Source organism: Xanthomonas sp. NCPPB 3005 (genome assembly GCF_041228095.2).
Lineage (GTDB): Bacteria > Pseudomonadota > Gammaproteobacteria > Xanthomonadales > Xanthomonadaceae > Xanthomonas_A > Xanthomonas_A bonasiae.
Genome location: NZ_CP166096.2, coordinates 2,949,923 through 3,063,323 on the forward strand (window position 1 = coordinate 2,949,923; position 113,401 = coordinate 3,063,323).

The 113,401-nt window shown below is 68.2% G+C and carries 108 protein-coding genes and 1 tRNA gene (2 of these 109 cut by a window edge); 21 read left to right on the plus strand and 88 right to left on the minus strand.

Annotated features, from left to right (window positions below):
- Window positions 1-316, plus strand: partial view of a diguanylate cyclase gene (locus AB8810_RS12730; protein ID WP_369913823.1) — the final stretch only. Its footprint begins 2,606 nt before the window's first position; only the last 316 of its 2,922 coding nucleotides appear in the window; its start codon lies off the left edge, out of view; its stop codon occupies window positions 314-316.
- A gap of 406 nt (window positions 317-722) precedes the next feature.
- On the opposite strand, the gene acnB is transcribed toward AB8810_RS12730, so the two are convergent.
- The 8 genes from acnB to AB8810_RS12770 form a co-directional block, all read right to left on the minus strand.
- Complete coding sequence (acnB, locus tag AB8810_RS12735; protein ID WP_179564434.1) at window positions 723-3,314, minus strand: bifunctional aconitate hydratase 2/2-methylisocitrate dehydratase; 2,592 nt, start codon at window positions 3,312-3,314, stop codon at window positions 723-725.
- A 54-nt stretch (window positions 3,315-3,368) separates the two neighbouring features.
- Window positions 3,369-3,767: a type II toxin-antitoxin system VapC family toxin gene (locus AB8810_RS12740; RefSeq protein WP_369916667.1), complete on the minus strand. Its 399-nt coding sequence runs from the start codon at window positions 3,765-3,767 to the stop codon at window positions 3,369-3,371.
- Between the two features lie 7 nt (window positions 3,768-3,774).
- A complete protein-coding gene (locus AB8810_RS12745) occupies window positions 3,775-3,999 on the minus strand; it encodes an AbrB/MazE/SpoVT family DNA-binding domain-containing protein (protein WP_179564432.1) in 225 nt (74 codons plus the stop codon).
- 110 nt (window positions 4,000-4,109) lie between these two features.
- Complete coding sequence (locus AB8810_RS12750; RefSeq protein WP_369913824.1) at window positions 4,110-5,549, minus strand: OprO/OprP family phosphate-selective porin; 1,440 nt, start codon at window positions 5,547-5,549, stop codon at window positions 4,110-4,112.
- 112 nt (window positions 5,550-5,661) lie between these two features.
- Window positions 5,662-6,438 (minus strand): ABC transporter permease, encoded by a 777-nt coding sequence (locus tag AB8810_RS12755; RefSeq protein ID WP_179564428.1) that lies wholly within the window; start codon window positions 6,436-6,438, stop codon window positions 5,662-5,664.
- Complete coding sequence (locus AB8810_RS12760) at window positions 6,422-7,255, minus strand: ABC transporter ATP-binding protein (RefSeq protein WP_179564426.1); 834 nt, start codon at window positions 7,253-7,255, stop codon at window positions 6,422-6,424. Before AB8810_RS12760 ends, AB8810_RS12755 begins: the two co-directional genes overlap by 17 nt.
- Window positions 7,256-7,274: 19 nt before the next feature.
- The gene (locus AB8810_RS12765; protein WP_369913825.1) at window positions 7,275-8,321 is read right to left on the minus strand and encodes an ABC transporter substrate-binding protein; all 1,047 of its coding nucleotides are present in this window, start codon (window positions 8,319-8,321) and stop codon (window positions 7,275-7,277) included.
- Between the two features lie 87 nt (window positions 8,322-8,408).
- Window positions 8,409-9,515, minus strand: a complete 1,107-nt coding sequence (locus AB8810_RS12770; protein WP_369916668.1) for a 4-oxalomesaconate tautomerase — start codon at window positions 9,513-9,515, stop codon at window positions 8,409-8,411.
- Between the two features lie 108 nt (window positions 9,516-9,623).
- On the opposite strand from AB8810_RS12770, the gene AB8810_RS12775 reads away from it, so the two are divergent.
- Together AB8810_RS12775 and acnA are read left to right on the plus strand one after the other, a co-directional pair.
- Window positions 9,624-10,526 carry a LysR family transcriptional regulator gene (locus AB8810_RS12775; protein WP_179564421.1) on the plus strand — a complete coding sequence of 301 codons (903 nt, stop codon included), beginning with the start codon at window positions 9,624-9,626 and terminating at the stop codon, window positions 10,524-10,526.
- Window positions 10,527-10,700: 174 nt separating this feature from the next.
- Window positions 10,701-13,469 carry an aconitate hydratase AcnA gene (gene acnA / locus AB8810_RS12780; protein ID WP_369913826.1) on the plus strand — a complete coding sequence of 923 codons (2,769 nt, stop codon included), beginning with the start codon at window positions 10,701-10,703 and terminating at the stop codon, window positions 13,467-13,469.
- Between the two features lie 193 nt (window positions 13,470-13,662).
- Here acnA and AB8810_RS12785 read toward each other — a convergent pair whose 3' ends face one another.
- Window positions 13,663-14,097, minus strand: a complete 435-nt coding sequence (locus AB8810_RS12785; RefSeq protein WP_369913827.1) for a nuclear transport factor 2 family protein — start codon at window positions 14,095-14,097, stop codon at window positions 13,663-13,665.
- A 109-nt stretch (window positions 14,098-14,206) separates the two neighbouring features.
- Between AB8810_RS12785 and AB8810_RS12790 the strand changes: the two genes are divergently transcribed.
- Together AB8810_RS12790 and AB8810_RS12795 are read left to right on the plus strand one after the other, a co-directional pair.
- On the plus strand, window positions 14,207-15,892 hold the full coding sequence (locus AB8810_RS12790) for a long-chain fatty acid--CoA ligase (protein WP_369913828.1): 1,686 nt from the start codon (window positions 14,207-14,209) through the stop codon (window positions 15,890-15,892).
- A 252-nt stretch (window positions 15,893-16,144) separates the two neighbouring features.
- Complete coding sequence (locus tag AB8810_RS12795) at window positions 16,145-17,020, plus strand: crotonase/enoyl-CoA hydratase family protein (RefSeq protein WP_179564415.1); 876 nt, start codon at window positions 16,145-16,147, stop codon at window positions 17,018-17,020.
- 50 nt (window positions 17,021-17,070) lie between these two features.
- On the opposite strand, the gene AB8810_RS12800 is transcribed toward AB8810_RS12795, so the two are convergent.
- The 21 genes from AB8810_RS12800 to AB8810_RS12900 form a co-directional block, all read right to left on the minus strand.
- A complete protein-coding gene (locus tag AB8810_RS12800) occupies window positions 17,071-19,230 on the minus strand; it encodes an ATP-binding protein (protein WP_179564413.1) in 2,160 nt (719 codons plus the stop codon).
- Window positions 19,227-20,369, minus strand: coding sequence for a two-component system response regulator (locus tag AB8810_RS12805; protein ID WP_179564411.1), 1,143 nt, complete (start codon window positions 20,367-20,369; stop codon window positions 19,227-19,229). Before AB8810_RS12805 ends, AB8810_RS12800 begins: the two co-directional genes overlap by 4 nt.
- Before the next feature lie 168 nt (window positions 20,370-20,537).
- Entirely contained in the window at window positions 20,538-22,055 is a 1,518-nt protein-coding gene (gene lysS / locus AB8810_RS12810) for a lysine--tRNA ligase (RefSeq protein WP_206229083.1), read from the minus strand.
- 97 nt (window positions 22,056-22,152) lie between these two features.
- Window positions 22,153-23,278, minus strand: a protein-coding gene (gene prfB, locus AB8810_RS12815) for a peptide chain release factor 2 (protein ID WP_179564407.1) whose coding sequence is annotated in 2 segments (ribosomal slippage) — window positions 22,153-23,202 and window positions 23,204-23,278 — 1,125 coding nt in all. Because the reading frame shifts where the segments join, the coding sequence is not laid out codon by codon here.
- A gap of 97 nt (window positions 23,279-23,375) precedes the next feature.
- Entirely contained in the window at window positions 23,376-24,272 is an 897-nt protein-coding gene (locus tag AB8810_RS12820; RefSeq protein WP_369913829.1) for a LytTR family DNA-binding domain-containing protein, read from the minus strand.
- Between the two features lie 51 nt (window positions 24,273-24,323).
- On the minus strand, window positions 24,324-27,260 hold the full coding sequence (locus AB8810_RS12825; protein WP_369913830.1) for a VIT domain-containing protein: 2,937 nt from the start codon (window positions 27,258-27,260) through the stop codon (window positions 24,324-24,326).
- Between the two features lie 324 nt (window positions 27,261-27,584).
- Window positions 27,585-29,315, minus strand: a complete 1,731-nt coding sequence (recJ, locus tag AB8810_RS12830; protein ID WP_369913831.1) for a single-stranded-DNA-specific exonuclease RecJ — start codon at window positions 29,313-29,315, stop codon at window positions 27,585-27,587.
- Complete coding sequence (locus AB8810_RS12835; RefSeq protein WP_191826735.1) at window positions 29,312-30,232, minus strand: phosphoglycerate mutase; 921 nt, start codon at window positions 30,230-30,232, stop codon at window positions 29,312-29,314. The genes recJ and AB8810_RS12835 overlap by 4 nt, the downstream gene beginning before the upstream one ends.
- A 4-nt stretch (window positions 30,233-30,236) precedes the next feature.
- Complete coding sequence (greA, locus tag AB8810_RS12840; RefSeq protein WP_170867603.1) at window positions 30,237-30,701, minus strand: transcription elongation factor GreA; 465 nt, start codon at window positions 30,699-30,701, stop codon at window positions 30,237-30,239.
- An 8-nt stretch (window positions 30,702-30,709) separates the two neighbouring features.
- Window positions 30,710-33,952: a carbamoyl-phosphate synthase large subunit gene (gene carB / locus AB8810_RS12845; RefSeq protein WP_369913832.1), complete on the minus strand. Its 3,243-nt coding sequence runs from the start codon at window positions 33,950-33,952 to the stop codon at window positions 30,710-30,712.
- 8 nt (window positions 33,953-33,960) lie between these two features.
- Complete coding sequence (locus AB8810_RS12850; RefSeq protein WP_104558976.1) at window positions 33,961-34,404, minus strand: hypothetical protein; 444 nt, start codon at window positions 34,402-34,404, stop codon at window positions 33,961-33,963.
- Window positions 34,404-35,528, minus strand: a complete 1,125-nt coding sequence (gene carA, locus AB8810_RS12855) for a glutamine-hydrolyzing carbamoyl-phosphate synthase small subunit (RefSeq protein ID WP_179564395.1) — start codon at window positions 35,526-35,528, stop codon at window positions 34,404-34,406. Before carA ends, AB8810_RS12850 begins: the two co-directional genes overlap by 1 nt.
- Before the next feature lie 161 nt (window positions 35,529-35,689).
- Window positions 35,690-36,406, minus strand: coding sequence for a 4-hydroxy-tetrahydrodipicolinate reductase (gene dapB, locus AB8810_RS12860; RefSeq protein ID WP_179564393.1), 717 nt, complete (start codon window positions 36,404-36,406; stop codon window positions 35,690-35,692).
- Between the two features lie 377 nt (window positions 36,407-36,783).
- Window positions 36,784-37,494 (minus strand): MOSC domain-containing protein, encoded by a 711-nt coding sequence (locus AB8810_RS12865; RefSeq protein WP_369913833.1) that lies wholly within the window; start codon window positions 37,492-37,494, stop codon window positions 36,784-36,786.
- Window positions 37,495-37,516: 22 nt separating this feature from the next.
- Window positions 37,517-38,719 (minus strand): PLP-dependent aminotransferase family protein, encoded by a 1,203-nt coding sequence (locus AB8810_RS12870; protein ID WP_369913834.1) that lies wholly within the window; start codon window positions 38,717-38,719, stop codon window positions 37,517-37,519.
- A gap of 345 nt (window positions 38,720-39,064) precedes the next feature.
- Entirely contained in the window at window positions 39,065-40,129 is a 1,065-nt protein-coding gene (locus tag AB8810_RS12875) for a hypothetical protein (protein WP_369913835.1), read from the minus strand.
- 58 nt (window positions 40,130-40,187) lie between these two features.
- Complete coding sequence (locus tag AB8810_RS12880; RefSeq protein ID WP_206229088.1) at window positions 40,188-40,781, minus strand: hypothetical protein; 594 nt, start codon at window positions 40,779-40,781, stop codon at window positions 40,188-40,190.
- A 684-nt stretch (window positions 40,782-41,465) separates the two neighbouring features.
- Window positions 41,466-41,834, minus strand: a complete 369-nt coding sequence (locus tag AB8810_RS12885) for a hypothetical protein (RefSeq protein WP_369913836.1) — start codon at window positions 41,832-41,834, stop codon at window positions 41,466-41,468.
- Between the two features lie 43 nt (window positions 41,835-41,877).
- A complete protein-coding gene (locus AB8810_RS12890; RefSeq protein ID WP_369913837.1) occupies window positions 41,878-42,132 on the minus strand; it encodes a DUF6587 family protein in 255 nt (84 codons plus the stop codon).
- Between the two features lies 1 nt (window position 42,133).
- Window positions 42,134-43,993 (minus strand): ferrous iron transporter B, encoded by a 1,860-nt coding sequence (locus tag AB8810_RS12895; protein WP_179564381.1) that lies wholly within the window; start codon window positions 43,991-43,993, stop codon window positions 42,134-42,136.
- Window positions 43,990-44,247, minus strand: coding sequence for a FeoA family protein (locus AB8810_RS12900; RefSeq protein ID WP_139117945.1), 258 nt, complete (start codon window positions 44,245-44,247; stop codon window positions 43,990-43,992). The genes AB8810_RS12895 and AB8810_RS12900 overlap by 4 nt, the downstream gene beginning before the upstream one ends.
- A gap of 125 nt (window positions 44,248-44,372) precedes the next feature.
- Between AB8810_RS12900 and AB8810_RS12905 the strand changes: the two genes are divergently transcribed.
- The 6 genes from AB8810_RS12905 to AB8810_RS12930 all read left to right on the plus strand — a co-directional run bounded on the left by AB8810_RS12905 (window position 44,373) and on the right by AB8810_RS12930 (window position 48,833).
- Complete coding sequence (locus AB8810_RS12905) at window positions 44,373-45,161, plus strand: enoyl-CoA hydratase-related protein (protein ID WP_206259207.1); 789 nt, start codon at window positions 44,373-44,375, stop codon at window positions 45,159-45,161.
- Window positions 45,158-45,559: a VOC family protein gene (locus tag AB8810_RS12910; protein ID WP_191826728.1), complete on the plus strand. Its 402-nt coding sequence runs from the start codon at window positions 45,158-45,160 to the stop codon at window positions 45,557-45,559. The genes AB8810_RS12905 and AB8810_RS12910 overlap by 4 nt, the downstream gene beginning before the upstream one ends.
- Window positions 45,560-45,736: 177 nt before the next feature.
- Complete coding sequence (locus AB8810_RS12915) at window positions 45,737-46,630, plus strand: hydroxymethylglutaryl-CoA lyase (RefSeq protein ID WP_369913838.1); 894 nt, start codon at window positions 45,737-45,739, stop codon at window positions 46,628-46,630.
- A 359-nt stretch (window positions 46,631-46,989) separates the two neighbouring features.
- Window positions 46,990-47,760, plus strand: a complete 771-nt coding sequence (locus tag AB8810_RS12920) for an SDR family oxidoreductase (RefSeq protein WP_179564373.1) — start codon at window positions 46,990-46,992, stop codon at window positions 47,758-47,760.
- Window positions 47,761-47,875: 115 nt separating this feature from the next.
- The gene (gene yeiP / locus AB8810_RS12925) at window positions 47,876-48,442 is read left to right on the plus strand and encodes an elongation factor P-like protein YeiP (RefSeq protein WP_179564371.1); all 567 of its coding nucleotides are present in this window, start codon (window positions 47,876-47,878) and stop codon (window positions 48,440-48,442) included.
- A 4-nt stretch (window positions 48,443-48,446) separates the two neighbouring features.
- The gene (locus AB8810_RS12930) at window positions 48,447-48,833 is read left to right on the plus strand and encodes a hypothetical protein (RefSeq protein WP_369913839.1); all 387 of its coding nucleotides are present in this window, start codon (window positions 48,447-48,449) and stop codon (window positions 48,831-48,833) included.
- Between the two features lie 233 nt (window positions 48,834-49,066).
- On the opposite strand, the gene AB8810_RS12935 is transcribed toward AB8810_RS12930, so the two are convergent.
- From AB8810_RS12935 to AB8810_RS12945, 3 genes are all read right to left on the minus strand, one after another.
- On the minus strand, window positions 49,067-51,040 hold the full coding sequence (locus AB8810_RS12935) for a DUF4105 domain-containing protein (protein WP_369913840.1): 1,974 nt from the start codon (window positions 51,038-51,040) through the stop codon (window positions 49,067-49,069).
- Entirely contained in the window at window positions 51,040-51,357 is a 318-nt protein-coding gene (locus tag AB8810_RS12940) for a DUF2388 domain-containing protein (protein ID WP_179564365.1), read from the minus strand. Before AB8810_RS12940 ends, AB8810_RS12935 begins: the two co-directional genes overlap by 1 nt.
- 128 nt (window positions 51,358-51,485) lie before the next feature.
- Window positions 51,486-52,874, minus strand: coding sequence for an FAD-binding oxidoreductase (locus AB8810_RS12945; RefSeq protein WP_369913841.1), 1,389 nt, complete (start codon window positions 52,872-52,874; stop codon window positions 51,486-51,488).
- A 320-nt stretch (window positions 52,875-53,194) separates the two neighbouring features.
- Between AB8810_RS12945 and serA the strand changes: the two genes are divergently transcribed.
- Window positions 53,195-54,436 carry a phosphoglycerate dehydrogenase gene (serA, locus tag AB8810_RS12950; RefSeq protein WP_179564361.1) on the plus strand — a complete coding sequence of 414 codons (1,242 nt, stop codon included), beginning with the start codon at window positions 53,195-53,197 and terminating at the stop codon, window positions 54,434-54,436.
- A gap of 180 nt (window positions 54,437-54,616) precedes the next feature.
- On the opposite strand, the gene AB8810_RS12955 is transcribed toward serA, so the two are convergent.
- The gene (locus AB8810_RS12955; RefSeq protein ID WP_179564359.1) at window positions 54,617-54,898 is read right to left on the minus strand and encodes a hypothetical protein; all 282 of its coding nucleotides are present in this window, start codon (window positions 54,896-54,898) and stop codon (window positions 54,617-54,619) included.
- Between the two features lie 113 nt (window positions 54,899-55,011).
- Window positions 55,012-55,563, minus strand: coding sequence for an NUDIX hydrolase (locus AB8810_RS12960; RefSeq protein WP_179564357.1), 552 nt, complete (start codon window positions 55,561-55,563; stop codon window positions 55,012-55,014).
- Between the two features lie 169 nt (window positions 55,564-55,732).
- Between AB8810_RS12960 and AB8810_RS12965 the strand changes: the two genes are divergently transcribed.
- The 6 genes from AB8810_RS12965 to AB8810_RS12990 all read left to right on the plus strand — a co-directional run bounded on the left by AB8810_RS12965 (window position 55,733) and on the right by AB8810_RS12990 (window position 61,812).
- Window positions 55,733-57,208: an amino acid permease gene (locus tag AB8810_RS12965; RefSeq protein ID WP_369913842.1), complete on the plus strand. Its 1,476-nt coding sequence runs from the start codon at window positions 55,733-55,735 to the stop codon at window positions 57,206-57,208.
- A gap of 84 nt (window positions 57,209-57,292) precedes the next feature.
- A complete protein-coding gene (locus AB8810_RS12970; RefSeq protein WP_179564353.1) occupies window positions 57,293-58,729 on the plus strand; it encodes an amino acid permease in 1,437 nt (478 codons plus the stop codon).
- 9 nt (window positions 58,730-58,738) lie between these two features.
- A complete protein-coding gene (locus tag AB8810_RS12975) occupies window positions 58,739-59,380 on the plus strand; it encodes a methylthioribulose 1-phosphate dehydratase (protein WP_206231212.1) in 642 nt (213 codons plus the stop codon).
- A 105-nt stretch (window positions 59,381-59,485) separates the two neighbouring features.
- Window positions 59,486-60,052 carry an acireductone dioxygenase gene (locus tag AB8810_RS12980; RefSeq protein WP_179564349.1) on the plus strand — a complete coding sequence of 189 codons (567 nt, stop codon included), beginning with the start codon at window positions 59,486-59,488 and terminating at the stop codon, window positions 60,050-60,052.
- Between the two features lie 3 nt (window positions 60,053-60,055).
- Window positions 60,056-60,754, plus strand: a complete 699-nt coding sequence (gene mtnC / locus AB8810_RS12985; protein ID WP_191826971.1) for an acireductone synthase — start codon at window positions 60,056-60,058, stop codon at window positions 60,752-60,754.
- 53 nt (window positions 60,755-60,807) lie between these two features.
- A complete protein-coding gene (locus AB8810_RS12990; RefSeq protein ID WP_369913843.1) occupies window positions 60,808-61,812 on the plus strand; it encodes a C13 family peptidase in 1,005 nt (334 codons plus the stop codon).
- Between the two features lie 1,310 nt (window positions 61,813-63,122).
- Here AB8810_RS12990 and AB8810_RS12995 read toward each other — a convergent pair.
- From AB8810_RS12995 to hisS, 22 genes are all read right to left on the minus strand, one after another.
- Window positions 63,123-64,709, minus strand: a complete 1,587-nt coding sequence (locus AB8810_RS12995) for a calcineurin-like phosphoesterase C-terminal domain-containing protein (RefSeq protein ID WP_369913844.1) — start codon at window positions 64,707-64,709, stop codon at window positions 63,123-63,125.
- A gap of 558 nt (window positions 64,710-65,267) precedes the next feature.
- Complete coding sequence (locus AB8810_RS13000) at window positions 65,268-66,116, minus strand: sulfotransferase (protein ID WP_369913845.1); 849 nt, start codon at window positions 66,114-66,116, stop codon at window positions 65,268-65,270.
- Complete coding sequence (locus tag AB8810_RS13005; RefSeq protein ID WP_369913846.1) at window positions 66,110-66,814, minus strand: SDR family NAD(P)-dependent oxidoreductase; 705 nt, start codon at window positions 66,812-66,814, stop codon at window positions 66,110-66,112. The genes AB8810_RS13000 and AB8810_RS13005 overlap by 7 nt, the downstream gene beginning before the upstream one ends.
- Window positions 66,811-67,566: a hypothetical protein gene (locus AB8810_RS13010; RefSeq protein ID WP_369913847.1), complete on the minus strand. Its 756-nt coding sequence runs from the start codon at window positions 67,564-67,566 to the stop codon at window positions 66,811-66,813. The genes AB8810_RS13005 and AB8810_RS13010 overlap by 4 nt, the downstream gene beginning before the upstream one ends.
- Window positions 67,567-67,571: 5 nt before the next feature.
- Window positions 67,572-68,819 carry a coproporphyrinogen-III oxidase family protein gene (locus AB8810_RS13015; protein WP_369913848.1) on the minus strand — a complete coding sequence of 416 codons (1,248 nt, stop codon included), beginning with the start codon at window positions 68,817-68,819 and terminating at the stop codon, window positions 67,572-67,574.
- A gap of 101 nt (window positions 68,820-68,920) precedes the next feature.
- Window positions 68,921-69,202, minus strand: coding sequence for an acyl carrier protein (locus AB8810_RS13020; RefSeq protein ID WP_191826978.1), 282 nt, complete (start codon window positions 69,200-69,202; stop codon window positions 68,921-68,923).
- Complete coding sequence (locus tag AB8810_RS13025) at window positions 69,195-70,544, minus strand: class I adenylate-forming enzyme family protein (protein ID WP_369913849.1); 1,350 nt, start codon at window positions 70,542-70,544, stop codon at window positions 69,195-69,197. The genes AB8810_RS13020 and AB8810_RS13025 overlap by 8 nt, the downstream gene beginning before the upstream one ends.
- Window positions 70,541-71,092 carry a hypothetical protein gene (locus AB8810_RS13030; protein ID WP_369913850.1) on the minus strand — a complete coding sequence of 184 codons (552 nt, stop codon included), beginning with the start codon at window positions 71,090-71,092 and terminating at the stop codon, window positions 70,541-70,543. Before AB8810_RS13030 ends, AB8810_RS13025 begins: the two co-directional genes overlap by 4 nt.
- 173 nt (window positions 71,093-71,265) lie before the next feature.
- Complete coding sequence (locus AB8810_RS13035) at window positions 71,266-72,546, minus strand: hypothetical protein (protein WP_369913851.1); 1,281 nt, start codon at window positions 72,544-72,546, stop codon at window positions 71,266-71,268.
- A gap of 9 nt (window positions 72,547-72,555) precedes the next feature.
- On the minus strand, window positions 72,556-73,365 hold the full coding sequence (locus tag AB8810_RS13040; RefSeq protein ID WP_369913852.1) for a CCA tRNA nucleotidyltransferase: 810 nt from the start codon (window positions 73,363-73,365) through the stop codon (window positions 72,556-72,558).
- A gap of 68 nt (window positions 73,366-73,433) precedes the next feature.
- Entirely contained in the window at window positions 73,434-74,207 is a 774-nt protein-coding gene (locus tag AB8810_RS13045) for an ABC transporter permease (protein ID WP_369913853.1), read from the minus strand.
- Between the two features lie 60 nt (window positions 74,208-74,267).
- A complete protein-coding gene (locus AB8810_RS13050; protein ID WP_369913854.1) occupies window positions 74,268-75,089 on the minus strand; it encodes a GrpB family protein in 822 nt (273 codons plus the stop codon).
- 679 nt (window positions 75,090-75,768) lie between these two features.
- Entirely contained in the window at window positions 75,769-76,398 is a 630-nt protein-coding gene (hisIE, locus tag AB8810_RS13055) for a bifunctional phosphoribosyl-AMP cyclohydrolase/phosphoribosyl-ATP diphosphatase HisIE (RefSeq protein WP_369913855.1), read from the minus strand.
- Window positions 76,388-77,164: an imidazole glycerol phosphate synthase subunit HisF gene (gene hisF, locus AB8810_RS13060; RefSeq protein ID WP_206259233.1), complete on the minus strand. Its 777-nt coding sequence runs from the start codon at window positions 77,162-77,164 to the stop codon at window positions 76,388-76,390. Before hisF ends, hisIE begins: the two co-directional genes overlap by 11 nt.
- Window positions 77,158-77,892, minus strand: a complete 735-nt coding sequence (gene hisA, locus AB8810_RS13065) for a 1-(5-phosphoribosyl)-5-[(5-phosphoribosylamino)methylideneamino]imidazole-4-carboxamide isomerase (RefSeq protein ID WP_369913856.1) — start codon at window positions 77,890-77,892, stop codon at window positions 77,158-77,160. The genes hisF and hisA overlap by 7 nt, the downstream gene beginning before the upstream one ends.
- Window positions 77,889-78,491, minus strand: a complete 603-nt coding sequence (gene hisH / locus AB8810_RS13070; RefSeq protein ID WP_206230907.1) for an imidazole glycerol phosphate synthase subunit HisH — start codon at window positions 78,489-78,491, stop codon at window positions 77,889-77,891. Before hisH ends, hisA begins: the two co-directional genes overlap by 4 nt.
- 28 nt (window positions 78,492-78,519) lie before the next feature.
- Window positions 78,520-79,593, minus strand: a complete 1,074-nt coding sequence (gene hisB, locus AB8810_RS13075) for a bifunctional histidinol-phosphatase/imidazoleglycerol-phosphate dehydratase HisB (RefSeq protein ID WP_206230908.1) — start codon at window positions 79,591-79,593, stop codon at window positions 78,520-78,522.
- Window positions 79,590-80,675 (minus strand): histidinol-phosphate transaminase, encoded by a 1,086-nt coding sequence (gene hisC / locus AB8810_RS13080; protein WP_369916669.1) that lies wholly within the window; start codon window positions 80,673-80,675, stop codon window positions 79,590-79,592. The genes hisB and hisC overlap by 4 nt, the downstream gene beginning before the upstream one ends.
- A gap of 20 nt (window positions 80,676-80,695) precedes the next feature.
- Window positions 80,696-81,991 (minus strand): histidinol dehydrogenase, encoded by a 1,296-nt coding sequence (gene hisD / locus AB8810_RS13085; RefSeq protein WP_369913857.1) that lies wholly within the window; start codon window positions 81,989-81,991, stop codon window positions 80,696-80,698.
- Window positions 81,988-82,902, minus strand: coding sequence for an ATP phosphoribosyltransferase (gene hisG, locus AB8810_RS13090; protein ID WP_179564308.1), 915 nt, complete (start codon window positions 82,900-82,902; stop codon window positions 81,988-81,990). The genes hisD and hisG overlap by 4 nt, the downstream gene beginning before the upstream one ends.
- A 9-nt stretch (window positions 82,903-82,911) precedes the next feature.
- Window positions 82,912-83,238: a YerC/YecD family TrpR-related protein gene (locus AB8810_RS13095; protein ID WP_179564306.1), complete on the minus strand. Its 327-nt coding sequence runs from the start codon at window positions 83,236-83,238 to the stop codon at window positions 82,912-82,914.
- A gap of 414 nt (window positions 83,239-83,652) precedes the next feature.
- Window positions 83,653-85,056 (minus strand): histidine--tRNA ligase, encoded by a 1,404-nt coding sequence (hisS, locus tag AB8810_RS13100; RefSeq protein WP_369913858.1) that lies wholly within the window; start codon window positions 85,054-85,056, stop codon window positions 83,653-83,655.
- A gap of 200 nt (window positions 85,057-85,256) precedes the next feature.
- Between hisS and AB8810_RS13105 the strand changes: the two genes are divergently transcribed.
- Together AB8810_RS13105 and AB8810_RS13110 are read left to right on the plus strand one after the other, a co-directional pair.
- Window positions 85,257-85,922, plus strand: coding sequence for a helix-turn-helix domain-containing protein (locus AB8810_RS13105; RefSeq protein WP_179565575.1), 666 nt, complete (start codon window positions 85,257-85,259; stop codon window positions 85,920-85,922).
- Window positions 85,923-86,266: 344 nt separating this feature from the next.
- On the plus strand, window positions 86,267-86,587 hold the full coding sequence (locus tag AB8810_RS13110; RefSeq protein WP_179564302.1) for a hypothetical protein: 321 nt from the start codon (window positions 86,267-86,269) through the stop codon (window positions 86,585-86,587).
- A 99-nt stretch (window positions 86,588-86,686) separates the two neighbouring features.
- Here AB8810_RS13110 and thrC read toward each other — a convergent pair whose 3' ends face one another.
- The 30 genes from thrC to AB8810_RS13260 form a co-directional block, all read right to left on the minus strand.
- Window positions 86,687-87,988: a threonine synthase gene (gene thrC / locus AB8810_RS13115; RefSeq protein ID WP_191826992.1), complete on the minus strand. Its 1,302-nt coding sequence runs from the start codon at window positions 87,986-87,988 to the stop codon at window positions 86,687-86,689.
- Between the two features lie 10 nt (window positions 87,989-87,998).
- Window positions 87,999-88,430, minus strand: coding sequence for a hypothetical protein (locus AB8810_RS13120; RefSeq protein ID WP_369913859.1), 432 nt, complete (start codon window positions 88,428-88,430; stop codon window positions 87,999-88,001).
- Window positions 88,399-88,632, minus strand: coding sequence for a hypothetical protein (locus AB8810_RS13125; RefSeq protein ID WP_179564298.1), 234 nt, complete (start codon window positions 88,630-88,632; stop codon window positions 88,399-88,401). The genes AB8810_RS13120 and AB8810_RS13125 overlap by 32 nt, the downstream gene beginning before the upstream one ends.
- A 112-nt stretch (window positions 88,633-88,744) precedes the next feature.
- Window positions 88,745-89,701, minus strand: coding sequence for a homoserine kinase (locus AB8810_RS13130; RefSeq protein WP_369916670.1), 957 nt, complete (start codon window positions 89,699-89,701; stop codon window positions 88,745-88,747).
- A 17-nt stretch (window positions 89,702-89,718) separates the two neighbouring features.
- Window positions 89,719-92,226 (minus strand): bifunctional aspartate kinase/homoserine dehydrogenase I, encoded by a 2,508-nt coding sequence (gene thrA / locus AB8810_RS13135; protein WP_369913860.1) that lies wholly within the window; start codon window positions 92,224-92,226, stop codon window positions 89,719-89,721.
- A gap of 373 nt (window positions 92,227-92,599) precedes the next feature.
- The gene (locus AB8810_RS13140; RefSeq protein ID WP_179564294.1) at window positions 92,600-92,779 is read right to left on the minus strand and encodes a hypothetical protein; all 180 of its coding nucleotides are present in this window, start codon (window positions 92,777-92,779) and stop codon (window positions 92,600-92,602) included.
- Window positions 92,780-92,992: 213 nt separating this feature from the next.
- Complete coding sequence (locus AB8810_RS13145; protein WP_191827009.1) at window positions 92,993-93,286, minus strand: hypothetical protein; 294 nt, start codon at window positions 93,284-93,286, stop codon at window positions 92,993-92,995.
- 534 nt (window positions 93,287-93,820) lie between these two features.
- Window positions 93,821-93,897: transfer RNA gene (locus AB8810_RS13150), tRNA-Arg, on the minus strand.
- 87 nt (window positions 93,898-93,984) lie between these two features.
- Window positions 93,985-94,317, minus strand: a complete 333-nt coding sequence (locus AB8810_RS13155) for a hypothetical protein (protein WP_369913861.1) — start codon at window positions 94,315-94,317, stop codon at window positions 93,985-93,987.
- Between the two features lie 260 nt (window positions 94,318-94,577).
- Window positions 94,578-95,354, minus strand: a complete 777-nt coding sequence (locus AB8810_RS13160) for a LamG-like jellyroll fold domain-containing protein (protein ID WP_369913862.1) — start codon at window positions 95,352-95,354, stop codon at window positions 94,578-94,580.
- Window positions 95,351-96,118, minus strand: a complete 768-nt coding sequence (locus AB8810_RS13165) for a DUF2793 domain-containing protein (protein WP_369913863.1) — start codon at window positions 96,116-96,118, stop codon at window positions 95,351-95,353. The genes AB8810_RS13160 and AB8810_RS13165 overlap by 4 nt, the downstream gene beginning before the upstream one ends.
- Window positions 96,115-99,357, minus strand: a complete 3,243-nt coding sequence (locus AB8810_RS13170; RefSeq protein WP_369913864.1) for a phage tail protein — start codon at window positions 99,355-99,357, stop codon at window positions 96,115-96,117. Before AB8810_RS13170 ends, AB8810_RS13165 begins: the two co-directional genes overlap by 4 nt.
- Entirely contained in the window at window positions 99,357-99,788 is a 432-nt protein-coding gene (locus AB8810_RS13175; protein ID WP_369913865.1) for a C40 family peptidase, read from the minus strand. The genes AB8810_RS13170 and AB8810_RS13175 overlap by 1 nt, the downstream gene beginning before the upstream one ends.
- The gene (locus AB8810_RS13180; protein ID WP_369913866.1) at window positions 99,785-100,792 is read right to left on the minus strand and encodes a DUF2163 domain-containing protein; all 1,008 of its coding nucleotides are present in this window, start codon (window positions 100,790-100,792) and stop codon (window positions 99,785-99,787) included. Before AB8810_RS13180 ends, AB8810_RS13175 begins: the two co-directional genes overlap by 4 nt.
- Complete coding sequence (locus AB8810_RS13185) at window positions 100,792-101,391, minus strand: DUF2460 domain-containing protein (RefSeq protein ID WP_369913867.1); 600 nt, start codon at window positions 101,389-101,391, stop codon at window positions 100,792-100,794. The genes AB8810_RS13180 and AB8810_RS13185 overlap by 1 nt, the downstream gene beginning before the upstream one ends.
- Window positions 101,391-103,610 (minus strand): hypothetical protein, encoded by a 2,220-nt coding sequence (locus AB8810_RS13190; protein ID WP_369913868.1) that lies wholly within the window; start codon window positions 103,608-103,610, stop codon window positions 101,391-101,393. The genes AB8810_RS13185 and AB8810_RS13190 overlap by 1 nt, the downstream gene beginning before the upstream one ends.
- 261 nt (window positions 103,611-103,871) lie before the next feature.
- Window positions 103,872-104,237 carry a hypothetical protein gene (locus AB8810_RS13195; protein ID WP_369913869.1) on the minus strand — a complete coding sequence of 122 codons (366 nt, stop codon included), beginning with the start codon at window positions 104,235-104,237 and terminating at the stop codon, window positions 103,872-103,874.
- A 69-nt stretch (window positions 104,238-104,306) separates the two neighbouring features.
- Complete coding sequence (locus tag AB8810_RS13200; protein WP_369913870.1) at window positions 104,307-104,816, minus strand: phage tail tube protein; 510 nt, start codon at window positions 104,814-104,816, stop codon at window positions 104,307-104,309.
- A gap of 58 nt (window positions 104,817-104,874) precedes the next feature.
- Complete coding sequence (locus AB8810_RS13205; protein ID WP_369913871.1) at window positions 104,875-105,228, minus strand: DUF3168 domain-containing protein; 354 nt, start codon at window positions 105,226-105,228, stop codon at window positions 104,875-104,877.
- Window positions 105,228-105,677: a hypothetical protein gene (locus tag AB8810_RS13210; RefSeq protein ID WP_369913872.1), complete on the minus strand. Its 450-nt coding sequence runs from the start codon at window positions 105,675-105,677 to the stop codon at window positions 105,228-105,230. The genes AB8810_RS13205 and AB8810_RS13210 overlap by 1 nt, the downstream gene beginning before the upstream one ends.
- 32 nt (window positions 105,678-105,709) lie before the next feature.
- Window positions 105,710-106,390, minus strand: a complete 681-nt coding sequence (locus AB8810_RS13215) for a glycosyltransferase family A protein (RefSeq protein WP_369913873.1) — start codon at window positions 106,388-106,390, stop codon at window positions 105,710-105,712.
- Window positions 106,384-106,941, minus strand: coding sequence for a class I SAM-dependent methyltransferase (locus AB8810_RS13220; protein WP_369913874.1), 558 nt, complete (start codon window positions 106,939-106,941; stop codon window positions 106,384-106,386). Before AB8810_RS13220 ends, AB8810_RS13215 begins: the two co-directional genes overlap by 7 nt.
- Window positions 106,922-107,425, minus strand: coding sequence for a hypothetical protein (locus tag AB8810_RS13225; RefSeq protein WP_369913875.1), 504 nt, complete (start codon window positions 107,423-107,425; stop codon window positions 106,922-106,924). Before AB8810_RS13225 ends, AB8810_RS13220 begins: the two co-directional genes overlap by 20 nt.
- The gene (locus tag AB8810_RS13230; protein WP_369913876.1) at window positions 107,422-107,763 is read right to left on the minus strand and encodes a phage head closure protein; all 342 of its coding nucleotides are present in this window, start codon (window positions 107,761-107,763) and stop codon (window positions 107,422-107,424) included. Before AB8810_RS13230 ends, AB8810_RS13225 begins: the two co-directional genes overlap by 4 nt.
- Complete coding sequence (locus AB8810_RS13235) at window positions 107,763-108,158, minus strand: hypothetical protein (protein WP_369913877.1); 396 nt, start codon at window positions 108,156-108,158, stop codon at window positions 107,763-107,765. The genes AB8810_RS13230 and AB8810_RS13235 overlap by 1 nt, the downstream gene beginning before the upstream one ends.
- Window positions 108,151-108,345 carry a hypothetical protein gene (locus AB8810_RS13240; RefSeq protein WP_369913878.1) on the minus strand — a complete coding sequence of 65 codons (195 nt, stop codon included), beginning with the start codon at window positions 108,343-108,345 and terminating at the stop codon, window positions 108,151-108,153. Before AB8810_RS13240 ends, AB8810_RS13235 begins: the two co-directional genes overlap by 8 nt.
- Complete coding sequence (locus AB8810_RS13245) at window positions 108,345-109,559, minus strand: hypothetical protein (protein ID WP_369913879.1); 1,215 nt, start codon at window positions 109,557-109,559, stop codon at window positions 108,345-108,347. The genes AB8810_RS13240 and AB8810_RS13245 overlap by 1 nt, the downstream gene beginning before the upstream one ends.
- 486 nt (window positions 109,560-110,045) lie before the next feature.
- Window positions 110,046-110,276: a helix-turn-helix transcriptional regulator gene (locus tag AB8810_RS13250; RefSeq protein WP_369913880.1), complete on the minus strand. Its 231-nt coding sequence runs from the start codon at window positions 110,274-110,276 to the stop codon at window positions 110,046-110,048.
- Entirely contained in the window at window positions 110,273-110,776 is a 504-nt protein-coding gene (locus AB8810_RS13255) for a hypothetical protein (protein WP_369913881.1), read from the minus strand. The genes AB8810_RS13250 and AB8810_RS13255 overlap by 4 nt, the downstream gene beginning before the upstream one ends.
- On the minus strand, window positions 110,773-111,345 hold the full coding sequence (locus AB8810_RS13260; protein WP_369913882.1) for a hypothetical protein: 573 nt from the start codon (window positions 111,343-111,345) through the stop codon (window positions 110,773-110,775). Before AB8810_RS13260 ends, AB8810_RS13255 begins: the two co-directional genes overlap by 4 nt.
- Before the next feature lie 126 nt (window positions 111,346-111,471).
- Between AB8810_RS13260 and AB8810_RS13265 the strand changes: the two genes are divergently transcribed.
- Window positions 111,472-111,693, plus strand: a complete 222-nt coding sequence (locus AB8810_RS13265) for a helix-turn-helix domain-containing protein (RefSeq protein WP_369913883.1) — start codon at window positions 111,472-111,474, stop codon at window positions 111,691-111,693.
- A 159-nt stretch (window positions 111,694-111,852) separates the two neighbouring features.
- On the opposite strand, the gene AB8810_RS13270 is transcribed toward AB8810_RS13265, so the two are convergent.
- On the minus strand, window positions 111,853-113,401 hold the 3' portion of the coding sequence (locus AB8810_RS13270) for a phage portal protein (protein ID WP_369913884.1). Its footprint extends 41 nt past the window's final position; 1,549 of the gene's 1,590 nt are visible here — the last part of the coding sequence; its start codon lies beyond the right edge, outside the window — the gene reads right to left on this strand; the stop codon is at window positions 111,853-111,855.

Below are 113,401 nucleotides of genomic sequence, written 5' to 3' on the forward strand. Positions count from 1 at the left end.
GGTAGCGCTGGCGATGGCCGCGCAACTGCGCGAGGACGGCGTGCTGGCGCGCTACGGCGGCGAGGAATTCGTGGCGCTGCTGCCCGGCTGCGACAGCGAGGCCGCGCATGCGGTCGGCGAACGGCTGCGCCAGGCGGTGCTGGGCTGCGCGGTGGCGCACGCCCCGGGCGCGCGCCACCGGCTGGTGACGGTCAGCATCGGCTGCGCCAGCAAATCGCCGCGGTCCGGCCTGTCGAGCACGCGCCTGACCAACCTCGCCGACCAGGCGCTGTACCGGGCCAAGGAGAACGGCCGCAACCGGGTGGAAAGCGCCTGAGTGCAGGTCGTTACGCAAGCGGTCGCGGTTGAAACCGCTCCTACAGAGAGCATCCTGGGTTCACTGTAGGAGCGGTTTCAACCGCGACCAACGAAGTCGGCATGCCGGCCGGCGCAGCGATCGATCCAGACGCGAAATGCTCCGGCAGCACAACACGACCGAACCGAAGGGGGATGAGGGTACCGGCGAAGCCTCATGTACCCGAACTTCGCGAGGCGCTTCGCGTCCGTACCCTCACCCCAACCCCTCTCCCGGGGGAGAGGGGCTTTGATCAGCGGCGCGGTGCCGGTGCGACCTTCTGCGCCAGCGCTGTCGCCGCATCGGCCCGTCCCTACTGCAGGGCCAGGCGCAAACGAAAAAGCCCGGCATCGCCGGGCTTTCTCGTTGCACTGTTCGACCGCCTGGATCAGGCCGCGACGGTATCGGCCACGTCCTGATATTCCTGGATCTGATCGAAGTTCATGTAGCGGTAGATCTGCTCGCCACTGGTCTTGATCACGCCCACGTCGGCCATGTACTCGTCCTTGGTCGGGATGCGGCCCAGGCGCGAGCAGATCGCCGCCAGTTCCGCCGACCCCAGGTACACGTTGGTGTTGCGGCCCAGGCGGTTGGGGAAGTTGCGGGTGGAGGTGGAGAACACCGTGGCGCCCTCGCGCGCCTGCGCCTGGTTGCCCATGCACAGCGAGCAGCCCGGCATTTCCATGCGCGCGCCGGCCGCGCCGAAGGTGCCGTAGTGGCCTTCCTTGGTCAGCTCGGAGGCGTCCATCTTGGTCGGCGGCGCGACCCACAGCCGGGTCGGGATGTCGCGCTTGCCTTCCAGCAGCTTGGCCGCGGCGCGGAAGTGGCCGATGTTGGTCATGCACGAGCCGATGAACACCTCGTCGATCGCCGCGCCGGCGACTTCGGACAGCGTCTTGACGTCGTCCGGATCGTTCGGGCACGCCACGATCGGCTCGTGGATGTCGGCCAGATCGATCTCGATCACCGCGGCGTACTCGGCATCGGCATCGGGCTCGAGCAGCTGCGGATCGGCCAGCCACTCTTCCATCTTCTTGATGCGGCGGCCCAGCGTGCGCGCATCGGCATAGCCCTCGGCGATCATCCAGCGCAGCAGGGTGATGTTGCTGGTCAGGTATTCGATGATCGGCGCCTTGTCCAGGCGCACCGTGCAGCCGGCGGCGGAACGTTCGGCCGAGGCGTCGGACAGTTCGAACGCCTGCTCCACCTTCAGGTTCGGCAAGCCTTCGATCTCCAGGATGCGGCCGGAGAAGATGTTCTTCTTGCCCTGCTTGGCCACGGTCAGCAGGCCGTCCTTGATCGCGTACAGCGGGATCGCGTTGACCAGATCGCGCAGGGTCACGCCCGGCTGCATCTCGCCCTTGAAGCGCACCAGCACGCTTTCCGGCATGTCCAGCGGCATGACGCCGGTGGCGGCGGCGAACGCGACCAGGCCGGAGCCGGCCGGGAACGAGATGCCGATCGGGAAGCGGGTGTGCGAGTCGCCGCCGGTGCCGACCGTGTCGGGCAGCAGCATGCGGTTGAGCCAGCTGTGGATCACGCCGTCGCCCGGGCGCAGCGACACGCCGCCGCGGGTGGAGATGAACTCCGGCAGGGTGTGGTGGGTCTTGACGTCCACCGGCTTCGGATACGCGGCGGTGTGGCAGAACGACTGCATCACCAGGTCGGCGGAGAAGCCCAGGCAGGCCAGGTCCTTCAGCTCGTCGCGGGTCATCGGCCCGGTGGTGTCCTGCGAGCCCACCGAGGTCATCTTCGGCTCGCAATAGGTGCCCGGGCGCATGCCCTGGCCTTCCGCCAGACCGCAGGCGCGGCCGACCATCTTCTGCGCCAGCGAGAAGCCCTTGCCGGTATCCGGCGGCACCATCGGCAGGCGGAACAGGTCCGACGGCGGCAGGCCGAGGAACTCGCGCGCCTTGGCGGTCAGGCCGCGGCCGACGATCAGCGGGATGCGGCCGCCGGCGCGCACTTCGTCGAACAGCACGTCCGACTTCATCGCGAACTCGGCGATCACCTGCCCGTTCTTCAGCGCCTTGCCGTCGTACGGACGCAGCTCGACCACGTCGCCGTGCTCCATCTGCGACACGTCCAGCTCGATCGGCAGCGCGCCGGCGTCTTCCATGGTGTTGTAGAAGATCGGCGCGATCTTCGAACCCAGGCACACGCCGCCGAAGCGCTTGTTCGGAATGAACGGAATGTCCTCGCCGGTCCACCACAGCACCGAGTTGGTCGCCGACTTGCGCGAGGACCCGGTCCCGACCACGTCGCCGACGTAGGCGACCAGGTGGCCCTTGGCCTTGAGGTCGGCGATCGCCTGGATCGGGCCGCGCTTGCCGTCTTCTTCCGGCACGAACGCGGCGCCGTCGCGCTTGTTCTTCAGCATCGCCAGCGCGTGCATCGGGATGTCCGGGCGCGTGGTCGCGTCCGGCGCCGGCGACAGGTCGTCGGTATTGGTCTCGCCCGGCACCTTGAACACGCTGACGGTCAGGCTCTGCGGCACTTCCGGCTTGCTGGTGAACCACTCCGCGTCGGCCCAGCTCTGCAGCACCGCCTTGGCGTGCGCATTGCCGGCTTCGGCCTTTTCCTGCACGTCGTGGAACGCGTCGAAGATCAGCAGCGTGTGCTTGAGGCCTTCGGCGGCCACCGCGCCGAGCTCGGCGTGGTCCAGCAACTCGATCAGCGGGTGGATGTTGTAGCCGCCGAGCATGGTGCCCAGCAGTTCGGTGGCGCGCTTGGGCGAGATCAGCGTGCACTGCTCGCTGCCGAAGGCGACCGCGGCCAGGTACGACGCCTTGACCTTGGCCGCGTCGTCGACGCCGGCCGGCACGCGCTGGCTCAGCAGCTCGACCAGGAACTGTTCTTCGCCGGCGGGCGGCTGCTTCAGCAGCTCGACCACCTCGGCGGTCTGCTGCGCGCTCAGCGGCAGCGGCGGGATACCGAGCGCGGCGCGCTCTGCGACGTGGTGGCGGTAGGCTTCCAACATGGCAACTCCAGATGATTCTTCGGGAAGAATGCGGTTTAAAAAAATGAAGTGGGCTCAGGCTTGCGGCACGATCAGCTTCAGGCCCTTGAAGTAGTCGCGATAGAATTTGTCGTTCCAGGTGATCAGGCCATCGCACTGCAGCAGTGCGTGCGCCCCCACCATGAAAGCGTCCAGGCTGCGGCGGCCTTCGCCGCGCTGCCGGTGGCGGCGCTGCATCTCGCCAGCGCGCAATGCGGATTTGGCTTCCAGCGCATTGAAATGCACGCCCATTTCCTCCAGCGCCTCGAGCACTTCGGCGCCGCCGCGCAGCGCGGCGCACAGCTCGGCCAGCGTTGCGGCGCAGACCACCACGCGCCCACCGACCAGGTTCTGGCGCAGGCAGGCTTCGACCGCATCGGCCTGCGGACCGTTGCTGAGCAACTCGATCAGGACCGGGGCATCGACCGCGATCATCGCCGGCTCAGTCTTCGTCACGGACAGCCTTGACCGCGGCGTCGGACGAGGCGAAACCGTCCAGCGCGAACTTGCCGCGCGCGCGGGAAATGGCGTCGTCCACGCTCTTGCGCAGGATGATCCGGCCGCCTTCCAGCTCGACGGTCAACTGCGTGCCCTTGGTCAGGCCCAAGGCATCGCGCACCGCCTTGGGGAGGGTGATCTGGCCGCGCTCGGCAACGGTGGCTTCCATCGGTGGACCTCCAAGGTATGCATGAATTATACATACCTCCGATGGCATACCGCCAGCACCGCGACGATCTGCGCTCCCGGACGCGATCCACCCGTGGACGCCGCTGCCGCTCAGAACGCCAGTTGCAGGCGCGTATTGACGGTGGTGCCCTGGTCCGGCCCGAGGTAGGCGCCGCTGCGGTTGTCGGTGCGCCAGCGCACGACATCGAACATGATCCGGCTGTAGTCGTTCAGGTACCAGTTGCCGCCGGCGGTCCATGCGTGCCCGGTACCGCCGCTCGGCAGGTGCGCATAGTCGACGTCCTCGTAGCGCGCCTTGAGCTCGAACGCGCCCCATCCGCCGGCCCCCACCGGTTCGGCCACCTTCACCCTGCCCCAGGTCCCCGCCTTGGCCGAATACGCCGGCAGCGCGCCGGACACGAACCACCCTGCCCCGACCGCCCAGGCCTGGTGATCCAGGGCGTAGCGGCCACGCGCGCCGATCCCGCGCACGTTGCGCGTGCCCCACTCGCCGCTGGTCCAGAACGGACCGAGAAAGCCCGCCGCCTCCAGGCCCCAGGCAGTGCTGCGCTCGGCGCCGGCCAGCGCGCCCGGCGCCACCTTGACCTCATCGTTGAAATGCCCGCCGATCGCCGAAGCGCGCAGCACCCCGGACGCGTCGCGGGTTAGTTCCTCGTGGAAGGCCCAGCCGGCCAGGTGCACGGTGGCGCGCTTGCCGAGCAGCGGATTCCAGTGCGCGCGCGTGGCCCAGGTCAGGCTGTCGTTGTCGCTGCCGCTGTTGTTGAGGTCGTTGCCGGCCGCCGACACGCTGGCATGCCAGGCCTTGCCATAGACCCGTTCGGTCAGGCCCACGCCGAACAAGCCGCGCTGCGGCAGCACCAGCGTGCCGACCACGTTGCGCTCCTGAAACGGGGTGTTGGAGGTGCTGCTGGATCCGTCCAGGCCGCGATCGTTGAGGCGGTTGCCGACGGTCAGTTCGGCCGCCTGCCCGAACAAACGGTGGTCGACCGTGGCGTACACCGACTTCCAGGCCACCTCGTTGTCGGCAAAGTCGCCTTCCACCACATAGCCGAGGACGCCGTAGCGGCCTTCGGCACCCAGGCGGACGGAACGGATTTCGGTACCGGACAGGTTTCGCGCCGCGTGGTCGGACCCGGAGGTGCTGGACTGGTCGGCGAACAGGCGCCCACGGGGACGGAAGGTCGCCTCGCCATCGGCGCTGCTGAACTCCGGCGCGCCCTTTGACCACGACACCCGTGGTGCCCTGGACTGTGCGGCTTCCACGGCCGCTACGCGTTGTTCGAGCGCCGCCGGCGGCGCCGACATCGGCGCCGCTGTGCCGGCGATCGGCGCGGCAGCCCCCTCGACGGCGCGTAGCCGCGCTTCGAGCTGTTGGATCTGCCGGGCCTGCTGCCGGACCAGCGCGGTGAGTTCGGCCTGGCTCAGCGGCGGCGGCGCGGCGGAGGTCTGGGCGCCGGCGTGGCCGCTGGTCAACAACAGGCCGAGCGCCACCGACAGCGCTGCACGGGGCAGCACATGGAACGTTTGCATGGGTTCTCTCCCCGGCCAGTCGGCGCCTGGCCGGATGCTGCCCGGTATCTGGTGGGTGCGGAAAAGGCGAAGGCCGCGGCGGCGCCGGCAACCGGCGCCGCCGGGCCAGGCGTCAGCTGGTGGCGGACTGCGACGCGTTGGGGCGCCAGGTGATGACGCGATTCTCGACCAGGTCGAGCAGCGCATCGATGACCAGCACGAAGGCGGCCAGGATGATGATGCCGGCGAACACGCCCACCGCGTTGAAATTGCCTTCGGCCTGCGCGATCAGATAGCCCAGGCCCGCCGATGCGCCCAGATACTCGCCGATGATGGCGCCGACCACCGCGAAGCCCACCGAGGTGCGCAGCGAGGACAGGATCCAGCTCGCCGCCGCCGGGAAATACACGTGGCGCAGCAGATCGCGGCGCCCGGCACCGAGGATGCGCGCGTTGGCCAGCACCACCGGATTGACTTCGCGCACGCCCTGCATGGCGTTGAAGAACGTGGTGAAGAACACCAGCGTCACCGCCAGTGCGACCTTCGACCACAGGCCCAGGCCCAGCCACAGCACGAAGATCGGCGCCAGGACCACACGCGGGATCGCATTGAAGCCCTTGATGAACGGATCCAGGATGCGCGCGGAGCGGCGGCTCAGCCCGAGCCAGACGCCGCCGGCCACGCCCAACGCGGTCCCGATCAGGTAGCCCAGCGCGGTCTCGGCCAGGGTGATGTACACGTGCTGGTAGAACGCGGTGTCGGCCAGCCAGGCGTACATCTGCTTGCAGATCTCCCATGGCGCCGGGAAGAAGAACGGGTCGATCCAGCCCAGCGCGTTGCCGGCCTGCCAGCCGCCGAACACGGCGGCCACCAGGGCGATCTGCAGGAAACGGTCAGTCTTGTCGTGCATAGCTCTTCTCCACTTCGCCGCGCAGGCAGGCCCAGATGTCGCGGTACAGATCGGTGAAACGTTCGTCCAGCTTGATCTCCGCCACGTTGCGCGGGCGCTCGAGGTCCACGTCGAAACTGCGTACGACCCGGCTGGCCGGGCCGGAGGACAGCACCACCACCCGGTCGCCCAGCGCGATCGCTTCCTCCAGGTCGTGGGTGATCAGGATCACCGAGCGGCGATCCTCCTGCCACAGCCGCAGCAGTTCGTTCTGCATCAGGTGCCGGGTGTGGATGTCCAGCGCCGAGAACGGCTCGTCCATCAGGATCACCTTCGGCTCCACGATCAACGCCTGCGCCATCTGCACGCGCTTGCGCTGGCCGCCGGAGAGCTGGTGCGGGTAACGGTGATCGAAGCCGGTCAGGCCGACTTTCGCCAGCCATGCAGTGACCTTGCGCTTGCGCTCGGCCTCGCCGACGCCGCGGAAACGCAGGCCCAGTTCGACGTTCTGGTAGGCGGTTTTCCAGGGCAGCAAGGCGTCCTGCTGGAACAGGTAGCCGACCGCCTCCTGCACGCCGGCGACCGGCTTGCCATCGATCGCGATCTCGCCGGCGGTGGGCTTGAGCAGGCCAGCCACGGAATTGAGAATGGTGCTCTTGCCGCAGCCGGTGGGGCCGACGATGGCAAGGAATTCGCCGTCGCGCACCTGGATATCGACGTCGCGCACGGCGGTGAAATCGCCGAAGGACATGCTCATCCGGTCGATGCTGACCATGGTCTGCGCAGGCTCCAGCTGCGGCACGCCATTGAACTGGCGCACGGTGGCATTGAGTGCCATGGGGAGTCTCCCTTGTAGGTTACGGTTGGGCGGCCGGCGCAGCGGCGCCGGCACGCTCGACGAAGGCATTCGTATACGTCTTGGACAGATCGATCCGGGCAGCGGCGACGTCCTTGTTGAACTCGCGCAGCACCGCCAGCGGCGTCTGCAGGTCGGCGGGGATGAAGCGGCCATCGCGGGTGAAGATGGCGCGGGCGTTGTCGACGGCGCGCGCGTAGGTCTTGCGGTCGCCGGACACGTACGCATCGGGCAACGCGGCGACGATGTCCTCGGCGCTGTTGTCGGCGATGAAGCGCAACGCCATCTGCTGCGCGCGCGCGATCTTCTCGGCCGCATCCGGGCGCCGCTCCAGGAAACTCCGATTGGCGTACATCACCGAGGTGGGATACAGGCCGCCGTACACCTGGCGCGCGCCCGCATCGCTGCGCGCATCGATGATGATGCGGCCGACCTTGCGCTCGGTGATCAGCGTGGCGGCAGGATCGTAGTTCACCAGAAGGTCGATCTTGCGCTGTTCCAGCGCCGCCACGGCAGCCGCACCGGAACCCACCCCGATCAGCGAGACGCTGTCCACCGGTATGTCGTGCCGGGCCAGGAAGTGCCGCACGAAGAAATCGGACGAGGAGCCCGGCGCGGTGATGCCTACCTTCAGGCCCTTGATGGTCTCCGGCCTGGCCGGATCGAACGTGGTGTCGTCCGGCCCCGCCAGCACCAGGCCCGAATTGCGCGACAACAGCACGAAACCCACCACGTCCTTGTGCTTGGCCTGCATCTGGATGGTGTGGTCGTAGAAGCCGACCGCCACGTCGGTGGAGTTGGCCACCAGCGCCTGCAGCACCTTCGAGCCGCCCTGGGCGAAGTTCTCGGTCTTCACCTTCAATCCGACCTGGTCGAAGTACCCGTTCGCATCGGCGATGAAGAACGGCAGGTTGTTGATGTTGTAGGAGCCGACGCTGATGCGTACCGGCGCATTGTCGGCGCCGGCGCCCTCGGCGTCGCCCTTGCCGCAGGCGGCCAGCGCCAGCGTCGCCGCGACCAGCGCGGCCTTGAGAATCTGCTTGTACATCATCCCTCCCAGGATTGTGGAACGTTGTTGCCGTAGTGGTGTCGGAACGGCGCGCCACCCGTGGCGCACCGCCGCGACGGTGTCAAGTCATGCAGCGGACGTCCATTGGCTTGCTTCGGTGGAAGATGGCGAGGTGGCGAACACGCGGCCCTCGAACAGACGCCGGGCGGTGCGGACCACGCTGGCCACGACCGGCGCATTCTCGGAACTGCGGCTCAAGCTCACGTCCAGGGCGCCGCTCGGATGTTCGAGGGTAATCTCCGCGGGCAGCTCGACACAGCCGACGAACGTGTTAGGCAGCGTGCCTGCGGTGACCGCGGCGGTGGCGATCCCGACGCCGCCGGTGATCGCCAGTGCGGTGTGGCAATGATGGGGCATGAAGTAGCGCACCTGCAGCGCGCCGCCGTGCTCGGCTGCCGACAGCAGCACCGGCTTGGGAATCACCTTGCTGCCGGCGTCGGCGATGCCCATGCGCGCCCCGGCCTCGATGCGGATCGCCTCGATCCGTTCCAGCAGCGCGCGATTCGCATTCAGTTCGGCCGGTGTTTCGCCGCCACGGACACCCAGATCGAGCGCACGCATCATCACCATCGGCATGGCGCAATCGATCAGGCTGACCGGCACGCCCTGGATCTGGTCCTGTGCATTGCCGGTGGGCAGCAGCCGGCCGGTCCTGGCGCCGGCGGCGTCCAGGAACGACAGCCGTACCGGTGCGGCGCTGCCGGGCGCTCCGGCGATGCGGGTGTCGCCGCGGTACACCACCTGCCCGCCCGGGGTTTCGACCGTGGCCAGAATGATCTTGCCGGTATTGACGTTGTGGATCCGCACTTCCGTGCGCGGGTGGCGCGCCGCGACAAGGCCCTTCTCGATGGCGTACGGCCCCACTGCGGCCAGCATGTTGCCGCAGTTCGGCGAGGTATCCACCACGCGCTGCTCGACCCTGACTTGGGCGAACAGATAGTCGACGTCCGCGTCCGGTCGGCTGGCGCGATCGACGATCGCGACCTTGCTGGTCAGGGCGTTGCCGCCGCCGATGCCATCGATCTGCAGCGGATGCCCCGAACCCATCACCTCCAGCAGCAGGCGGTCGCGCCATCCGGTGTCGGCAGGCAGATCCGTGGCGAGAAAGAACGGCCCCTTGGAGGTGCCGCCACGCATCAGGACGCAGGGAATGCTGGTGAGATCGTTGGCCATACATGTGCTAGATTGATGTCTCAATCAGATCAATTAACTTCTGTGATTCGATACTGGCATGAGCAAGATTGATCTGTGAATTGCTATTTTTTGGATGATTGATACCTCATGAGCATCAATTGCGAGATCCTCGATCTACGTGCCTTTCTGCTGGTGGCCGAGACCCGCAGCTTCCACCGCGCCGCCGAGGCGCTGCACGTTTCCCAACCGGCACTGAGCCGGCGCATCCAGAAGCTGGAACAGGCGGTCGGTGCGCCTTTGCTGGAGCGGACCACGCGCAGCGTGTCCACCACCGCGGTCGGCGAGAACCTGCTGCCGCTGGTCCGGCGCATGCTGGAAGAATTCGATGGTTCGCTGTTCTCGGTACGCGGGCAGGACGACACCCGCGGCGCCCAGGTCACCATCGCCTGCCTGCCCACTGCCGCGTTCTACTTCCTGCCCAGTGTGATGGCGCGCTTCCACGAGGCGTTCCCGAAGGTACGCTTCCGCATCCTCGACATCCCCGCCACCGAAGGCCTGCAGGCGGTGGAGCGTGGCGAAGTGGAATTCGGCATCAACTTCATGGGCGCCAACGACCCCAATCTGGATTTCGACGTGCTGGCCGAAGACCCGTTCGTGCTCGCCTGCCGGCGCGACCATCCGCTGGCGAAGAAGAAGCGAGTGGAATGGGCCGACCTGGCCCGCCATCAGCTGATCACCGTGCACCGCACCAGCGGCAACCGCACCCTGCTCGACGGCGCGCTGGCGCGCGAGAATCTCAAACTGAGCTGGCACTACGAAGTGACCCATCTGTCCACCTCGCTGGGCATGGTGGAGGCCGGCATCGGCGTGTCGGTGCTGCCGAAGATGGCCACCCCCGACGGCGAACACGCGACCCTGGTCACTCGCCCGATCGGCAACCCGGTGGTCTCGCGCACGATCGGCATCGTGCGCCGTCGCGGCGCGCTGCTGTCGCCCAGTGCCGAGCGCTTCCTGCAGATGCTGATGAGCCAGTGGCGCGGCAAGCCATGACATCGACACTACACATGCCCGTGTAACCTTGCGTCCTGAGCCCAGGGCTGGCACGCCGCCGCCGCTGTCGCATACTGCGATGCAGCGGCGGGCACAGCGAGCCCGGCGCAGCCGCAAGCAGGCGCGCGTTCCGGCGCAGCCGTTGCAAGCCATCAGCAAAAGGAGCCATCTGCAATGAGCGATTCGTTCTCCAGCCGCAGCCAGCTGCACGTCGGCGGCAAGACCTACGGCTACTTCAGCCTGCCCAAGCTCGGACAGCAGTTCGACATCTCCCGCCTGCCCTACTCGCTGAAGATCCTGCTGGAAAACCTGCTGCGCCACGAAGACGGCGGCGTCACCGTGGGCAAGGACCACATCGAGGCGGTGGCGAAGTGGGATCCCAAGGCCGAACCCGACACCGAGATCGCGTTCATGCCGGCGCGGGTGGTGCTGCAGGACTTCACCGGCGTGCCGTGCGTGGTCGACCTGGCCGCGATGCGCGATGCGGTGGTCAAGCTCGGCGGGCGCCCGGAGCAGATCAACCCGCTGATCCCGTCGGAACTGGTGATCGACCATTCGGTGCAGGTGGACGTGTTCGGCAAGGCCGACGCGCTCGATCTCAACGGCAAGATCGAATTCCAGCGCAACAAGGAACGCTACGGCTTCCTGCGCTGGGGCCAGAAGGCGTTCGACAACTTCAAGGTGGTGCCGCCGAACACCGGCATCGTGCACCAGGTCAACCTCGAGCACCTGGCGCGGGTGGTGATGACCGGCGAGCGCGACGGCGAGGCGATCGCCTATCCGGACACCGTATTCGGCACCGACAGCCACACCACCATGATCAACGGCATCGGCGTGCTCGGCTGGGGCGTGGGCGGCATCGAGGCGGAAGCGGCGATGCTCGGCCAGCCCTCGTCGATGCTGATCCCCCAGGTGGTCGGCTTCAAGCTGACCGGCAGGCTGCCCGAAGGCGCCACCGCCACCGACCTGGTGCTGACGGTGACGCAGATGCTGCGCAAGCACGGCGTGGTCGGCAAGTTCGTCGAGTTCTTCGGCGAGGGCCTGCAGCACCTGCCGCTGGCCGACCGCGCCACCATCGGCAACATGGCGCCGGAGTACGGCGCTACCTGCGGCATCTTCCCGGTCGACGCCGAATCGCTGACCTACCTGCGCCTGTCCGGGCGCAGCGAGGAGCAGATCGCGCTGGTCGAGGCCTACGCCAAGGCGCAGGGCCTGTGGCACGACGCCGACACCGCGCATGCCGACTACAGCGCCACGCTGGAACTGGACATGGGCCAGGTCAAGCCATCGCTGGCCGGCCCCAAGCGGCCGCAGGACCGGGTGCTGCTGGAAGACATGCAGCGCAATTTCCGCGACAACCTGGTGCCCTTCGCCGAAGCGCGCCACAAGCGCCACAGCGACCTCAAGCAGGAAGACCGGCTCAAGAACGAAGGCGGCGGCGGCACCGCGGTCGGCGCCAAGGCCTCGCAGGCCGAGACCGGCGAAGACAGCGGCGCTGGCTGGCAGTTGCGCGACGGTTCGGTGGTGATCGCCGCGATCACCTCGTGCACCAACACCTCCAATCCGGCGGTGATGCTCGGCGCCGGGCTGCTGGCGCGCAATGCCGTGGCCAAGGGCCTGAAGGCGCAGCCCTGGGTCAAGACCTCGCTCGGGCCGGGTTCGCTGGTGGTCACCGACTACCTGAAGAAGGCCGGGGTCATGGACGACCTGGAACGACTGGGGTTCTACGTGGTCGGCTACGGCTGCACCACCTGCATCGGCAACTCCGGCCCGCTGCCGGACGACGTGTCGGCGGCGATCGCCAGTGACGACCTGGTGGTGGCTTCGGTGCTGTCGGGCAACCGCAACTTCGAAGGCCGCGTGCACCCGGAAGTGAAGATGAACTACCTGGCCTCGCCGCCGCTGGTAGTCGCCTACGCCATCGCCGGCACCACCGACATCGACCTGAGCCGCGACCCGCTGGGCACCGGCAGCGACGGCCAGCCGGTATACCTGCGCGACATCTGGCCGAGCAACAAGGAAATCGGCGACACCATCGCCGCCACGGTCGGCCCGGAGATGTTCAAGCAGAACTATGCCGATGTGTTCAAGGGCGACAGCCGCTGGGCCGCGATCGCCTCGCCCGACGGCGAGCTGTACGCCTGGGACGCGGCCTCCACCTACATCAAGAACCCGCCCTACTTCGACGGCATGACCATGCAGGTCGGCAACATCGACGATGTGCACGGCGCGCGCGTGCTCGGCCTGTTCGGCGACTCGATCACCACCGACCACATCTCCCCGGCCGGCAACATCAAGAAGGACTCGCCGGCGGGCCGCTTCCTGCAGGAACGCGGCGTGCAGCCGGCCGACTTCAACAGCTACGGCAGCCGCCGCGGCAACGACGACGTGATGGTGCGCGGCACCTTCGCCAACATCCGCATCAAGAACCTGATGTTCGGCGGCGAAGAAGGCGGCAACACGCTGTACCGCGGGCCCGACGGCGCGCAGCCGCAGAAGCTGGCGATCTACGACGCGGCGATGAAGTACAAGGCCGACGGCGTGCCGCTGGTGGTCGTGGCCGGCAAGGAGTACGGCACCGGCTCCTCGCGCGACTGGGCGGCCAAGGGCACCAACCTGCTCGGGGTCAAGGCGGTGATCGCCGAGAGCTTCGAGCGCATCCACCGCTCCAACCTGGTCGGCATGGGCGTGCTGCCGCTGCAGTTCCTGGACAACGAGAACGCGCAGTCGCTGGGCCTGGACGGTTCGGAAGTGTTCGACATCACCGGGCTGCAGGACGGCGCCAGCAAGCGCGCCACCGTCGATGCGAAGAAGGCCGACGGCAGCGTCAAGCAGTTCCAGGTCAAGGTGCTGCTGCTGACGCCGAAGGAAGTGGAGTACTTCAAGCACGGCGGCCTGCTGCAGTACGTGCTGCGCCAGCTGGCGGCGCGCAAGGCGGCCTGAGCGGCCATGGCGGCGCGGCGCCTGCCCGGGCGCCGCGCACGCCCGCGCGGGGACGCACCGCCACGCACGCGCACCGCCTTTTCATCGGCACCGCGTTTCGAAATAACGGGTCTTTGCCCGCCAGACAGACCGTATTTGAAGGCGCCCCGTTTCCCGAACGGGGCGATTGCCGTTTGGCGCTACGCACGGCTCGCTACGGCGCTGTCTTCCATTGCGCATGCCGCAGCCGCCAGCGCCCGTCCTGCTCGCGCCAGCCGGTGACCACCTCGTAGCGCTGCATCCGCTCCGGCAACGCGCGCGCATCGCCGCCGCTGACCACCGCGTCGAACCGTACCGTGGCGTTGTCGCCCTGCAGCGCGATCGACAGCGGTCCGGTGTTCACCCCGATCCGCGCGTTGGCCAGGAATTGCGCGCGCAACAGGTTGTGCAGCGCAGCACGATCCATCCCCGCCTCGCCTGCGAAATCGTCGGCCACCGCGGCCATCGCATCGCGCAGGCGATGTTCCTCCACCGCCTCCTGCATGGCGGCGATGTCCTTGCGCAGCCGCTGTTCCGCCGAATCGCGCTGGCAGCCGGGCAAGGCCAGCAGCAACGCGCATCCCCATCCCCACGCCCATGCCTGTCGCATCCGGTTTCCTCCTCGGCTTCGCCTTTTCCATGCGGAACGGTATCCTGCCACTCGCCACGCCGCAGCGTTGCGTCGGCGTGCGGCAGCATTCCACACGAGGGGGGAGTACATGAGTCAGGAACGTCCGTGGTTGCAGAGTTATCCGGCCAGCATTCCCGCCGAGATCGATGTCAACGAGTACCGGTCCGTCGCCGCCGTCTTCGAAACCTCCGTCGCCAAGTTCGGCGACCGTCCGGCCTACTGCAACTTCGGCAAGACCCTGACCTACCGCGAGACCGGCGAACTGGCCCGGCACTTCGCCGCCTACCTGCTGGGCGAGTTGCAGCTCAAGAAGGGCGACCGCGTCGCGCTGATGATGCCCAACTGCCTGCAGTACCCGATCGCCACCTTCGGCGTGCTGCTGGCCGGCATGACCGTGGTCAACGTCAATCCGCTGTACACGCCGCGCGAACTGCGCCACCAGCTGATCGACTCCGGCGCCAGCGCGATCGTGGTGATCGACAACTTCGGCAAGACCGTGCAGGAAGTGCTGGCCGACACCCCGCTCAAGCAGGTCATCACCACCGGCCTGGGCGACATGCTCGGCTTCCCGAAGGGCGCGCTGGTCAACTTCGTGCTCAAGTACGTCAAGAAGCTGGTGCCCGACTACGACATCCCCAACGCGGTGCGCTTCCGCGACACGCTGACCCTGGGCCGCCTGCACACGCTGCCGCAGTTGGACATCGAGCCGGACGACATCGCCTTCCTGCAGTACACCGGCGGCACCACCGGGGTGGCCAAGGGCGCGATGCTGACCCACCGCAACCTGGTCGCCAACATGCTGCAGGCCGGCGCCTGGATCGCGGCGACCGGCAAGCTGGAGGAAGGCAAGGAAGTCATCATCACCGCGCTGCCGCTGTACCACATCTTCGCACTGACCGCGAACGGCCTGGTGTTCATGAAGCTCGGCGGCCTCAACCACCTGATCAGCAATCCGCGCGACATGCCCGGCTTCGTCAAGGAGCTGCAGAAGACCCGCTTCACCGCCTTCACCGGAGTCAACACGCTGTTCAACGGCCTGCTCAACACGCCCGGCTTCGACAAGGTGGATTTCTCGACGCTGAAGTTCACCCTAGGCGGCGGCATGGCGGTGCAGCGCGCCGTGGCCGAGCGCTGGAAGCAGGTGACCGGGGTGACCCTGGTCGAGGCCTACGGCCTGACCGAGACCTCGCCCGCCGCCTGCATCAACCCGCTGACGCTGAAGGAATACAACGGCGCCATCGGCCTGCCGATCCCGTCCACCGACGCCTGCGTCAAGGACGACCAGGGCCAGACCATGGCGCCCGGCGAGGTCGGCGAGCTGTGCATCAAGGGTCCGCAGGTGATGAAGGGCTACTGGCGCCGTCCCGAGGAAACCGCCGGCGCCATCGATGCCGACGGCTGGCTGCACACCGGCGACATGGCGCGGATGGATCCGCAGGGCTTCTTCTACATCGTCGACCGCAAGAAGGACATGATCCTGGTCTCCGGCTTCAACGTGTACCCGAACGAGGTCGAGGACGTGATCGCGATGATGCCCGGCGTGCTGGAAGTGGCCGCGGTCGGGGTGCCGGACGAGAAGTCCGGCGAAGTGGTCAAGGTGGTCATCGTCAAGAAGGACCCCAACCTCACCGCCGAGGACGTCAAGGCCCACGCCCGCGCCAACCTGACCGGCTACAAGCATCCGCGCATCGTCGAGTTCCGCAAGGAACTGCCCAAGACCAATGTCGGCAAGATCCTGCGGCGGGAATTGCGCGACAGTCCGCCGGCGGCCTAGTTCGCCGCTGGCGTGGACTGCGGGTCCACGCCACCCGGGCAAGGGAGGGCCCGCCACCCCCTGCCCTCCCCTTCGCGGCCCCTGCCGCCAAGCCGCGTGGCTGCAGCCAGCCACGCGCGCCAGCAGACGCGAATTTCTCTGTCTGCGTCGCCATCAGTCCTCAGTTTACGTAGGTGTAGCATCGGCTCGCGCGCCGCTTCCCGGCCCCTGCGCACGCCGTTTCGCCGCCAACCAAAACACCGAGGAAATCCCATGAACGTTGACAAACGCTTCTTCAACCCCAGCTTCCCCACCATCCGCGTCGAGTCGAGCGTGGATGGCAACGCGCATTGGATGTTCATGCACAACGACGCGGCCATCGGCTCGCGCCCGTGCTTCAGGGACGATCTGCTCGACGACATGTGGAGCTTTACCGATGCGATCACCCTGAGCGGCGGCAATGCGCTGCAGCGCGGGCAACTGCGGCACTTCGTATTGGCTTCGGATGCGAACGTGTTCAACCTCGGCGGAGACCTGGAGCTGTTTACCCAGCTCATTCGCCTGCGCGACAGGGACAGCTTGCTCGCCTACGCCAAGCGCTGCGTGGAAGGCGTGCATACCCTGCATACCGGCCTCGGCGGCGACGTACGTACCATCGCGTTGCTGCAGGGCGACGCCCTGGGCGGAGGCCTGGAGATGGCGTTGGCATGCCACACCATCGTGGCGGAGGAAGGCGTCGGCATGGGCTTGCCTGAGGTGATGTTCGGCCTGTTCCCAGGCATGGGCGCCTATTCCTTCCTGTGCCAGCGCGTATCGCCGCAACTGGCGGAGAAGATCATTCTGGAAGGAACCGTCTACAGCAGCGAGCAGATGCACGCACTCGGCGTGGTCGACATCCTGGTCCCCAAGGGCGAGGGAAAGGCGGCGGTCGAGGAACTGATCCGCATCCAGCAGCGCAGCAAGCTGTCCTATCTCGCGATGAACGCGGCACGCCGCATCTCGCAACACGTGTCATTGCGGGAACTCATGGACATCACCGAAGTCTGGGTAGACACGGCGCTTGCGCTCGACGACAAGTCGCTACGCATGATGGACCGATTGGTGCGGGCGCAGACACGGCGCGCGCACAACGTCGCCGCGCTCGCCTAGAAGACTCGGACCGGAAGGGGCCGGGCCCGGCCGTATGCCGGGCTTTCCCCTCAGCGCAGCTCGTTGCCGTCCTGCTGACTGCTTCGCAGCGCCCGCAGGTCCAGCACCTCCCTGCCCTCGGTCAGGCTGGCATTGAGCGTCGCCAGGCATTGCCGCCACTCGCTGCGCATCTGCCAATCTGCCATCCGCATCAGTTCGCCGCCAAGGTTGGCCATCTTCACCAGCCCCAGGTTGCTCGCCACGCCCTTTACCGCATGCGCATGTTCGCGCAACCGCTCCCAATTCTCGGACTCGCCCGCCACCTGCATTCCGCCCAGGCAGCCATCGGCATCGTTGAGGCACTGGGAAATGAATTCCCGCTCGAATCCGTCGCCCATGCCCAGACCGGCCAGTTCGTCGAGCACGGACGAATCCAACACACCCTCCTTGGAAAGCCGCGATTGCGGTTCGGCCGGGCGCAACCTGCCGTCCGTGGCGATATCCGTCAGCGTGTCCAGCAGCCGCGAGGCCACCACCGGCTTGGCCAGGAACGTATGTGCGCCGGCCTGTTCGCAGCGGTGAATCGACTCCGGCGTGACGTCCGCGCTGAGCACCACGACCGGCGTGCGCGAGCGGCCGGCCTGCATGATCCGCAGGTGCTTGAGCATGTCCAGGCCACTCATCCCGGGCATGTGCAGATCGACGATGACGGCATCGAAATCGGTTTCGGCAAGCGCATCGAGCACCGCTTCCGCGCCATCGAGACAGATCGCGCGATGGCCGGCCTTCTGCAGCAGGCGCTGCAGCACCATGCGGTTGGCCGCATGATCGTCGGCGACCAGGATGCGCATGCTGCGCACCCGCGCACGATGGCGCAAGAACGGATCCGTGAACGCGATGATGTTGCCGCTCGGCGACGGCTCTTCTTCGCTTGCGCCATCCCGAGCGGTGCTGGACAGCGGCGCGGCGGCGGCCGCCTCGAACGGCAGCTCGAACCAGAAACGGCTCCCGCGCGGAGGACTCTCCTGGTAGCCGATGCTGCCGCCCATCGCTTCGACCAGGCCCTTGGCGATCGTGGTTCCCAGGCCGGTGCCTTCGTAGCGCCGGGACAGGCCCACGTCCGCCTGCTCGAAGGCCTCGAACAGGCGCGGGCGCATCGCGGGCGGCACGCCGATCCCGGTGTCGACGATGTCGAAACTCAACCGGAACGGTTCGCCGGCATCGTTGCGCTGTATCCGAACACGGATGTCCACCCGCCCCATGTTGGTGAACTTGATCGCGTTGCCGGCCAGGTTCAACAGGATCTGCCGCAGGTGCCCCGCGTCGCCACGCACATTGTCCGGCACATCGGCCGCGACCTCCAGGTGATAGCCCAGCGCCTTGGCGCGCGCCTGCGGCTGCAGGATCAAGCCGATCTGCGCCAGCGTCTCGCGCAGCGAGAAATCGTGTTTCTCGGTGCGGATCTTGCCCGCCTCGATGGCGGAAATATCCAGCACCTCTTCCACCAGGGACAGCAGACTGCGCGCGGAGGCCTGGATGGTGCCCACGCATTCGCGCTGTTCCGCGTCCAGCTTGGTGGTGGCCAGGACTTCGGTCATGCCGGACAACCCGTTCAACGGGGTCCGGAACTCATGGCTCATGTTGGCAAGGAATCGGCTCTTGGCTTCGCTGGCGCGCCGCGCCTCCGCGGTCGCCTGGGTCAACTGCCGCAGCAGCCCCGACAGATACATGGGAATGGCAATCAGACCAGCCCACAGCCCGGCGCTCAGCGTGATGTTCTCGCGCCAGTAGCCATTGAGCAGGACCACGCAACCGAAACTGATGCAGGCGGACACCACGGCGCCGATCAGATAGCGGTTTCCGTAGCGAAGGCCATTGCCGACGGTGACCCACATGATGATGACGTACAGCCAGGCCAGCGGTTCTCCCTGCAGGATCATCGCCACCGTCATCAGGCCATAGTCGGTCACCATGCCGATGACGCGCCGAACGTTCGACGTGCCCGGCCGCACCAGAATCGCGGCGAACAGCGCCAGACCGACAAGCACGCCGACGCCGCTCATCAGCACCGATGTCAGGTATACATCGGGTGCGAGCTGACCCAGCTTTTCGGCGATCGTCATGCAGACGATGACGCACAGGAAGATGCCGACCCGGATCAGCGTCTGCCCGTGTTCGGTGTCCGTGCGTTGTCGCAAGCGGGCCCTGATCCATTCCAGCCGCGGTTTCACAGCGCGACCCCCGGCCGGACCGACGCGCTCGAGAACTTCTCGCAGATCAGATGCAACTGCTCGCGCCCGCGGAACAGCGCGTCCACGCAGCGCGGGTCGAACAGGCGGCCGCGTTGCGCGTAGAGATAGGCGAGGGTCGCATCCATGGTCCAGGCTTCCTTGTAGGGACGCGGCGAGATCAGCGCGTCGAAGACGTCGGCGACCGCCACGATCCGCGCCTCCAGCGGGATCGCTTCGCCGACCAGTCCGTCGGGGTATCCGCTGCCATCGTAACGCTCATGGTGGCGCAGCGCGATCAGCGCGCCGACCTGGATGAAGCGGTTCTGGCTGCCGCTGAGCAGTTCGTAGCCGATGCGCGGGTGCATGCGCATCACCGCCATCTCTTCCTCGTTGAGCTTGCCGGGCTTGAGCAGCACCGCATCGGGAATGGCGATCTTGCCCATGTCGTGCAGGCTCGCGGCCATTTCGATGACCCGCACCTCGTCCTCGGACAGGCCCAGCTGCTCGGCGATCAGGCCGGCCACGTGCGCCATCCGCTCCAGGTAGGCGCTGGTCCCGGCGTCGCGGTACTCGATCGCCCGCGCCAGCCGCGACAGGGTCTCGCGCTCGCGTTCCTCGACCTCGCGCATGCTCGCCAGCAGGCGCTGCTCCAGCGACATCGCGCGCTGCTTGATGTTCTCGCTCTGCAGCCGCAGCTGCAGCAGGTTGTGGCAGCGCGCGCGCAGTTCGCGCGGGCGGATCGGCTTGACCAGGAAGTCGATGACCCCGGCTTCCAGCGCGGCCTGGCGGATCGGCTCGTCGCCGACCACGGTGATCAGGATGATCGGAATGTCGCGGTGCTTGGGCAGGCGCCGCAGCCGCCGCGCGAATTCCAGCCCGTCCATGCCGGGCATGCGGTAGTCGAGCAGCAACAGGTCGACCTTGCCGGCCTCGCACCAGGCCAGGGCGGCCTGCGAGTCGCCGAAGTCGCGGACGGTGAGTTCCGGGGCGATGTCCTCGATCACGTGGCGCAGCATGGTGCGCGCGGACGTCTGATCGTCGACGATGACGATGTTCAAGCGATTGTCCGCCCCCTCCGCCCAGTCCGGGCGGTCGCTGCTGGAGGATACTCCGGACAGGCTCATGCTGGCATCTTGCATCTGCGATCCTCTTGCCCACGGGCTTCGGGCTGCTGAGACAATAACGGGAAACGCTCCGGCGCCGGCTATGCCGACCCAACCGCCTCACTTCGCTTGCTTGCCAACCGCTTGCTTGCCGACGCCCGATACGAGAACCCCACGCCAAGGCCACCGCCGCCTTCGGCTAGATTAAGCCTCCGGACGCATGTACGGGAACAGCAGCACGTCACGGATCGAATTGCTGCCGGTCAGCAACATTACCAGCCGGTCGATGCCGATGCCCAGGCCGCCGGTGGGTGGCAGGCCGACCTCCAGCGCACGGATGTAGTCGGCGTCGAAGTGCATGGCCTCGTCGTCGCCGCCCTCCTTCGCCGCCACCTGGGCCTGGAACCGGGCGGCCTGGTCTTCCGGATCGTTGAGTTCGGAGAAGCCGTTGGCGATCTCCTTGCCGTTGATGAACAGCTCGAAGCGGTCGGTATAGCCGGGTTCGGTGTCGCTGGAACGGGCCAGCGGCGACACCTCGACCGGGTGGTCGGTGATGAAGGTCGGCTGGATCAGGGTGTGCTCGACGGTGGCCTCGAAGATCTCCAGCAGCAGCTTGCCCCAGCCGTAGGACGGCTTGGTGCGGATCTTCAGCCGCTCGCAGTGGCGCAGCAGCGCCTCACGGTCGGTGCAGTCGGCGGCGCTGATCTCGGGGTTGTGGTGGCGGACCGCCTCGTCCATGCGCCAGCGGCGGAACGCCGGGGCCAGGTCGATGTCGGCGCCGTCCCAGTGCACCTGGGTGGTGCCGAGCACCTCCTGGGCCACGTCGCGGATCACGCTCTCGGTCAGGTCCATCACCTCGTGGTACGTGGCGTAGGCCTCGTACAACTCCATCATGGTGAATTCGGGATTATGCCGGGTGCTGACGCCTTCGTTGCGGAAATTGCGGTTGATCTCGTAGACCCGTTCCAGGCCGCCGACCACCAGCCGCTTCAGGTACAGCTCCGGCGCCACCCGCAGGTACAGGTCCAGGTCCAGCGCGTTGTGGTGGGTGGTGAACGGCTTGGCGGTGGCGCCGCCGGGGATGTAATGCATCATCGGCGTCTCCACTTCCAGGAAGCGGCGCGCGTCCAGCCAGGCGCGCATCGCGCGGATGATCTTGGAGCGCTTGACGAACACCTCGCGCGCCTCCGGCGACACGATCAGGTCCACGTAGCGCTGGCGGTAGCGCTGCTCCACGTCGGACAGGCCATGCCACTTGTCCGGCAACGGACGCAGCGCCTTGGTCAGCAGCCGCAGCGCGGTCGCCCGCACCGACAGCTCGCCGGTCTTGGTGCGGGTCAGCCCGCCTTCCACGCCGATGATGTCGCCGATGTCCCAGCCCTTGAACGCGTCATAGGCCGGGCCCAGCGCGTTGGCCTGCAGGAACAGCTGGATGCGCCCGGACTCGTCCTGCAGCTGCACGAAGCTGGCCTTGCCCATCACCCGCTTGGCCAGCAGGCGCCCGGCCAGGCGCAGGCTGCGGCCTTCGGCCTCCAGCGCCTCGGCGCTCCAGCGCTCGGCATCGGCGAATTCGGCCTGCAGGTCGCCGGCGAAATCGTGGCGGCGGAAATCGTTCGGATAGGCCACGCCCTGCGCGCGCAGCGCTCCCAGCTTGGCGCGGCGTTCGGCGATGAGGCCGTTCTCGTCGACGGGAAGGGACGGCGCGGGGGTCTGCTCGGTCATGGGAATGGGTACGCGGAGAAGAAGGGAGAGGATGCAGCAGATGCGGGGGGCTGCCCCGCGTGGCCGGCCTCCGCCACGGCGGGCGGGGGCCGACGGTTCAGGCGTCGCTGCGTTTGGCGCCGACTTCCAGGCCAGACTTGAGGCTGGCCTCGACGAATTCGTCCAGGTCGCCGTCGAGCACCTTCTGCGTGTCGGTGCGTTCGATGCCGGTGCGCAGGTCCTTGATCCGGCTCTGGTCGAGCACGTAGTTGCGGATCTGGCTGCCCCAGCCGATGTCCGACTTGGTCGCCTCGACCGCGTCGCGCTCGGCGTTGCGCTTCTGGATCTCCAGCTCGTACAGCTTGGCGGCGAGCATCTTCATCGCGTTGTCGCGGTTCTGGTGCTGGCTGCGCCCGGTCTGGCAGGCCACGACGATGTTGGTCGGGATGTGGGTGATGCGCACCGCCGACTCGGTCTTGTTGACGTGCTGGCCGCCGGCGCCGGAGGAGCGGTAGACGTCGGTCCGCAGGTCGGCCGGATTGATGTCGATGTCGATGTTGTCGTCCACTTCCGGCGACACGAACACCGAGGTGAAGCTGGTATGGCGGCGGTTGTCCGAGTCGAACGGCGACTTGCGCACCAGCCGGTGCACGCCGGTCTCGGTCTTCAGCCAGCCGTAGGCGAAATCGCCTTCCACGCGCAGCGTGGCCGACTTGATCCCGGCCACTTCGCCACCGGAGACTTCCATCAGCTCGGTCTTCCAGCCGCGCGACTCGCACCAGCGCAGGTACATGCGCAGCAGGATTTCGGCCCAGTCCTGGGCCTCGGTGCCGCCGGCGCCGGCCTGGATGTCGACGAAGGCGTTGCTGGCGTCCATCTGCCCGGAGAACATGCGCTGGAACTCCAGCTTCTCCACGTGCGCCTGGAAGCGGTCGACATCGGCGACCACCGCCAGCGCGGTGTCCTCGTCGTCCTCGCTCTCGGCCAGTTCCAGGAACTCCAGCGCCTCGTTCAGCCCGTCGAGCACGCTGGCGATGCCGCCGACGGTCTTCTCCAGGTTGGCGCGTTCGCGGCCCAGGCCCTGGGCGCGTTCGGGGTCGTTCCAGACATCGGGGCTCTCAAGCTCCCGGGTGACTTCCTCTAGGCGTTCTTTCTTGACGTCGTAGTCAAAGAAACCCCCGGAGCGACAGCACCCGATCGGACAGATCGGCGATGCGGTGGCGGATGGGATTGAGTTCGATCATGGCGGCATTCCGGCAAACGGCAAACAAGAGCGCGATTCTAGCAATTCCGGCCGCCGCGCCACAGCGCGCGCACTGCCGCGGCCGGGCCGGGCCGCGATCACTCGGCGATCGCCGCCTCGCCCTCCCCGGCCGCCGCGCGCAGGGCGGCGCGGTAGCGGCGGCTGCACGGCACATGGCTGCCGTCGCGCAGGTGCACGCGCGCCTCGCCGGCATCCAGCGGTTCGATCGAGACCACGCAGCCCAGGTTGACCATGTAGCTGCGATGGATGCGCACGAACACGGCCGGGTCGAGCCTGGCCTCGATCGCGGCCATGGTGCTGCGCAGCGGGTAGTCGTGGCCGCGCACGTGCAGGTTGACGTAGTTGCCCGAGGCCTGCAGCCATTCGATATCGGCGGCCGCGACCAGGAACTCGCGGCCGAGCTTGCGCACCAGGAAGCGCTCCGGGCGCTCCAGCGACTCCACCGGCGGGCCTTCGTCGGGCGCGCCGAGCAGGGCCGCCTCGCCCTGCCAGCGGCGCAGCAGGAAGCGGTACATCTCCACGCACAGCAGCATCGAGGCCAGGCTGCGCACGTCTTTCAGATACTCGTAGGCCAGCCCCTGCGGCCATGGGCCGAAGTCGTAGTGCAGCCCCTGCAGGCGGTACACCGCGCTGCGGATCGCGACCATGCCCAGCACGTGCAGCACCGACAGCGCGACGCTGCCCAGCAGGTAGGCCGGCAGCCGGCGCCGCCAGTTGTCCCAATGCAACGGATGGCGCCGGGTCAGCGCCGCCAGCAGCGGCACGATCAGCAGGAACACCAGATTGCTGGACCATTCCCACAGCGCCGGCTCCCACGCGGCGAAGTGCAGTCCCGCCTTGCGGATGTCCATCAGCACGGTGACGCTGTTGGCGGTGCTGTTGACCAGGGTGAGTGCGACCCAGAAGCCGATCTCGAAGCTGCGGCGCCACGGCAGGAAGCGGGCGTAGACGCTGGTGGCGGGCGATTCGGACATGGCGCATTTTAGCGCGCCGGCCACTCGGCAATGGCCGGCGCGCGGACGGCCTCAGCGCACCTCGAACTCGCCGACCAGGATCGTCTCCTTCTTGTCCTTCAGCCGCAGCGTCACCTGCTGGTCGCGCTGCGTGGCGCTGCCCCAGCCGGTGCTCAGCTGCAGGTGCAAGGTGGTGGCGCCGGTGACCAGCGGCTGGCGGTCGCCGAAGAAGTTCGCCTCCACCTTGTACTTGCCCGGCTTGGCCCGGCGCAGCGAGAACTCTTCCGGCCCGTAGCCGCCGGTGAAGTCCTGCGACAGCTGCCCACCCTGGTAGGTCGAGCGGTGCGCGTAGTAGCAGCGCTCGCCGTTGGGATCGGTCACCCACAGGTCCATGTCGCTGTTGTCGCTGTCCCAGTTCAGCACCACGCGCAGGTCCAGCGGCAGGTTGCGCTGCAGGCGCGGGTCGATGAAGGCGGTCTGCAATGGCCGCTGCGAGCGCGCCACGATCGCGTTCAATTCGTTCAAGGCGATCAGCGCCACGCCGTCGAAGCGGGGGTCCCAGTCGCGTGCGACCACCTGGTACAGCTGTTCGATCGCGGCCTGCGCGTCGCCGCGCGCGGCGTAGGCCAGGCCCAGGTCGCGGAAGCTCTGCGGCTCTTCCTCGCCCAGCCGCAGCACCTGCTCGAACACCGGCACCGCCAGGTCCGCCCTGCCCGCCTGCAGCAACCGGTAGCCGAGCACGCGCAGCACATGGCGGTTCTCCAGCTGCAGTTCGGCCAGGTTCGACAGCACGCGCAGCGCCAGCTCGCGCTGGCCGCGTTCGAACAGCACGTCGGCCACGTCCAGGTAGAACGCCACGCTGTCGGCATGCGCGGCGCGCTCGCTCAGGTACAGCGGATAGACCGCCTCCGGCGCGGCGGCACGCAGGCGCCGGGCGTAGGGCGAATCCGGCTGCCACGGCTGCAATGCCAGGGAAATCGTGGTGGATGCGGGCGCGCCGGCACGCGCATCGGCGTTCGCTGCGTCGCCGTCCGAGGCCGCGACCGCGCCGGTGACGACCACCGCCTCCAGCTCGGCGGACTCCGCGGCCGGCATCGGCGCGGCGGGTGCAGGCGGCGGCGCCATGGCCATCGCCGGTGCGGGCCGGGAAACGCCGTCCCGCCGCTCCCGACTGGCGTCGTGCTCCTCGCGTTGCGGCTTGGGCTGCGGCGGCGCGTTCTTCGGGAACGTGCGCTGCCACCAGGCGACGCGCTGGGCGAAATCCTCGGCGACGCGATCGATGCGCTGCTTGCGCTGCTCGCCCTGCGCTTGCTGGCGCTGCGCCTGCGCGCGCGCCACCGCCTCGCGCAGCGCCGCTGGCGGCGCGATGGCGTAGCGCACGTAGTCGTCGACGTTCTCCAGCACCAGCAGCGAGGTTTCGGCGCTGACCAGGCCGAAGCGGCTGGCCAGCTGCTGGCGGCGTGCGGCGTCGCCTGTCGGATCGGCGGCCAGGCTGCGCAGCATGGCCCGCGCCCAGGCGCCCGGCACCAGCTCGCCCGGCACCTCGCTGGCGTCGCGCAACGGGAGACTCAGACGGCGCGTGCTGGCGGCGGTGGCGATCTCCAGGTGCAGCGTCGCATCGGCCGCGAGCAGGCGCCCGGCGATGCGCAGATAGCCGTCGTCGGCGTAGCGCGAATCGGCGACCAGATCGGCGACGCCCTCGCCCTGCAACGCCACCAGTTCGCCGCCGCGCTGCAGCAGCCGTTCGCTGGCCTGCTGCACGCCCTGCACGCCATGCAGCTCGATCAAGCGGCCGCCGCGCGCTTCCGCCGATGCCGCCAGGCGTGCGGCATCGGCATGGGCACCGGCCGAATCGACCGCGTACAGGCGCTGGCCCGGCGCCAGCGCCGGCAAGGCCTGCGCGCCGTAGTTGCCCAGGCCATCGCTGAACAACAGATACTCCTGCACGTCCGCCACCGGCCGCCAATCGCCCAGCGCGCTGGCGCCGTCCGGCTGCAGGCCCTGCAGCGTCGCTTTCAACGCGCTCCAATCGCCGGCGCGCACCTGGAACCGGCGCGGCGCCTCGGCGCGGTCGCGCAGCACGACCAGATCGACCTGCGCGTTGCCCAGCGCGGCGAAATAGCGCTGCAGCAAGGCCAGTTCGGCGGCAATGTCGCGCTGCCGCGCCGAACCCGATGCATCCCACAGCAGGCCGATGCGCTGCGGCAACGGGCGTGCGCCGTGCAGATCGGCGATCGGCAGCAGCGCCTGGAAATAGCGCTGGCCGTCGTGGCTGCCGACCGCGACGCGCGGATCGCTGGTCGCGCGCAACGACAGCGCCAGTTCCCTCGGCAGTTGCGCGGGCGTGCCCGACCATGCCGCCGCGTAACCGCCGGGCGCCGGCGACAGGCGCAGGCCCGCAGGCAACGCGGCGGTGTCCACCGGCGCCGCCTGCGTGCTCAATGCCAGGCGCAGCGTCTGGGCGCTGGCCGCATAGCCCAGCGGCAGCCGCCACTGCCAACCGGCGGCAGTGCGCGGCAGCGACTCGCGATAGACCAGGCGCACGCGGCGGCTGCCGTGCGCGGGAATCGGATAGAGCCGCAGCTGAAACTGGTTGCCGGCGGTCTGCTCGACCAGGCCCGGGTCCACGCCGCGCCGCTCGATCGCCTCGAACACCTGCCGCCCGCGCGCCTTCGGCACCGGCACCGCGTCGCGCATCTGTCCGTCGATGTCCAAGGCGAAGCCGCTGATCTGCTGGCCGTCGCGCAGCGGGAACGCCAGCTGCCCTTCCAGCACGCGCGCATTGGGGTTGAAGAACAGCAGCTCCACCGTGGTTTCGGCCAGGCCGGCCGCGGCGTGCGCGCTCACCGTCGCCGAGCGCAGCTCGACCGGGCGCTCGCTGTGATCGGTCTTCAGCAGTGGGGCGAGAAGTTGCCGCTGCGGCGCGGTCTGGGCCAAGGCCGGCACGGCGGCCGCCGACAACAGCGAGAACAACAGCAGGCACAGGCCTTTGCGCGCGACGTACGGCATGGATCACTCCTTGATGGGACGGTACAGCTTGAACGTCCGGGGCGGCGCAGCGGGGTTATCCAGAATCTTCGCGCGGTGTGCTCGGGCCGCTGAGTCTTGCATCGATGCGGCTGATCCCATCTTCACCCAAGCCGTCTGCGGGGGAGAGAGGCTGGCTGTTCCCTTCTCCCGTCGGGACCATGGCCCGCTTTTCGGGGGAAGGTGGCCCGCAGGGCCAGATGAGGGTCCGGGCGCCGCCTCGTGCACCCAACGCTGCGAGTCGCTTTCGCGCCGTACCCTCACCCCAACCCCTCTCCCGAAGGGAGAGGGGCTAAGGGCAATGGATCAGCCCGACAGGCTCCGGCAGTGCTCCACCACCAGTTGCACCGCGTCGCCGCCGCGGTAGTCGTCGGCGACCAGGCGGTAGGCGATGTGCACGCGGCGGCCGGGTTCGTCGCCGCGCCACCCGTTGAAATGGATCGCGTTCAATGGCTCGCCGCGGCCGGCGCAGCGCAGGCTCAGCTTGAGGTGGCGCTCCTTCAGCAGGCGCCACTGCAGCACCTCGAACTCACCGTCGAACAGCGGCTCGGGGAAGCCCTGTCCCCATGGCCCGGCCAGGCGCAGCGCCTCGGCATGGCGATGGTCCAGCTCGTGCGGATCCAGTGCGCCGTCGCTGAGCAGTTCGGCCTGCAGCAGCGCCGCGTCCAGGCTGGCCAGCGCATGCTCGCGGAACAGCTGTTCGAACTCGGCCAACGCGGCGTGCGGCAGGCTCAGGCCCGCGGCCATCGCATGGCCGCCGAATTTGTCCATCAGCCCCGGCCGGCGCGCTTCCACCGCGGCCATCGCGTCGCGGATGTGGAAGCCGGGAATCGAGCGCGCCGAGCCGCGCAACTGGTCGCTGCCCGGCTCGGCCGGGGCGAAGGCGATCACCGGACGGTGCAGGCGGTCCTTCATCTTCGAGGCGACCAGGCCGATCACGCCCGGATGCCAGTCGGCATCGAACAGGCACACCGCCACCGGTGGCGCGTCCGGCGCGGCCAGCAGCGCCTGCGCCACCGTGGCCTCGGCCTCGTCGGTCATCTGCTGCTGCACCGCGCGGCGCTCGCCGTTGATCTGTTCCAGCGTGGCGGCGATCTCGCGCGCCTGCTGCGGGTCCTCGCACAGCAGCAGCTCGATGCCCAGCGCCATGTCCTCGAGCCGGCCGGCGGCGTTGAGCCGCGGCGCCAGCGCGAAACCGATGTCGCTGGCGCTGAGCCGCGCCGGATCGCGGCCGCTGGCTTCGATCAGGGCGCGCAGGCCGATGCAGCCGTCGCCGCGCTGCAGGCGGCGCAGCCCGGCCGACACCAGCGCGCGATTGTTGGTGTCCAGCGGCACCAGGTCGGCGACGGTGCCGACCGCGACCAGGTCCAGCAACACCGTCAGATCCGGCGCCTGGGTCGCGAACGCACCGCGCTCGCGCAGGTGCCGGCGCAACGCCAGCAACACGTAGAAGATCACCCCGACGCCGGCCAGCATCTTGCTCGGGAACGCGTCGCCGGCCAGGTTCGGATCGACGATCGCGTCGGCCGGCGGCAGCACGCTGCCCGGCAAGTGGTGGTCGGTGACCAGCACCTGCCAGCCCAGCGCCTTGGCCGCGGCGACGCCGGCATGGCAGGCGATGCCGTGGTCGACGGTGACCAGCAGGTCCGGCTGCAGCGGCGCCAACTCGGCGACCAGCGCCGGCGACAGGCCGTAGCCGTGCACCATGCGGTTCGGCACCGCGTGCAGCACCTGCGCGGCGCCGAGCAGGCGCAGCCCGCGCACCGCGACCGCGCAGGCGGTGGCGCCGTCGCAATCGAAATCGCCGACGACCAGGATCCGTTTGCCGGCGGCGATCGCGGCGGCCAGCAGCGCGACCGCCGCGTCGATGCCGCTCAGCGCATCCGGCGGCAGCAGCTGCGCCAGCTTCGGCTGCGCCAGGCTGGCGTCGTGGGCGCCGCGCGCGGTGTAGATACGGCGCAGCAGCGGCAGCACGCTGTCCGTCCACGGCCCACCCTCGGCGGCCGGCCGCCGGGTGATGCGCAGCGCCGGACTCATGCGTCCAGGCGCGCCAGCGGCCGCCGCCAGAAGCGCCAACGCTGCTCGCGCTCGATCCGGAAACGGGTGCCGTCCTCGAAATCCAGCAGCAGTTGCTGCAGTTCGCCCAGGCGCAGCGCTTCGAGCAGCGGCTGCATCACCTCGCCGACGAACTGCTCGGGCGCGCGCAGCTGGCGCAGATCGACCAGCGCATCGACGCGCGGCGTTTGCCCGGCGTCGATGCCGGCGGCCTGGGTCAGCGCGCGCAGCAGCGGCTCGCGGCTGCGCACCTGCGCATGCGCGCTGGTCACCGTGGCCGGCAACGCGCCGCCGCCCCAGAACCACAGCGAGTTGATCGCCGGCTGCCCGCGCGCACTGCGTTCGCGGTTCCACGGATGCTGGTGCAGCAGCACCTGCGCCTCGGTCAGCAGCGCCCGCCAGCGGCGCCCGCCCTCGCCCTGCGGCAGATGGTCGAACAGATCGGCGCCGAGCACCTGCGCCGGTGCGGCGAACGCAGGCAGTACGCTGTCCGGCGCCAGGCGCAGATACCAGCGGGTGGGTTCCGGCGCGTCCAGGACCAGGCCGGCCTCCGCGAACAGGTCCTGCAGCGACGGCAGCAGCGCGGCCAGGTCGATCGCGTCGATCGCGAGCATGTCGCCATGCGCCATCAGCCGCGCGCCCTGCATGTCCGGCACCACATAGGCCGGATCGGCGCGCAGCCACACGGCGTCGCCGGCGTCGCCGGCGTCCAGCTGGCGGGTCAACGCCGCCACCGGCCATTGCCCGGGCGGCAGCGTGAAATGGCGGCGCAACTGCGCTTCGGAACCGGGCTCCAGGCGCTCGCGGTCGGCGCGGCCGAACGCCCGCGCCACCTCGCCGGTCAGCGCCGCAGCGGCCAGGCGCGCGCGCTCCGGCAACAACAAGGTGGCGACCGCCACGACGTCAGCCGACGTATTCGACGCTGACGATCTCGTACTCGCGACGGCCGGCCGGGGCGTCGATGCTGACACTGTCGCCTTCCAGCTTGCCGATCAGCGCGCGCGCCAGCGGCGAGGAGATCGCGATCAGGCCCAGCTTGATGTCCGCTTCCAGATCGCCGACCAGCTGGTAGCGCTTCTCTTCGTCGTTTTCCACGTCGGCCAGGGTCACGGTCGCGCCGAACACCACCTTGCTGCCGACCGCCAGCTTGCTGACGTCGATGATCTCGGCATGCGACAGCTCGCTCTCCAGCTGCTTGATGCGGCCTTCGATGAAGCTCTGCTGCTCGCGCGCGGCGTGGTACTCGGCGTTTTCCTTCAGGTCGCCGTGCGCGCGCGCCTCGGCGATCGCGGCGATGACCTGCGGCCGCTTGACCGACTTCAACTGGTCCAGTTCCTCGCGCAAACGCAGCGCGCCTTGCATGGTGATCGGGGCTCTCACGCTTCCAGCTCCTTGTGCAGTTCCTGCAGCGCCCAGACCGGACCGGTGCCGCGGAATTCCAATGAATGCACCAGCGCGCGGGCGCCGGCAACGGTGGTCGAATAGGTGACGCGCTGCTGCAGGGCTTCGCGCCGGATCGAGAACGAATCGGAGATCGCCGCACGGCCCTCGGTGGTGTTGACGATATACACGATTTCGCCGTTCTTGATCAGATCGACGATATGCGGGCGGCCCTCGGCCACCTTGTTGATCTGGTCGCACTGCAGGCCATGCTGGCGCAGCCACGCGCAGGTACCGCTGGTGGCCACCAGCGTGTAGCCGCGCTCGACCAGCGCCTGCGCCACCGGCAGCACGCGCTGCTTGTCCGGGTCGCGCACCGACAGGAACGCCTTGCCCAGCGGCGGCGCCTTGATCCCGCCGGCTTCCTGCGCGCGCGCGAACGCGGCGCCGAAGCTGCGGCCCACGCCCATCACCTCGCCGGTGGAGCGCATCTCCGGGCCGAGGATCGGGTCCACGCCCTGGAACTTGGCGAACGGGAAGATCGCTTCCTTCACCGAGTAGTAGTCGGGCACGATCTCCTTCAGCGCGCCCTGCTCGGCCAGGGTCTTGCCGGCCATGCAGCGCGCGGCGATCTTGGCCAGCGCCATGCCGGTGGCCTTGGACACGAACGGCACCGTGCGCGAGGCGCGCGGGTTCACTTCCAGCAGGAACACGATGTCGTCGCCGGCTTCGTCCACCTGCACCGCGAACTGGGTGTTCATCAGCCCGACCACGTTCAGGCCCTTGGCCAGCATCACCACCTGGCGGCGCAGTTCGGCCTGGGTCTTGGCCGACAGCGAATACGGCGGCAGCGAGCACGAGGAATCGCCCGAATGCACGCCGGCTTCCTCGATGTGCTCCATCACCCCGCCGATCAGCACCTGGCCGTCCTTGTCGGCGATGATGTCCACGTCCACTTCGACCGCGTTGTCGAGGAAACGGTCGAGCAGCACCGGCGAGTCGTTGGAGACCTTGACCGCGTCGCGCACGTAGCGCGCCAGGTCCGATTCGCCGTAGACGATCTCCATCGCGCGGCCGCCGAGCACGTAGCTCGGGCGCACCACCAGCGGATAGCCGATCTCGCGCGCCAGCACCAGCGCCTCGTCGGCGTTGCGCGCGATGCGGTTCGGCGGCTGCTTCAGGCCCAGCTTGTCGACCAGCTGCTGGAAGCGCTCGCGGTCCTCGGCCAGGTCGATCGAGTCCGGGCTGGTGCCGATCACCGGCACGCCGTTGGCCTCCAGCGCGCGCGCCAGCTTCAGCGGGGTCTGCCCGCCGTACTGCACGATCACGCCCTTGGGCTGCTCCAGCTCGACGATCTCCAGCACGTCTTCCAGGGTCAGCGGCTCGAAGTACAGGCGGTCGGAGGTGTCGTAGTCGGTGGACACGGTCTCCGGGTTGCAGTTGACCATGATGGTTTCATAGCCATCCTCGCGCAGCGCCAGCGCCGCGTGCACGCAGCAGTAGTCGAACTCGATGCCCTGGCCGATGCGGTTGGGGCCGCCGCCGAGGATCATGATCTTGTCGCGGTTGCTCGGCTTGGCCTCGCACTCGTCCTCGTAGGTCGAATACAGGTAGGCGGTGTCGGTGGCGAATTCGGCCGCGCACGAGTCCACCCGCTTGTACACCGGGCGCACCTTGTGCGCGCGGCGCAGCGCGCGGATCGCGGCCTCGTTGGTGCCGCACAGTTCGGCCAGGCGCGCATCGGAGAAACCGGCACGCTTGAGCGTGCGCAGGCGCGCGGCATCCAGCGAGCCCAGGCCGTCGGCGGCCAGCTGCTTCTCCTGCGCGATCAGGTCCTCGATCTGGTCCAGGAACCACGGATCGATGAACGACAGCGCATGCACCTGCTCCACGCTCATGCCGGCGCGGAACGCATCGGCGACGTAGAACAGCCGCTCCGGACCGGGCGCCTTCAACTCGCGCTTGAGCGCGGCCATGTCGTCCTCGCTGCCCAGGTCCAGCCCGGTCGGGTCGAGCCCGATCTTGCCGGTCTCCAGGCCGCGCAGCGCCTTCTGCAGCGATTCGGAGAAGGTGCGGCCCATCGCCATCACCTCGCCCACCGACTTCATCTGCGTGGTCAGGCGCGCATCGGCCTGCGGGAACTTCTCGAACGCGAAGCGCGGGATCTTGGTGACCACGTAGTCGATCGACGGCTCGAACGAGGCCGGGGTCAGGCCGCCGGTGATCTCGTTCTTCAGTTCGTCCAGCGTGTAGCCGACCGCCAGCTTGGCGGCGACCTTGGCGATCGGGAAGCCGGTGGCCTTGGAGGCCAGCGCCGAGGAACGCGACACGCGCGGGTTCATCTCGATGACGACGACGCGGCCGGTCTGCGCATTGATGCCGAACTGCACGTTGGAGCCGCCGGTGTCCACGCCGATCTTGCGCAGCACCGCGATCGAGGCGTCGCGCAGGCGCTGGTATTCCTTGTCGGTCAGGGTCTGCGCCGGCGCCACGGTGATCGAGTCGCCGGTGTGCACACCCATCGGGTCCAGGTTCTCGATCGAGCAGACGATGATGCAGTTGTCCGCGGTGTCGCGGACCACTTCCATCTCGAATTCCTTCCAGCCGAGCACCGATTCCTCGACCAGCACTTCGCTGGTCGGCGACAGCTCCAGGCCGCGGGTCACGATCTCGATCAGTTCCTCGCGGTTGTAGGCGATGCCGCCGCCGCTGCCACCGAGGGTGAAGCTGGGGCGGATGATGGTCGGATAGCCGACCCGGGTCTGGATCTCCAGCGCTTCCTCAAGGGTGTGCGCGACCGCCGCCTTCGGGCATTCCAGGCCGATCTCGCCCATCGCCACGCGGAACAGCTCGCGGTCCTCGGCCATCATGATCGCTTCGCGCTTGGCGCCGATCAGTTCCACGCCGTACTTTTCCAGCACGCCGTGGTCGGCCAGGTCCAGCGCGCAGTTCAGCGCGGTCTGCCCGCCCATGGTCGGCAGCAGCGCATCGGGCTTTTCCTTGGCGATGATCTTCTCGACCGTCTGCCAGTTGATCGGCTCGATGTACACGGCGTCGGCCATGTTCGGGTCGGTCATGATCGTGGCCGGGTTGCTGTTGACCAGCACCACCCGGTAGCCCTCGTCGCGCAGCGCCTTGCACGCCTGCGCGCCGGAGTAGTCGAACTCGCAGGCCTGGCCGATGACGATCGGGCCGGCGCCGATGATGAGGATGGTTTTTAGGTCGGTGCGCTTGGGCATGGGGATTCTCAGTAAAGTCGGTCCTGCCACGCCGCGGGGGCGCGCCAGGTGATCTGGTCGGACGATCGGGCGTCGATCGCACCATGGTCGACCGCGGCGCGAACCTCGCGCTGCATCGCGGCCCAGCTGGGAGCGGCGGCGCCGATGCGCGCGCCGATCCGGTTGTTGTGGGCATCCATCGCCCGGCTCGCGTTGCCGCGCCCGTCGCGCTCCATCACCGCCGTCACCCAGTCCACGCAACGCGGCGACAAGGTGTAGGCGACGATGGCGCTGGCCAGGCTGTGGCGGTACGCATCGGCCGGGCCGTTGCGCCCGCCGGGCAGCCCGGCGCCGAGCCACTGCGCGTAGACCGCGACCAGCACGAACAGCGGATACGCCGCGAGCGCCAGCAACGCCAATACGCCCCAACGCCAGCGGCGTGGACGCAGCGACGGCGCCAGCGCGGCGCTCATCAGGCGGCGGCCGCCATCAGCGCGGTGAAGCGATCGAACAGCGGCGCCACGTCGCGCGGACCCGGCGAGGCTTCCGGGTGGCCCTGGAAGCTGAAGGCCGGCGCGTCGGTCAGTTCGATGCCCTGGTTGGTGCCGTCGAACAGCGAGCGGTGGGTCACCCGCACGTTGGCCGGCAGCGACGCTTCGTCCACCGCGAAGCCGTGGTTCTGCGAGGTGATCATCACCCGGCCGCTGTCCAGGTCCTGCACCGGGTGGTTGGCGCCGTGGTGGCCATGGCCCATCTTCAGGGTCTGCGCGCCGGCGGCCAGCGCCAGCAGCTGGTGGCCCAGGCAGATGCCGAAGGTCGGGATCTTCCTGGCCACGATTTCCTTGATCGCCGCGATCGCGTAGTCGCACGGCGCCGGATCGCCCGGGCCGTTGGACAGGAACACGCCGTCCGGCTGCATCGCCAACACCTCGGCGGCAGGCGTCTGCGCCGGCACCACGGTGACCTCGCAACCGCGCTCGGCGAGCATGCGCAGGATGTTGAGCTTCACGCCGTAGTCGTAGGCCACCACCTTGTACTTCGGTGCGGCCTGGGCGAACGCGTTGCTGTCCAGGTCGAGCTGACCGTCGCGCCACGGATAGGCCTTGCCGGTGGAGACCACCTTGGCCAGGTCCATGCCCTTGAGCCCGGGGAACTTGCGCGCCGCTTCCAGCGCGGTGTCCACGTTCACTTCGCCGGCCATCACCGCGCCGTTCTGCGATCCCTTCTCGCGCAGGATGCGGGTCAGCTTGCGGGTGTCGATGCCGGCGATGGCGACCACGCCGCGCTGGATCAGCCAGTCCGGCAGCGATACCTGGCTGCGCCAGTTGCTGGGACGGCGCGGCACGCTGCGCACGATCAGCCCGGCCGACCAGACCTGGGCGGCTTCGTCGTCCTGGTCGGTGCAGCCGGTGTTGCCGATATGCGGGTACGTCAGGGTGACCAGCTGACGGGCGTAGGAGGGATCGGTGAGGATCTCCTGGTAGCCGGTCATCGCGGTGTTGAACACCACTTCGCCGACGGACAGGCCGGCGGCGCCTACGGATTCGCCCTCGAACACGGTGCCGTCTTCAAGGACAAGGATTGCGGGTTGAGTCACGGGGTTCGCCTTGGGGAGAGAGGAACCCTGCCCCACCAACTTGCGGCTGCAAGAAACCGCGAACTCGGCGCTTCTCCGGGTCCGTGGCGATGGGTAACAGGCGAGCGAGAATTGTACCGACGCGGACCTGTCCGCGCCAGACGTTTATGTGAAAGCGCCGTTCAGCCGAGCAGATCGCGCAGCCGGTAGGCCCCGGGCGCGCGGCCCGGCAGGCGCGCGGCGGCATGCAGCGCGCCGCGGGCGAAGATGTCGCGGTTGCTGGCGCGGTGCACCAGTTCCACCCGCTCGCCGAGTCCGGCGAACTGCACCAGGTGCTCGCCGACGATGTCGCCGGCGCGCAGGCTGGCGTAGCGCGGCTGCGCGCCGCCATGCGCGGCGGCCTCGCCCAGGGTCAGCGCGGTGCCGGACGGCGCGTCCTGCTTGTGCACGTGGTGCGATTCGACGATGTCGCAGTCCCAGCCCGGCAGCGCCGCGGCGGCGCGTTCCACCAGGTCGTTCAGCACCGCCACGCCGAGGCTGAAGTTGGACGCCCAGATCAGCGGGATGCCCGCCGCCGCGTCGGCCAGTGCCTGCCGCTGCGCCGCGTCCAGGCCGGTGGTGCCGGACACCAGCGCCGCGCCGCGCGCCACGCACAGCGCCAGCACCGGGTCGAAGCCCTGCGGCAGGCTGAAATCCACCGCCACGTCGAACGCCGGCGCGCCGTTCAGCTCGGCCGCGGCGAAGTACGGCACCCCGTCGACCACCCGCTGCGCCGGCGCGCGCCGGATCACCGCCCCCACCACCTGCAGCGCCGGGTCCTGCGCCGCCAGGCGCAACAGCGCCTGGCCCATGCGGCCGGATGCACCATGAATCAACACACGTACGGGGGAAGTCGTCATCGCACAAGGCTAGCGGTTTGTCGCGATCCGCGACAGGGGTGCGGCGCCTTGGCGTTGGTCGGCAACGCAGGCGGGTCGAGCGTTGACGGCATCCGGCAACGGAAGGGTCTACCGTCCCGTTCATCGCGGCTGCAGTCGCTCCCACAACGGTCTTGTGGCTCCCTTGCAGCGTGCCCTGCAGGAGCGGCTTTAGCCGCGACAGACAAGCAAAATCGCAAGGCTTACTGACATCCCTTGTCGCGGCTGAAGCCGCTCCTACAGGGGCTTGCGGACAGCGGGCTGGGTGCACTGTGGAAGGGCTGCAGGCCCGACACCATTCAACCCCGGAAGGTCCGCGGTTCCGCCGGTCGCCGCCGCTGGCCCTGCGGTTGAGCGCCCTACTCGGCCGCCGGCTGCCCCAGCAGGCGCTTGTCCCAGCACTCGACCTCGCGCTGGGCCAGACGCCGCTCGAACAGCACGCGCCAGTTCGGCACCAGCGGCAGTTCCAGCACCTGCTCCAGCTGCGCCGGATCGACCTCGCGCCGATACAGCAGCTGGATCAGGCGGGTCAGCGACCAGTCCGGGTAGGGCCGCTCCAGCAGGGTCAGGCGATCGCCGGCGGCGACGTCGCCCGGCTGCAGCACGCGGTAATACCAGCCGGTGCGGCCGCTTTCCTGCACGCGCCGCGCCAGCGCCGCCACACCGAAGCGGTCGGACAGCTTCCAGCACGGCTGCCGCGACTGCGAAACCTCGACCAGGGCCGTGCCCAGCCGCAGCCGGTCGCCCAGGCACAGGTCGGCCTCGGTGGCGCCGAGCGTGCTGAGGTTCTCGCCGAATGCGCCCGGCGCCTCCAGCAAGGCATGCACACCCAGTTCCTGGCGCCAGGCCGCGTAGTGGTCGCGCGGATAGTGGTGCAGCGCCTTGTCCGGGCCGCCGTGCACGCGGCGGTCGCCCTGCTCGTCCAGTTCCAGGCCGTCGATGCCGATCCGCAACCGCCCCGGCAGCGGCCGCTTGGCGATCGCGCTGCGGCTGCCGGGCCGGGTGAACGCCTGCGCACGGCCGACCAGCACCGCGTCCACGCCCAGGTCCAATGCCGCAGCCGAGTGCATGCGCAGGCGTCCGGGTGCCGGATCAGGCCGCCGCGCTGCGATGCGCGGCGATCTCGGCCTGCAGCAGTTCGCCGAGGATGCGCACGCCGCGCTCGATGCGCTCTTCCGGCACGGTCACGAACGACAGGCGCAGGGTATTGCGCTGCGGTTCGACCGCGTAGAACGGCGCGCCCGGCACGAAGGCGACGTTGCGCTCGATCGCCTTGGCCAGCAGCGCGCCGCCGTCCATGCCTGCCGGCAGTTCGACCCAGATGAACATGCCGCCGGCGGGACGGTTCCAGCGCACCTGCGACGGGAAGTACTTCTCCAGCGCCGCCAGCATCTGCTGGCAGCGGCTCGCGTACAGGCTGCGGATACCGGGGATGTGCGCATCCAGGAAGCCGTCCTGCACCGCCTCGTAGACGATGCGCTGGCTGAACGAGGGCGTGTGCAGGTCCGCCGCCTGCTTGGCCTGCACCAGCTTGGCGTGCACCGCTTCCGGCGCGACCACGAACCCCAGGCGCAGGCCCGGCGCCAGCACCTTGGAGAACGAGCCCATGTAGATGGCCCCGTCCGGATTCATCGACAGCAGGCTCGGCAGCGTGTCGCCGCTGTAGCACAGCTCGCCGTAGGGGTCGTCCTCGACGATGGGCACGCCGGCGGCGGCCGCGCGCGCGACCAGCGCCTGGCGCCGGTGCAGCGGCAGGCGCCGCCCGGTCGGGTTCTGGAAGTTCGGCAGGCAGTACATGAAGCGCGCGCCGGCCAGTTGCGCGTCGTCCAGCGCATCCACCACCAGCCCGTCGTCGTCGGACTGCATCGCCGCGAACGCCGGCTGGAACAGCGAGAACGCCTGCAGCGCACCGAGATAGCTCGGCGTCTCCACCAGCACCTTGCTGCCTTCGTCGATGAACACCTTGCCGAGCAGGTCCAGGCCCTGCTGCGATCCGGTGGTGATCAGCACCTGGCTGGGACGGATGCTGGCGCCGTCGCGGCTCACCCGCGCCGCCACCCATTCGCGCAAGGGCAGATAGCCTTCGGTCGGGCCGTATTGCAGTGCCGCCTGCGGCGCCTCGCGCAGCACCTTGTCGCAGGCGTACTGCATGCGCGCCACCGGGAACGTGTCCGGCGACGGCAGCCCGCCGGCGAACGAGATCACCTCCGGGCGTTCGGTGACCTTGAGGATTTCGCGGATCGCCGAACTGGTCAGCGCCTGCGCACGGCGGGAGAACTGGAAGGAGGTCGTCATGGCCACTAGCATAGCGGCAGCATGGCCGCGCTCCACTGTGCAGCGCAGCGCAAGCGACAGCGCCGGTCGGCGATGGACCGGGCCGACCCAGGTCGTGCCTGCGCTGGCACAGGCATGGGTCCGGCAACGTCGACGCACGATCGTGGCGTGGCTAGGCGTGGCGGTCCGCAGGAACGGAGCGCCCAGGGTGGCGCGCCTCGACCAGCGCCGAGCGCTGGTCCGGCGCGATCTCGATGCTGCGGACGGGGTGGCTGCAGCGGCAGAGTTCGCTGCGCCGGCCGGCGGACGCCAGCTGGCCCGACACGGGCGCCGTGTCCTCGCTGGCCGCGCAGACCTGGTGGCCGGCTATCGACCCGCTCCGACCACCTGCCCGAACCGCTGGCGCTCGGCACTGGACGCCGAGGGGCGCGCAACCGCGCTGGCGAGCGTGGACCTGAGGGTCGGGCTCAGTTGCACGTCGCCGCTGGCGACGGCATCGAGCGTGGTCATCACCAAGGGGCTGGTGGCGCCACGTGCGATGTAGTTCACCGCCACATCCGCAGCTTCGTCCGGAGCGGAGAGGCGGTAGATCTTCTGCACCGCCAGGGCGCGCACCAAGGCGTCGCCATCGCCCGAGGCCAGCGAGTCCATCTGCGCCACCGCGCTGCGCTTGAGCGCGTCGGCACCGGGCGAGACGTCGTTCTCGATGGTGCCGATGAAGTTCAGCGCGGCCACCGCGGTGCGCTGATCGGTACCGCGCGCGTCCAGGGTCGCCAGGGCATCGGCATAGACCTCCCGCGTTGCCTGGCCAGGCAGGTTGAAATAGGTCTCGTACATTTCTGCGTAGAGTCCCTTGTCCTTGCCGGCCCAGATCTGGTTGGCCTCGTCGAGTACCAGCGCGCGTCCCTGCGGCGAGGGCACCAGCATGCCGCGCAACATGTCGCGTTCCATCGCCTGGCTTGCCGGCATGGCCCGGTAGGCCTCGGCCACCGCCTGTCTCGCCTCGGCGCTGCCGTCGACCGACGCCAGCAACCGCGCCGCGAACGCGTCCCGCTCGGCGCGCGACGGCGGCGGGTTGGCGTTCACCCGGGCAAAGAACTCGCGCAGACGGCGCTGGACCTCGCCGGCGTCGAACGGCGTTGCCGCGTCGGCGGCGCCGTCTCGCATTGGCGCATCTTCGATCGCGGCTTGCGCGGAGCGATGAGGATTGGCCGCATCGATGGCCATGCCGAGGCGAACCTGGCCGGAGGAGCCTGCCGGCGCGGCGATCTCGCCTTCCGCGCCAGGCAGGTCCGCGTGCGCATGCTGGTAGAAGTACACCGCGGTAAAGGCGAACAAACCGCCGACGATCGCCAGCGGCAGGTAGCCGCGACGTACAGGACTCTTCATTATTTTCATTGGATTGTCACAGGTCTGGAAGAACACCGGCACGACCCCGTACCTGCGCTGACGCGCAAGCACGGGGAGCTTCCGCCATCGCGAGGCGCGCTTAGATGCGCTCGTAGTCGCAGGTGCTGCCGCGCCATTCCGGCAGATAACCCTGTCGGGAATAGGTGCCGCCGTCGTAGCGACAGGACCAACCGGAGCCACCCTCCCAGTTCGACTTCCAGCCTGCCGGACAGGACGACCGCAACGTGACGTAATAATCCGGATCGCCACCGACCACGTTGACCGTGCCGACACGCTCGCTGAAGAGGATCGCAGCGCGGCCCTTCCAGCCCGGTTTCGGCGAACAGGTCACGGTTTCCGAACGGACATTGCACGCCGACCAAGAGTTGTTGTAACCGCCGTTGATTTCCATCGAACCGACCCGGGTGGGAACCGCCCATTTGATACCGATATTGAATCCACGGGTCACGCAAGAGCTGTGGCCCGTGGTCAGCGCCACCGAACCGCAGGAACCGCCCTGGTTGCTGAAGCAGTAATGCCAGTCCGATCCGTCGATATATTCGGAACGCTGCTGCTTGCCGACCCAGCCGCCGAAGGTGGTTCTCAATTGCGTAGACGGATCTGCAGCGGCGACGCCACTGAATAAGAATAGGACCAACGAAAACAAGACGACCCTTACTTTCAATTTCGACATACCACTCTCCCTAATAAATAAGCCAGCCCAAGATGTAGACAAATAGCGCCACTGCGTCACACACGACCACCCTGGAAAACGCAGCGAAAACCTCCGCATGGCGTGCGGAGTATTTCGATCGACATTTACCAAGGAATTCCAGTTGGAGTGACGGTGCGCAGCCTATCCAGGCAATGCTACATATTGGTGGCACGCAAAATTAACTGGATGCAGAAAATCAAATTGTATTAATATTATAATATTGAACTAATTTGAAAATCCGGTCGGCCGGCCCCGCGCTTGCGCTGGCAGCGACCGCTGCCCCACCTTCCCGCAAGATCGCCTCTGAGCCTTCTACGTTGCTTATCACGCAGGCATGGCAGTAGCGCTTCAACGCAGCGCCAGCGCAGAGCGCATCGTGCAGCCAAGACGCTGCGGCGCGACCGCTACGCGAACCGGTCGCGTGCGCGCGGATGCGGGCAGGCTTTTTTGAGCGCAACGCGATGTCGGCAACAGCCATCGCCGCAGGCACAGCCCGATGGCGCAGCCTCACGGCAGCAAGTGTCGCCTCCGCCATTCGCCTGCCGGCAACGTCGATGCCGCCGCGACGGTGACAGGCCGCAGCAGTCGCAGCCGCCGCTATGACGGCCGCCGAACAACGGTCCGCGGGTGCCGGCATCAAGCCTGTGTTGCGGCGCCCGACAATTACCCCAGCGCGGCAGGCGTATACAGACGCACATCCGAGATGGCGGGAAGTGCGGCCGCCGCCGCGAACAGCGCCTCGTCCAACTGCAGGATCGGGCCGTAGGCGATCGTGGTCTGCGCACCGATGGAGGACAGGCGGCGCAGCACGGTCAACCGATAGCCCTGCCCCCGGTAATAGCGGGTGCCGCCGTCGGCCGGCAATGGCGCTTCGGGATCGATGCGCGCGTGCAGCGGCACGCGGCCAGCCGCGACGGCGCGGAAATCGGCATCGGCGTGACGCAATGCGTCGCGCTGCGGCGGCGCGAGCGCCTGCAGATCCAGGCCGAAGAAGGCGGCCGCCAGCGGCATGGGCAGCGGCAGATCGCTCATGGCAGCCGGTGTCGGCGCATCGTTGCCGCCCGCCGCTGCCAGTTCAATGCCGGCGCGGCGGCGCCGGGCCGCAGCTGTCGCAGCCGCCGCACGCACCGGCACCGGCGGTGGCCGCAGGCGCGATCCTGCGGCCAATGGCCTGCAACCAGGATGCGCGACCCGGCTTGAGCAGGCGCACGGCGATGGCCCCGCGCAGCTTGCGTGCGGTGCCGGGAAACTGCTTCTTCAGCACCACCCAGGTGCTGAGCAGGACCGCCAGTGCGATCACCAAGTACTGCAACAGCAGCGAAGCGCTCATCTCAGCCGGCTCCCAGTGCCGCCGCGACCTGGTAGGTGACCAGCGAGGCCAGATACGCCAGCGCGAACAGGTAGAACGCGGCGAAGCTCATCTGCTTCCACGAGTTGGTCTCGCGCTTGATCGTGGCCAGGGTGGAAATGCACATCGGCGCGTAGATGTACCAGACCAGCAGCGACAGCGCGGTGGCCAGCGACCAGCCGTCGCTGATCAGCGGCGACAACGCCTGCGCGGCGGCATCGTCGTCGGCCGCCGACAGCGCGTACACCGTCGCCAGCGACGCCACCGCCACTTCGCGCGCGGCCAGACCGGGGATCAGCGCGATGCAGATCTGCCAGTTGAAGCCCAGCGGCGCGAACACCGTGGTCATCGCATGGCCGATGCGGCCGGCGAAGCTGTAGTCGATCGGCGGCAACGTGGCGTTGGCCGGCGCGGCCGGGAACGACAGCAGGAACCACAGCAGGATGGTCAGCGCCAGGATGATGCCGCCGACGCGCTTGAGGAAGATCGCCGCGCGCTCCCACAGGCCCAGCGCCAGGTCGCGCAGGTGCGGCACGCGGTACGACGGCAACTCCAGCAGCAACGGGTGCTCGCCCTTGTCGCGGCGCCACTTCTTCATCGTCCACGACACCGCCAGCGCGCTGGCGATGGCGGCGAAATACAGGCCGAACAGCACCAGGCCCTGCTGGTTGAACACGCCCCAGACTTTTTTCTGCGGGATGAACGCGCCGATCAGCAGCGCGTACACCGGCAAGCGCGCCGAGCAGGTCATCAGCGGCGCGACCAGAATCGTGGCCAGGCGGTCGCGCGGGTCCTGGATGCTGCGCGTGGACATGATGCCGGGCACCGCGCAGGCGAAGCTGGACAGCAGCGGGATGAACGAGCGCCCCGACAATCCGGCCGCCGCCATCATGCGATCGAGCAGGAACGCCGCGCGCGGCAGGTAGCCGGATTCCTCCAGCGCCAGGATGAAGGCGAACAGGATCAGGATCTGCGGCAGGAAGATCACCACCCCGCCGAGGCCGGCGATGATGCCGTCGACCAGCAGGCTGTTGAGCGGACCGGGCGGCAGCGTCGCACCGACCCAGGCGCCGAGCGCCTTGCTGCCGCCGTCGATCAAGTCCATCAGCGGCGCCGCCCAGGCGTACACCGCCTGGAAGATCAGGAACATCACCACCGCCAGGGTCAGCAGCCCGGCGACCGGATGCAGCAGCCAGCGGTCCAGCGCGTCGTCGATGCGCGAGGTGCGGGTCGGCATCGACACCGCGGCGGCGAGGATGCGCCGCACCTGCTGGTGGTAGTCGCCCTGCCCTTCGGCCGGCGCCACCGCCGGCGGCAGCGCCGGAGCCAGCGCGTCGAGCCGCTCGACCAGCGCCCTGGCGCCATTGCGGCGCACCGCCACGGTCTCGATCACCGGCACGCCGAGCGCGTCTTCCAGCGCCTGGCGGTCGATCTGGATGCCGCGGCGCTGCGCGGCATCGACCATGTTCAGCGCCACCAGCATCGGCTTGCCCAGCTCGCGCAGCTCCAGCGCGAACCGCAGGTGCAGGCGCAGGTTGGTGGCATCGACCACGCACACCAGCACGTCCGGCGCCGGCTCGCCCGGATAGAAGCCGCGGCACAGGTCGCGGGTGATCGCCTCGTCCAGGCTGGCCGGCTGCAGGCTGTAGGCGCCCGGCAGGTCGAGCACGGCGAAGTCGCGCCCGGACGGCGCGCGGAAGCGGCCTTCCTTGCGCTCGACGGTCACGCCGGCGTAGTTGGCCACCTTCTGTTTGCTGCCGGTGAGCTGGTTGAACAGCGCGGTCTTGCCGCAGTTCGGATTGCCGACCAGGGCCAGGCGCAGCGGAACGGCGTCCGCGCTCATGACTGCGCCTCGGCGGCGGCACCGACGCTGACCTGCACCCGCGCCGCTTCGCTGCGGCGCAGGGCGAAACGGGTATAGCCGACCTGCACCAGCAACGGCTCGCCGCCGACCGGACCGCTGGCCAGCACCTGCACCTGTTCGCCGGCGACGAACCCCAGCTCGCGCAGGCGGCGCGCGATGGCGTCGTTGGGCTGTCGGTCGTGCACGGTCTCTACGGTGGCGGTGCTGCGCAACGGCATGTCGGACAACGTCACGGAACGTTCCGTCGAATAAGAATGGTTATCAATTGTAGCACCGTCGCAGCGCATGATGGCGCGGCCGGCGCGGCCCGCTATGATTCCCATATGGCTGCCGTTATCCCTCCGTACGAGAACTGCCGATGAGCGATGCATTGCTGCTGGAGCGCTCAGGCAAGGTCCTGACGCTGCGGCTGAACCGACCCGAGGTGCGCAACGCGTTCGACGCCGGGCTGATCGCGCAGCTGACCGAAGCGCTGCACCAGATCGGCGCCGATCCGAAGGTCAAGGTGGTGGTGCTGGCCGGTGCCGGCGCCGCGTTCTCGGCCGGCGCCGACCTGCAGTGGATGCGTTCGATGGCCGGCGCCAGCGAGGCCGACAACCTGGCCGATGCGCTGGCGCTGGCGCAGCTGATGCGCACCCTGGACGAACTGCCCAAGCCGACCGTGGCGCGGGTGCACGGCGCGACCTTCGGCGGCGCGGTCGGGCTGGTCGCCTGCTGCGACATCGCGGTGGCCTCCACCGATGCCCGCTTCGGGCTCAGCGAGAGCCGCCTGGGCCTGTTGCCGGCGGTGATCTCGCCGTATGTGATCGCCGCGATCGGCGCGCGCCAGGCGCGGCGCTGGTTCGCCAGCGCCGAAGCGTTCGATGCGGCGACCGCTACCCAGATCGGCCTGGTGCACCAGACCGTGGCGCCGACCGCGCTGGACGCGGCGGTGCAGCGCCAGGTGGAACTGCTCGGCCAGGCCGGCCCGCTCGCCGCCGCCGGCGCCAAGGCGCTGGTGCGCCGGGTCGCCGCCGGTGGCGACAACGCCACGCTGGACCGCGACAACGCCGCGCTGATCGCGCGGCTGCGGGTCTCGGCCGAAGGCCAGGAAGGCCTGAGCGCGTTCCTGGACAAGCGCGACCCGAACTGGCTGGGATTCTGGTGAGCCCGTTCGACCACATCGGCCTGCGCTGCGTCGACCTGGAGCGCAGCCTCGCCTTCTATCGCGCCGCACTGGCCACGCTCGGGCTGGACATCGTGATGGAGGTGAGCGCGGCACAGAGCGGCGATCGCCGCCACATCGGCTTCGGCCGCGACGGCAAGCCCAGCGTCTGGCTGACCGATGGCGCCGCCGGCGCCGGCGGCCAGCTGCATCTGGCCTTCGTCGCCGCCGACCGCGCCCAGGTGGATGCCTTCCATCGCGCCGGGCTGGCCGCCGGCGGTCGCGACAACGGCGCCCCAGGCCTGCGTCCGCACTACCACCCCAACTACTACGGCGCCTTCCTGCTGGATCCGGATGGACACAACATCGAAGCCGTCTGCCAGCGGCCGGCGAGCGCCTGAGCGGCGCCCTCTGATGGCGGTCGCACTTCGCGCAGGCTGCGGCCTGCGCCGCTCGGCAACGGCGCGCAGCCGTTCACTTCAAGGACTGCATGTGACCGCCACTTCGCCGTTTCCGCCCTGCCCCGCGCCGCCTCTGCCGACCGCGCCCGCTTGCGCGCCCCAGTGCAGGCGCCGCCGATGAGCGACTTCGTCCGCCTGGTGGAAGTGGGACCGCGCGACGGCCTGCAGAACGAAAAGGCCTGGGTCGCCACCGCCGACAAGATCGAGCTGATCGCGCAGCTGTCGCGCACCGGCCTGCGCAGCATCGAGGCGACCAGTTTCGTCAGCCCGAAATGGGTGCCGCAGTTGGCCGACGCGGCCGAGGTCTACACCGGCATCGTGCCGGCGCCGGGCGTGGACTATCCGGTACTGGTGCCGAACCTGCAGGGCTACGAGCGTGCGGCCGCGGTCGGCGTGCGCGAGGTCGCGGTGTTCACCGCCGCCTCGGAGACCTTCAACCGCACCAACACCAATGCCGGCATCGACGAATCGTTGGCACGCTTCGCGCCGGTGCTGGCGCGCGCGGCCGCCGATGGGGTCAAGGTGCGTGGCTACGTGTCCACCGTGCTCGGCTGCCCCTACCAGGGCGATGTGCCGCTGGCCGACGTGGTGCGGGTGGCGCGGCAGCTGCACGCGATGGGCTGCTACGAGATCTCGCTGGGCGACACCATCGGCGTCGGCACCCCGGGCAAGGCGCGGGCGATGCTGCGCGCGGTCGCCGCCGAGGTGCCGATGCCGGCGCTGGCAGTGCATTTCCACGACACCTACGGCCAGGCCCTGGCCAATATCGCCGCGTGCCTGGAAGAAGGCGTGCGCGTGGTCGATGCGGCGGTGTCCGGCGCCGGCGGCTGTCCGTACGCCAGGGGCGCCAGCGGCAACGTGGCCAGCGAGGACGTGGTCTACCTGCTGCACGGCAACGGCGTGGCCACCGGCATCGACCTGCCGGCCTTGGCCGCGACCGGGCGCTGGCTGGCGCAGAAACTCGGCAGGCCGACCGGCAGCAAGGTCGGCCAGGCGCTGGCGGCAGCGTAACCGCGGCCGACCGGCGCGGCGGGATCGGCGCGCCGGCAAGGCCCACCGATCCTGCGCCGGCAACGACGCCCACGCCATTGCCGGGCGTGCAGGTCGAGGACAGTCCAGGCCGGTGCGCACGGCACTGACGCGGATACGGGCGCCGACCAGCGGCGCATGTCCTCCTCGCGCGCACCGGCCGAAGCGGGTGCGCCGTGTTCCATGCAATCGCCGCCGTGCAGGCAGACGCAGCGAACGCGAAGCACGATGCGCCCGCCAGGCCTGGCAGGCGCTTTCACGCGCTTGCCGTCGCCAGCCGGGCAGCGGCAGCGGCAGCGGAGAGTCGGCTAAAATGCGCGCTTTCCTGGGAGGGAACATCCATGCAGCTTGCCGATATCCGCGCGGTGGTCACCGGCGGCGTTTCCGGCCTTGGCCTGGCGGTCGCGCAACGCATCGTCGCCGACGGCGGCAAGGTCGCGCTGTTCGACCTCAACGACGACAAGGGCGCGGCCGCGGTCGCCGCGCTCGGCGCCGCGCAGGCGCGCTATTTCCGCACCGACGTCAGCGACGAGGCGCAGGTGGCCGCGCACCTCGGCGCGGCGCGCGACTTCCTCGGCGGGCTCAACGCCGCGATCAACTGCGCCGGCATCCTCGGCGCCGGCCGCGTGCTCGGCAAGGAGGCGCCGATGGCGCTGGCCACGTTCCAGGGCACGGTGATGGTCAACCTGGTCGGCAGCTTCAACGTCGCCAAGGCCGCCGCCGATCTGATGCAGCACAACCCGCCGGGCGAGGACGGCGAACGCGGCGCGATCGTCAACACCGCCAGCGTCGCCGCCTACGAAGGCCAGATCGGCCAGGCCGCCTATGCCGCCTCCAAGGGCGGCGTGGTGGCGATGACCCTGCCGATGGCGCGCGAACTGGCGCGCTTCGGCATCCGCGTCAACACCATCGCCCCGGGCATCTTCTGGACCCCGATGGTGGACGGCATGCCCGAGGCGGTGCAGCAGTCGCTGGCCGCCTCGATCCCGTTCCCGCCGCGGCTCGGCCGCCCCGAGGAATTCGCCGACACGGTGATGTTCCTGCTGCGCAACCGCTATCTCAACGGCGAAGTCATTCGCCTCGATGGCGCGGTGCGGTTGGCACCCAAGTAGCCGGGAATGGAGAATCGGGAATGGGGAATCGCAAAGCGCTCCCCTCCTCCGGATACTCGCTCTCCCGCTTTTGATTTTCCCATTCCCGATTCCCCATTCCCGACTCCCAGCCCCCATGAAAGCCAACGAAATCAAGAAAGGCAACGTCGTCGAGTACAACAACGGCGTCTATCAGATCCGCGACATCGAACGCAGCTCGCCGCAGGGCCGCGGCGGCAACGTGCGCTTCCGCTTCGTGATGTACAGCGTGCCGGGCGGCAACAAGCTCGACGCCAGCTTCGACGGCGACGACGACCTGCGCGAGGTCGAGCTGACCCGCCACCAGGCCACGTTCTCGTACAAGGACGGCGACGCGTTCGTGTTCCTGGACGACGAGGACTACACCCCGTACACGCTCGATGCCGACGTGATCGGCGACGACGCCGGCTACATCACCGAAGGCCTGACCGGCATCTACGTGCAGGTCATCGACGACCAGCCGGTGGCGGTGCAACTGCCGCAGAGCGTGACCCTGGAAGTGATCGAAACCCCGCCGGAGCTGAAAGGCGGCACCGCGACCAAGCGGCCGAAGCCGGCCAAGCTCAATACCGGGCTGGAGATCATGGTGCCGGAGTACATCGGCAACGGCGAGCGCGTGCTGGTCAACACCACCACCGGCGAGTTCGCCGGTCGCGCGGACTGAGTCCGTGCGTCCGCGCCGCTGCATGGCGCTGGCCGTGCTGATGCTCCTGCCGGGCCTGGCGGCGGCCGCTGCTGCCAAGCCTGCGGTCGCGGCGCCGGCCAAGGCCGGCTGCACGATCCCGGCGGAGGTGGATCCCGAGCACCACGCCGGCTTCTGCGCGCTGCCGCAGGAGATCCGCACCTTCGTCGCGCGCCAGGACGTCTGCAACCACTTCGCCGGCGAGGAGCCCTACGATGCCGCGCGGCGCCGCGAACTGGACAAGGCGATGGCGAAGTACTGCGACGGCAACGAGGCGACCTGGACCAGGTTGCGGGCGCAGTATCGGCAGGATCCTGTGCGCGACGCCTGGTTGAGTCGCTACGGGGAAGACGTGGATCTCGATTTGCCGTAATGGCGGCTGGTTGGGCGAGTTGCGCCGATGGTCCTGTCGCGGCTGAAGCCGCTCCTACAGGGGGGCAGCAATCTCTTGTAGGAGCGGCTTCAGCCGCGACACACCGTGTCAGCAAATCCATTCGCGCCCGATGGCGTCAAGACGCTATGGGGCGCTCTCTGACAAACCCTGTCGTGATCGGAATCGGATCAACAAGCGGCTCGCGTCAGCCGCGGACCACCTTGCCAGCGCCATCATTTCGTGTCCGCAGGCTGCAGCAGCGACGGCGACAGCAACTGTAGCCCCCCGCCTTCGCGATTGAGATCGCGCAGCCGCGCGCCCACTGTCGCCAGATTCGTATCGATCTGCCGCAGTTCCGCGCGCAGCGGTGGCGGCAGCAAGGCGTGCAGGCGCGCCTGCAGCGCGGCGCCGTCGCCGCGCAGCGCGTCGATCCGCGCCTGCCCCTGCTGCTGCAGCCATGCGCGCTCCTGCGCCTGCGGCAACCCATAACCGGGCTGGCCCTGCAGCAGCGTCGACGGTTGGCTCAACAGGCCTTGCTGCGCCAGCACCGCGCGAACTGCGGCAGCGGCATCCCGGGTCTGCGAACCCGCCGCGTCGGCGACCGTGGTGCCATCACCGGCACCATCACCGGCACCGGCATCCGCGCCGGCGCCTGAATCGGCCATCTTCGACGCAGGCAGATGCGCCCTGGCCAGATAACGCCGCTTCAACGCATCGCGGCCGCGCTGCTCCTGGCGCCGGCGCGCGGCGTTCTCCAGCAGCAGCAGTGCGGCGCTCGCACGCAGGTCGCCACGCTGCAGCCAGGGCGCGCGCTGCGCCGCCGGCAGGTCCAGCCAGGTTTCCACGCTGCGCACCGGCAGTGCCAGCTGCGCGCGCGCGACCGCGAACATCGCCGCGTAGTGCGCGCTTGCCGGCGCGAAATAGTAGCCCTGGCGTGCGGCGGCTTCGGCATCGTCCAGCACCGCGGTGTCGGCGATGCCGGCGCGGCCCAGGCGCCGCAGCAGGCCGGTCGGGCTGATCCCGGCCAGGCGCGCGCCGGCCAGCCGCGGCACGCCGTCGTGCAGCAGCTTGTAGGTTTCCACCGCGCAGTTGTTGCTGAGAAAGTAATAGCGCCCGTCGTAGCTCCAGTGCAGCTGCGCGGCGCGCTCCAGCAACGCCGCGCGCTCGTCGGCGGTCAGCCGCAGCGGAATCGACTGCAGCCCGCGCAGCTGCACCTGGGTGTAGTCGTCCACCACCTGGCGCAACGGCAGCACGAACAGCCGCGACGGATACGAACCGATCAGACCGCGCACGCTGGAGATCTGCACGTCGTCGACGAATGCGCGGAACGACAGCACCTTGTGATACGCCAGGTCCAGGCGGCAATCGGGACCGGGCGCACGCCCCGGCGCGCAGATCACCAGCCGCAGCATGCTGTGGCCCCAATGGCTCATCGGCTGCGCGTTGCCCTCGGCCAATAGGTAATCGATCGCGTAGACCCGCGCCGGATCCAGTTGCAGCAGCGCCGTCTCGTCGGCCAGCGGATCCTGCAGATAGGCCAGGCCGGGCGCGCAGGCGCTTGTCGGGGGCGACCAGGCCAGGCGCTGCGCGAAATACCGTGCCAGCGCCGGGCGCCGGCACGCGTAGTCGGGATCCAGCAGGAAATGTTCCAGGTTGACCGCGACGAATTCCGTCGGCGACGCCAGTTCGTAGCGGTCCGGGCTGCGCTCGCTGAAGGCGTTGCGGCCCATGCGCAGGCCCAGCCGCATCGGACTGACCTGCCAGCCGGCCAGATCCAGCAGGCGCGGATCCGACGACAGCCGGCCGGCCGCGGAGCGGTCGTAGAAATGCGCCAGTTCGTGCAGCAGCGCAGCGACCGCCGGACGCCTCGCCGGGTCGGCGCCGCCGTCGGCGGCACCGGCGGCAGGCGGCGCCAGCCACGCGCGCAGCAAGGCCTTGTTCAACAACAGGTGCCGCGCCTGCGCCCTGCCGTGCACCTGCTCGGGCAGGTCGTCGCGCCATTGCAGCGTCAGCGGCGCCTCGATCGCCGCGGCCCAGGCCGGCGGCAGCGTCGGCAGCGTCGCGTCGAGCAGGGCCTGGCTGGCCGCGCGTTCGGAAGCGCTCAATCCGCTTGGATCGACCTGCAACCGCACTGCCTGCGCAGGCAGTGCGCAAGCCAGCCAAAGCAGCGCCAGCCACGCCAGCCGGCGCAGCCGCCGGCGCGGCATCACAGCGCCAGGATGGCCTGCGCCAGTTGCAGGTCGCTGGCCTGCTGCGCCTGCGGGTTGCGCTCGCGCAGCACGCGCAGCGCCGCCTCCAGCTGCACGCCGCGGATGCGGCCGGCGCTGGCGACGAAGCCGGCCGCGTCGTCGCGCGCCTGCAGCACCAGCTTGTCGTCGCCGGAGCTGCTGTCCGAAGACGCGGAACTGCCGGCGGAACCGGCCGAAGCGGAACCGGCGGAACTGCCGGCGAAGCTGGAAGCCTGCGCGAACGCGGGGACGGTCAGGATCAACAACAGGGCGCAGCGCGCGGTCACTCGGTTCATCGCATCGGTTCCAACGGGATCGGGAAAGAGGCGCGGCCGTGGCCGCGCCGGCATAGCCTAGCCGGCCGCCGCCGCGAGCGCGAGCGCCGTCGCCGCCGCCGCGCGCATGCCTGCACGGCGCGCGCGGCTCAGGGATCGAACAGCTTGCCCGGATTGAGCAGCCCGGCCGGATCGAACACGCGCTTGACCGCGCGCATCAGCGCGATCTCCTCGGCGCTGCGGGTACTTTCCAGGTACGGCTTCTTGACCAGGCCGATGCCGTGTTCGGCGGAGATGCTGCCGCCATGCTCGGCCAGCACCTGCGCCAGCAGCTTGGTGACCTGCTCGCAGGCGGCGATGAAGTCGGCGTCGGCGGTGGCGTCGGGCTTGAGCACGTTGATGTGCAGGTTGCCGTCGCCGATATGGCCGAACCAGACCACGTCGAACTGCGGATACGCTGCGCCGAGCAGCGCCTGGGTCTGCGCCAGGAACGCCGGCATCGCCGAGATCCGCACCGACACGTCGTTCTTGTACGGCTTGTAGCGCGCCACCGCCTCGGTGATGCCTTCGCGCAGGCGCCACAGCTGCGCCGCCTGCGCATCGCTCTGGCTGATCACCCCGTCCAGCACCCAGCCCTGCTCCATGCAGGTTTCGAACGCGGCCAGCGCCGCGGCTTCCTGCGCCTCGTCGCCGCTGGCGTACTCGGTGACCACGTAATACGGATAGACCGTGTCGAACGGCGCCTGTGCGCCATGCGCCAGCACATGCTGCAGCGCGCGGTCGGTGAAGAATTCGAACGCTTCCAGTTGCAGGCGGCCGCGGAACGCGGCGAATACCTGCATCAGCACTTCGAACGAAGGCAGCGCCAGCAGCATCACGTTGCTCGGCGGCGGCGGATCGGTCAGCCGCAGCGTGGCCTCCACGACGATGCCGAGCGTGCCTTCCGAACCGATCAGCAGCTGGCGGAAATCGTAGCCGCTGGAGTTCTTGATCAGCCCGCGGTTGAGTTCGAGCAGCTCGCCGCTGCCGGTCACCACCTTGAGTCCGGCGATCCACTCGCGGGTATTGCCGTAGCGGATCACGCGGATGCCGCCGGCATTGGTGGCGATGTTGCCGCCGATCGAACACGAGCCGCGCGCGGCGAAATCCACCGGATACACCAGCCCGTGCTCGCGCGCCGCGTTGTGCACCGCCTCCAGCGGCATGCCGGCCTGCACGGTGAGGGTGCGATCGACCGCATCGAACGCCAGCGCCTTGTTCATCCGCTCCAGGCTCAGCACCAGTTCGCCGTGCGCGGCCACCGCGCCGCCGGACAGGCCGGTGCGGCCGCCGGAAGGCACCACCGCCACCGCGTGCTCGTTGGCCCAGCGCAGCGTCGCCTGCACTTCCTCCACCGTCGCCGGCAGCGCGATCGCCAGCGGCGCCGGCGTCCAGCGCCGGGTCCAGTCGCGACCGTAGTGCTCCAGGTCGGCGGGGTCGGTCTTCAGGCGCAGTCCGGGAACGGAGTGCGTAAGGGCGTCCAGGCGCGGGTCGTTCATGGGTCGGGATCGGGCGAAGGCAAGCGTTCAAGCCTGCCAGCGTTGGCTAGCGGCGTCCAGTTGGGCGGAACTCGGGACTGGGAACTTGCAGGGAGCCTGGGTCTGACCTTGCCCTCTCGCTTCATGCTGATGCTCCTGCTCTTCCGAGTCCCCAGTCCCCAGTCCCCAGTCCCGAGTCCCGAGTCCCGAGTCCCGAACAGATGCAACTGAAACCTTTGCCAGCGTTGCGTCTGCGCGCCCCCGGCGTCCTATTGCGACGCACCAAAACGCAGACGCATCTGGCATAGTGACCGACCCTTCCGCCTCGCCTCGCCGCCGCAATGTCGCCCAAGAAAACCTCGTTTCCGAAGCAGGACATCCGCGTCCTGCTGCTCGAAGGCATCAGCCAGACCGCCATCGACGTGTTCCGCGCCGCCGGCTACTCGCAGATCGAACTGCACGCCAAGTCGCTGCCGGAAGAGGAACTGAAGGCGCGCATCGCCGACGCGCACATCGTCGGCATCCGCTCGCGCACCCAGCTCAGCGCCGAAGTGCTGGCGCAGGCCAAGCGCCTGATCGCGGTCGGCTGCTTCTGCATCGGCACCAACCAGGTGGACCTGGACGCGGCCGAGCTGGCCGGCATCCCGGTGTTCAACGCGCCCTACTCCAATACCCGCAGCGTCGCCGAGCTGGTCATCGCCGAGGCGATCCTGCTGTTGCGCGGCATTCCGCAGAAGAACGCCGAATGCCATCGCGGCGGCTGGTCGAAGTCGGCTGCCGGCAGCCACGAGACCCGCGGCAAGGTGCTGGGCATCGTCGGCTACGGGCATATCGGCACCCAGGTCGGCGTGCTCGCCGAATCGCTGGGCATGCAGGTGATCTTCCACGACATCGAGGCCAAGCTGTCGCTGGGCAACGCGCGCGCGGCGACCGACCTGGACGACCTGCTGGCGCGCTCGGACGTGGTGACCCTGCACGTGCCGGAGACGCCGTCGACCAAGGACATGATCGGCGCGGCGCAGATCGCGCAGATGAAGCCCGGCGCGCACCTGATCAACGCCTCGCGCGGCACCGTCATCGACATCGCCGCGCTGGACGCGGCATTGACCTCCGGCCACATCGGCGGCGCGGCGGTGGACGTGTTCCCGGTCGAGCCGAAGGGCAACGGCGACGTGTTCGAATCGCCGCTGGCCGCGCACGACAACGTGATCCTGACCCCGCACGTCGGCGGCAGCACGCTGGAAGCGCAGGACAACATCGGCGTGGAAGTGGCGGCCAAGCTGGTGCGCTACAGCGACAACGGCAGCACCCTGTCGGCGGTGAACTTCCCCGAGGTCACCCTGCCCGAGCACGCCGAGAGCCTGCGCCTGCTGCACATCCACCGCAACGTGCCGGGCGTGCTGTCGCAGATCAACGAACTGTTCTCGCGCCACAACGTCAACATCGACGGCCAGTTCCTGCGCACCGACCCCAAGGTCGGCTACGTGGTGATCGACGTCGCCGCCAGCGAGGAACTGGCGGGCGTGCTGAAGGACGAACTGGGGCAGATCGCCGGCACCTTGCGGACGCGGATTCTTTACTGACGGGGATTGGGGAGTCGGGATTGGGAAGAGCGGTGGCACTGGCGCGTCCTTTTTCCGACTGCGATCTGGCTTGGCGGTGGCTCCGACACGAATGCGGAATGCCAAAACAAGCGCGCGAACGCGGATCACGCGACATACGCTCTTAAGAATCCCAAATCCCGAATCCCGAATCCCAGCCCCTCAGGGCTGCAGCTCGCCGCGCAACCCTTGGCTCAACAGATAGTCGTCGGCCTTCAGGTACCACCGCTCCGGGCCGGTGGTGACCGCCTCCATGTACAGGCCGCCGCCGTCCTCGCGCGGCGGGCGCTGCAGGCTGACGATCGCCACGCCATGCGGCGGCCCGCTCAACGCCAGCAGCGTGCGTTGCACGGTGCGCGCCAGTTCGGCCGACTCCATCCGGTCGTCGACCGGACGGAACGCCAGGCGGTAGGTGAACGAAGCAGCGGCGCGGGACATGGGCATGGACAGGCAACGGGCGCCCAAGGGTACCCAATCCCGCCATGCCCGCCCAGCCAGCGGCGGCCGCTCAGTGCCTGGACCCGCCAGCCAGTCCGGCAGCGCCCGTCACCGGCGTGTCAGCCGCCGCTGTGCGCCAGCCACTTGCCGGCCATGCGCCGCAACGACGGATCCAGGTCCGGCTCGGCCAGCAGTTCGGCGATCGGGCGCCAGGCCAGGGCCAGCGATTCGGCGCTGACCGCGAACGCCTCGTCGGCGCCGGCGCGCACCACGTAGCGCGCGTCGAAATGCCAGTGCCCCGGCACGTCCTGGCGCGCGGGGATCCAGTGCCGGTCCAGGTCGAACAGTGCGCCGTCCTCCAGCGCCAAGCCCGGCAGCCCGGATTCCTCCTCGGCTTCCTTCAGCGCCACCAGCGCCAGGTCGCGGTCGCCGTCGGCATGTCCGCCCAGCTGCAGCCAGCGCTGCAGCTTGCGGTGGTGGGTCAGCAGGGTGCGCGCACCATCGGCGCTGACCAGCCAGGCCGACCCGGTGAAATGGCCGTCAAGGCGATCGCGCACGAACGGGTCCTGCGCATCGTCCAGCAACGCCAGGAATTGCGCGGCAACCTCGGCCTCCTGCGGCCAACGGGCGGCATAGGCCTGCAACTGGCGGCGCAGGGAAAGGTCCGGCATGGGCGGTTCTCGCGATCGGGGGCGGCCATTATCGCCGCCGACGGTGCGGCGCGGCTTGTGGCGGCCGTCCGGCTTTGGCATGGTACGACGCTTGCGTGGCCTGCTTGGGCCTAGCGCACCATCTTTACCGGGGCACTACTGTCCCGATCGCCACCGGGGAATGCACCGCATGCTGAAGTCTCTGTTGAGGGTCAAGCCGATCGAGCCCGCCGGCCACGTCGATGCCGGCGAACCGTTCGAAGGCAGCCTGGAAGGCGAAGCCACGCTGAAACGGACCCTCACCGCCAAGCACCTGATCATGCTCGGCATCGGTGCGGTGATCGGCGCGGGCATCTTCGTGCTGACCGGCCAGGCCGCGGCCAATCACGCCGGACCGGCGGTGATGCTGTCGTTCGTGTTCGCCGGCATCGCCTGCGCCTTCGCCGGCCTGTGCTACGCCGAGTTCGCGGCGATGATGCCGGTCTCCGGCAGCGCCTATTCCTACTCCTACACCACCCTGGGCGAAGGCGTGGCCTGGTTCATCGGCTGGTGCCTGGTGCTGGAATACCTGTTCGCCGGCTCCAGCGTCGCGGTCGGCTGGTCGGCCTACCTGATCAGCTTCCTGACCGGCACGCTCGGGCTGCCGTTCCCGGCCGAACTGGCCGGCGCACCGCTGACCTGGACCGGCCATACCTTCGTCGCCTCCGGCAGCATCGTCAATCTGCCGGCGGTGCTGATCGTGGTCGCGGTCAGCGCGCTGTGCTACGTCGGCGTCACCCAGTCGGCGTTCGCCAACGCGATCGTGGTGGCGATCAAGGTCGCGGTGATCTGCCTGTTCGTCGGCTTCGGCATTTCCCACGTCGATCCGGCCAACTGGCACCCGTTCATCCCCGAGAACACCGGGCCGGGCGAGTTCGGCTGGAGCGGCATCTTCCGCGCCGCCTCGATCGTGTTCTTCTCCTACATCGGCTTCGACGCGGTCTCCACCTCGGCCGGCGAAACCAAGGACCCGCAGCGCAACATGCCGATCGGCATCCTGGTGTCGCTGGCGGTGTGCACGGTCATCTACATCATCGTCTGCGCGGTGCTGACCGGCCTGCTGCCCTACACCCAGCTCGGCACCGCCAAGCCGGTGGCCACCGCGCTGGAGCACTATCCGACCCTGGCCTGGCTGAAGACCGCGGTGGAGATCGGCGCGATCGCCGGCCTGTCCTCGGTGGTGCTGGTGATGCTGATGGCGCAGCCGCGCATCTTCTACACCATGTCCCGCGACGGCCTGCTGCCGAAACTGTTCGGCAAGGTCCACCGCAAGTTCCACACGCCCTACGTCGGCACCCTCTTCGTCGGCGTGGTCGCCGCGCTGCTGGCCGGGCTGATCCCGCTGGACGTGCTCGGCGAACTGGTGTCGATGGGCACCCTGCTCGCCTTCGCCACGGTCTGCGTCGGGGTGATGGTGCTGCGCTTCACCAAGCCGGACCTGCCGCGCCCGTTCCGGGTGCCGCTGGCGATGGTGATCTGCCCGCTCGGCGCGCTGGCCTGCCTGTTCCTGTTCCTGCAGGCGTTCCAGGAACACTGGAAGGTGTTCGTCGGCTGGACCGTGATCGGCCTGTTCATCTATTTCGGCTACGGCATCCGCCACAGCCGCCTGGCCACCACCAAGGCCTGATCCGTCCCCACAGACCGGCGCCCGCGCCGGTCTGTGCGTTCGTCCCTTCGTCCATCGCGCGCAGCGCCAGGCTGGAACCGCTCCATGTTCAAACAACTCTGGGCCACCAAACACCCCCATGCCGCCCACGAGGACGCCGGCGGCCTGGGCCTGCAGCGTGCGCTCGGTCCCTGGGGCCTGACCGCGCTGGGCATCGGCGCGGTGATCGGCGGCGGCATCTTCGTCATCACCGGGCAGGCCGCGGCCAACCACGCCGGCCCGGCGATCATGCTGTCGTTCGTGCTGGCCGCGCTGTGCTGCGCGTTCTGCGCGCTGGCCTACGCCGAGTTCGCGGCGATGGTGCCGGTGTCCGGCAGCGCCTACACCTATACCTACGCCACCTTCGGCGAACTGGCGGCCTGGTTCATCGGCTGGATGCTGGTGCTGGAATACGGCGTGTCGGCCTCGGCGGTGGCGGTGAGCTGGACCGGCTATTTCCTCAGCCTGCTCGACCATTTCGGCATCCACCTGCCCGCGGCGCTGGTCAACGCGCCGCTGGACGGCAAGCTGCAGCGCACCGGCGCGATCGCCAACCTGCCCGCCGCCGGCATCGTGCTGCTGCTGACCTGGCTGTGCTACGTCGGCATCCGCAAGTCCTCGGCGATGAACATGGCGATGGTGGTGCTGAAGACCGGGCTGATCCTGCTGGTGATCGCGGCCGGCTGGAAGTACGTGGACACGGCCAACTGGCACCCGTTCATTCCGGCCAACGAAGGCCCCGGCAAGTACGGCATGGACGGCGTGCTGCGCGGCGCGGCGATGGTGTTCTTCGCCTACATCGGCTTCGAGGCGGTGTCGGTGGCGGCGCAGGAATCGCACCGGCCGCAGCGCGACCTGCCGATCGGCATGATCCTGTCGCTGGTGGTCTGCACCGTGCTGTACATCGCCATGGCGGCGGTGATGACCGGGCTGGTGCCGTACACCCAGCTGGGCACCGACGAGCCGGTGGTGACCGCGGTGGGCGCGCATCCGCAGCTGGCCTGGCTGCGGGTGGTGGTCGAGGTCGGCGCGCTGATCGGCCTGTCCTCGGTGGTGCTGGTGATGATCATCGGCCAGCCGCGGATCTTCATGATCATCGCCCGCGACGGGCTGCTGCCGCCGCTGTTCACCAAGATCCATCCCAAGTACCGCACCCCGCACGTCAACACGGTAATCACCGGTATCGGCATCGCGCTGCTGGCGGCGCTGTTCCCGCTGGACGTGCTCGGCGAGCTGACCTCGATGGGCACGCTGATCGCCTTCGCCGCGGTCTGCGCCGGGGTGCTGATCCTGCGCCGCACCCAGCCGGACCTGCCGCGCCCGTTCCGCATCCCGTTCGCCTGGCCGATCTGCATCGCCGGCGTGCTCAGCTGCCTGGCGCTGCTGTCGGCGATGACCGCGCACAACTGGCTGCTGATGGCCGGCTGGACCGTGCTCGGCCTGCTGATCTATTTCGGCTACGGCTTCCGCCACAGCCGTCTGCGTGCCACACAGGCTCGCTAGAATAGGGGCATGAACGCACAGCCCTACGATACCGAACGCCTGCGCACGCTGGCCCAGCTGCTGATCGGCAATATCCGCGAACTGTCGGCGGCCGGCTGGACTCCGGCCACCAGCAGCAACTTCTCGCACCGGCTCGACGCCGCGCATGCCGCGATCACCGTGTCCGGCCGCGACAAGGGCCGGCTGGTCGAGGCCGACATCATGGTGGTGGACTTCGACGGCAAGGCCGTCGGCAGCGATCACCGGCCCTCGGCCGAGACCCTGCTGCACACCCAGCTGTACCGCCGCTTCCCGGAGGTCGGCTGCGTGCTGCACACGCACTCGCCGGTGCAGACCATCGCCTCGCGGCTGTATGCCGATGCCGGCCACGTACGCCTGGAAGGCTACGAGTTGCTGAAGGCCCTGCATGGCAACCAGACCCACGAGACCGCCGTGGAGTTGCCGGTATTCGCCAACACCCAGGACATGACCGTGCTGGCCGCGCAGGTGGACGCGCTGCTGGACCGCGCCCCGCTGTGGGGCTACCTGATCGACGGCCACGGCCTGTACGCCTGGGGCCGCGACATGGCCGAGGCGCGCCGCCACCTGGAAGCGATCGAGTTCCTGCTGCATTGCGAGCTGGAACTGCGCAAGCTGCGCGCAACCGGCTGAGCCCGGCGCACGGCGCCCGCGCGACAGCGTTCCAGCGCCGCAACGGCGGCTTCCCCGCCAGCTGCTACCCTTTTCCTCCCCTCCTCGACGCCCTCGCCCGCCGCCATGAGCCGACTCCGCATCTTCGCCGAAACCACTCCCGACGCGCCGCTGTTCGACAGCCGCGATGGCGACGCGATCGCCGCCGAACTGCGCAAGATCGGCGTCACCTTCGAGCGCTGGCAGGCCGACCAGCCGATCGAGGCCGGCGCCACCCCGGAAGCGGTGATGGCCGCCTACAAGAGCGACATCGACCGGCTGGTGGCCGCGCACGGCTTCAAGACCGTGGACGTGGTCAGCATCGCTCCGGACCATCCGCAGCGCGAGGAGATGCGCAAGAAATTCCTCGAGGAGCATTTCCACAAGGAAGACGAGGTACGGTTCTTCGTCGCCGGCTCGGGCCTGTTCACCCTGCACGTGGACGGCAAGGTCTATGAGATCGAATGCGTGCAGAACGACCTGATCGCGGTGCCGGACGGCACCCACCACTGGTTCGACATGGGGCCGGAGCCGCGTTTCATCGCGATCCGCTTCTTCACCGAGCCGGACGGCTGGGTCGGCCATTTCACCGGCACCGACATCGCCCAGCGCTTCCCGCGCTACGAAGCGGCGCTGCGCGGCGAGGCGAGCTGAGCGATGGCCAGCCCGCGCGTGATCCTGACCGACATCGAAGGCACCACCAGCAGCATCTCCTTCGTCAAGGATGTGCTGTTCCCCTACGCGCGCCGCGCCCTGCCCGACTTCGTCCGCGCGCACGGCCAGCAGCCGCAGGTGCGGCAGTGGCTGGACGCGGTGGCGAGCGAATGCGGCGGCATCTGCAGCGACGCGGTGATCGTGGAGACGCTGCAGGGCTGGATCGACCAGGACCGCAAGCACACCGCGCTGAAGGCGCTGCAGGGCATGATCTGGGAGGCCGGCTACCGCGACGCCGACTTCGCCGCGCACATCTATCCCGACGCCGCGCCGGCGCTGCGCCGCTGGCATGCCGACGGCCACCCGCTGTACGTGTACTCGTCCGGCTCGGTGCCGGCGCAGAAACTGTTCTTCGGCCATAGCGACGCCGGCGACCTGACCGGGCTGTTCTCCGGCTGGTTCGACACCGAGGTCGGCGCCAAGCGCGAAGCGGCCAGTTACGCGCGCATCGCCGAGGCGACCGGCGTGCCGGCCGCGCAGATCGTGTTCCTGTCCGACGTCGTCGCCGAACTCGATGCCGCGCGCGCGGCCGGGCTGGACACGGTGCTGGTCGATCGCCGCGAGGACTATCCCGAACCGCGCCTGGGCGATGCCTGCAACGGTCACCGGCGCGTGCAGAGCTTCGCCGAGCTGGCGCTCTGAGCGTCGCGGCACCCGCTGCGCGCTAACGCCGCATCTTCTCTGCCGCCGCTCCCATGCCTTGGTTCCTGCGCAAGCACCGCGTGCCGCACCGCCGCCTGGCCCTGGCCCTGCTGCTGGCGCTGCTGTTGCCCGCCTGCCATGCGGATGCCGGTTCGGCGCAGGCGCAGGCCGATGCGGCGGCGCCGGTCGATCCGATCGACCAGGCGCAACTGCGCAAGGCGCTGGGCGCACTGCGGCCACAGCGGCCGGGCACGACCGACCTGTACGTGGTCGGCTTCGCCGGCGACGCCAGCGAGGACGTGTTCCGCAACGAGACCCAGTACCTGCGCCAACTGTTCGCGCAGCGCTTCGACGCGGCGGGGCGCATCGTCACCCTGATCAACCACGCCGACAATCTCGGTGCCCACGCCTACGCGCCGCAGGCCTCCTACGACAACCTGGCCGACACGCTGCAGCGGATCGGCAAGCTGATGGACCGGCGCGAGGACGCGCTGCTGCTGTTCCTGACCAGCCACGGCACCGAGCAGCACGAACTGTATGTGCAGTTCGGCCCCGGCGAGGACGCCGACTACGACACCATCACGCCCAAGGAATTGCGCGGACTGCTCGACGATGCCGGCATCCGCAACCGGGTGATCGTGCTGTCGGCGTGCTACTCGGGCGGCTTCGTGCCGGCGCTGAAGAGTCCGGACACGCTGATCATCACCGCCGCACGCCGCGACCGGCCCTCGTTCGGTTGCGGCAACACCGCCAGCGCGACCTATTTCGGCCGCGCCTGGCTGATCGACGCGCTGGCGCGCACCACCGATTTCGTCGAGAGCTATCGCCTGGCCACGGCCGAGATCACCGCGCGCGAACAGGCCGAAGGCGAAGCGCCGTCGTATCCGCAGCTGTATGTCGGCGCGCGCATCGCGCCGCTGCTGCAGCGCTGGCGTGCGCAGCTGCCGCCGGTTGCGGCACCGACTTATCCCTATCCGGAACCGGAACCGGAACCGAAACCGGAGACGCAGACGACAGCAGCGCCGGACACAGCGGCCGACGTCACAGCCGGGCAATAGCGCAGCCGGACAAGGATTCGGATCACCAGGCCGAAACGGCGGGCTCAGTGCGCGCGCGACAGCATTCGAAGGGATGGCGAGGTGGCTTCGCCCTCGCCCTCACACCACCCACCTCTTCCCACGGGCACTTCCTTCGGTCGCCGCGAGAAGATGAGCTTCAATGTGGCGATGGGCATCGCCCTCCGCGATCGTACCGACCATGGGTATCGCGCGACGACAGCCTCGCAAGACGATCCGACAAAGTACGCAGCGCGGCATCGAGTGCATGCCTCTCGTACGCCGCCTCGCGAACAAATGCGAGTGAGTCGCGTTTGATCGTCGAATCGTGGCACTCGCTAGACTTGGCCCCGCAGCAAGCCCGCCAGCCTCATGCCAGCCAGCTGCTCCCGATCCTTCCGCCCGCTCGCCTTCGCTCGCCAGCCAGGATCACCCGCTTTCGACAGCCTCCCGCGCGGAGGCGTTTTTGTTTTCGGGATTCGGAAACTCCACTTACTGGTCTTTTGGTCTGCGGTGCCGAAAAATCCGCGAGCTCTGAAGGGGTTGCCACTCGCGCTCGTCGCGACTGAAGTCGCTCCCACAAGGACTCGCGGCAAGCCAACCGGGTGCACTGTAGGAGGGGCTTCAGCCCCGACAGTTTGCCTTGCGGAGCCGACCAGTTTGCCAACGCATTCGTCGCGGCTGAAGCCGCTCCTACAAAGGCGCGCAGCAGCGGACTGGACGCAGTGTGGGAAGGACTTCAGTCCCGACAGCTGACGAAGCCATCTATCTCACTGCCGCATTGTCGCGATTGGAGCCTCCCTTACAGGAAGCGAAGAAAGCCAGCCTGAGTGCACTGTAGGAGGGGCTTCAGCCCCGACAGTTCGCTGGCGGAGCCGACCGGTTTGCCGGCTCGTTCGTCGCGGCTGAAGCCGCTCCTACAAAGGCGCGCAGCAGCGGGCTGGACGCAGTGTGGGAAGGACTTCAGTCCCGACTGCTGACGAAGCCACCTATCTCACTGCCGCATTGTCGCGATTAGAGCCTCCCTTACAGGAAGCGAAGAAAGCCAGCCTGAGTGCACTGTAGGAGGGGCTTCAGCCCCGACAGTTCGCTGGCGGGGCCGACCGGTTTGCCGGCTCGTTCGTCGCGGCTGAAGCCGCTCCTACAAAAGCGCGCAGCAGCGGGTTGGGCTGCTGTCGGCGCGCACCAGCGCGGCGCTGACGCAGTGTGGGAGGGACTTCAGTCCCGACGCAGGAAACCGGACCGTTCGCCGCACGCCGCTTCTTGCATCGGCTAGGAACCCGTCGATCCACGAGCCGACCCGCGACGCGCATTCAGGGCGTCGCGTCCTGCAGGCGGTAGTCGGTGCTCGCGCGCTGCTCGCCGCGCCAGCGGTCGAAGGCGCGCACCTCGATGCGGTGCGCGCCGGCGGCCAGGTCGGTCGGCAGGGTGCCGCGCCACAGATGCTGCGACGGGACGGCTTCCGGCGAACGATCGTAGCCGCGCAGCGCCTCGGCGGCGTCGTCGCGCGCGTTCTCGGCGAGCAGGTCCGGATCCGGCCGCTGCACGCGGACCATCGGCTTCCATGCGCCCTCGTCGATGCGATATTCCACGCGGCTGTCGTCCTCGCCCATGAACACGTTCGCGTACACCCCGAAGTCCGGATAGGCCTTGCGGCGCAGCAACCTGGGCGCGTGCAACTGCAGCTGTGGGTCGCCGGCCGCGCGCGCGGCGTGATAGGCCAGCGCATAGTCGCCGCCCCGCTTCACGTCCAGGACCGCATAACCGTTCGGGGTGCCGTCGGCCATCGTCGTCGCGGGAATGCCGTCGGCATCCTTGACGCCGGACCAGTACGCGCCGCAGGCCGCGCCGACATTGTATTCGTGCAAGGGCTGCGCGCCGTGCCAGCCGTCGTCGGCGCCGTGGTAATAGTGGCGCTGGGTGTGGGTATGGCCGCTGAGCACCAGCACGTGCGGAAACGCCTGCAGCAAGCCGAACAGGCGCGCGCGGTCGGCATGGCGGAAGGTCTCCCTGCCCGGCGCGGCGTCGAACAGCGGGATGTGCATGCCCAGCACCAGCAGCCGGTCTTTGGGCAGCGTCGCCAGGTACGCCTGCAGGAACGCGAACTGGTCCTCGCGCAGGCCGCCAATGTAGTCGGGCTGCTGCTTCGGCCGATAGACCACGTCGTCGAGGAACACGAAGCTGGCGCCGCCCTCCTCCACCGCGTAGGTGTCCGGGCCATAGATCGCGCGCCAGCTGGACAGCGAGCCGGCATCGTCGGCGGCATCGAAATTCAGATCGTGGTTGCCTGGCACATGGAACCACGGCACGCCGAGCTTGGCGGTTTCGGCGTTCAGCGCCGGATACAGCGCCAGGTTGTCGCTGACCACGTCGCCCAGGGTGGTGCCCAGGCGCGCGTGGGTCTTGCCCACCAGCGGCGCGACGATGTCGCGCGCGTAGTAGCCGACATCGGTCGCCGAGGCGGTCTGGGTATCGGTGAACACCAGCACCTCGGTGCTGGCCGCCGGCGCTTGCGCGCGCAGCGCGAAATCCCAGCCGCTGGTGGCGCCGCTGGTGGGCGCAATGCCCGGATACTTGAGCTTGGGCGATCCCGCCGGTGCATAGTGCCGCCAGTAGTCCGGCAAGCCGTTGCCGGCGCTGGCGAAGGCGTAGCCGTCGGGCTTGATCACGAACACCGTGCGCCCCGGCTCCACCGCGAGGCTGTAGCGGCCCTGCGCATCGGTGCGCACGATGTGCACGCCGTCGGACACCTGCACGCCGGCGATGCCGCGCTCGCCGTTGCCGCGGCCCGCGTGGCCGTCGCGCTCCTGGTAGACGCTGCCGCTGATCGTCGCCGGTTGCGCCAGCGCCGGAAGCGCGGCAGTCAACAGGCAGGTGAGCATTACGACGCGCAGCGACATGGCATGGACCCGGGAAAGCGTAAGAAGTCGCGATTGTAGCCATCCCTCACGGCACTGCGGCGACGCGGCCGCGTCAGCCGGCGCGCCGGTGTGCAGAGCGCACGCCACTGGCCGGCGGCTTCGCGGATTGGGTCGATGCCGGCCACCACGCACCGATTGAGAGGCTTCGGCCGCGACAGCGCGCTTGTGAAGCCGGCCAGTTCGCCGGCTGGTTCGTCGCGCGTCGCGGCGGAAGCCGCTCCTACAAAGGCGCGCAGCAGCGGGCCGGGTGCAGTGTGGGATGGACTTCAGTCCCGCCGCAGGAAGACAAACGCTCGCCGCTCGCCAAGCCAGAAACCCATCGCATCAATCCGCGGCGCTCGCGGTGTCGCGTCCCGCGGTCCATATCCGCTGCTCGCGCGCTGCTCTCCACACCAAGGGTCCAAGGCGCGCATCCCGATGCGGTGCGCACCGGCAACCAGCGCGGCCGGCGAACCCGACCGCGCGCAACCTTGGCAGGCCCGAATCCCTGCCGACCTGCGATTTCGCGGGCGACTGACGCGCTTCGGGCCGAAACCGTCAGGCATGTCCCCAGGCGTCAGGCCATGGCCTGCCCGCCGCCACCGGAAAACCGGCGTTGAGCTCCCGCGCGCGCTGGCGCAGGCGCAGGCGCAGCGCGTCGGGGATCGCGACTCCCCCCTTGCCGGCGTGCAACCGGGAAGCGTCGGGATTCATTTTGCGGCGAAGATGCTCCGGCAGGTCGCGCAGTTGCTTCATCGCCATCGCCCGCACCGCCTCGCGCGCTTGCCGGGAGTCGAAGCTCACCGCAGCGTCCCGGTCGATCCCCAGCCAGCCGCAGAGGTCGCGGAAACCGGCGCCCGGTGCCGCGTACATCTCCTCGAACGTCATCAACCGCAACCGCTCTTCCGGGAAGAACTGGCGCCAGCGCGACAGCGGCCCGGTCACGTCCAGCAGGTTGAGGTAGTGCAGTCCGAACGGGAAATACGTGGTCGCAAAACGCGTCTCGCCGGTGCGGAAGATCGCCGCCTCGGGGTCCGCGTCGCCTTCGTTGCCCGTGCGCAGATACAGTTCGTACAGGCTGACCAGCATGTCCGCCGGATTTCGCAACAGCAGCACGATGCGCGCATCGGGATGCGCCTTCGCGATCAACGCCGGCGCCTCGTGGCTGTAGAAGTACCAGACCGAGGCCTCGGCGCGATAGCGCTGATCGCCGGCAACGGCGAACAGCCGTTGGTAATCCGCAGGATCGGACACGGTGTGCGGCTGAGCAGGCAGATCCGCGGCGTAGAAATGCGGTTCCTTCAGCACGGACGCGTAGACATCGGGATGCTGCTTCAGCGCGGCGAACAGCGACGTGGTGCCGCATCGCGGCGCGCCGATGACGAAGAGATTCGGCGCCTTCACCACGGAAAAATCGCCCTGTCCTTGTAGAACTTTCCGGTCTCGCCGCCGCCATCGGCCAGCCACAGGATGGTCTCGGCCCCCTCCTCCGGCGAACGCGGCGCGGCGATGCCGCCGAGCTTGGTCCTGACCCACCCCGGGGTCATGCAGTTGACGCGGATGCCGCTGTCGGCAAGCTCGATCGCCAGCGCCTGGGTCAGCACGTTCAGCGCCGACTTCGAGCTTCGGTACGCCAGGTTGTTGCCTTCGATCTTGGTGGAGCTGCCATGGCCGCTGGACACGTTGATGATCTGCGCCTGCGCACGCTCGCGCATCAAGGGCAGGACGAGCTGGATCAGGCGCCACGGGCCGAAGAAATTGACGTCGAACGTCGCCCGCGCCTGCGCCTGGGCTTCCGTGCTGGGCTTGTCGCGCACGCCGACGGAGACACCGGCGTTGTTGACGAGCAGGTCGATATGCCCGTGGGCCTGGGCGACGACGTCGATCGCCGCCGCCATCGAAGCTTCCGAACAGACGTCCAGTTGGATCGGCGTCACGTTGGTCAGCTGGCGACGCTCGACCGCCAACGCGCCGTCGGCCAGATTCCGGCAGCCCATGTACACATGCACGCCGCGCTGGGCGAGGCCTTCGCATGCGGCGAGGCCGATGCCCCGATTGCCGCCGCTGATGAGGGCGACGCGATCGCCGGCTGTCGTTTCGGTCATGCTGCATCCATCCGGTATTCCGGAAAACGGTTGAACAGGAAGGCTTCCCTGCGCACGACGAAATCGCGCAGGTTGTCGTCGAAGTAGTCGCGCGCGTGCGGGCGCGCCCGCGCTTCGTGGGCCTCGTCCGGCATGACCCGGCCGTGCTCGCGGACGGTTTTCGACAGCGACGCATCCGCGCCATGGCGCTCGAGATAGTCGGCGAGGTCGTCGTTGAGCGTCTCGGTCCGCAGGAACTCGATCGGATACTCGAACGCCTGCAGGTGTCCCCGATCGAGGTCTTGCTCGCCGATGCCGGCGAATGCGCTCTTCGGGTCCTTGCAGAAGAAGCGGATGAACTGCTCCGTGTGCCAACCGAGCGCCCGCTCCGCCGGCAGCTTCGGAGTGTCGTATCCGCTGGCTACGCCGCGATGCACGTTGACGAAGAAGCGATTGGCGATCGCGACGAACGCGTCGAAACCGACCTGGGGATACTCGGGAAAGTCCCGCTGGATCAGCGCCGGATCGCAGTATTCCTGCGGATGCGTCTTCCACCAGCCGTAGTGGTACTGGGACACGTAGCGGTCGAAGGGCGAGCGCATGACCGAGAGGATGGGCTTGCCTCGGTCGGCGTCCGGGATCTCGTCGCAGGTGGCGTGTTTCCGCCCGGTTTCCACGGCCTGCGCGCCATACACGCGCCGCAGCATCTGGGTGATGAACGTTCCGCCCGTCTTGGGCATGTGGATGAAAACGAAATCCGGCGTTATCAGCATCGTGGTCAGGCCTTGAGCGGCCTCGCGTTGCCGGTGAGCCGACGCCTCAACGCCGCGCCGAGATAACGGCCGCAATAGTCGCCGTAGATGACGCCCTCGTCGGTGAGGCGCAGTCGCTGGTCCTTGAGGGTGACCAGGCCTTGGCGCTGGAGGTGCGCGAGATCCTCGGCGAGCATCATGTCCAGGTGCACGCCGTGCCTGTTCTGGTAGTCGTCGAGATCGATCGAGGTCGTCTTCAGCCCCATCACCAGGTCGCGCAGCATATGGTCGGCGCTGCTGATCTCCAGCACCCGCTGGGTCGGGATCAGTCCGCTCTCGACGCGTTCCAGATACGCGTCGATCTCGGTGATGTTCTGCCTGCTGCGGCCGCCGACGGTTCCGAACGCCGACGCGCCGAAGCCATACATGTCTTCGCCGCGCCAACGGCTGATGATGTGATGCTGCGGATACTTCCCTTCACGGGTAAAGGTGAAGTACGTGGACGGCAGGTAGCCGGCCTCGCGCAGGCGCGAAAGACCCCAGCGCGCGAACGCCATCTCCTGATCCGGCCCGGGCAGCGAGAGCGTGCCTTGCCGGACGTCGTTCATGTAGTGCGCGTTGGAGTACAGCTCCATCTTGTACACGGTGACGGCATGCACCCCGAGCGAGACGGCTCGATTGATCGAGTGCTGCCAGCTCTGCATCGTCTCGCCTTCGAGCCCGGACAGCAGGTCCACGTTGACCACTGCGCCGGTGCTCAGCGCGCGCTCGATCGCGCGCGAATTCTTTTCGTCGGTATCGTGGCGGCCGGTCAAGGCGACGACGCGGTCGTCGAAGGACTGAATGCCGAAGCTGATCCGGTTGACGCCGAGGTCCGCCAGACCGTCGATCATGCGGTTGTTCAGCGTGATCGGCTCGATCTCGAAAACGAACTCCGGCGCGTCCAGCACGAAGCATTCCTCGATCTTGCGCTTGATCCGCCGCAGCTGCTCGGGCTGGATCACGCTGGGCGTGCCGCCGCCGAAATAGATCGACTTCACGGTCCGTCCGCGCAGCCTGTGCGCGTCGGCGACCAGCTCGATCTCGCGGCACAAGGCGTCGACGTAGCGCTCGCGGACCGCGTGCGAAGACTCGGACAGGATCTCGATCTTGAAGAAGCAGTAGCGGCAGCGCTGCAGGCAGAACGGAATATGGAAGTACAGATGCAGCGGCTTTTCGGACAGCAGATCGGCGTCGCCGGCCGATTTCCAGTAACGCTGGGGCGGCCACGCCACCACGAAGCCGTCGCGGTTCGGCGCTTCGTTGCGATAGTCCGGCGGCGCTTCGATCGGCGGCGCGCCCGCGTCGCCGACCAGCGCGATCGTGAGGTTCGTCATTACGCGCTGGCCTCGTCCGCGTGCTCGGGCAGGCGCTTCAGCACCAGCGCCGCCACGCTGTCGAGCGACTTGAACGTGCCCGAATCCAGATCTTCGTCCAGGATGCGGATCGGGAAGCGGCGCTCGAGATGGTCGATGAACTCGGCCATGCTGATGGAATCCAGCGCAAGCCCGTCTTCCAGGAAAGAAGCCCCGTCCTGGATCTGCTCGTAGCGCACGTTGAGATCCAGGTCCTCGGCGATGAGGCGCTTCAAGGTGTCGACGATCTGAGACTTATCCATGGCGATACTCCTTGATGATGGTCTTCCTGTCGGGTTTTCCGCTACCCAGGCAAGGCAGGTCCGACACGAGCGTGTAGTGGTCCGGCCGGGCGAAGGCCGGCAGGGTCATCGATGCGTGGCGCTTGAGGGCGTCGATGGTCAAGGCCGAGGTCGAGGGCTTGATCACGGCGGCGATGGCCTTGCCGGCCGTGGTCTCGTCTTCGAGCACGATCGCCACGGCCTGGTCGACATCCGGCCAGCCCATGATGGCGCCCTCGAGATCGGCCAGGATCAGCAGCTTGCCCGCGCGGTTGAGGCTGAGATCGGCCCGGCCGCGTATCGCGAAACCGCCGCTGTCGTCGAAGGTCGCGATGTCGCGCGTGTCCCACTCGGCGGGCAACGCCGACAGCGTTCCCTGGTGGGCGATATGCGTCGCGGCATGCGGATGGCTCACGATGAGAGTGCCTTGCGCGGCGTCCGCGTCCGCGAGGCATGCGCGCACGCCTTCGAGCGGACGCAGCGCCTTGGGTGCGTTGGGCTCGGAGATCGCCACCACGCCGAGCTCGGAACTTCCGTAGAGGTCGAAGACGCGGTTGAACACCCGTTGCGCCTGCGTGTGCAGCGAGGGCGGCGTGCCGTCGCCGGCGAGCACGAGGCCGCGGCAACTGGCGACCGCATCGCTCTTGCGCTGCAGCAGCATGCGCAACAAGTGCGGCGTGGAAAAGACCCAGGTCGGCTGGGCGGCCCGCAGCGCATCGTTGAAGCCGAGCAGATTGGCCCTGGTCAGCAAGTGGATCTGCGCGCCGGCCAGCAACGCCGGAATCAATGCCGCGCCGAGGCCGTACATATGGTGCAGGGGAACGGTGATCAGCACCCGGTCGTGCGCGCCGAGTTCGAGCCGGCGCAGGACCATGGCGCCGGTCGCGAGCAGATCGTCGTACGCATGCCAGATCACCTTCGGCGTGCCCACAGTACCGGAGGACAGCACCGCCACCCCGTCCGGCCATTGCCCATGCCCGGCGGGCGGCGGCGCGATCTCCGGAGGCGAGGCCGTTGCCTCGTTCCCGACCGCAGCGCCGATATGCGCGTCGCACAGGGCCGGTGGCGTGGCGTCACCCGCGCAGAGCAGCAGCGGATGCCCGTCGACGATGGCCGTCAGCTGCAGCGACAGCATGCCGAGATCGCCGATTCCCAGCAGCGCGACCCGCCTGTGCATGCGGTAGGCCTGCCATCGCTCGCGCCCGCTGTCCAGGAGCTCCTTCAGCGTCGCGCTCTCGCCATTGAGATGCACCACGCTGCCGCTGGCGGCGAGCGCGTCGCGCCAGCCCTGCGCGCGGAACGGAGCGAAGGCCGCTGCGTTCATCGCGCGCGCTCCAGGGATTCGTTGTTGAGGATTTCGCTCACTTCGACGCAGTGGGCGCCGTTGAGCCGCATCGCGTAGCGTCGCGATATCGCCCAGGTCGATTCCGTCCGCAGACTGCGCGGCGCCGGCACGCGCAGGGTTTCCAGGTCGGTCTTTTCGAGCAGACCGCGGTCGTGCGGATCGAACAGCTTGCCGATGCCCACGCTGCCGTCGAGAAGCCTTTGCCGCTGCTCCGCGTCGATGCAGGCCAGTTGGATCGACGATTCGGCGACCAGGAGGATGTTGCCCGGGTCGCGCACGTACAGCCGGGAACGACGGCGCAGGACCTCGCTGCCGTCGGCTTGCGTCTCGATGCACTGGCCGAGGACTTCAACCTCTACGGGCAATCCGGCGACGGCCTCCAGAAAGAAGGTGGTCGAACCCTGCAAGGCCAGATAGTCGTTGAGCCGCTGCGAAGGCATGGCTTCGGCCCAGAGGCTCCCGGCATACGGCTCCGCGGAGGTCGTGTCCGGAGAAGCAGTCCAGGAAGCCAACAGGTGCGAGGTCATGCGCGTTCGTCCTTGAAAGAATCCCGCAGGCCGCAGACACACGGCTGTCAGATGCACAACGCATCATTGTGCATTTCCTTATGCTCCGGGGGCATTTGCCGAGTATATTCAGAAGACGCAGCGGAAATGTAGACAAGCGACGGCATCGCCCGCCGGATATCCGCGCGTCGACATCACCGCGTTCGCGGCGCGAGCACCGTTTCGATCGGAGCCGAAAACACCCACGCGGTCTCGCGGCAGGGTTGGTTGTTGGGATCGCAACCGCCGACGTACAGCGTTCCTGGTTCGAAGGGAGACGCAGCGAAGCTGCGAGCGGCGAAAAGCGCTGCCGGCGGTTCCAGGTCCGCCGTTTCGATCCGTCCGAGCGTATGCCGCCGCCCTCCCGGATCGCGGATCAGATACCAGGCATCCCGCACCCACTCATCCGTCGGATGGATGTCGACCCGCGTGCTGTAACTGGCGCCGACGCCGGCCAGCAACAGCGCCTGTCCGGTGCCGGGATCGACCACGGGCGTGAAGTCGTCGTAGGCCACCACGCCGAACGCCGGCCGTTTTCCCCAGTGCATGCCCAGGAAGTCGAGCACGTCCAGTTCCAGGGTCTCGCGGAAATCGTCGCGCGGGTCGATCCGCACTATCCGGCAGCGGTCCCCTTCCAGCGCCGCCAGCAGCACCTGGCCCGATCCCGAGGGATGGGCAACGGCGGTGAGTCCGCGGTATCCGCAACTGGGGAAGATCAGCGGGTCCGCGATGGTGTGGACCTTCTCCCATCGCGGCGCCGGCCCGTCGATGCGTCGATACAGGTGCGGCCGGATGCTGACGTACAGGTGGCCATCGCATTGGGTGAAGGCCATCGGACGGCGCCGATAACCGGACAACTCGGCGTGTTCGTCCCAGCGGATCTTGCCCGGCGCGTCCGGGTCGTAGCTGCCGCTGAAAATGCCGAGCGGCAACGTCCCGGCAAAGACGCGCTCCTGCCCGGTCACGGTGTCGCGATGGACGAAGAAGCTGCGGGTGCTGGTCAGGCCGGAGCCGACGCCCAGGCGCGTGCGCGCCCACGTCCCGGCTTCGTCGTCGAAGCAATCGACATACACCGCACCCTGGCTGTTCGAGGGACCGGCGAGCAGCAGCGAGACCGGGGCATCGAGCGTGCGGCCGCGCCCGTCCTCGGTGAACGCCACCGATTTCAGCAACACCCGCCAATAGTCGCGATCGTATTCGTGGGCCTGCCGCCACTCGCCGTCCGCCCGGTCCAGCACGGCGATCTGCGCGCCGACCGGCGGATCGCCCGGCAGATACCGGTTGTGGGTGTAGGACAGCGAAGAAAACAGCCGCCCGCGATGCGGCACCAGGTGCAGCACTTCGGTGCCGCTGAGCAGTCGGCCACCGCCGTCGCGCATCCCGGCCTGAAAGACGCGGCGGAAAGGCGCCGGCGGCGTGGCGATCGGTGCATCCATGCGAGCCTCTCAGGCGAAGAAGGAATCCAGCGTGTCGATCGAGGCCGGCTGGCGGGCGTGCGCATAGAGCGCGCGCTTGAACGCCTCCTGCTGGTCGCTCTCCACACGCAGATGCTCGGGAGTCCATCGCCGGATGCGCGTGCCCATGCCCTGGATGTCGCGATCGGCGTGACTGTCCAGATAGGCGAGCACGTTGCTGGTGGCCGAGTAGCCGCGGCTGAGGAATTGGGCGATGCGGAAGGTCATCCGGTAACTGGCTTCCAGCACGCGAGGATGGGCGATGAGTCTGAGCGATTTTTCGTGCAGATCGCCGACGCCGCAGCCCAGGGGATCGAGCAGGACCCGCTCGGCGCAGTCGTAGTAGAACGCATTGACCGAGAAGTCGCGCATGAGCGCGTCCTCGGTCAGATCGGCGCGCGCGACGAAACGCGTGTTCCACATGTCGCCGTTCTGGATGTCCTTCCAACTGCGCAGGATATTGATGTCCACCGCGCCTGAAGCGGCGTCGCCCCAACGCAGGACGCCGAAACGGTCGTTGCGCATGCGCAGCGCAGCGGCGTCGGTACCGGGATAGGCGTCGCACAGCAGGCGGTGCGTTTCGTCCAGGCCGCAGTCCAGCGCCACATCGATGTCCTTGGCCGGCCGGCCTGCGAGCCAATCCCTCGGCGTGCCTCCGATGATGAAGACGCGCTTGCCCGCGCGTCGGAACACCTCGATGAGGTCGCGCACGCGCACGTCGCATCGGTCGTCCCGATACACCTGCTGTTCCAGAGCGGCTTCCACTCGCTCGGGTGCGAGCGATGCATCGATGATCTTCATGTCGCGAGATACCTGATCCTGGTGGCCGATCATCGCCGCTGCGTCCCGCGCACGCTTCCCCACGATGCTCAGGACCTGATGCCGATGCCTCTGCCGAGCAGCGTCAGCGCGAAGGCGGCCAAGCCTATAATGAACAACAGCATCACCACAAGCGAAGTGCCGATGCCCGCCGTGTCCATGCCCAGCACGCCATAACGGAACGCGCTGATCATGTGCATGAGCGGATTGAGCCGCGAAATGCTCTGCCAGGGTTCGCCCAGCAGGCCGACCGGATAGAACACGCCGCCGAGATAGGAGAGCGGCGTCAGGACATAGGTCGACACGTGCCCGGTGTCGTAGAAGTTCTTCGCGTATATGGCGACGATGATGCCGACCAGGGCAAAGATCGTGGCGGCCAGCAGTGCCGACAGGAAGACGATGGAGGGATGCGCGATGCGCAGCGAGGTCAGCGACAACGCGACCAGCAACACCAGGCCGCCGACCAGGAAACCGCGCACCACCGCACAGGTCACATAGCCCAGCAGGATCGTCCAATCGCGCATCGGCGATACCAGCAGCTCTTCTATCGCGCGGTTGAAGCGCATGAAATAGAACGCGCTGGAAGCGTTGGCGTAGCTGTTGGTGATGATGCACATCATCACCAGGCCGGGAGCGATGAATTGCACATAGCTGAACCCGTCGAAGGTGCCGATGCGACTTCCGATCAGCTTGCCGAAGATCGCGAAGTACAGAACCATCATCGCCAGGGGCGGGACCAAGGTCTGCACCCACATGCGGAACATGTGCGCGACCTCGCGCCGGACCAGGCAACGCAGGGCGATCAAACTATGCGAAGCGTTCATGCCGCACCGGGTTGCGTCTGAAAGCGGAGAGCGTGCGTCGCGACGGCGGTTGCGGGCATGTCAGTTGCGCATGCGCCACGCGTTGGCGCGCGCGGTGATCCGCACGACGAGGACTTTCTTGAACACGCTGTATTCCATCCAGGTCTGACCGGGCACCGCCGCCAGCGCCTGCTTGAGGTCCAGGTAGCCCTGCCGCTCCTCCGGGAAGGCGCGCAGGAAGTCGCGGAAATTCAGGATGTCGGCGAATCGAGGATTGTCGGCGGCACAGGTGTGCACGACGAACGAGCGGCCGCCGTCCTGGCCGATGCGCCAATGCCACGAGAACCCCGCATCGATCGGGCTTTCGCCATACGCCTGATAGCCGAGCCCGGCCAATATCCGCGACTGGCGCTCGGCCGGAAGCGATGCGCCGGTCGCCACCGCGATGTCCAGGATGTTCTTGCTCGGCAGGCCGGCAATGGACGTGCTTCCGATATGTTCGATGCCGACCACGTCCTCGCCGACCAATGCCTCCAGCAGCCGGCCTCGCTCGTCCTCGAATGCCTGCGGCCAGCCCGCGTCGTACCGGCTCTGCATGTCCAGCTCCAGCGCCGGCGGGCGCACGCGCGAGTAGCGGCGCACAAGGTGTTCGACGGTCTCCGCGCCCAGCTCACCGGGGAGCACCTGCTCCTTGAGCCGCCTGATGACGCGCGCCAGCTGGAGGGCGCCGCCGGACTCTCTCGCCTGGGAACTCACGACGGCACGCGGCATCGCCCGCGCGTTGTCATAGCGTCGCCGATGATCAGGAAACCCAGATACGGTCGCCGGTTGCAGCCGGAAGCGACGATCTCGGTGTGCAGGGACCTGCGGGAACACCGACGCACCAACCGCCTGTTCAACCACGCGTGACTCCCGACGCCCCCCTGCCGATCCCCGACTAGCGCATTCGGCTGGCGCTCAAGCCTGCGGGTGGCACGGCTCCAAGGAACATGGCGGTTCCATTGGAGACATGGGATACGCGCTTTCGGTGTCCGGCCGAGGTCGGCGTACCGCTCAGGAAGCGCATCGCCCGGATCGGCGGCGGTTGCATCCAGCTTACCTGCCATTGCATCTCCATTGCATGTGAGTTGATCGGCGCAAGCGCTGTGCGTGGCCCAAGCATCCCGGCACTGCGGCATTCCGCGCCCAGCATCGCCGGCATGCGGATGCTTATGGATGGCCATGGTCGTTGTCAAGCGGCATCAGGCCGGCGGAGCAGCCGTCGGACTCGATCACCAACACCGCGCACCCCTGCTCCACCGTGAGGCTGTAGCGGCCCGGCGCATCGGTCCGCACGATGTGCACGCCGTCGACACCTGCACGCCGGCGATGCCGCGCTCGCCGGTGCTGCGACCCACGTGGCCGTCGCGCTCCCGGTAGACGCTGCCGCCGATCGTCGCCAGCTGCACCAGCGAGGATGCCGCGACAGTCGGCAGGCAGGTGAGCACTGCGCCGCGCGGCGACGTGCGTGGAGTCCTGCGATCGAAACAGGCCGCGATGGCAGCCACCGTCGCGGCACGACGCTGGCTGCCGCCGCGCCAGCCTACTTGTGCCGGGCTTCCAGCACCGCGACCGCGTCGGCCAGCGCCAGGCCGCGCGCGCGCAGCAGCACGGTCAGGTGATACAGCAGGTCGGCCGATTCGCCGAGCAACGCTTCATCGTCCTGCGCCACGCCGGCCAATGCGGTCTCCACGCCTTCCTCGCCGACCTTCTGCGCGATGCGCCGCGTGCCCTTCTCGAACAATTGCGTGGTGTAGCTGCCCGGCGGACGCTCGCGTTCGCGTTGCGCGACCAGGCGGTCGAGCGCGCCCAGGAACTGGCCCGGCGCCTGCGGGAAGCAGCTCGTGCGGCCGAGGTGGCAGGTCGGGCCGTGCGGATGCGCCAGCACCAGCAACGTGTCGCGGTCGCAATCGGTCTCGATCGACACCAGGTCCAAGGTGTTGCCCGAGCTTTCGCCCTTGGTCCACAGGCGCTGCTTGCTGCGGCTGTAGAAGGTGACCTTGCCGCTGGCGCGGGTCGCCGCCAGCGCTTCGGCGTTCATGTAGCCGAGCATCAGCACGCGCAGCGTGGCCGCGTCCTGCACCACCACCGGCAGCAGGCCATCGCCCTTGCTCCAGTCCAGTTCCGCATCCGCATCCGCAGTCGCGGCGGCGGCTTCGTGCTCATGCGCCATCGCGCACCTCGATCTGTCGTTGGCGCAGGAAGCGCTTGAGGTCGGGAATCGGAATCGCGCCGCTGTGGAACACGCTGGCGGCCAGGGCGCCGTCCACGTCGGCCTGCTCGAATACGTCGGCGAAGTGCTGCAGTTCGCCGGCGCCGCCGGAGGCGACCAGCGGCACCTTGCACAGCGAGCGCACCTCGAACAGCTGGGCGATGTCGTAGCCGCGGCGTACGCCGTCGTTGTCCATGCAGTTCAGCACGATCTCGCCGGCGCCCAGCTGCTGCGCCTCCACCACCCAATCCACGGTGCGCACGCGCAGCGCCTGGGTCTTGCTGGGATCACCGGTGAAGCGGCGCACGCGCCATTCACCGTCGTCCTCGCGGATCGAATCGATGCCGACCACCACGCATTGCACGCCGAACGCCTCGGCCAGTTCGGCGATCAGCGCCGGCCGTTCCAGCGCCGGCGAATTGATCGAGATCTTGTCGGCGCCGGCATGCAGCACCGCACGTGCGGTGGCCACGTCGCGGATGCCGCCGGCCACGCAGAACGGGATGTCGATCAACCGCGCCACGCGCTCGACCCAGGCGTAGTCGACCGAGCGCCCTTCCGGGCTGGCGCCGATGTCGTAGAACACCAGCTCGTCGGCGCCCTGGTCGCGGTAGCGCAAGGCCAGTTCGACGATATCGCCCATGTCGATGTGGTCGCGGAACTTGACGCCCTTGACCACGCGGCCGTCGCGCACGTCCAGGCACGGGATGATGCGCCGGCTCAGCATGCCAGCGCCTCGTCCAGGCGCAGCCGGCCTTCCAGCAGCGACTTGCCGAGCACCGCGCCGGCGCAGCCGACCTCGCGCGCGGCGCGCACGTCGGCGGCGTCGCGGATACCGCCGGAGGCCTGCACGTGCACGCCCGGCGCGATCCGGCGCAGGTAGGCGTACAGCTCCAGGTTCGGCCCGGACAGCATGCCGTCGCGGGCGATGTCGGTGCACAGCAGGTGTTTCAGCCCGGCAGCGGCGTACTCGACCGCCAACGCTTCCAGGGTCAGCGAGGAGGTCTCGGTCCAGCCCAGCACCGGCAACCGCCACACGCCCTGCGCGTCCTGCCGCGTGTCCAGCGCCACGGTGATGCGCTCGGCGCCGAACTCGGCCAGCCATTCCAGCACCGACTCGCGGTCGCGCACCGCCAGCGAGCCGATCACCACGCGCGCGGCGCCGGCGTCGAGGATGCGTTGCACGTCGGCGCGCGAGCGCACCCCGCCGCCGGTCTGCACCTGCAGTCCGGTCTGCGCGCCGATCTGGCCCAGCAGCGGCGCCAGGGTGTAGCCACCGGCGCGCGCCGCGTCCAGGTCCACCAGGTGCATCCAGCCTGCGCCGGCGTCGGCGAAGGCCTGCGCGCGCGGCAGCGGATCGTCGCCGTAGTGGGTTTCGCGGGCGTAATCGCCCTGCGCCAGCCGCACCACGCGGCCGTCGCGGATGTCCAGCGCGGGATAGACGATGAAGCTCATGGGAAATCGGTCTCGAGGAAGTTGCGCAGGATGCGCGCGCCGGTGCTCGCCGAGCGCTCGGGGTGGAACTGCGCGCCGCAGCGGCGGCCGCGTTGCACCACCGCGGTGAACAGGCCGCCATGGTCGCAGGCGGCGACGGTGTCGGCAGTCACCGGTGCGGCGTAGCCATGCACGAAGTAGGCGGTGGCGGTGTCCGGCAGGCCGTCCAGCAGCGGCGACGGACGCATCGGCAGCAGCCGGTTCCAGCCCATGTGCGGGATGCGGATGCCCAGCGCCGGCGGCATGTGCCGGACCACGCCGGTCAGCAGGCCCAGGCAATCGACATCGCCTTCCTCGGAATGCTCGAACAGCAGCTGCATGCCCAGGCAGATGCCGATCAGCGGCACCTCGAGCGCACGCAGCGGCTCGATCAGCCCTTGCTCGCGCAACCGCGCCATCGCGTGGGGTGCAGCGCCGACGCCGGGCAGGATCACCCGGTCGGCGCCCTGCAGCCCGGCGGCGTCGCGCACCAGCCTGGCTTCCACGCCCAGGCGTTCGAGCGCGTAACGCACCGACCCGAGGTTGGCGCCGCCGGCATCGATCAGGGCGACATCGGTCATCGCAGCGTCCTCGAAGCACCTGCGCGCATCACAGCACGCCCTTGGTCGAAGGCAGCGCCGCACCCTCGCGGCGCACGGCCTGGCGCAGGGCGCGCGCCAGCGCCTTGAAGCAGGCCTCGACCTTGTGGTGGTCGTTGTCGCCGTGCACGCGCAGGTGCAGGTTCAGGCCAGCGGCATCGCACAGCGAACGGAAGAAGTGCGGCACCAGTTCGGTCGGCATGTCGCCGACGCGCTCGCGCCTGAACTCGCCTTCGAACACGAAGTACGGGCGGCCGCTGAAATCCAGCGCGGCGCTGGCCAGGGTCTCGTCCATCGGCAGGGTGAAGCCGTAGCGGCCGATGCCACGCTTGTCACCCAGCGCCTGGCGCAAGGCCTGGCCCAGCGCCAGGCCGGTGTCCTCGATGGTGTGGTGCTCGTCGATATGCAGGTCGCCCTCGGCGCGCACGTCCAGCGCGAAGCCGCCGTGCTTGCCGATCTGCTCAAGCATGTGGTCGAAGAACGGCAGGCCGGTGGCGCAGTGCGGGTCGCGCGCCAGGTCCAGGTCGATCTCGACCGCAATCCGGGTTTCCTTGGTGTCGCGCTGCACCCTGGCGCGGCGCGGCGCATCGGCCAGTTCGTGGGCGATGCCGGCCCAGTCCCAGTCGCCGCCGAACTGTTCGGTCTTCAGCTGGAAACCGCGGATACGCAGGTTGTCGGCGAACTGGATGTCGGTGAGGCGGTCGCCGACCATCGCCGAACGCGCCCAGTCGATGCTGCGGTCCTGCAGGTACGGCAGCATCAGGCCGATGCCGGGCTTGCGCGTGGGCGCGTTGTCGGCCGGCCAGCTGCGGTCGACCAGCACCTCGCGGAAAGCGATGCCCTGGCTGGCGAAGATCTGCAGCATCAGGTCGTTGGGGCCGTCGAACGCGGCCTGCGGATAGGCTTCGCTGCCCAGGCCGTCCTGGTTGGTGACGATGACAAACTGGTAGCCGGCATCGCGCAATTTCAACATCGCCGGGATCACGCCCTGCACGAAGCGCAGCTTCTCGTAGGCGTCGATCTGGAAGTCGGCCGGCTCCTCGATCAGGGTGCCGTCGCGGTCGACGAACAGGATCGGGGTCATGCCGCCGCCCTCCCCGCCTGCAGCGCGCCGAGCACGCGCTGGTTCTGCTCCGCGGTACCGAGGGTGATGCGCAGCGCATCGCCCAGGGTCGGCGCGGCACGCTGGTCGCGCACCACAACGCCAGCGCCGAGCAAGGCGCGGAACGCGGCTTCGGCATCGTCGAAGCGCAGCAGCAGGAAGTTGCCCTGCGACGGATACACGCGGCGCACGCCGGGCAGCGCGGCCAGTGCGGTGGACATGCGCTCGCGCTCGCGGCGGATCTCGGCCACGCGTGCCGCGGTCTGGCGCAACGGCTCGGCCTGTAGCGCAGCCAGCGCCAGCTGCGTGCATGGCGCCGGAATCGGATACGGCGCCTGGCAGCGGCGCAGCACCGCGATCAGCGCCGGATCGGCGATCACGCAGCCGATCCGCGCCGCAGCCAGCGCATGCGCCTTGGACAATGTGCGCAGCACCGCCAGATTGGCGTGACGCGCCAGCAGCGTGGTCGCAGACGGCACATCGGAGAATTCGCCGTAGGCCTCGTCGACCACCAGCAAGGCGCGCCCGTGCAGGCGCTCGGCGGCGCGTTCGATCTCGGCCAGCGGGATCGCCGCACCACTGGGATTGCCCGGCGAGCACAGGAACACCAGCTTGGCCATCTGGCTCAGTGCCGCATCGACCACCGCATCGACGTCGGTCACCAGTCCGGCCACGTCCTCGCGCAACGGCACTTCGACGATGCGCGCGTTCTGCAGGCGCGCGCAGACCGCATACATGCCGAACACCGGCGGGGTGATCACGATCGCGTCGCGGCCCGGCTCGCACAGCGCGCGCAGCAGCAGGTCGATGGCCTCGTCGCTGCCGCGGCCGAGCAGCAACTGCTCCGGCGCGCAGGCGTACAGCGATGCCAAGGCCGCACGCAACGCTGGCGGCTGCGGATCCGGATAGCGGCGGTTGCCGGCGTCGCGGTCGGCCGGGTTGGCCCAGGCCGATTCGTTGGCGTTGAGCCAGACCTCGCCGTGCAGCGCGCTGCTGCGCGCCGAGGAGTAGCCTGCGAAGTCGCGCAGGTCCTGGCGGACCAGCGCCAGCATCGATCCCGGCATCTGCATTCCGTTGTGCGCGCTCATGCCGCCTTCTCCATGCGCAGCGCCACCGCATTGGCATGCGCGTCCAGGCCCTCGGCGCGGGCCATGGTCACCGCGCAGGCACCGATCGCGGCGATGCCGGCGCGGCTGGCGCTTTGCACGCTGACGAAGTTCTGGAAACTGGCGACGCTGACCCCGCTGTAGGCGCGCGCCGCGCCGTTGGTCGGCAGCACGTGGTTGGTGCCGCTGCAATAGTCGCCCAGCGCTTCCGGGGTGTAGTCGCCGAGGAACACCGAGCCGGCCGCCTCGACCCGCTCCAGCCAGCCGCGCGGCTCGCGCAGCGCCAGGATCAGGTGCTCGGGCGCATAGCGGTTGCTGATCGCGAAGGCATCCTCGAGCGTGCCGACCTGGATCAGCCGCGACGCGGCCAGCGCCTGGCGCGCGATCGCCGCACGCGGCAGCGTCGCCAGCTGGCGCTCGATCTCGTTCTCGACCGCATCGATCAGCTCGGCGCTGTCGGACAGCAGCAGCACCTGCGAATCCGGGCCGTGCTCGGCCTGCGACAGCAGGTCGGCGGCGACGAACGCGGCATCGGCACCGACATCGGCGATCACCAGCACCTCGGACGGGCCGGCCGGCATGTCGATCGCCGCCGCACCGGCCTGCGCCACCTGCTGCTTGGCCTCGGTGACGTAGCCGTTGCCCGGTCCGAACAGCTTGTCGCAGGACGGCACCGACTCGGTGCCGAAGCCCATCGCCGCGATCGCCTGCGCGCCGCCGAGCTTGAACACGCGGTCCACGCCGGTCAGCTTTGCGGCGACCAGCACCGCCGGATCGGCCGAGCCGTCGGCGCGCGGCGGCGTGCACAGCACCACCTCGCGGCAGCCGGCCAGCGCCGCCGGCACGCACAGCATCAACGCGGTGGACGGCAGCGGCGCGCTGCCGGCCGGCACGTACAGGCCGACCCGACCGATCGGCCGCACCACCCGCTCGCAGACCACGCCCGGCGCGGTTTCCACCGCATAGGGCTGGGTCATGCCGGCGCGGTGGAAGGTCTCGATCCGCGCCGCGGCCTGCGCCATCGCCTCGCGCAGCACCGCAGGTACAGCCGCTTCGGCGGCGGCGAACTCGTCGGCGCCGACCTCGAAATGCTGCAGCACCACGCCGTCGAAACGCGCGGTGATCTCGCGCAGCGCGGCGTCGCCGCGGCTGCGTACGTCGTCCAGCAGCTGCGCCACCGCGGCGCGAGTCTGCGCGGCGACGGTCTGCGCCGGCCGGGTCAGAGCCTGCGTGCGCGCCTGCGCGTCGAGCGAATTCCAGTCCAGTCGGTTCATGCCAGCGAACGCTCCACCGTCAACACCATCAGCCCCTGCGCGCCGGCGCGCTCCAGTTCCTCCATGCGCTGCCAGGTGATCGCGCCGTGGCACATGGTCTGCAAGTGCAGCGGGCCGTCGGCGTCGCCGGGCAGTTGCACCAGCGGGTCGGCATCGGGCAGCAACCGGGTCAGTTCGGCGACGTGGTCGCGCGAAGCGCGGAACATCAGCAGCTTGCTGTCGCGCAGCTTGAGCACGCCGTCGAGCCGGCGCAGCAGCATCGCCGCCAGCCCGGCGCGGGCGTCGCCCGGTTCGCGCACCGGCCCGGCCAGCACCGCCTCGCTTTCCAGCAACGTCTCCACCGGCTTGAGCTGGTTGGCGGCCAGGGTCGCGCCGCTGGAGACCAGATCGCAGATCAGGTCGGCAGTGCCCAGGCGTGGCGCGATCTCCACCGAGCCGGACAGCTCCACCACCTGCGCGTCGAGGCCGCGCGCTTCCAGCCAGTCGGCCAGCACCGCCGGATAGCTGGTGGCGATGCGCTTGCCCTGCAGTTGTTCCGAGCCGGTCCACTCCCAGCTGTCGGGCACCGCCAGCATCAGCCGGCACTGGCCGAAGTTCAGCCCGCGCAACGCGCGGTAGGCCTCCGGCAGACCATTGCGGCGGCGCTCGCCGGCCTGCTCTTCCAGCTCGTTGCGGCCGACGATGCCGAAATCGCAGACGCCGTCGGCGATCAGCCCGGGGATGTCGTCGTCGCGCACCAGCAACAGGTCCACCGGCAGCGACTCGCCGTAGCAGAACAACTTGTCGCGGCTTTCGCGCCAGCTCAGCCCGCAGGCGGCCAGCACCGCCCGCGCCGGCTCGGCCAGGCGGCCGCTCTTCTGGATCGCGATACGCAGCCGGTCACGCGCCGGCGCTGCCAGGGAAGCACTCATCAGGACATCTCAATGGGAATCGGAGGGGCGCGCCGCTTGCCGGCGCAGCGCCGTGGCATAGCCGCCGGCGCCGTATTCCAGGGTCCGCGCGACGCGGCCGATGGTAGTCACGCTGACCTGGGTCAGCTCGTGGATCTCGCGGTACGGCACGCCCTTGAGCAGCAGCGGCACCACCCGCCAGCGATCGGACATCGCCTCCAGCTCGGCCGGCGTGCACAGGTCCTGCAGGAACGCGGCGACCTCCTGCGGCTTGCTCAGGTGGGCCAGGGCGCGCGAAAGCGCCTTGAACGAGGTGTCGCTGTCGCGATCGGGTTGCGTGGCGGGTCGTTGTTTCATTGCGATAATGTAATAGCGTGTTAGTACATTAGCGCGATTGGACAGACCGGGTCAAGCCGCGGCGTGCGGGCGTTCTGCGATTGTTGTGTTCGGCCCTTGATGGGCGCGAGGTCGCCATGCGATCTGTCGCGGCTGAAGCCGCTCCTGCAACGCAGGCATACCGCTCCCTGCAGGAGCGGCTTCAGCCGCGACAGGCGCTCGCAGCGATCGCATCGGCCAAGGGTGCACGCACCGCTCCGGCCGCCGCCACGGGAACGCCTGGGTGCAACAGCGAACGCGCATTGTGCTCGCCGTTGCGTGTGCGGCTTCAGTGGCGGCAGGCTCTGGTCATCCGCGTCGCGACTGAAGTCGCTCCTACAAGGGACATGCGGCGCGCCCGTCCAGGCTGCGCCATCCCCGGCCCTGCCGGCCCGCTCAGGGCATGACCTTGGCCTGCTCCAGCTCGACCAGCAGGGTGCTGGCGAGTTCGTCGCGGGCGACGTCGAACTGCTGCTCGCGCACCAGGTCCTTGACCGCGACCACGCCACGCGCCAGTTCGTCGTCGCCGGCCAGCACCACGAAGCGGATGCCGGCGCGCGCGGCGTACTGGAACTGCTTGCCGACCTTCTTCGGCTCCATCTGCACTTCGGTATTGATCCCGCCCGCGCGCAGGCGACGGGCGATGTCCAGCGCGTCGTCCAGCTTGGCCTCGTCCATCAGCGCCACCATCGCCTGCACGCTGCTGGAGGCGATGCCGTCGATCAGCCCGGCCTCGCGCAGCTGCCAGAACAGGCGGGTCAGGCCGATGGAGATGCCCACGCCCGGCAGCCTGGACTTGCTGTAGTGGCTGGCCAGGTCCTCGTAGCGCCCGCCCGAGCAGATCGAGCCGATCTGCGGGTAGTCGGTCAGCAGGGTCTCGTAGACGGTGCCGGTGTAGTAGTCCAGGCCGCGGGCGATGGAGAAGTTCAGGCAGTACGCGGTTTCCGGCACGCCCAGCGCCTTGACCAGGGCCAGCACCTCGCGCAACTCGGCCACGCCCTCGCGCAGCGTCGCGCTCGACTCGGCGGCCGCAGCCAGCGCGTCCAGCCGCGCCAGCGCGTCGTCGTGGCCGCTGGAGCGCACCGCGACGAAGGCCAGGATCTGCTCGACCTGCTCGGCCGGGATCGCGAAGCCTTCGCCGGCCAGCGTCTCGCGCACGTAGTCGGCGCCGCGCTTGTCCAGCTTGTCGACCTCGCGCAGCACCGCCAGCTGGCGCTCGCCCTCGGCCACGCCCAGGCTCTCGAAGAAGCCGCGCATCAGCTTGCGGTTGTTCAACTGCACCGCGAACGCGCCGATGCCCAGTTCGGCGAACACCGCGTGGATCACCGCCAGCACTTCGGCGTCGTAGCGGATGCTCAGCGCATCCTTGCCGATCACGTCGATGTCGCACTGGTAGAACTCGCGGAAACGGCCGCGCTGGGCGCGCTCGCCGCGGTACACGCGCTGCATCTGGTAGCGGCGGAACGGGAAGCTCAGCTCGTGTTCGTGCTCGGCCACGTAGCGCGCCAGCGGCACGGTCAGGTCGAAGCGCAGCGCCAGCTCCGGCAAGCCGCCCTCGCCGCCGGCGTCGGCCGCAGCGTTGGCCAGCGCGCCGGTGGACTGCACGAAGTACACCTGGCGCTCGGTCTCCCCGCCGGACTTGGTCAGCAGCACGTCGGACAGTTCGAACACCGGCGTCTCCACCGGCAGGAACCCGAACCGCTCGTAGTTGCGGCGGATGACGTCCAGCATGCGCTGGAACGCGATCTGCTCGCGCGGCAGCAATTCCATGATGCCGGGCGGCGTACGGGGCTTGATCACGTGCAAAACTCCTGCGATTCGGGGGCGAGCGGACGCCAATTCTAGCCGCACCGACTGCTGGCGGCCGCATCGTCGTATCATTCCCCGGTGCCGACGCCGCTGCCACGCCCATGACCAGGCCTCCTTCCGGATTCGCCCTGCCCTATGCCGAGCCCGCCGCGGCACGGGATCCGCGCGCGCACGAGTGCCTGCATTGCGCGGTGCGGCACCTGGCGATCTGTTCGGCGCTGGCCTGCGACGAGGTGCAGGCGCTGGAACGGGCGACCACCTCGCACGCCTACGCCGCCGGCGCCACCGTGGCCCGCACCGGCGAAGCGCGGCAGGCGGTCTATACCGTCACCGCCGGCGCCCTGCGCCTGGTGCGCACGCTGGCCGACGGCCGCCGCCAGGTGGCCGGCTTCGTGTTGCCGGGCGACTACGTCGGGCTCAGCGAATCGGCCAAGCACCGCCACGACATCGAAGCCATCGCCGACAGCCGCGTGTGCCGGGTCCCGGTGGCGCAGATGCAGCAGCTGCGCAGCCAGTTCCCGCAGCTGGAACGCAAGCTGCTGCAACGCGCCTGCCTGGAACTGGACGCCGCGCAGGACGCGGCGCTGGCACTGGCGCGGCTGCAGCCGTCCGAGAAGCTGGCCGATTTCCTGCTCAAACTGGCCGCACGCGCGGCGCGCCAGGGCGACTCGGGCAACAAGGTGACCCTGCCGATGGGCCGCGGCGACATCGCCGATCATCTGGGCCTGACCATGGAAACGGTGAGCCGCACCTTCACCAAGCTGCGCCAGCAAGGCCTGATCGCGCTGCCGCAGCTGCACGTGGTCGAGATCCGCGACTTCGCCGCCTTGCACCGGCTGGCGTCCGACGAGGACTGAGCAGGACGACGGCGGCGATTTTTTCGCCAGCCCCTGTCTACACCTTGCACCACCGGGGCCGCACCGACTTATCCACAGGTTTCCAGGGCAACGCTCCACATCCGCTGTGGACAACCCGCCGTGCCCGCCCGCGAACGCTTTGGGCTCCCGACGCAGATTGCGCCTGGCTGGACAACCCGAGCGAGCCGACGCCTCCGGATCGGCGCGAACGCCGCCCGGCGACATCTCCATGAATGCTTCAGACCCGAGCCATGCCTTGCCACGCGCGCGGGCATAGACTTGCGCCGCGATACACCTGCGGCGGCGCCGCGGTGCCGGAGGGGGGAACCAACGGGAGGGCAACCATGTTCGTCGCCATCGATGTGCCGCAAGACCCCCGCGCCTGCGTGATGCTGGATCGCGAAAGAGAACTGGACTTCTGGAAGGCGCACTTCGCCCAGGCTCCGTTCCATCAGCCCGGGCATGCGTTCGCCGACTACGAGCCGGCGCTGAAACTGGCCTACGACGCCTACCTGAAGTACCACGGCCAGCGCTTCGAGGACGTCGCCCCGCAGCTGCGCGACGTGTTCCTGCGCGACCATCCCCGCTCGCGCCTGGACTGGCTGCAGGTGCGCAGCGTGGTGCAGGCCGCCTGGTTGCGGCTGCAGCCGCAGGATCAGGACTGAGCTGCGCCCCGGACCGCGCGCCACGGTGCGCGCGGGACGCAGGCGGCGGCGCGGCGGCCCGGACAGCGGTGCCGCCGCCGGGTCAGGCGGCGGCAGATCTCAGCCGGCCAACAGGCGCGCGCGCAGCGCCGCGTAGTCCGGCGCGATCGGCTCGGCGTGCGCCGGTCGCTGCAACAAGGCCGCCAACGCCGGCGGCACCGGCACCGGCTGACCGATCAGCGGCTCGACCACCGCCTCGAACTTGGCCGGATGCGCGGTCGCCGCCACCGCCCAATCGCCGGCATCGGCCTCCGCGCCCTCGGCGCGGATCTGCTGCAACACGTGCAACGCCGTCGCGGTATGCGGGCAATGCACCTCGCCGTAGCGGCGGAAGCGCTCGCCGATCAGCTGGCGGATCTGCGCGTCGTCCACCGAATAGGACTGGAACTGCGCGCGCAGCGCGGCATCGTCGCCGCGATACAGCCAGCGCAGGCGCTCGAAATTGCTCGGCGCGCCGACGTCCATGGCATTGGCCACGGTGGCCACGCTGGGCTGCGGCGCGTAGTCGGCGCCGGCAAAGTAGTCCGGCAGCACGTGGTTGGCGTTGGTCGCCAGCACGATGCGCCCCAGCGGCACGCCCAGTTCGCGCGCCAGGATCGCAGCCAGCGCATTGCCGAGGTTGCCGGTCGGCACCACCAGGTTCAGCGGCTGCGCGCGCCCGGCGTAATGCACCAGCGCGCTATGCGCGTAATAGCTCATCTGCGGCAGCAAGCGGCCCAGGCTGATGCTGTTGGCCGAACTCAGCGGCGCCTGCGCCTGCAGTTCGACATCGTTCAAGGCCTGCTTGACCAGCGCCTGGCAGTCGTCGAACGAGCCGGCCACGCGCAGCGCCTGGATGTTGTCGCCGAAGCAACCCAACTGGTGCGCCTGCCGCGGCGACACGCGCCCGTCCGGATACAGCACCACCACGCGCAGGCCGGGCTGGCGATGGAACGCGGCGGCCACCGCCGCACCGGTGTCGCCGGATGTGGCGACGAGGATGGTCAGCGGCGTGGCGGCATCGCGGCGCAGCCGGGCCAGGCAGGCGGCGAGGAAGCGCGCGCCGAAGTCCTTGAACGCGGCGGTCGGCCCATGGAACAGCTCCAGCGCATGGTCGCCGGGCGTGGCCAGCGGCTGCAGCGGCGCATCGAAATCGAAGGCTTCGGCGCAGATCGCCGGCAGCTCGGCGGCAAGCGCGTCGCCGTCGAAGAACGGGGCCAGCAGGGTCGCCGCGGTCTCGGCCAGGCTGGCGCCGGCCTGCAGCTCGCGCACCGGCGGCATGCGCTCGGGCACGTACAACCCGCCATCGGGCGCCAGGCCGGCGGCGATGGCCTGGCTGAGGCTGGCGGCGGGCGCGGCATTACGGGTGGAAATGAAGTTCATGGTGGTTCCATCAACAGGGGGAGTTCGATCGCGCTGTCATCCGTGACTGTGGCACTGCTTGGTTGCTGCTCTTGTCGTTGCTCTTGTTGTTGCTCTGCCCTTGCTTCGGCTGTTGCTTTTTTTGCTTTTCGATCTCCCGTGAGGCGCGGCAAGCAGGATGGGTACAACCCCCGCAGGGGGCGACGCGCAGGATGCGCGTCGTTTTCGGCAGGCACATGGATGTGCCTTCCGAAAATTCCCATCCTGCTTGCGGACCCGCGCGTAGCGCGGGCGCGCCGCCCGGGTGTGCTTTCTTTTGGTTACTTTTCTTTGCACAAGCAAAGAAAAGTGACCCGCGCCAGCGGAAGCTTTGCTCCTGCTCCTGCTCCTGCTCCTGCTCTTGCTCTTGCTCTTGCTCTTGATTTGAATCTTCAAACCAAAGCAAAAGCAAAGGCAAAGGCAAAGGCTTTCGCCTTGCGGCGAGTCACTTTTCTTTGCTCGCGCAAAGAAAAGTAACCAAAAGAAAGCGCGCCCTGCCGAGCGCCCTCCGCGCTGCGCGCTCCGGGTCCGCGTCCATGACGGGGATTCGCGGAAGGGGCATCCTGCCCCTGCCGCGAACGGCGCACATCCATGTGCGCCGCCCCTTCGGGGTTTTTCCCCGCCATGGCCGCCGCTGCGGAAGGGAACCCGGTACAGCAACAGCAAAAGCAACAGCAAAAACAACCTCGAAAGCAACAGCAACAGCAACAGCAACAGCAACAGCTCGGCTACGCGCCGCTACAGCAATCGGGCGCCCGGACACTGCAGCGGCGATACCCAATGCTGGCTGTCGAAGCCGGCCGCCGCGAATGCCGCCTGCACCGCCGGCGCAGCCGCCTCCGCCGCCGCACGCGTCGCGAACCAGGCGAACACGCTGGGGCCGGCGCCGGAAATGCTCGCGCCCATCGCGCCCGCCGCCAGCGCCGCTTCCTTGGCCCCATCGAAACCGACGATGAGCGGCGCACGCCGCGGCTCGATCAGCACGTCGCGCAAGCCGACGCGTACCAACTGCTCGTCGCCCGCGTGGCACCCCGCCAGCACCAGCGCCAGATTGGAACTCTGCGCGACGAACTCGCCGAGCCGGTAGTCGCCGGCCAGCGCCTCGCGCGCGCGGCGCGTCTCCAGCACCGCGTCCGGGTGCACCAGCAGGCTGTGCCAGGCCGCCGGCACCGGCACCGGCACCATCTGCTGCAGCGTGGACAGCACCAGCCCGCCCAGGAACATCGGGCCGAGGTTGTCGCCGTGGCGGCTGCCGCTGGCCACCGCCTCGCCCTCCAGCGAATACGGATAAAGCTGCTCGCGCGACAACGGCGCGTCCAGCAACGCATTGGCCGCCACCAGCGCCGCCACGCACGACGCCGCCGAACCGCCCATGCCGGAGCTGAGCGGAATGCCCTTGTCGATCTCCAGTTCGAAACCGAACGGCAGCGCCAGCGCCTCGCGCAGCGCGATCAGCGCCGCGCCGGCGGTGTTGCGCGCGGCCTCCAGCGGCAACGCCACCGTGGTGCCGCGGATCGCGGCGACGCGCACCAGCGGCGCGTCGATGCGGCGCACGGTGACCGTGTCGCCGACGCCCTCCACCGCATAGCCGAGCAGGTCGAAGCCCACCGCCACGTTGGCCACCGAGGCCGGCGCGAACGCGCGCGCCTCGCGCGCCTCGCGCGGCAAGGCGCGGGCGGCGGCGTGCGGCGCCAGCGAGGTCTGCGCCTGGCTCACAGCCGCGCGCCCTCGCCCGCCGCCACCCGCAGCAGGTCGGCGAACACGCCCGCGGCGGTGACTTCCGGACCGGCGCCGGGGCCCTGCACCACCAGCGGATTGTCGCAATAGCGGCGAGTGGTGAACTGCACCACGTTGTCGGTCAGGCGCAGGTTGGCGAAGGCATGCTCGGCCGGCAGTTCCACCAGGCCGACGCTGGGCGCGCGGTCCGGCGCCAGCTGCGCCACGTAGCGCAACACGCAGCCGCGCGCCCTGGCCGCCTGCAGGCGCTGCGCGAACGCCGCGTCCACTTCGTGCAGGCGCGCCATGAAATCCTCCACGCTGGCCTGGCGCAGCGCCTCCGGCACCAGGCTCTCCACCGCCACGTCCTCCAGGCTCAGCTCGCGCCCGGCCTCGCGCGCCAGGATCACCAGCTTGCGCGCCACGTCGGTGCCGGACAGGTCGTCGCGCGGATCCGGCTCGGTATAGCCCATGCCGCGCGCATCGGTAACCAGTTGCGAGAACGGCACGCTGCCGTCGTACTTGTTGAACAGCCAGGCCAGGGTGCCGGAGAAGATGCCCTCGATCGCGGTCACTTCGTCCCCGGTGTCGACCAGATCGCGCAGCGTGGTGATCACCGGCAGGCCGGCGCCGACCGTGGCCTCGTAGCGGAAGCGCGCACCGCTGCTCTCGGCGGCGGCACGGATCGCATGGAAGCGCGCCAGCGGCCCGGCGCCGGCCTGCTTGTTAGGGGTGACCACATGGATGCCGGCGGCGAGCCAGTCGGCGTAGCGGTCGGCGACATTGGCGCTGCCGCTGCAATCGATGATGACCGCATGCGGCAGGTGCGCCGACAGCAGGTGCGCGGTGAACGCGTCCAGGTCGGTGGGCTGCTGGCCGCTGGCGAAGGCCTGCCGCCAGTCGCCGCCGATCGCGCGCGGTTCCAGGCGCATCGCGCTGCGCGAGGCGATCGCGCGCAGGCGCAGGTCGAGGTTGGCCTTGGCCAGCAACTGCGGCTGTGCCACGCGCAGCTGGTCGAGCAGCGCCGCGCCGACGTTGCCCGGGCCGATCACCCCGACCGAGAAGGTCTGCGGCGACAGCCAGAACCCGGCGTGTGCCGCGCGCAGCGCCTTGGTCGCGTGCGCGCTGTCGATCGCCACCGAGATGTTGCGTTCCGACGAGCCCTGCGCGATCGCCAGGATGTTGACCTGGGCGCGGCCCAGCGATTCGAACAGGCGCGCGGCCACGCCCGGCTGCCCGGCCATGCCGTCGCCGACCGCCGCCAGCACGCTGATGCCGGTGGTCAGCTGCACCCGCTGCACCTGGCCGACCACCAGCTCGTGCGCGAACGCCGACAGCAACGCGTCGCGCGCGCGCTCGCATTCGTTCTGCCGCACCACGCAGCAGATCGAATGCTCCGAGGAGCCCTGCGAGATCATCACCACCGACACCCGCGCGTTGCGCAGCGCGGCGAACACGCGCTCGGCGGTGCCGGGCACGCCGATCAGGCCGGTGCCCTCCAGGTTCAGCACCGCCAGGTCCGGACTCAGGGTCAGGCCCTTGATCGGGCCGCTGCTGGCGCTGCTGGCGGTGATGCGGGTGCCCGGATGTTCGGGCTGGAAGGTGTTGCGGATGATGATCGGCAGGCCGCGCTCGATCGCCGGCGACATGGTCTGCGGATGCACCACCTTGGCGCCGAAATAGGCCAGCTCGCAGGCCTCGTCGTAGCTCAGCGTTTCCAGTTGCACCGCTTCGGGCACCACCCGCGGGTCGGCCGACAGCACGCCGTCCACGTCGGTCCAGATATGCAATTCGTCGGCATCGAACAGGGCGGCGAAGATCGCGCCGGAGTAGTCGCTGCCGTTGCGGCCCAGCGTGGTGATGCGGCCGGCGCGGTCGCGGGCGACGAAGCCGGTGACCACGACACGCTGCTGCGGATGCTGCGCGCGCCACGTCGACAGGCGCGCCGCGCTGGTCTCCCAATCCACGTCCACGCCCAGTTCGCCGCGATCCACCACCAGCACCTCACGCGCGTCCAGCACCGCGCAATCCTCGCCCAGCGCGCGCAGATGCTCGCCGAGCAATTGCGCCGAATACACCTCGCCCAGGCCCTGCACCCGGTCCAGCACCTCGCGCGGCAGTTCGCCGATCACCGCCAGCGCGCCGAGGATCTCGGCGAGATGGTCGAAGCGCGCATCCAGCCATTCCACCGTGACGCCGGCATGCTCGCCGAGCAGCGACACCGCCGCGGCGCGGTGCCGCGCGCGGGTCTCGTGCCAGCGTTCGCGCCAGTCGCTGTTCTCGCTGGCGGCCAGTTCGGCCAGCCCGATCAGCGCATCGGTCACCCCCTTCATCGCCGAGACCACGGTGATCTGCAGGGTTTCCGGGCGCGCCAGCAGCAACTGCGCGACATGGCGATAGCGTTCGGCGTCGGCCACCGAGGTGCCGCCGAACTTGTGGACGACGGTGCGCGCGGCGAGCGCGGGGTCTGCGGCGGGAGCGGAAGCGACGGCGGGGGACGGCATGGGAGACCTCGGAGTGGAGGCCCCGCTCGCATCAGGCCGACGGGTTCCCCCGCATCCTGATCCGGGTGCGGGGCCGTGGGTTTCGACAGTTACGCGAAAACGACGGGCCGCACCGGGCGAATGGTGTGGGTGGTAATACCGGTGGTAATGCCCGCGCAGCAGGCGGCCTGGCACCGAAGCGCGGGCGGCACGAAGCTGGTGACGAGGGCGAGAACGTTGGGCATGGGCGCAAGAGGACATCATGCGCCGGGGTGCTGTCAAGCGCTGTCTGCTGCGCGGCGGCATGCGGACCGCGCCCGGATCGATCCGTTGCAAAAGTTACTATCCGGCGCCGGCGCGACAGAACCTTCGCCAGCGGCACGGCAGGCCCCTCTCACCGGCGCCGTGGCCGGAGCGGATGATGGGGCCTGCCGGCCTGCCATGCCGATTTGCGCGGCATCGCCGAATGGCGCATCCATGCCACGATCTTGTCCACCATTTTGGACAGTTCCGACGCGATCAGCGCGACCACTGTCAGGAGCATCATGCCGAGCGCGGCGAATACGGGATTCATGCGCCGCACTGTAGGCAAGCGTTTGTGCTGGCCCATGTTCGGCGCGACAAAAACGGCCTGTGGTTGCGGTGTGTTCAGTGCGCGGTTCGGTGCGATTCATTTGCTTCCGGCCAGCACTCGCAGGCACTAAGCAAGGCAAAGCAAAACTAAGCTTTTGGGAAAGACGCGCGGACCTATCGTCCACGCGCCATGCGCCGTTAACGCTGCGTTGGATCAGTGCTGTTGGTTATCCGCCGGCGGCTGTTGCTGCGGATCGCTGGTGGGCTGCTGCGGATCGGCCGGAGGCGGGGTGCCCTGGGTGCCGTCGCTACCGGTGGGCGCGCCGGCGGCGGCGTCGCCGCTGGTGGTACTCGCCGGTGCCGTCGCGCTGTCGGCCTGGCTGGCGTCCGTCGCGGGGGTTGCCGGCGTCGGGTTCTGGTCCTGGGCCGGCTTGTCGCCATCGCGCTGGCAAGCGGCCAGGCCCGCCAGGAGCGAACCGATCAATACGAATTTCAACGTTCTGCTCATTGAGTGACTCCTGCTGTGCATTCGCATGGGGTTGTGGGGAGCGGCCGCCGTGGCTGGCCGGACGAGATGAAGCCCGCAATCCAGGACGCCGACATCGCCCTGCGTTGGGCAACCGGCCAATGGCAACGACGTGGCGCCGTACGCCATGCGATGGACGCATCGCTGGCGCATTCCTGCAGCCGTGCCTGGGGGCGCCTGCAACGGGACAGGCCCGTCGCCGTGCGTCCCGGGTTGCCGGAGCGGATCCGCATCGCGGCATTGCGATGCCGTCCTTTCCAGCATCAGCGGACGGTTGCAGCCTACGCAACGCACTGCTCAGGCAGCGTCGGCGAAAGGTGTAAACGGCGTTATGCGGGCCGGCGCGTAGCGGCCCGATGGCGTGAGGCGACGGCAGGCGATCCGCCTTCCGGCACGCGCGACTGCGGCGCATCGACATGCGCAACGCGGCGCAAGCCTGAACCCGGGACGGGTCCTTGCCCACGTCACCGGCACGCGACGGCAGCGGCCGCGCCGAGCGCGCAAACCAACTTGCGGTGGTGACCCCGGCGCGATTCGAACGCACGACCTGTCCCTTAGGAGGGGACCGCTCTATCCAGCTGAGCTACGGGGCCATAAGGCTTTCCGGGGATTCGGCACAGCCACTGTGCTTTTGTTGCGCTTGCGCCAATCCCCGCTGCCCGCGGATTGTACCGGATCGATCAGCCGCGCATCTGCCTCGCCAGCCGCTTCTCCTCCCGGCTGGGCTGCACCCCGACCCTCTTCTCCCGCGCGCCGGTCGCGACCTCCCTGCGCAGCCGCTCGGCGTGGGCGCAGGCCCAGCGCTCAACCGAGCGCATCGCCGCGCCCCGTTTGCGGAAGTATGCGTGCGGGTAAGAGGCCGTGTTCTCGTCGTGCCGGTTCACCCGGGCGATCCACCGGCCATCCTCGAAGACGGTATTGCTGACCCCTGCAACGATCTTCCGGCCGAGCCTCAGCCAGTCCCTACCCCACTGGTCGGTAGGATCCCATGCGATGTCGTCGGGTAGTGCCATGGCCGGCATGCTACCGGCCGGCGTCGCACCGGCCGAGACGGTAGGCTGAAGCGGTCACGGTGCCGCTGGATCGCCACACCGAAACCCTTGCGGCAGTAGCGACATGGGAATTCCCATATCGGGCAGATCGCCGGCCCGGCGCTGCTCAGGCGCCACGCGGGTTGAGCGGCCACCCTGGCCCCGCGTCCGGCATGGCCAGGATCGCGCCGGCGCCGGCCTGGCGGTATCGGCGATCAGCCCGACGGCGTGTCGGAAATGCCCTACGCGAAACCGCCGGCCTGGGCTTGCGCGAGGATTCGCGCTGCGGTAAGCCGCGTGGGGAAGATCAAGACCTCGTCGTAGGTTCCGAATGCCGTCGCCGCTGCAGCCGCACCGTTCGGCCAACCAGACAAGTTCAGGGAGCCGCCATAGAGGTAGCGCGTGCCGGATGTGTCATTGCTTACGTAGGGGATGGTTCCGACGCTGACACCGTCGATGTACAGCTCCGATCCCTCGGTGTTGTTCGCCCCCATCGCCAGATGGATGAGGTGCTTCTGGCCGTCGTTGATGCTCGCCGTACTTACGATCGTTCGAACCGCGGCGCTGTAGATGCCGGCAACCAACTTGCCAGCGGTGTTCACGTACAAAACCCGATCACGGCTACCGCTCGTGCCCGTTGGAGAAATTCCGTCGTTGAGTCCCAGGATCGTCCCTGCGCCGGCGCCACTATCGATGCGCACCGCAAGGGCCAGTGTTTTGCTAGTCGCCAGCAATGACGCCGAGATTGCCGCGGCCGATTGCAGCGCGCCAGAGTTCTGCTTGAGTCTAGTCGCCAGGTTGCTATCTCCCACCAGGCCGGCTACGCCACGGTCGTAGCTTGTGCCCGATGTTCCAGACACGGTCCCGCCACGACCGTTGCCGGAGCTATCCGCAACTGTGACGCCCGATGCCTCGCCCAAACGCCACCACAGGTAAGGCGCGTCGGTGGTCACGGCATCAGCGAATGCAGTGTTCGGTGGCGCATTCGTGCGCAGCGCCATTGCGCTGAACGGCATCATGCCTGCGTACCCACCGCGACCACATCCCAAGTGGTGTCCTGCGCGTTGTAGATCATGGCCAGGTAAGTTGTTTTGGTGGCCACCGTCGTCGTGGGTAGCACCACGCCGATCGCCCGGTATTGGCTGCCGTAGGTGATGGCGCGCGCGGTCCCATCGTCCTTGATCCTGATCACCATGCCGAGCGCGTCGATCGCTGTGCCCGTTGGGTTGGCGAGCGTCAGGGGCACCGCCTGGGCCGTGATCTTGACCAGGTCGTTGAGGAACGTCGGCGTCACCGTGGCCGCGCTCGTCACAGACTGGATAGCAGGTGCACGCAGGCTGGCGATGGTCTTGCCGCCGTCCTTGATCAACTTGCCCGTGGTCCCGTCGAACACCGCGATGCGATCGGCTGTCGCGCCTGCGGGCCCCACGACATCGCCCGAGCCCCCACCCCCGCCGACCGCCACATAGGCCGTGCCGTTGAACGCATTCGGAGTGCCAGCCAGATTAACTACGATGCCGGTGACCGGGGCATAGGCGTACCAGGTGCCGCTGCGGTAGATGGCCAGGTCCAATGCAGTGAACGTCGCCCACTGCGCTCCTGTCGCACTCGCAGGGATTATGTAGATGTCCCCGTTGGCCGGACTGGCCGGCTGGGCCGTGGTACTGGCGGAGATCACCAGGCCGTTTAGGATCTCGCTGCGCAGCGCATTGTCGTTCGCCGGGATGCTGTTCTGGTTGGTTCCGGATTCCCAGACTTCGAACGGGAGGATCGGGGTGCTCATACTGTCTCCGACGTAGCCGGGCCTGGCCCGGTGATGCGGTTGATAGAAGAAACGCTGACTGTCACCGCAGGCCCGAGCGCGGAAGCGTCGTACGTGAAGGTGGTGTTGGTCGTGTCGAACGTGATGGGTGGCGCCACGCCGTCGCTAAGCGTCACCCTGAAGCCCTGGAAGTTGATCGACGCGATCGGGTTCAACTCAGTGCCGAACCGATGCCGAGGCGCCCACGTCGCGGAGACCGTCGAGCCGGCACGCACCACGCGCAGCGTCGCGACGGGCCACTCACGTTGCGACTGTGCCGTCACCGTATGGGCCTGCGGCGTTGCCGACTCCGGGGATGTGCCGCTGGAAACAGCACGGTCGACCACCGTCTGCCCGATCAGCCCGCTCGTCACGTTCAGCACCTTGACCCCTGCAAGCAGCACGAACCTGGCGCCGATCGCGTGCGCGCTGGCGCCGCTGGCAAGCCGGCCACGCAGCAGATCCGATAGGATCCAGTTTCCGGCGCTGTCCTCGTCAACGTCCTTGTACTGAAGGATCTCCCATCCACCGCCGGAAGTCTCCAGGGCGAACGCCCCGCCCTCGCTCAAGAATCTCGCTTCGGACAGGTCTTCCAGGACATCGCTCGGGTTGCTCAGCGAGACCACGACGCGATTTGTCCGGTCCCGATAGAACTCGCTGGCCGCTGGCACTTCCTCCAGCAGGGTGCCCATGGGCGTGCCGCTGGCATCCTGCAACACGGAGCCGAAGCTGCTGCCACCATCCAGACTGCGCTGCAGCGTGGCGCCGTACCAGGCCTCGCTGATGCCCGACATTGCTGCGTATTCGACCGGGTTGGCCAGGTCATTGATGTCGACCAGCGCCGGAATATCCAATACGGCAAGCTGGGTCGCCCCGACGATGCTGCTGGGCGGCGGCGTTGGCTCCGGCAGCGGAACACCCGTAACGTTCGCGGTATATGCGCTCTGGCGGTCGTGCCTGCAGGTCAGCTTGATCTCGCCGGCGGCATGCTCGAACTTCTCGATGCGCAGGCGAAAGACGCTGCCGCGCAGCGCCAGGCCGATGTTGTCCGCGGCGACCAGGTCCAGGTGCTCGTCCGAGATCGAGAACGGAAGCTCGCCCTCCTGATCGGTCCACGCGACTTTGTGCAGCTTCACCACGGTTTGCTGCGCCTCGGTCGAGTCCATGACCACGGGCACCGAGACCGACGTTTCGCCAGTGACTCGCACGTCGGTGCTGCTGCGTGCACTGGTTGCCTTCGCCGTCTCGTACCCGCTGATGGCGTTCTGGTACTCCAGATGCAGCTTCGCCGGGAACTCGCGCGCGTCCTCTCGCGTGGATGTCTCCGGCTCGTCGATCAGGTCATCGAACGTCAGCGTCCGAACAACCGGCTTTCCCCGCTTCGGAAAGTGGATGACCTTGTCGTACTCGCTGGCATCGAAGAAATAAGGGGCGCGCAGTGCGTTGATCGCCGCCGCGCCCGTGTAGCTGCCGGCCAGCACGAAGCCGCTCACAGGGTCTTCCAACTCGGAGACATCGTAGTCCTGGGCGACCAGGCCGCACCGGTCCATGATGTCCGCGACGATCGACGAGAGAGTGCCGGGCACCGCAGATCCGGAACCAGCGCTGATGCCCTCGTTGATCGCGATCGATTCGGCCACTCCGCTGCCGAAGCGGCCCACACCTGTTAGGGTTTGAATTCCGTTCGTGGAATACACGTATACGCCCGAGCCGCCGCTGATATTGCCGACGACCAAGCTGCGGCGATCGTAGCTGAGCGCACCTCCACTGATATTGAATGGTGCTGGCGGAGAATCCGGATAGCGCTGAAGCGTGTATTCCTCTGACCCCAATCCGAGCAAGCGGAAGACTCTCATTACATTGCTAGCTGGGTTTGCCAGATAGAAAAAATCGAGATAGGCCGACCAGAACGCTCCGGCCGTGCAATTCGTACCTGACGCTTCAGACCTGTCGAGGTTCAAGGCCTGCATGGGATTCTGAGAGGCGACGAGGACGGCGAAGTCGTTCAGATATCCGATAAACAACATACCCCCATCTGGCCGCCACGCCATCGAGGAATGGTAGCCGACGATGTGCACGCTCTCGTTCACCGTCGCCATAGCAGACAGCACTGGACGGTAGACTTTCACCCAGCCGCGGTTGTCCCCGTTCATCAACACGGCGAGATCATTCGTGGCCGGAGACCACGAGGCATTGACAGCTTCGGCCGAACCCAAATCGGAGACATCTGGGGAACCGAAGTACGTCAATCCTGTGCTCGACACCGTGTAGACCCACACCCGCTTGCCGAGGAGCGAGATGGCTGCGAGGTAGTTCCCGTCAGGTGAGAATGCGACCACACGAATGGAGCGGTCCGGAAGCTCGCCAGTGATCGGCAAGGGCACGAAGCTGTCGCTATCGCGATCGAACTTGAAGGCCCTGACCCTGTCTCCGCTGCCATACCCGCCGACGGCTATGCTGCCGTCAGAAGAGAGGGCGATGCCCTTCTTCGCTAGCGCGGTCGTAGTGGAGAACGTGGTCTCGGCCGTGGGCTCAAGGTCAGTCAACACCCCAGAGAATCGCTCGCCCGTCGTGACGACCTTCGGCGACCAAGTGATGTCGGCGTCCTTGGAGACCACCTCAAACCGGTACTGCGGAATGCTACCGCGGCGATCGGTCAGGTCGGCCTTCGGGAAGACGATGTAGGCGCTGCCGCGGTAGGCCGGCGCGTTGCCGATGCCGAGCACAGACTCGATCTCGGAGTCGGGCAACTGGTCCTCGCCGCCCAGATGCAGCACGAACCGACTGGCGAACTTCGTGCTGTCCTCGGGGATCGTTGATCCCTCGCGCACATCATAGACCAGCTTCTCGTCTTCCCATATGCGGAGGATGCCGCTGATCGGCCCCTCGCAGATCCGGATGGCGAACGACTGGAACAGCCGCTCGTACTCCGTGACCGCGCCGCCGCCCTTGGCTGCCTGTTCCTCTTCCTTGCGGATGATCTTCGGGCCGGTCCAGATCAAGTTGCCGGCGACAGCGGCGGTGCCGTACACGATCGCGCGATATGCGCCCTCGGCGGAAGTCTGGATGGCGGTGTCGCCGATCTTCGGCCCCTGCACCACCAACGGGTCGACGGCGTTGCCGACCATGGCGCCGATGGCGTAGCCCCATGATGCTCCGACGCCAGGCGCGATGAAGGCGCCGACGACCGCGCCGACGATGGGAAGAACTTGACGTGCCATCAGGTGATCCGGAAGACGTGTGTGATGCGGGACAGCCACAGCGAGTCGAGGCGCTGCTCGACGACCAGGCCGCGCTGTGTGGCGTCCGCGTTCGCGTGGATGATGCTCAGGCCGCCCAGCGGGTGGTCAGCGACGATGGCGACGTGATGCGGGTTGACGTCGAACCGTAGCAGCAGCACGTCGCCCGCCTGCAGGAACTGCACCGGCACCGGTCCAACCGCGACCGGTTGGCCGAAGGCGCGCATGCCGGCGTCTATGAGGCCATCATTGAATGGCTCCCGGCCATAGTGGCGCTGATCCGGAATCGGCTTACCGATGTCCCCGCACGCCACCACCAGCAGGCCTGCGCAATCGAGGCCGCGGCGGGACCGGCCGCGGTGACGGAACGGCACGCCCAGATAGGCGCGCGCGGCCGCGACCAGCGCGGTCATGCGGTATCGCCCTCGGTGAAGTCCTGCGACGTGTTGCCGCCCAGGCTGGGACCGACCGATGCGCCGGGCACGCTGAGCTGGCCAGCATCACCGATCGGTATGTGCGGCTCCCCTCGGAAGTGGTTCGCTCGCTCCACGGCCCACCAGCGCAAGCACCCGTGGTCCGCGTCGTCCCACTGCTTGCTGCAGTCCGGCCGGATGTCGAAGGTGTCGCCCGGCTGCATCGGATAGTCGGTCTTGAACGAGAGCGTGACCTCGCCCCCGGTGGTGTTGCTCTCGATCTCGGTGTCACGGCCGGCGTTCAAACCGGTCTTCCAGTACACCTTTCCCGGGGCCAGCTCGTCCACGCCGAACGCCGCTGCCACATCCGCGGAGGCGAAGGTGATGTTGGTCTCCAAACCGACCGATGTGATGGTGCCGGCGACCAGAAGGCTCGTGGCATCGAAGCCACACGGGAAGCGCTGCTCCGGCACGCCACCGCCGGTGCCGATGGGCTGGCTGCCGAAGATCGCCCTGCAGGTCAGGGAGTCCCGCTCCACCACGGACTGCCGCAGGCGCTTGGTCTTGCCGAACAGCTCCTCGACGAACGACAGGCCGTCGTCGTTGATGGACACGCGGCCGATCTCGCCGGCGCCGAGTACCACGTGGCCCTGGGTCAGGTCTTCGTAGTTGACCAGATAGGCAACCCATCGCGCGTAGTCGTAGACCCCGGCGCGGATGTCGGCCTCGCTGATCGGGAGGTCGAACTCGGGCAGCAGGCCGGTGGCCTCCGCGTTGTCGACGCTCATGTCCATGCCCGCGGCCATGGTGCTGAGCTGCATGCCGATGATCGGGGAATAGGCGATGGCGCCGTCGCCATCGTCGTACACCACTTCTCGGTCGGTCATGACGGCGCCATAGGGCGCCACGCCGGGGCGCACGGATGCGATGCGCAGCAGCACGGTGGTGGTGGTTGCGTCCTGCGCGAGGTGGGCGCGTAGCGCGATGGGGATGTTCCTCGGCATCAGCTCTCTTCCTCCGGCGGCGGCTGTTCCAGCAGGCTCACTTGGCCGTTCGTCGCGTCCACGTTGTCTAGCGTGAACGGCAGGTCGTCTTGGTCGAATCGGACCCACACGTCGAATTCACCGCTCCAGCGCAGCACATGCCCATTCGCTGGCGGCGACGCGAAGGTCACGGTCCCGCGCTGCATGTCCACCGAGGGCGATGCCGCGAGACCATTATCAGTAATGGTCGCGGCCACGATGGCGTACACCTCACGCTCGTAGGAGATGCCATCGACGGTGGAGAACTTCGCCAGTTGGAACGTCGTCCGCACGCCATCGGCTATTGCGAAGACCTCGTTCAACGCCTCGAAATCGAGATAGTCCTTGAAGCGGAAGCAGTGGACCATTCCGCGACACACCAAGTGCATGCGCTTCAGTTCTCGATACGCCTGCCTTGAGATGTTGAGGAACGGAGCCGTGTAGGCATGCTGCGCGCTCCTCCAGTTGGCGTTGCGGCGCTCACGGCCGTTCGCCATCTGCACGATTCGGGTCGAGAACTTTGGGCCGCCCTCGAACCCATAGCCCGGGCACGGCGGCAAGTAGGCATCCAGATAGGCCATCAGCTGATGCCTCGTGAGGTGGCGGAGTTGGCCTTGCGCGCAGCCAGCGCCGCCTGCTGCTGCTGGGTGCGATAGTCCAGGCGCCCTTGCGTGTTGAAGTTGTTGATCTGCGTCAGGCCGCGGCCGCCGCCACCGGCGGTGATGGCCTGGGTCTGCGGCGCCGTGTAGACGCGACCGGCGGTCCTGGGCACGAACATCTCCGGGCCGTCTTCGCCGACCAGATAGGCCCGATCTCCCAGGATGTCGCCGCCGCTCGCCTTGGCGCCGCCGAAGGCACCGGCGATGGTGCCGATCCAGTCGCTCCAGCCGCCGCCCTGCGAAGCGCCAGACGACGTGCCGCCGCTCCCGCCGAACGCCCCGGCCAACGAGGAAAGCCAACCACCCGCGGCGCCGCCGCCGTTCTCGCCCTGCTTCCCAAACAGCTTGTCGGCCCAGCCGTCAGCGACCATCTTCGCCAGCCGATCGTTGATCGAGTCCAGGAAGTCCATCAGCGCTTCCTTGGCCGACGAGCTGCCGCGAATGAGATCCTTCGCCGCGTCCGAGAACGAATCGCGAAAGTCATCCTGCAGGTAGATGCTCCGCTGCATCGCCTCGCCTTCCTCGTATAGCTGATCCGAGAGTCGCCCAATGGCGTCGCGCTGCGCCTCGGTGGCGCCCACGCCGAGATAGCGCAGCTCGATCTCGCGCTGGCGCTCCTTGTTGCTCTTGCCGAGCAAGTCGATTTCGAATTGCAGGTCATCCGCATGGTCCTTGAAGGCCTTGGCCTGATCGGCGACGGCGCGCGCGTAGTCCTCAGACTGTTCGTTCACCTCCTTCTGCGCTGCGCGCTCCAACTCCAGCAAATCGACCTTGGCCTGCTTGTCCGTCAGGTCCTGCTTCTGCGCGTCGCTGAGCTTGGACAACTCGCCGCTCTGCAGTTCGAACGCAAGCTTCGCCATGGCGCTGTTGTTGCCGTTCAGCGCGATCTGCTCTTCCAACTGCTCGTTGGTCTTTTTGTATGCCGCGGCGAGCTTATCGGCCTCCTTCTCGGCATCGGATTTTCCGCCAGAGCTGCCCTTCTTCGCGGAGGGACCAAATGCCGAGTCGCGGATACGCTTCGCCCTGTCCTGGGCCGCCTTCTCGGCTGCGCTGCTGGCGAACAGGCCTAGACCGCCGCCAGCGCCAGCAGAGATCATGTCTCCGCCGGCGCCAGACGACTTGTTTCCGCTACGCCCCAGAGGGTTCAGGAAATCCGGGAGCCCCAGAGCGTTGCCCGTGTTCTGTCCCGTCAGCACGGCGCCACGGGTGATCTGGTCCCAGTTCAGTCCGATGACGCCCTTGGCCACCTCCGCGAGGCCCTGGAGCGCCATGGTGGTGCCCTGGATCCGGTCGTCGATCCAGCCAAGCGGAACGGATACAGCTTCGATCGCCCCGCCCAAGACCCGGAAAACGTTCGCCACGTCCTCAGCCACGGACTGCAGTTTGTCGCCATCGCGCGCACCGTCAAGAAATCGTTCCTGCAACCCCACGAGATCCGGAAGAAGATCAGCGGCGACCGCGTTCGCCACGCCGGTGACGAACAGCTTCATGCGGCTGAGGTTGTCGTTGAACTCTTCAGCATTGGCCCCGGCTTCGGTGCTGATGACCTGGCCGAATGCGGCCGCCTCGTCCGCGGCATCCTTGAGCCCGCTCGACCCGTCCTTCAGCAGCGGGATCAGGTTCTGGAAGCTGCGACCGAAGATGTTCAGGCCGGCGGCGATGATCTCCGGCGAGCCCTTCTGTTCCTCGAAGACGTCGGCGAAGTCCTTGAAGACGTCGGTCGAACTGCGCAGGTTGCCGGCGGTGTCGGTGATCTCGATGCCCAGCGCCTTGAAAATCTTGGCTTGCTGGGACGCGGGGTCCAGTGCCTCGGCCTGCGCCTTAGTCAGGCGCCCCAGCGACGTCTGCAGGTCGGTCATCGCCACGTCGGCCAGGCCTGCGGCGTAGCTCAGCTTGGAGAACTCCTCCGTTGTGGTGCCGGAGCGCTGCGCCGCCTTGCTGATGTCGTCCATCGTGTTGACGGACTGCTGCAGCAAGGCGGCAGTCGCGGTCGCCGCCGTGGCCAGGGCCGCGCCGATCGCCGTTCCCGCGTCCTTGGCCTCCCGCTCGAACTGCTTCAGCCGCTTCGACGCCCGATCCGTGTCGGTGACGAAGCTGCCGGTGCGCATCAGCAGATCGATGATGATGGAGCCTGCTGCCATGGGTCTAGGTCCTGATCGGCGGGCGCAGGCCGAAGGCCCGCATGGTTGCGACATCGGCGTCTTCGTACCCGGCGAAGGCCGGATCCGGAGCCAGGAAATCCATCGTCACGTCGAACTTCGCTCCGTTCGAAGCAGCCAAGACGGCGGCCGGTCGGTGGAAGCGGTGAAGGTCATCGAAGGGGTACAGCAGGTAGTACGCGTGCCAAGAGTCGATCTCGGACTGCGGTAGCAGATCGATCTCCCAGATGAACTTGCCGAGCGCTAGCCCAAGGGCGTGTCGGAACCACGCGGGCCCTCGCTCGGCGAGTCTTTTTTTTCCTCTTCGACCGTGCGCGACACCGCGATGACGTGGGGAAACAGGACGTTGATCGCGTCGATCGAAAGGGCTCTGGCCTCGTCGTTTGTGAGCGTCGGTCGGCCGCGCGCGTCTTCGCACAGGCTGCAGGCGATCAGGCGCTGCATCGCGAAGATGCGGACGTTCTCGTCCTCGGAGCGAGTGTCGCGCTGGAAGCGGAAGAACTCGCCGCCGGTGACGGGCTTGAACCAGGTGGTGTGCTTCTGGCCATCGGCGAGCGTGATCTCGCGCTCGACCGCGGTGGAAGGGGTGAGGAGCAGCTTTTTGTCCATGCGTCTCTGCCGTAGGTAGATGGGACGCCGGATGCGCAGCAGCACGCCGCGCAGAGCCGACGCCGGGGGTCAGGTCGGCTGCGGGCCGTTCCAGAACGGGCGTTCCGGGCCGGAGCGTTGGATGGTCAGCGTGCCGCGGACGATCTCGTTCGTGGCCACGTCGATGTTCACTTCCGACACGTAGCCGTCGAAGCCGATCGTGGTGCGCAGCGGCGAGGCCGGCGGCACGAAGTGGCCCTCGCTGTCCAGCGTCGGGGCGATGCCGCGGCCGTCGGAGAAACCGACCATCCACTCCTGGTTCTCGCCGCTCGCCTTGAGGTCCCAGAGGGTCTGGTGGCTGAAGCTGGACGGGATGAAGTTGAACGGCACCGAGATCGCGTTGGGATTGCCGAGGCCGGCCTTGTAGGTCTTGTCCTCCTCGTTGTCGAGGCAGGTGTCCTCGAGCTGATCCTTGGTGCCGCCGCCGATGCCGGTGATGCCGGTCGGGCACGCGAACTTGACGACCTGCTCCACGCTGGAACTCAGCTTGTCGACAAGGTAAAGCTCGGTTCCCTGGGTACGAAGGGTTCCAGCGGTCATTTCGATTCCTCAATGAAAAAGCCGCCTTTCGGCGGCTGGTGGTTGGTATGCCAGCGGCTCAGCGCTGGTCGATGAAGTCGGCTTCGATGCCGACGCGGTACAGCTTGGTGTCCGGGTCGCGGTTGTCGATCACGATCCTGTTGCAGATGAGTGCTGCATCCAGCGCGGTGCGGATCGCCAGGCCCAGTTGCTCGGCACCCGCGTCCGTCGCGTGGTAGGCATCCAGTTGGACGCTGGTGAAGTCGCCACACGGCGTATCGCTGAGGTTGTCGTATGGCTGACCTGTGACGATCTGCCAAGTGATGTACGGCCGCGTCTCCGTCTGCGCGATCTCGCCGTGCCGGCTGATTCGATCACCCACGATCGCGGCCACGGCCGGCGTGTGGATGGTGTGGTAGACCTTGGGAAACATCAGCGGCCCTTGTTCTGTTGTGCCAGCTTCTTCACGACACGATCCAGGCGCGCGACCAAGTCGGTCACCACCACTTTGATTGTCTGCGAGCCTTGCTCGATCACCGTGCGGCGGATGAAGGAACGGGCCGGCTGCTTCACCGATCCGTATTCCTTGATCTGCGCGGACTTCAGCGTGCTCACCTGCTCGCCCTTGCGGCCGGGGTACATCTTCCGTTTGATGCGGACCAGGTAGCGCTCGCCCTTCCCGCCGATCGGCGCCTTGCCGCGGCTGGCGATGATGTTCTCCGCCAGCAGGCCGGTGGACTCCTCGCCCGGCTCCAGCACTGCCTGCAGGTTCTCTCGCTCCTTGTCGCGCAGGAAGCGCGCGCCCTTCGCCAGCGCCGACTTGACCGGGCCGCCGCGCTTGCTCACCACCTCCGGCGGCAGCGAGCGCAGCAAGTTCAGCACGCCGTCGATGCCCTTGATTTCCAGGCCACTCTTCACCGGTATAGCTCCGCGTCGTCGCCGACCCAGGACCGCAGCAGCGCGCCGTCGGCGTCGGGCTGTCCCGTGAAGCCCTCGTCATGCCCCATGCCGATGCCGCCGCGGCCGGGTAGGCCCTTGATCCCGACCACGCGGTGGCCGCCGAACAGGTAGCGGTCGCGCACGCGCCGCCACAACTCCAGGTCGATGAACTTGGGACGCGCCTCGCACGCCGCGGCGAACTCCTGCAGCGCGCTGCCGCGCATCGCTGTGCTGCACAGGCTGGCGTGGCCGGTGTTCGCGAGCTGCCGGCCGCGGCGCTGCTGCACGTTGTAGTAGCGCGCCCGATGCTCGCCAACCAGCTCCGCACGATCCAGCGCCTGGTCGACGGTGCTGAGCCAGTCGGCCGCGTAGTGGTCGTCGTCTTCGATGATCACCAGCCGCTCGCCTGCGCCAACGGCGGCCAGGCCCTTGAGCAAGTTGCGCGCCTGCGTGTTCTGGCCAGGCGCCCAGTGCGGCGACGGGCGCACCAGAACCAGCTGCCACCCGTCCCGCCGGAATGTAACCGGCTGCGGCTCTGGGCCGTCGTCCACGATCACCCAGCGCACCGGACCGGCGTAGTCCTGCCGCGCCATCCAGCGTTCGCACAGCGCCCAGGCGACCGGCCTGGCACCGGTGGCGGTCAGCAGCGTCAGCACCGCGCCACCGCGAAAGTGTGCATCGGCAGGCGCCGGCGCGCCACGCCGCGCTCGCCGTGGTCGTTCAGCTCGATCGGCAGCTCACCTGCGTACTCGGTGGCGATGTCGCTGAAGCCGGCATCGGCGAGCAGCAGGTGAAGGCCGCTCCGGCTGAATCGGTAGTAGTCGTCCGGGTAGCCGTGCTCGGGGAAGGCGAACAGCGTGGTGGTCACCAGCAGGCCGCCCGGCTGCAGGACGCGGCGCAGCTCCGGCAGGGCCATCCACGGCCGGGCCACGTGCTCCAGCACCTCAGAGCAGATGATGCCGCTGAACCGGCCCGACCAGTCCTCCGGCAGGTCGTGGATGTCGGCGATCAGGTCCACGCCCTCGCCGGCCTGCATGTCGATGCCGGTCCACTGGCCCGTCGCCAGGTCGCGGTTCGTGCACCACCACGCGGCCGGGTCATGGATTCGGCTGCCGACCTCGAGCACGTCATCGCCCAGCGCGCCGGCATGGCTCTCGATGTAGGCGCGGATGCGGCCGCGCACCGAGTTAAGAGGCAATCTGTTCATCGAAGTCGAAACACCTGAGGGCAGAACCGGGAGTGCAGTTCACAACGCGGACGCGCGGGTTCTGCTGCGCCCACTGTGCGAACTGCTGCTTGTGGATCTCGCGCCGCGCCGGCGCCGTGTTGGCCAGGCCGTTGGCGTACGGCCCGAAAAAGTGCGTGCCGTGCATGTCGAAGCCATGCAGGCGCACCAGCGTCGCGCCCAAGTTGGCGGCAACCGCCAGCGCCAGCACGCCGCTGTTCCAGTTGGTCAGCGCACCTGCCAGTTGGTGCACGCCGCTCATCCGATGGCTGCTGTAGCGGCCGCCAGCGAACTCGCGAGCCTTCGGGTACTTGTCCCACCACTGCCGGTCGCTGGCCGCCAGGAACTCCGCCCACGGCGCCAGTTCGAAGGCATTGCCGACCACGCCAACGCGGCGCGCGCGCAGTCGTTCCGCCAGCTCAGCCGATGCGCTCGGCCCTGGCCCCAGGAGGTCGAACTCGATCATTGGCCGTCGTTGACCCCGGCCGACACGGGGATGGTGATGTACTCCAGCCCCGAGGCCTTGTCCGGCAGCAGGCCGGCGATGTTGAAGACTTGGCCGCGGTGCAGGATCCGCATCGTCGGCGCCAGCCCGGCGCGGTAGCGGATGGTGATGCGCGCCGTCACCGCGGCCTGGGTCTGGCTGGACTGGATGAACTCGCGCGCCGACAGCGGCTCCACCGCCGCCCAGACCGTGGCCACGTCCTCCCACACCGTCTGGGATACCCCGTCGCTGTCCCGGGTTGTGACCTGCTGCTGGATCAGCACCCGGTGCCGCAGGTCGCCCGCCGCTACGTTGCTCATCACGCCACCGTCGTGCGGCGCAGGGGCGCCAGCTGTGCCGTGGCGGCCCTGGACAGCACGTAGCCGTGGCCTGCGTCGGCCGGAACGACGTTGTCGCCCTCGCCTTCCCGGTAGCGGTACTGCGACGCCAGCTCCAGCAGCGTGGCGGCGATCACCGAGGGGTGCAGGATCAGCGCGCCATTGCTGTCCTCGGCCGGCAGCGGGATGCCGGCGCTGTCCCGCACCAGGTCGCCGTTCGAGTCGCGCAGCAGCACATACAGACGCCACTCCTGCTTCAGCCACGCGGCCACCGACGCAGACACGGCCGGGATCCAGATGGCCAGCCAGCGGTCGTCGGCATCGCTGTCGATGCGCAGCTGCTCGCGTGCGTCAGCCGCTGTGACGAACTCAGCCATTGCGGCCACCGTAGTTCTTGCACTCGGGATGGATGCAGCCGGGGCGCGCACCGAAAAAGAGCCAGCGCTTGCGCATCATCGTGGAGCCGCAGGCCGGGCACGAACCCACCGTTCCATCCCGGACCATCCGCGACAGCGGCATTTCGGGCCGATCCAGCAACATGAGTGGTTGAATTGGACGCTGCATCACGCGCCCTCCTCTCGTGCGGTCAGCTTCACCGGCTCGGCCGGAACGCGCACACTCTTCCCGTCCTTGCCATCGCGCCCCTTGCGCGCTGCCAGCGCCCAGTCTTGCTCGTTCTCCAGGCACGGCCGCGAGGCGTTGTCGCGCTTGGCGATCCACAGCGCGCCGTCGTGCGTGATGGACTGGCCGGCCTTCGTGCCCAGGCCCTCGCGCCAGAAGCCGCGGTGCACCATGTAGGGCAGCACCAGTTCGTTCCGGCGCTCGCCGGCGCTGAGGGTGATCACGAAGCCGCGCTCCGCGTCGTATTCGCCGGCCGCCGATTCGAAGCTGAGGCCGTCGCGGCCGTCCTCGCCAACCACCTTGCCGAGCTTGATCGCCTCGCCCTTGGTGGTGGTGACGACCAGTTCCCCTGTGCGGTCGATCATCGCGCCGGCCAGGCCCACGCCGTCGGCGCCGTCCTTCGGCGGATTAGCGGCCAGATGCTTGGCGACCTGGGCTCCGATCTGCTCGTCCGACACCGGGTCGGCATCGCGGCCATCCTTCGGTTCCGGCAACGCGGCGACCGCTGCCTTCACCGCCAGGTCGATCACCGCCGGGTCCGCATCGCGGCCGTGGCGCACCGGGTTGGCTTCGAAGTGCTTCGCGACCGCCTCGGTCGTCGCCAGGTCCACCAGCGTCTTCAGCCGATCCGACGCCAGCAGCTTCGCCACGACCGCATCGGCCACCGCATCGACGTCGACGGGATCTGCATCCAGGCCGTCGCGCGGCGGGTGCTGCTCGAGGTGGCGGGCCACCTGCGCCGCCACCTGCTCGTCCGAGACGGGATCGGCATCCTTGCCGTCCTTCGGCGGCGGCAGCGCGGCCATGGCCTCTTCTACCATCTTCGCCACCAGGGCCGGATCAGCATCTTTGCCGTCGGAGACAGGGTTTTCCTGCATGTGCTTGGCGACTGCATTCGCGACTTGCTCGTCGGTCACGGGATCGGCGTCTCGGCCGTCGCGCGGCGCCGGCAACTCCGCAACCGCGGCCTTCACCATATCCTGAACATCGGACGGGTCAGCTTCCAATTTGAGGACGCTTGGCGTGGGTTCCCGCGATTCAAGCGCCTTTAGCCGGTCGTCGAGTTGCACAATCGCGTCCGCAACCGACTTGCGAAAGACGGCTAGCTTTCGGCCTACAGAGGCAGCGATCACTTCCGCCATCTTTTCCACGTTCATAGACACTCCAAAAAGAAGGGAGCTACCGTTGCCGATAGCTCCCTTTGTCGTTGACGACCCTTGCTTTGCCGAACCGATCCATGCCAAGCCCAGCGATGCCTAGCCTAGGCTTGCCGAACCGCACTGGCGCTTACCACACCGAAATGGATGGCACGCCACCCATTACGCTGTTGTCAGCCCTTGCCACGTCGCGCCTTGCTGTGCCGCGCCACGCCTAACCCAGCGGTGCCGCGTGGTAGCTATCGCCACCGGAAAGCCCCCTCATCGAAGGGGCAGACCGCTGTTGACAGCCCTTGCCTTGCCCGGCCACGCCTATCCTCGCCACGCCGTACCTAGCCGCACCTGGCCATGACTCACCACATGGTGCTTCCACACCCCGCTGCACCCTCGATTGAAGATACAGCAGGCTGTTTACAGCCCTTGCCACGCCGCGCCCGACCTCACCTTGCCGCGCCTAGCCTGGCCGGGACGCGGGAAAATCAAGTCCTACTTCTTTTCTCTGCTGTCGATGGTTTCCACCACCGACGCATCGATATATGCATCCAGGTCAGCCACCCTGTAGAAGATCCTCCCTCCTATCTTCAAATACCGAGGGCCGCGGCCCTCGTGGCGCATCTTGTCCAAGGTACTGACGCTGACTCCAAGATGCTTTGCTGCATCAGGAACCTTCATACGATCACGCTCTGGGAGGCGAACGTCCCGCTCTTGTTCGCTCATCGCCGGCGCGCCCCAATCGCCTTCTGCGGAGCATCGAACAAGCTCCGGCGCTTCGCCTTGCGGAACTGCTGTTCCATGAAGCTCAGGCGCGCGAGCGCGTCTGCGTTCGCCTTCCTCTGCTCCTGTGAAAGCGACGCATGGTCGATGAAGCTCAGCCTGCGCCCCATCTTGCGAAGCTCGGCGCGGATTTTCTTGCGACCTTGCTTCACGGCGAACTCAGTCTGCTCGCCAGGACAAAGCAACATGTAGCCTTCGCCGTGCATCACTTTCAGGCAGATGTTCTTTTCCTCAAGCAGCCAGTCCGCCAATGCATCGACCTGGGCTACCAGATCAAGGCGCCAGCGCTCCCATTCCTCCCGCGTGAGCCTGCCCTTTGGCTCCGGCAGTCGGAGCGCGGCCCGCAGCACCCTATGCGGGATGACTTCCCCGTAGGTGTACTGGCCGTTGAACAACTCAGCGGCCGCGTTCCTCCATGCCGGCAACAGTTGAACGCCGGTCACGAAAGCACCTCGACCTCAAAGCGGCCGAACCGAGGGCGATAGGTGCCTACTCCAATGCGCCGGCCGGCCTCTTCAACCACGCGAACCAAATCACCTCGGTCAAGCACGTCTTCCATGTATTCGACATCGAACATCGCTGACCACCGAAGAAAAATCGGACGGCAGCGCAGGTTCCTCTTTTGGTTGACCGTAACGGTCCGAACGTCAGCGAATCGCTCGGACTTCCACAGCTTCTCCTTTTGCCGCGGACCCTCATATTCCAGCTTCGCCCGGTCCGTAACCACTTGCACGGCCTGCTTGATCGTCTTGCCCAGACGGTGAATCTTGCCGGCTTCTGCGATGCAGCTCTCGATGTTGAGGGCCGGGATGAAAGGCCCAATCTCCTCATCGTAGTACATGGATGCCGACCACTCCGACTCCATGAGCCACAGATAGTCGTCTTCGGACTTTTTGCGCTTGGTTGATACGGCCTTGTGGGCCCTCGTTAGGGGGTGAAGCGGGTTCGCCAGGGTCTCGGCCTGCATCAGCAGGGGAGACGTGCCGGTGATGCGAAAAGCGATGGAAGCCATGTCTTAACCCTCGGTCGGTGGCCTGCTCTTTGGCGAAGTGCCTAGCGCCACACCGTCAGGTTAATACAGCTATCTGTATTGCGTCAACACTGTACTGCATTTATCTTTCAGCTCATGAACGGTACGATGCCGGCCATGCTCACTGGCCCAAAACTCAAGGCGATCCGTGCCCTCAAAGGCATGACCCAAGCTGAACTCGCCCACGCGGCAGGCGTAAGCCCCGTGACGATCGCCACTTTTGAGTCTGGCAAGTCCGACCTGCGGGCCTCCACGGTCTTGAAGCTCTGCGCGGCGATGGGCGTCACCGTCACCTACTTTGTAGATGGCACTGAGATTTCAGGCCCCTGATAGTTCAGGGGATCGACGCTGCGGCCCACGGCCGCGCCTATGGCATACCCAAGCCTGATCTCGCCGAAATAGTATTTCTCCACCGGCTTCGCTGTGCGGAGCAACATCTTCTGCAGGCCCGCCACGAAAGCTGCGACCTCTGCGTCGCTTGTTTGAACCTCAGTCAACATTGCCTTCCCCTTCCGAATTGTTAGGTTTGAATTTCCTCTTGCCGACCCCCGCGGCAATTTCGCGCTGCACATCCCGCGAAATCCGTCCCGAGAGGTAGGACATCGCTGCTTCGGAGATTCCTCGCATGGTGTCAAGGGCACTCTTTGGCAGAAGGTCAACCTCATCGTCACCTTCCTCAGGGAACCATTTCTCTATGGCCGTCAGGAGTTGCAGCTCTTGCTGCTCATCCGCAGCGGGGGTTCCACCATCTTGCTCGCCGGGAGTCGCCTGACTCTGCATCTCAGGGTCCCAACTGGCGCGGTCGGCCAGCATCGCGAGCGGATAGTCTTGGTTCTGTCCCCATAGCGTATCGCCGCCTCCCGTGGCGCCGTAGCCGAGCTTCCGCCGTCCCTCGTCTGGCGTCAGGGCCTTCCCGCCAATCAACTTCGTGACGACCTCGGCCTGTTTGCCCACGTCCATGCGCAGGAGGGGCTCCAGATCAAGTTCCACGCCGCGTGGGCGGCTGATGCCGAGGCCCTCATCCAGCAGCGCCTCCATCGCCTCGATGTGGGTCTGCAGCGCGTCGGCGAAGTACATCAAGTTGAGGTCGTCGACCTTCATGCCGGCCGGGACGGTGCCGATGCCCACCTTGAAGGGCGGGATGCCGAACGGCTGGGTGATCTGCTGGTCGGAATACTCCATCTGCTCGACGAGTTGGTTATCTGCCGACTTGAACGAGAAGGGCGTGAACTTCATATCCGCGCCGATCACCGCGACCTTGCCCGCGTTTGATCCTTGGAAGCTGGTGTTCCAATAGTCCTTGACCAGCTGCGCGTCGTCTTCCGACATGCCGGCTGGAGCGCTAAGGATGCCGCCAGGGTTAGCGCCATTGCTGAAAAATGTGGTCGAGTCCTTCAGTATCTTGAGGTTCTTCACCGCGGGCCAGTGCGCCGCGCACAGCGGCGGCACGCCGATCAGCTGGTGACGGAAGCAGTTCATCCGGTCGTGGATGATCTCGCTCGCCGGCACGATGAGCTGGTCGCCCGGATAGTTCGCCGGCAGCAGGTTCTCCCCGATGCCGTAGTTGATCTGGTAGAAGATGTCGCCGCTGTCCGAGATCATCGGCTGCACGCGGCACGGATCCAGCACCCACAGCCGCGTGACGACACGGCGATCGTCGCGCCCCTTGAGCACGTAGGTGTTGCCCTGGATCAGCTTCGAAAGAATCCAGGCTTCGCGGAACTGCTGCGCGGTCTGGTAGGAGTTCGGCTTTCGCAGCACCGGCCAGTAGGCAGTGTTCGCAGTGTCGATCGACCAGATGCCGTTGCCGTCCTCGATCTTCAGCACGAACGGCAGCTTGCCGATGTCGGAGGCGATGCGGTTGAGGCAGCCGTAGAGCGTCGGGTAGCACAGAACCGTGCTCTGCCGTTCCTCCATGTTGCGCTGCCAGGCGCCGGAGAACGGCTCGCGCACGGTCAGCGGGTTCCAGCCTTCTCGCCGCGCAGGCGCGGCGACGGGCGACAGGCTCCGCAGGTAGTCCACGCCATACCTGCGGACG

Excerpts from the sequence above, each read along its gene's own strand:
- acnB (WP_179564434.1), bottom strand. The coding sequence starts at position 3,314 with ATGTTGGAAGCCTACCGCCACCACGTCGCAGAGCGCGCCGCGCTCGGT.
- AB8810_RS12740 (WP_369916667.1), bottom strand. The coding sequence starts at position 3,767 with ATGATCGCGGTCGATGCCCCGGTCCTGATCGAGTTGCTCAGCAACGGT.
- AB8810_RS12745 (WP_179564432.1), bottom strand. The coding sequence starts at position 3,999 with ATGGAAGCCACCGTTGCCGAGCGCGGCCAGATCACCCTCCCCAAGGCG.
- AB8810_RS12750 (WP_369913824.1), bottom strand. The coding sequence starts at position 5,549 with ATGCAAACGTTCCATGTGCTGCCCCGTGCAGCGCTGTCGGTGGCGCTC.
- AB8810_RS12755 (WP_179564428.1), bottom strand. The coding sequence starts at position 6,438 with ATGCACGACAAGACTGACCGTTTCCTGCAGATCGCCCTGGTGGCCGCC.
- AB8810_RS12760 (WP_179564426.1), bottom strand. The coding sequence starts at position 7,255 with ATGGCACTCAATGCCACCGTGCGCCAGTTCAATGGCGTGCCGCAGCTG.
- AB8810_RS12765 (WP_369913825.1), bottom strand. The coding sequence starts at position 8,321 with ATGTACAAGCAGATTCTCAAGGCCGCGCTGGTCGCGGCGACGCTGGCG.
- AB8810_RS12770 (WP_369916668.1), bottom strand. The coding sequence starts at position 9,515 with ATGGCCAACGATCTCACCAGCATTCCCTGCGTCCTGATGCGTGGCGGC.
- AB8810_RS12775 (WP_179564421.1), top strand. The coding sequence starts at position 9,624 with ATGAGCATCAATTGCGAGATCCTCGATCTACGTGCCTTTCTGCTGGTG.
- acnA (WP_369913826.1), top strand. The coding sequence starts at position 10,701 with ATGAGCGATTCGTTCTCCAGCCGCAGCCAGCTGCACGTCGGCGGCAAG.
- AB8810_RS12785 (WP_369913827.1), bottom strand. The coding sequence starts at position 14,097 with ATGCGACAGGCATGGGCGTGGGGATGGGGATGCGCGTTGCTGCTGGCC.
- AB8810_RS12790 (WP_369913828.1), top strand. The coding sequence starts at position 14,207 with ATGAGTCAGGAACGTCCGTGGTTGCAGAGTTATCCGGCCAGCATTCCC.
- AB8810_RS12795 (WP_179564415.1), top strand. The coding sequence starts at position 16,145 with ATGAACGTTGACAAACGCTTCTTCAACCCCAGCTTCCCCACCATCCGC.
- AB8810_RS12805 (WP_179564411.1), bottom strand. The coding sequence starts at position 20,369 with ATGCAAGATGCCAGCATGAGCCTGTCCGGAGTATCCTCCAGCAGCGAC.
- lysS (WP_206229083.1), bottom strand. The coding sequence starts at position 22,055 with ATGACCGAGCAGACCCCCGCGCCGTCCCTTCCCGTCGACGAGAACGGC.
- AB8810_RS12820 (WP_369913829.1), bottom strand. The coding sequence starts at position 24,272 with ATGTCCGAATCGCCCGCCACCAGCGTCTACGCCCGCTTCCTGCCGTGG.
- AB8810_RS12825 (WP_369913830.1), bottom strand. The coding sequence starts at position 27,260 with ATGCCGTACGTCGCGCGCAAAGGCCTGTGCCTGCTGTTGTTCTCGCTG.
- recJ (WP_369913831.1), bottom strand. The coding sequence starts at position 29,315 with ATGAGTCCGGCGCTGCGCATCACCCGGCGGCCGGCCGCCGAGGGTGGG.
- carB (WP_369913832.1), bottom strand. The coding sequence starts at position 33,952 with ATGCCCAAGCGCACCGACCTAAAAACCATCCTCATCATCGGCGCCGGC.
- AB8810_RS12850 (WP_104558976.1), bottom strand. The coding sequence starts at position 34,404 with ATGAGCGCCGCGCTGGCGCCGTCGCTGCGTCCACGCCGCTGGCGTTGG.
- dapB (WP_179564393.1), bottom strand. The coding sequence starts at position 36,406 with ATGACGACTTCCCCCGTACGTGTGTTGATTCATGGTGCATCCGGCCGC.
- AB8810_RS12865 (WP_369913833.1), bottom strand. The coding sequence starts at position 37,494 with ATGCACTCGGCTGCGGCATTGGACCTGGGCGTGGACGCGGTGCTGGTC.
- AB8810_RS12870 (WP_369913834.1), bottom strand. The coding sequence starts at position 38,719 with ATGACGACCTCCTTCCAGTTCTCCCGCCGTGCGCAGGCGCTGACCAGT.
- AB8810_RS12880 (WP_206229088.1), bottom strand. The coding sequence starts at position 40,781 with ATGTCGAAATTGAAAGTAAGGGTCGTCTTGTTTTCGTTGGTCCTATTC.
- AB8810_RS12885 (WP_369913836.1), bottom strand. The coding sequence starts at position 41,834 with ATGAGCGATCTGCCGCTGCCCATGCCGCTGGCGGCCGCCTTCTTCGGC.
- AB8810_RS12890 (WP_369913837.1), bottom strand. The coding sequence starts at position 42,132 with ATGAGCGCTTCGCTGCTGTTGCAGTACTTGGTGATCGCACTGGCGGTC.
- AB8810_RS12895 (WP_179564381.1), bottom strand. The coding sequence starts at position 43,993 with ATGAGCGCGGACGCCGTTCCGCTGCGCCTGGCCCTGGTCGGCAATCCG.
- AB8810_RS12905 (WP_206259207.1), top strand. The coding sequence starts at position 44,373 with ATGAGCGATGCATTGCTGCTGGAGCGCTCAGGCAAGGTCCTGACGCTG.
- AB8810_RS12915 (WP_369913838.1), top strand. The coding sequence starts at position 45,737 with ATGAGCGACTTCGTCCGCCTGGTGGAAGTGGGACCGCGCGACGGCCTG.
- AB8810_RS12920 (WP_179564373.1), top strand. The coding sequence starts at position 46,990 with ATGCAGCTTGCCGATATCCGCGCGGTGGTCACCGGCGGCGTTTCCGGC.
- yeiP (WP_179564371.1), top strand. The coding sequence starts at position 47,876 with ATGAAAGCCAACGAAATCAAGAAAGGCAACGTCGTCGAGTACAACAAC.
- AB8810_RS12935 (WP_369913840.1), bottom strand. The coding sequence starts at position 51,040 with ATGCCGCGCCGGCGGCTGCGCCGGCTGGCGTGGCTGGCGCTGCTTTGG.
- AB8810_RS12940 (WP_179564365.1), bottom strand. The coding sequence starts at position 51,357 with ATGAACCGAGTGACCGCGCGCTGCGCCCTGTTGTTGATCCTGACCGTC.
- AB8810_RS12945 (WP_369913841.1), bottom strand. The coding sequence starts at position 52,874 with ATGAACGACCCGCGCCTGGACGCCCTTACGCACTCCGTTCCCGGACTG.
- serA (WP_179564361.1), top strand. The coding sequence starts at position 53,195 with ATGTCGCCCAAGAAAACCTCGTTTCCGAAGCAGGACATCCGCGTCCTG.
- AB8810_RS12955 (WP_179564359.1), bottom strand. The coding sequence starts at position 54,898 with ATGCCCATGTCCCGCGCCGCTGCTTCGTTCACCTACCGCCTGGCGTTC.
- AB8810_RS12960 (WP_179564357.1), bottom strand. The coding sequence starts at position 55,563 with ATGCCGGACCTTTCCCTGCGCCGCCAGTTGCAGGCCTATGCCGCCCGT.
- AB8810_RS12965 (WP_369913842.1), top strand. The coding sequence starts at position 55,733 with ATGCTGAAGTCTCTGTTGAGGGTCAAGCCGATCGAGCCCGCCGGCCAC.
- AB8810_RS12970 (WP_179564353.1), top strand. The coding sequence starts at position 57,293 with ATGTTCAAACAACTCTGGGCCACCAAACACCCCCATGCCGCCCACGAG.
- AB8810_RS12975 (WP_206231212.1), top strand. The coding sequence starts at position 58,739 with ATGAACGCACAGCCCTACGATACCGAACGCCTGCGCACGCTGGCCCAG.
- AB8810_RS12980 (WP_179564349.1), top strand. The coding sequence starts at position 59,486 with ATGAGCCGACTCCGCATCTTCGCCGAAACCACTCCCGACGCGCCGCTG.
- mtnC (WP_191826971.1), top strand. The coding sequence starts at position 60,056 with ATGGCCAGCCCGCGCGTGATCCTGACCGACATCGAAGGCACCACCAGC.
- AB8810_RS12990 (WP_369913843.1), top strand. The coding sequence starts at position 60,808 with ATGCCTTGGTTCCTGCGCAAGCACCGCGTGCCGCACCGCCGCCTGGCC.
- AB8810_RS12995 (WP_369913844.1), bottom strand. The coding sequence starts at position 64,709 with ATGTCGCTGCGCGTCGTAATGCTCACCTGCCTGTTGACTGCCGCGCTT.
- AB8810_RS13005 (WP_369913846.1), bottom strand. The coding sequence starts at position 66,814 with ATGACCGAAACGACAGCCGGCGATCGCGTCGCCCTCATCAGCGGCGGC.
- AB8810_RS13010 (WP_369913847.1), bottom strand. The coding sequence starts at position 67,566 with ATGCTGATAACGCCGGATTTCGTTTTCATCCACATGCCCAAGACGGGC.
- AB8810_RS13020 (WP_191826978.1), bottom strand. The coding sequence starts at position 69,202 with ATGGATAAGTCTCAGATCGTCGACACCTTGAAGCGCCTCATCGCCGAG.
- AB8810_RS13025 (WP_369913849.1), bottom strand. The coding sequence starts at position 70,544 with ATGAACGCAGCGGCCTTCGCTCCGTTCCGCGCGCAGGGCTGGCGCGAC.
- AB8810_RS13030 (WP_369913850.1), bottom strand. The coding sequence starts at position 71,092 with ATGACCTCGCACCTGTTGGCTTCCTGGACTGCTTCTCCGGACACGACC.
- AB8810_RS13035 (WP_369913851.1), bottom strand. The coding sequence starts at position 72,546 with ATGGATGCACCGATCGCCACGCCGCCGGCGCCTTTCCGCCGCGTCTTT.
- AB8810_RS13040 (WP_369913852.1), bottom strand. The coding sequence starts at position 73,365 with ATGAAGATCATCGATGCATCGCTCGCACCCGAGCGAGTGGAAGCCGCT.
- AB8810_RS13045 (WP_369913853.1), bottom strand. The coding sequence starts at position 74,207 with ATGAACGCTTCGCATAGTTTGATCGCCCTGCGTTGCCTGGTCCGGCGC.
- hisIE (WP_369913855.1), bottom strand. The coding sequence starts at position 76,398 with ATGGCGCATGAGCACGAAGCCGCCGCCGCGACTGCGGATGCGGATGCG.
- hisF (WP_206259233.1), bottom strand. The coding sequence starts at position 77,164 with ATGCTGAGCCGGCGCATCATCCCGTGCCTGGACGTGCGCGACGGCCGC.
- hisA (WP_369913856.1), bottom strand. The coding sequence starts at position 77,892 with ATGAGCTTCATCGTCTATCCCGCGCTGGACATCCGCGACGGCCGCGTG.
- hisH (WP_206230907.1), bottom strand. The coding sequence starts at position 78,491 with ATGACCGATGTCGCCCTGATCGATGCCGGCGGCGCCAACCTCGGGTCG.
- hisB (WP_206230908.1), bottom strand. The coding sequence starts at position 79,593 with ATGACCCCGATCCTGTTCGTCGACCGCGACGGCACCCTGATCGAGGAG.
- hisC (WP_369916669.1), bottom strand. The coding sequence starts at position 80,675 with ATGCCGGGATCGATGCTGGCGCTGGTCCGCCAGGACCTGCGCGACTTC.
- hisD (WP_369913857.1), bottom strand. The coding sequence starts at position 81,991 with ATGAACCGACTGGACTGGAATTCGCTCGACGCGCAGGCGCGCACGCAG.
- hisG (WP_179564308.1), bottom strand. The coding sequence starts at position 82,902 with ATGAGTGCTTCCCTGGCAGCGCCGGCGCGTGACCGGCTGCGTATCGCG.
- AB8810_RS13095 (WP_179564306.1), bottom strand. The coding sequence starts at position 83,238 with ATGAAACAACGACCCGCCACGCAACCCGATCGCGACAGCGACACCTCG.
- AB8810_RS13110 (WP_179564302.1), top strand. The coding sequence starts at position 86,267 with ATGTTCGTCGCCATCGATGTGCCGCAAGACCCCCGCGCCTGCGTGATG.
- thrC (WP_191826992.1), bottom strand. The coding sequence starts at position 87,988 with ATGAACTTCATTTCCACCCGTAATGCCGCGCCCGCCGCCAGCCTCAGC.
- AB8810_RS13125 (WP_179564298.1), bottom strand. The coding sequence starts at position 88,632 with ATGGCGGGGAAAAACCCCGAAGGGGCGGCGCACATGGATGTGCGCCGT.
- thrA (WP_369913860.1), bottom strand. The coding sequence starts at position 92,226 with ATGCCGTCCCCCGCCGTCGCTTCCGCTCCCGCCGCAGACCCCGCGCTC.
- AB8810_RS13140 (WP_179564294.1), bottom strand. The coding sequence starts at position 92,779 with ATGAATCCCGTATTCGCCGCGCTCGGCATGATGCTCCTGACAGTGGTC.
- AB8810_RS13145 (WP_191827009.1), bottom strand. The coding sequence starts at position 93,286 with ATGAGCAGAACGTTGAAATTCGTATTGATCGGTTCGCTCCTGGCGGGC.
- AB8810_RS13155 (WP_369913861.1), bottom strand. The coding sequence starts at position 94,317 with ATGGCACTACCCGACGACATCGCATGGGATCCTACCGACCAGTGGGGT.
- AB8810_RS13160 (WP_369913862.1), bottom strand. The coding sequence starts at position 95,354 with ATGATGCCGTTCAGCGCAATGGCGCTGCGCACGAATGCGCCACCGAAC.
- AB8810_RS13165 (WP_369913863.1), bottom strand. The coding sequence starts at position 96,118 with ATGAGCACCCCGATCCTCCCGTTCGAAGTCTGGGAATCCGGAACCAAC.
- AB8810_RS13170 (WP_369913864.1), bottom strand. The coding sequence starts at position 99,357 with ATGGCACGTCAAGTTCTTCCCATCGTCGGCGCGGTCGTCGGCGCCTTC.
- AB8810_RS13175 (WP_369913865.1), bottom strand. The coding sequence starts at position 99,788 with ATGACCGCGCTGGTCGCGGCCGCGCGCGCCTATCTGGGCGTGCCGTTC.
- AB8810_RS13180 (WP_369913866.1), bottom strand. The coding sequence starts at position 100,792 with ATGCCGAGGAACATCCCCATCGCGCTACGCGCCCACCTCGCGCAGGAC.
- AB8810_RS13185 (WP_369913867.1), bottom strand. The coding sequence starts at position 101,391 with ATGGCCTATCTGGATGCCTACTTGCCGCCGTGCCCGGGCTATGGGTTC.
- AB8810_RS13190 (WP_369913868.1), bottom strand. The coding sequence starts at position 103,610 with ATGGCAGCAGGCTCCATCATCATCGATCTGCTGATGCGCACCGGCAGC.
- AB8810_RS13195 (WP_369913869.1), bottom strand. The coding sequence starts at position 104,237 with ATGGACAAAAAGCTGCTCCTCACCCCTTCCACCGCGGTCGAGCGCGAG.
- AB8810_RS13200 (WP_369913870.1), bottom strand. The coding sequence starts at position 104,816 with ATGACCGCTGGAACCCTTCGTACCCAGGGAACCGAGCTTTACCTTGTC.
- AB8810_RS13205 (WP_369913871.1), bottom strand. The coding sequence starts at position 105,228 with ATGTTTCCCAAGGTCTACCACACCATCCACACGCCGGCCGTGGCCGCG.
- AB8810_RS13220 (WP_369913874.1), bottom strand. The coding sequence starts at position 106,941 with ATGAACAGATTGCCTCTTAACTCGGTGCGCGGCCGCATCCGCGCCTAC.
- AB8810_RS13225 (WP_369913875.1), bottom strand. The coding sequence starts at position 107,425 with ATGATCGAGTTCGACCTCCTGGGGCCAGGGCCGAGCGCATCGGCTGAG.
- AB8810_RS13230 (WP_369913876.1), bottom strand. The coding sequence starts at position 107,763 with ATGAGCAACGTAGCGGCGGGCGACCTGCGGCACCGGGTGCTGATCCAG.
- AB8810_RS13235 (WP_369913877.1), bottom strand. The coding sequence starts at position 108,158 with ATGGCTGAGTTCGTCACAGCGGCTGACGCACGCGAGCAGCTGCGCATC.
- AB8810_RS13240 (WP_369913878.1), bottom strand. The coding sequence starts at position 108,345 with ATGCAGCGTCCAATTCAACCACTCATGTTGCTGGATCGGCCCGAAATG.
- AB8810_RS13245 (WP_369913879.1), bottom strand. The coding sequence starts at position 109,559 with ATGAACGTGGAAAAGATGGCGGAAGTGATCGCTGCCTCTGTAGGCCGA.
- AB8810_RS13250 (WP_369913880.1), bottom strand. The coding sequence starts at position 110,276 with ATGAGCGAACAAGAGCGGGACGTTCGCCTCCCAGAGCGTGATCGTATG.
- AB8810_RS13260 (WP_369913882.1), bottom strand. The coding sequence starts at position 111,345 with ATGGCTTCCATCGCTTTTCGCATCACCGGCACGTCTCCCCTGCTGATG.
- AB8810_RS13265 (WP_369913883.1), top strand. The coding sequence starts at position 111,472 with ATGCCGGCCATGCTCACTGGCCCAAAACTCAAGGCGATCCGTGCCCTC.